The sequence below is a fragment of the Variovorax sp. 10N412 genome (assembly GCF_056394985.1).
This window is the reverse complement of sequence record NZ_JBFTIO010000013.1, coordinates 55763-168021: the sequence shown is the minus strand read 5'-3', so window position 1 is coordinate 168021 and position 112259 is coordinate 55763. Positions and strand designations below refer to the sequence as shown.

Here is a 112259-nt window from a genome sequence, read left to right as displayed (position 1 = left end):
GACCTCTATCTGCTGCATTGGCGCGGCAACCATCCGTTGCGCGACACCGTCGCGGCGATGCATGCGCTGGTGGCCGACGGGCGCATCGGCCACTGGGGCGTGAGCAACTTCGACACCGACGACATGCAGGAACTGGCGCAGCTGGTCGGCAGCGGGCCGGCCTGCGCGGCCAACCAGGTGTATCTGTCGCTGGGCGAGCGCGGTCCGGAGTTCAGCCTGCTGCCCTGGCAGCGCGAGCGCGGCATGCCGCTGATGGCCTACAGCCCCATCGACCAGGGCGCGCTGGCCGGCGACGATGGGCTGGGCGAACTGGCTGGTCGCCTGGGCGTGACGGCGGCGCAATTGGCGTTGGCGGCGGTGATTGCGCAGCCCGGTGTCGCCGCGATTCCGAAGGCGGTGCGCAGCGCGCACCTGAAGGAGAACCTGGCCGCCGCCGAGCTGCAACTCGATGCGGCGGCCCTGGCCGAACTGGACCGTTTGCACCCACCGCCGCGACGCAAGTCGCCGCTGGCGATGATCTAGGGGCCCTGGCAGGAACTCAGTGCGCCTCGGCCTGCTTGGCCGCCGCAATGACAGCCTGCTCGTCGTGCTTGGCGCCGTTCAGGAACAGGTTCAGCAGCACCGCCGCAATCGACGCCAGCAGAATGCCCGACTCGATCAGCGAATGGATCGCGTGCGGCATCCACTGCTTGAAGTTGGGCGCAATGAGCGGGATCATGCCCACGCCGATGGACACGGCCACGATCATCGCGTTGTGGCGGTTGGTCTTGAAGTCCACGCCCGACAAGATGCGGATGCCGGTGGCGGCCACCATGCCGAACATCACGAGGCCCGCGCCGCCCAGCACCACGGTGGGCAGCGACTCGATCAGCGCGGCCATCTTCGGCAGCAGGCCCAGCACGATGAGGATCGCGCCGCCGGCCACGCACACGTAGCGGCTCTTGATGCCGGTGACGGCCACCAGGCCCACGTTCTGCGAGAAGCTGGTGTACGGAAAGGTGTTGAAGACACCGCCGATGAGCGTGCCCAGGCCGTCGGTGCGCAGGCCGCGGGCCAGGTCCTTCTGCGTGATCTTGCGATCCGTCATGTCGCCCAGCGCGAGGAACATGCCGGTCGATTCGATCATCACCACGATCATGATGAGCGTCATGGTGAGGATCAGGATGGGGTCGAACTGCGGCATGCCGAAGTGAAAGGGCAGCACGATGTCGACCCACGCGGCCTTGCCCACCTTCTCGTAGGTCATGAGGCCGGTGATGGACGCCACCACCGCGCCGATCACGATGCCCAGCAGCACCGAGATGTTGGCGATGAAGCCCTTGGCGTACTTGACGATCAACAGGATCGACACCAGCACCAGCGCGGCCACGCCGAAGCCCGAGAGGTCGGCGTACTTGGGGTTGGGCACCGTGGGCATGATGGCGAAGCCCTTGGGCACCGCGGGAATGGAGCTGCCGGGCGAGGTGACCTCGGCCAGCCACTTCGCATACACCGGGTCGACCAGCGCCGGCGCCGTGGGGCCCACCGGGTTGCCGAAGATCCAGTTGATGCCTACGCGCATCAGGCTGATGCCGATCACCGCGATGATGGTGCCGGTGACCACCGGCGGAAAGAAGCGCAGCATGCGGCTCACCAGCGGCGCGATGAGGATGGACACCACCCCCGCGCCGATGATGGCGCCGAACAGCAGCTGCGCGCCGTTCTGGCCGGGGTTGGCGTTGGCGATGGCCACCATGGGCGCGACGGAGGCGAAGGTCACGCCCATCATCACCGGCAGCTTGATGCCGAAGAACTGCGTGGCGCCCAGCGCCTGGATGAGCGTGGCGATGCCGCAGCAGAACAGGTCGGCCGAGATCAGCAGCGCGACCTCGTCGGGCGAGAGCTTGAGCGCGCGCCCGACGATGAGCGGCACCGCGACGGCGCCCGCGTACATCACCAGCACGTGCTGCAGGCCCAGCGCCGCGAGCTTGCCTGCGGGGAGCCGCTGGTCCACGGGATGCACCGCAGGGACTGGGGAAGAAGTGTCGGCCGTCATCGTGTATCTCCAGTGAGAGAGAAGGCGTGGACGGCGCGTTTCAGGGCGGCGTCCACACATCGTGTACGCGAAACTGTATACAGTTTATGGTCACAACTGCTTCAGGAAAACCCGAGGGGGGAGGGCTCCTGCAGGCGCGGTGGCCGGTGCATGCCGCACCGATGCAAGGATCAGGCCGGCCGTGCGCGCGCCTCGCGCACCGTGAGGCCGGACGGTGCCTGCTTGGCCTCGTGCTTCGCGATGGCCGCCTCGCCGGCCACGTCTTCGGCATGCCGGAACATGCCCGGCGGGATGCGCACCGCGCCGATGGCCAGCGTGGAAAAAGGCGTGAAGCGCACCACGCCCTGGCGGTCCTCGCCCTCGATGCCGCCGGCCTGGCGGTCTGCCTCGTCGTAGAGGTCGCGCGCCTGGCGGTTGAAATCGTCGATCACAGCGCTGCAGCGCCGCTGCCAGTCGGGGCTCTGGAACAGCATCAGGAAGTCGTCGCCGCCGATGTGGCCCACGAAGTCGCGGTGCGGGTCTGCGTGCTGCGCCGCCACGCGCGCAAGCAGCAGGATCATTTCGTCGCCGCGCCAGTAGCCGTAGTGGTCGTTGAACACCTTGAAGTGGTTCAGGTCGGCGTAGCAGGCGGCAAAGTCGGCGCCGCCGTCGAGCAGGCGGGCGATATGGATGTTGATGGGAATGTTGCCCGGCAGAAAGGTCAGCGGGTTGGCATGCCGCGCGGCCTCGATGCGCGCCTCGGTCACCGCGCGCACCAGCTGGTCGCCCCTGCCCAGGCCGATGTAGCGCTTCTTCTGCGTGACGATGAAGCCCTCGCTCAGGTAGCGCTGGTCTTCCGACATCAGGATGCCCATCAGGCTCTCGACGTTGTCCTCCCGCTCCACGATGCGCGGCGACTGGCTGCCGTAGGACAGGCAGGGCCGGCGCCCGTGCACCTCGCGGAAGTACATGCGCGCGTAGTCGTTCATGAACGACTGGCGGTTGATCAGCGCCACGGGGCGGCCCTTGTCGACCACCGCGAGGGCATGCAGCTCGGGGTGCTTCTGGAAGAGGGCCGAAACTTCGTCGATGGGCGTCTGGGGGCTGAGTGCCGGAGCCTGGATCACCGACAGGCTGCGCAGCACGTGGGGCTGCGAGGGCTGGGCGGCGTGCGGCATCACCGCGATGCGGGTGTCGCGCACGAGCTGCGCCACGGCCGCGGGCAGCGCCGGCTGCAGCTCTGGCGCCGGCTGGCCCAGCAGAAAGCCCTGGCCGTAGGCAATGCCCAGGTCGCGCAGCACGCGCAGGTCCTGGGCGTCTTCCACGCCCTCGGCGATGAGCTCGGTGCCCATGGCGTGGCCGAAGGCGACGATGGCGCGCACCAGTTCCACGCTCTGCGGTGAGCTCGCGATGCCGCGCGTGAGCTGCTTGTCGAGCTTGACCAGATCGGGCTGCAGGTCTCTCCAGCGCCGAAGGTTGGAGTGGCCCTCGCCGAAGTCGTCCAGCGCAATGCGCGCACCCATGGCGTGCAGCGCCTGCACGGCGCGCTGCAGCGCCTCGGCGCTGCCGGTGGCGCGCTGCTCCGTGAGCTCGACCGTGATGTCGCGCGCGGCGATGTCGCAGCGCGCGAGCATGCGTTCGAGCCAGCATGCCGAGCCCACGCCGCCCATGGCCGCGGTCAGCGCATCGGGGCTCAGGTTCACGAAGAGCCGGCCCGGCTCGTCCAGGCGGCTCCACTCGGTGAGGACGATCTCCACGCAATGCAGCTCGAATTCAGTCAGCCTTGACTCGCTCGCAGCCAGCGCGAGCAGCGCCTCGGGGTTGTGCAGCGCCGTGCTGGCAGGCCCCCGCACCAGGGCTTCGTGGCCGAAGATCGTGCCCTGGCGCAGATCCACGATGGGCTGGAAGAACGGGAGGATCGCGGGGTGCGAGGCGGGCGCGTCGCTGGGCCGAGGTTGCCGGGGCATGGGTGTGAGTCGGTTCAACGGTGGTGTGTCCGCGGGAAACTCGGGGCCCATCCGGGGTGCAGCATGACGGGATTGTGTGACGGTCGGGTCGGCTGCCGCTGCCGCTCAGGCCAGCAGTGCCTTGACGAGGTCGAGCTGGCGGTCCGGCTTGCCGGTGCCGAGCTCCAGGCTGGCCTCGATGCGCAGCAGGTGCTCGATCATGTGGGCGACCGCGCCTTCCACCTCGCCCTTGCGGCACAGGCGCAGGAACTCGGCGTGCTCGTCGGACGAGCAGTGCGGGTCGTTCGACGAGTGGTACAGCATGGCAATCAGCGAGCTGCGCGCCACCAGTTCGCGCACCAGTCCGGCCAGCGTGCGGTTGCCGGTGGCCTCGGCCAGCGCCACGTGGAAGTCGCCCAGCAGCTTTTCGCGCACGGTGCCCGTGGTGGTGGTCTGGCGCAGCGCGCTGCGCTCGAACTTGATGTGCTGCTCCAGCGCCTGGTAGTCGCGTGGCCGCGCCGCGGCGATGAACAGGCGCACCACTTCGCTTTCGAGGATGCGGCGCACCGCGAACACCTCGCGCGCCTCTTCCACCGAGGGCTGGCAGACGAAGGCGCCCTTGTCGGGAATCATCTCGATGAGCTTGTCCTTCGACAGCATCAGCAGCGCGGCGCGCACCTTGGTGCGGCTCACCGAATACACCCGGCCCAGGGCTTCTTCGCGCAGCCAGGTGCCGGGCGGCAGGCGCTTTTCGACGATCGCGGTGGCGATGTCGTTGGCGATGCTTTCGATCGAGCTGGTCTTGTCGGCAACGACCGCCCCGGTGTCTGCCCGGACGGGGGCGGCCGGTTCGGCAGGAGGAGCGGAAGATTTGGAACTGGCGCGGGGCATGCAGGATTGTGGCCTAGCGCGGGAGGGTAAAGCCCTCCAGCGCGCCGATCATCCGTTTGGGCAGGGGCGTTGCCAGTTCTCCGCGCTTGCTGGTGCGCAGCTTCAGGGTGACGAGCGACTCGATGAGCTTGGTACCCGCGGCCACGCCGTCGATCACAGGCACGCCGAGCACGCGCTCGATGTGTTCGCACAGGTCGGTCATGCCGGCGCAGCCCAGCACGATGCAGTCGGAGCCGTCTTCTTCCAGCGCGCGCCGGCATTCCTCGACGATGCGCTCGCGGGCGTTGGAGAAGGGTTCCTCGAGCTCCAGCACCGGCAGTTCGCAGGCGCGCACGTTGGCGCAGAAGCGCTCCATGCCGTAGATTTCTGCCAGGTGCCAGGCCTGGCCGATGGTGCGCCCCAGCGTGGTCACCACGCTGAAGCGGCTGCCGAGCATGCTGGCCAGGTGCATGGCCGCCTCGGCGATGCCCACCACGGGGCCGCGTGCCAGTTCGCGCGCGGCCTTCAGGCCCGGGTCGCCGAAGCAGGCGATCACGTAGCCGTCGATGCCGTCGCGCTCGCCCGCCGCAATTTCCTGCAGCAGCCCCGGCACGGCCAGCGCCTCGTCGTAGTGGCTCTCGATGGACACCGGGCCCATGGCCGGGCTGACCGCGACGATCTCAGTGCCGGCGTGCGCCACCGCGCGGGCGCAGGCACCGATCTTCTCGGTCATGCTCCAGGTGGTGTTGGGGTTGATGATCTTGATGCGCACGGGGCGTCCCTTTCTCTTTCAGTGTTTCAAGTCTTGTTGCCGCGGTTCAGCAGCGCGTAGAGCACGAAGCCCAGGCCCATGCCGATGAACCATGCATAGTTCGCGCCACCGCGCAGCGCCGGCACCATCACGCACAGGATCGGCACCAGCGCCGACGGCACCAGCGCCATGATCGCCTTCGGGTTGTAGCCCCCGCTGTACCAGTACTCGCCCTGCGGGCTCATGGTGTAGAGCGCGTCCACGTCGATGCGCTGCTTGCGCACGATGTAGTAGTCGGCAATCAGGATGCCGAACAGCGGGCCGATGAACGAACCCAGCACGTCGAGCGTGTAGTGAATGACCTCGGGGCTGTTGTAGAGGTTCCAGGGCGTGAGGAAGATCGAGCCCACCGCGGCGATCATGCCGCCCGTGCGCCAGCTGATATGCTGCGGTGCCACGTTCGAGAAGTCGAAGGCCGGCGAGACGAAGTTGGCCACGATGTTGATGCCGATGGTCGCGATCATGAAGGTCAGCGCGCCCAGCACCACGGCGGTGGTGCTGTCGATCTTGCCCACGGTGTGCACCGGGTCGGTGATGAGTTCACCGAACACGGGCAGCGTGGCGGCCGTGGTGATCACGGTCAGCAGCGAGAAGAACACGAAGTTCACCGGCAGGCCCCAGAAGTTGCCCTTCTTCACGGCGTCGAAGCTCTTGCCGTAGCGCGAGAAGTCGCCGAAGTTGAGCATCGGTCCGCTGAAGTAGCTCACCACCAGCGCAATCGCCGAGAGCATGACGGGCAGCGCGTCCCAGCCCTGGAACTTGATGCCGCCCAGGTTCAGGTCGATCTTGCTCCAGCCCGCCTTCCACACCAGCCAGCCGCACAGCACCGCCATGACGATGTATACGGCCGGTCCGGCCCAGTCGATGAACTTGCGGATGGCTTCCATGCCGTGCCAGAACACGAAGGCCTGCAACACCCACATGACCATGAAGGCGACCCAGCCCAGGGCCGACAGGCCCACGAAGCCGTGCTGCGACACCTCGGCATACGGCGCGAGGTTGGGAAACATGTGCAGCGCCAGCACCATGAAGGCCGCCGAGGCGAGGTACGTTTGCACGCCGTACCAGGCCACCGCGATCAGCCCGCGGATGATCGCCGGGATGTTGGCGCCCAGCACGCCGAAGGACGCGCGGCACACCACGGGGTAGGGCACGCCCGTCACCTGGCTGGGCTTGGCCACGAGGTTGCAGAAGAACTGCACGATCACGATGCCCACCAGCAGCGACACCAGCACCTGCCAGCTGGACAGGCCCAGCGCGAACAGGCTGCCGGCGGTGATGTAGCCGCCCACGCTGTGCACGTCGGACATCCAGAACGCAAAGATGTTGTATTGGCCCCAGGTCTGCTTCCTCAGCGGCGCGAGGTCCTCGTTGGTCAGGCGCGGGTGGTAGCCCGGCTTGATGAGGGCGTTCGATGATTCCGCGTGCGGCGCAATGCCGGCTTCGCTCGCCCCCGCGGGGGCCTGGCTGACGACTGTGCTCATGGTCTTTCCTCGTGCGGGTGAGTTGGGTTTGGAAACCCGTTTTGACGCAAATCTCGCGCCGGATTGTCGGATGCGATATTTGTATACAAAAACTGCACGCAATCAAGGCCATTCGGGGAATCATATATCCGTAGATTCCCTGATGCGCTGCTGGTGCGCAACAAGGTGCGTCGGGGGAATAAAGTCCGTCGCCAGAAGGTTCAGCCGAAGCAGTTGCCTCGTCCTCTCGTTTGGGTGCGATGCCCAGATGGGTGTTCCTTGGCGACTCGGAGGTAGTCAGGAAATCAAGCGGCTCAATCCCACGCAGATCGCCGACCTATGAGCCGCTTGGCCACGGCGGCCGCCAGCTATTTCGCAAGCGGATTCGCCACCTGGTAGAGCCCACCGGACGGCCCCGCCGCGTCTTGCGAGAAAGTGCCGAACACCTGTCGCTCGTCCGGCGACAGGGCCAGACTGGTGTGGTGCGCGCCGGGCAACGGCACGGTGGCCAGCAGCCCGCCGCCGGCGTCGAAGACAGCAAATCCGCGGCCGTTGTAGAGACTGACGAACAACCGGCCCTCGCGGTCGGTGCGGATGCCGTCGGGCGTGTGGCGCGGTGCCGGCGTGGCGGCCAGCGCTGTGTCCAGCACCAGGAAGTCGCGCCGGTTGCGCAGCGATCCGTCGCCCGCGATGTCGAACAGCAGGACCTTGTCGGTCGTGCTTTCTCCGACGTAGAGCAGTTGGCCGTCGGGCGACACGGCGATGCCATTCGCGTTGCGGATCGAGGTGGCCACTTCGCGCGGCGCGCTCGTGCCGTCGGGCGCGATCCGGTAGACCTTGCCCGGCGCGCCGTTGTCGCCGCCGGATGCCGTGAAGTAGACCGCCGCCCCGGCGTTGCCGCTGCCGTTGCCGCGCGCGAGGTCGTTGGGGCGGTCGAAGGGCGCGCCGCCGCTGTCGCGATCAATGGTGCGCAGCGTGTGGCCGTCGGGCGTAATCTGCACGATCTCGCCGCTGTCGTAGCAGGCCACGAGCAGGCTGTTGTCCGCGAGCACGACAAGGCCGTTGGTGCCGCTGCCGGCTCGGTGCCAGACGGGCACGGCGCGCCGGCCGCCGTCGAGGCGATAGACCGTCGATGCCGCGTAGTCCACGAAATGCAGATCGGCGCCGACGAACACCGCGCCTTCGCCGAACTGCAGTCCAGTGGTGACGGTTTTTGCAGTTGCAGCTGCAGTTGCAGTTGCAGTTGCGGCGGAGGCCGTCCCCTGCAGACAGAGGATGAGCAAGGCAAGGAGAGCGGGAAGAGTGCGTATACGCATGATCAGAGATCCTCATTGCGGCCCAGCTGAAGGGTCACGAAGACGTGCCTGCCTGGGCCGAGCGGATTCGAATTCGTGCACCAGCAAGAGGGTCGCCTTCTGCGGCTGTTCGACGGCGCGCAGCGCAACCAGCTTGTGGCGCCGATTGCGCCATGACTCGCTCGGCCTCTTCGTGCTGACTGCATAAAAAAGGAACTGAACTTGAGTTGCTGACCTAAGGCGACGCGTGCGCTACATCAGCCGTTCGAGGACAGGTTCGGCACGCGTGATGCGCCGATTCAGGCACGCAGGTGCTCGAGCGACAACTGGCTGGTCACGATCGCGGGCGCTTTGCAAATGGAGCTAAGGCGGCATTGGCCTGGAAGCGTCGTGCGGCCCAGTACGTTGCGCCATCGACGCCGTAGCGTTCGGAGTGCACGGTTTCATGGTCCATTTCGAACGTGTCGCCCACCACGAGATGGCGCGTGTCGCCGTTGACCGTAAGCCACATCTCGCCGCGAACCACAAGCGCCTTCACGGCGAAATCGTGCGTGTGATTTGCAGCTTCGGTGGCCTCGGGATAGTCGCGCACACCGATGTCGGCAAAGCCCGCCGCGCGCATGGTTGTTTCAAATTCAGAAAAGGTCGCAAGGGTCATCGCGGAACTCCGTCTTGGGGGGGAAAACGATGCTAGCGAGATTCGGAACAATTAGCTGTGGCTCGCTCGAAGTCCTGATGCGCATGCACGGCTTTGGCGAAAGCAGAGTGAAAGGCGTTGCGTTCCTTGCCGTTCGTGCGCGCCACGCACCAGATGACTTGGCGGCGCCGGCATGGCCAGTGGCCATGGGTTCGCTGGCAGCTTGCATGTCTCGCTAAGCACGGTCGGCCCGTTTGGAAAGCACGCGCGGAAGAAGACAATTTTTCGGCCGACGCCAGGCAGGGCGCGCGGCCCTTTGCCTGGTGCTCAGGCCCGACGATTCCGCGAGCGTTGCCGATGGGAGTGCTTGCGATGTCGATCGAGGTCACACCGCTTCCAGCAGTGTTTAAGACTTTCGATTTGCCTTCCAAAGACCGCGTTTTCTTGTCTCTTCCGATGTGATGCGTGACGCCAACAGAAGCGCGCAAAAAGTGATGTTGCTGGAAGCATTGCTACCAATAATCCGCGCTCCTAAGACCGAGAGGAGACCTGATGAACCGCATTCACCGCGTCGTGTTCAATCGCAAGCTGGGACGCGCCCAGGTCGTCTCCGAAACAGCGCGCGCGTGCCACGGCAGCGGTGCATGCAGCGGCAGCAGCACTGCGGGTTCGGCCAGCGCGTGGCAGCACAAACCGAACACCGCCGCTTCGTTGATTGCACTGGCTGCGCTCGCAGCGCTCCAGTTGCACAGCGGCGATGCGGCTGCGGCTTGCACGCCGGCGGCACCGGTCGATGGCGACGCCGTGAGCTGCACCGGCGTGCCGATCCTTCTTCCGCCAAACACGAACAGTTTTCTCAGCAACGCGAACAACCTGAACGTCACCGTGGAGACGGGCGCGATCATGAGCACGTTGCCGGACGGCACGGCAATGACGCTCGGCGGCACCGGCATCACGCTCACCAACAAGGGCAGCATCGACTCGAATGCGGCGGGGTCCCTCGCGCTCACGCGCGCTTTGGCCATCGGCAACCTGGGCGCACCGGCCAGCGGCAACGTCGTGGTCAACAACCTGGGCGCGATCGAAGGCACGTTCGACGGCACCTTCGGCCTGCTCGGCGCGGCGGCGGTCATCGCCAACAGCGGCACCACGACGTTCAACAACAGCGGCACCATCGGCATGAGCGCGCTGGGCAAATTCGATCCCTTCAACTCGATCGCCGTGGCCATCTACGGTGGCGGCAACGTCAACTTCACGAACACCGGAACGATCACCGGGCGCGTGGCTTTCGAGAGCCCCACCGCCGGCGGCAACACCTTCACCAACGCGGGCACGATCAACGGCAGCGTCACGCTGGGCACCACGCTCAGCAACGACACCTTCACCGCGGTGACAGGTTCGTCGATCAGCGGCGGGGCGACGCCGCTGCCTGGCGTCACCATTCCCACGCCCACGCCCACGCTGCCGCCGGGCGCCCTGACTTTCGCGGCGGGGGGCACGGTCGATGCGGGCGTTGGCGGCACCGACACGCTGGTGCTGCAGAACACCGTCAATCCGCCCGGCTCGGGCAACGGCGGCACAGGAAGCGTCTCCGCACTGCAGTACCTCAACTTCGAGAACCTCCTCGTCAACAGCGGCACCTGGACCTTGCAGGGCGCTTTGGTGAGTGGCTCCGCCGTGCTCAACGGCGGCACCGCGATCTTCGACAACGCGCTGTCTTTCGGCACCGGCACGATGACCGGGAGCGGCGGCGCCATCGAGGCGTCCGTGGGAGGACTCACGCTCGCACAGAACGTCAACCTGACCGGTGGGCTGTTCGTGCAGGGACCCAACAGCCTGACGCTCGGTGGCACGATCAGCGGGGGCGGCGGCCTCATCAAGAACGGTGTCGGCACCCTCACCCTGTCGGGGAACAACGATTTCAGCGGGGGGCTCGCGCTCAATGCGGGCGGCCTCACGCTCGGCTCGGCCGCCTCGCTGGGCACGGGCCTCTTCATCGTGGGCGGCCCGGTCTCGCTCAACACCGCCTTCACCGGCACGCTGACCAACCAGGTGCAACTGAACGGCGCGCTCACGCTCAACGGCGCGGGCACCCTGACATTGGGCGGCAACGTCAGCGGCGCCGGCAGCTTGACACTCGCCAGCGGCAACCTGTCGCTGGCCGGCAGCAACAACTACGGCGGCGGCACCACGTTGCAGGCCGGCGCGATCGATGTGGGCAGCAGCGGCGCGCTCGGCACGGGCGACCTGACCGTCGACGGCGCAGGGGCGCTGACCGGCGCAGCCGGCGTTGCGCTGGGCAACAACATCGTGCTCAACAGCACGCTGAACTTCGGCGCGGGCGGCAGCGGTGGCGCGCTCACGATCAACGGCAAGATCAGCGGCGCGGGCGGCATCAGCCTGGCCGGCGCGCCGGGGCTCACGCTCAACGGCGCAAACACCTTCACCGGCGGCATGAACCTGGGCGGCGGCGCGCTCACCGTCGGCAACGACACCGCGCTCGGCCAGGGGGCGGTCACGGTCAGCGGCGCCAGTTCACTCTCGGCGAACACGCCGGTGGGCGTGGGCAACAAATTCAATCTCAACGCCCAGCTGACCGTCGGCGGCGGCAGCGACCTGGCAATGAACGGCGCGATGAGCGGCCTCGGCGGCATCGTGAAGACCGGCAGCTCGCGGCTCACGCTGGGCAATGCGAACAACTTCTCGGGCGGCGTGAACCTGCAGGCCGGCAGCGTGCGCCTGGGCACCAACACGTCGCTGGGCGTGGGCGCGCTCACTGTCAACGGCAATGCGGCGCTGGACAGCAGCGCCAACGTGGCCGTGGGCAACGCGGTGGTGCTCAATGCGGGCCTTGCCGTCGGCGGCGCCAGCAACATCGCGCTCGGCGGTACGGTGTCGGGCACCGGCGCGCTTGGCTACGACGGCACGGCCACGCTGGCCCTGAACGGCCCCAACACGTTCAAGGGCGGCGTCAACCTGGGCAGCGGCACGCTCAGCGTGGGCAACAACGGCGCGCTGGGCACGGGCGGGCTCGCCGTCGGTGCCAATGCGACGCTGACCGCAGGCGTGCCGGGCATCGCGCTCGACAACAGCGTCGGGCTGGGCGCGAGCGCCACGCTGAGCCTGGCGGGCCCGAACGCGCTCGCGCTGAACGGCGGCATCGGCGGCGCGGGCAAGCTCGCCATCAGCGGCGCGGACGTCACCCTGGGCAGCGCCAACAACTTCGGCGGCGGCGTGACGCTGGCGGGCGGCAAGCTGTCGCTGGGCACCAGCACATCGCTGGGCACCGGCACGCTCGGCGTGACCGGCAATGCCACGCTCGCGAGCACCGGCGGTGCGCTCACGCTGGCGAACGCCGTCTCGCTCGGCGCCACGCTCACGGTGGGCGGCGCACCGGACATCGCGTTCGACGGCGCGGTGACTGGCGGAGGCTCGCTCGTGAAGAACGGCACCGGCACGCTGGCGCTGAACAACGCCAACAACTTCGGCGGCGGCATCGACCTGCAGGCCGGCACGCTCAGCGTCGGCAACAACGCGGCGCTGGGCACCGGCGCGCTGACGGTGGGTGGCACCTCGACGCTCGCCGCCAGCACCGACGTAGCGCTCGCGAACAACGTCGTGCTCAACGCCAACCTGGGCATCACGGGCACCAGGAACATCACCCTGGGCGGCACGATCAACGGCACCGGCGGGATCTCGATGGGCAGCACCGGCACGCTCGCGCTGAACGGCGCCAGCAACTACACGGGGCCGACGGTGGTCAGCAGCGGCACGCTGCAGGTGGGCAACGTGGCGGGCAGCGCGACCGGGAACGGCGCTGTCACGGTACAGAACGGCGGCACGCTGTCGGGCAACGGCCGCATCGGCGGCGACGTCACGCTCAACGCCACGGCCGTGCTGGCGCCGGGCATCGGAGCCGGCGCGATGGGCACGCTCACCATCGGCGGCAAGCTGTCGCTGGCCAACGGCAGCGTGTTCGACTACCAGTTCGGCGCGCCCGGCCCCGACTTCGCCACGTCCGGCCAGAGCGACAGCGTTAGCGTGGGCGGCGACCTGCTCATCGCGGGCAACACCACCCTGAACGTGACGAATGCCGGCGGCTTCGGCCCCGGCGTGTACCGGCTCGTGGACTACGGGGGCGTGCTCACCGGCGGCGGCACGCTGACGCTGGGCGGTGTGCCGGTCGGCAGCGCCCTTTCCCTGCAGAACCTGGCCGCCGACAAGCGCTTCATGCTCGTCAACACCACCGGCATGACGCTGAACTTCTGGAACGCGAACGGCCTGGCGAGCCCGACGCAATCGGGCGGCGGCACCGGCACCTGGTCGACCACCGCGCCGGTGTGGACCGACATCGTGGGCACCGTCAGCGCGCCGATGCAGCCGCAGCCGGGCTTCGCGATCTTCACCGGCGCGCCGGGCACGATGACGGTGGACAACACCGGGGGCGCGGTACAGGCCGCCGGCATGCAGTTCGCGAGCAGCGGCTACACGCTGGCCGGCGATGCGCTCACGCTCACCGGCGCGGGCGGCGGTGCCCGCGCCGAGATTCGCGTGGGCGACGGCGGCGCAGGTTCGGCCGGCTACACCGCCACGGTGAACAACGCCATCGCCGGCACCGCGGGCATCGCGAAGACCGGCGACGGCACGCTGGTGCTGGGCGGTGCCAACACCTACAGCGGCGGCACCGCGGTGCAGGCGGGCGTGCTCTCCGTGTCCGCGGACAACAACCTCGGCGCTGCCGCCGGCAACGTCGTGCTGGAAAGCGGCGGGCGCCTGCGGGTCACGGGCACCGGCTTCACCGGCACCGCGCGCAACCTGGACTTCGGCGCGGGCGGCGGCAGCATCGAGATCGCCGACGCGGGCCTGGACCTGGTCGCCAGCGGCGCCCTCAGCGGCAGCGGCAACCTGGTCAAGTCGGGCGCGGGCACGCTCACGCTCGCAGGCACGAGCACCCGCACCGGCGCCACCGCCATCGCGCAAGGCACGCTGCGCCTGGGCGCGCCGGGCCTGCTGAACGCGGCGGCACCGATCGCACTGGCCGACAAGGCAGGCGCCACGCTCGACCTGAACGGCTTCGACCAGAGCATCGGTTCGCTCGCGGGTGGCGGCAGCGCGGGCGGCGAGGTCAAGCTTGGCAGCGCCACGCTCACGACCGGCGGCGACAACACCAGCACCACCTTCGCGGGCGCCGTGACGGGTGCCGGCAGCGTGGTCAAGCAGGGCACGGGCAATTTCAAGCTGACGGGCGCCAACACCTATGCGGGCGCGACGCAGGTGAACGCGGGCACGTTGAGCGCGGGCACGGCCAACGCACTGAGCGCGGCCTCGGCGCACAGCGTGGCGGCCGGCGCCACGCTCGACCTGGGCGGCTTCAACCAGACGGTGGCCTCGCTGGCCAACAGCGGCACCGTCTCGCTGGCGGGCGCGGCACCGGGCACCACGCTCACCGTCAACGGGCCGTACAGCGGCAACAACGGCGTCCTGCGGCTGGCCACGGTGCTCAATGCCGCGGGCCCTTCGGACCGGCTGGTGCTCGACGGCGCCGGCGCCACGGCGAGCGGCCGCACCACGGTGCAGATCGTCAACTTGGGCGGCCTGGGCGCGCTCACGAGCGGCAACGGCATCGAGGTGATCAGCGCACTCAACGGCGCGACCACCACTGCGCAGACCACCAAGGACGCCTTTGCGCTCGCCGGCGGGCACGTCGATGCAGGCGCCTACGAATACCGGCTGCACGCCGCGGACGCCAGCGGCGCCGGCGAGAACTGGTACCTGCGCTCCACCACCGCCAGCGGCGGCACACCGGGCGGCCCCGGCAACCCCGGTGGCCCGGGCGTTCCCGGCGGCCTGCCCACCTACCGCATCGAAGTGCCGATGTACGCCGCCCTCGCGCAGCAGCTGCGCGGGGGCAATCTCGCGATGCTGGGCAACCTGCACCTGCGCGGCGGAGAGGATGCGCGAAGCGTTGCGAGCGACGCCGCCGACCGCCTCGAAGGCACCGCCCCGCGCGGCCGCCGCGCCTGGGGCCGCGTGATCAGCACCGACATCGACGTGAGCCAGCGCGGCACCGCGAACGCGCGCAGCGATGGACGCCTGAACGGCTTCCAGGCCGGCACCGACCTGTGGGCCGATGCGGACTGGCGCGCTGGCGTCTACGTCGGCCAGCTTCAGGGCAATATCCGCGTGAGCGGCTTTGCGCGTGGCATCCAGGGGCTGGACGTGGGCACCAACGACCTGCGCAGCCGCTACATCGGCGCGTACGCCACATGGAGCGGCGACAGCGGCTGGCACGCTGACGCCGTGCTGCAGGCTGGCGAGCACCGCTACAGCGTGCAGCCGATCGCGAGCTTCGGCAGTTCGGGCAATGGCAGGAGCCTGCTGGCCTCGCTGGAGGTGGGCAAGGCCTTAGGCATCGGCGGCGGCTGGACCGTAGAGCCGCAGCTGCAGCTCGTTCACCAGAGCCTGCGCATGGACGATGCGGGCATCGCGGGTGCGCTGGTCACGCAGGACTCGAACGACGGCCTCATCGTGCGCGCCGGGGTGCGCGTGAAGGGCGAGATCACTACCGGCGCCGGCACCCTTCAGCCCTACGGCCGCATCAACGTGCTGCACGCGTCGGGCGGTGCAGACGTGGCGCAGTTCCTGAGCCTGGGCGGCAGCACGGCCATCCGCAGCGAGACCGGATCGACCAGCACCGAAGTGGCCGGCGGCGTAACGCTCGCGCTCGGCGAGCGCACCGCGATCTACGGCGAGCTCGGCAAGCTGTGGGCCTCGGGCGGTGCGGCGCGCGTGAAGAGCTCGGTCAACGCGTCGGTGGGCGTGCGGGTGCGCTGGTAGCGGTGGGGGAGGCGAGTGTCGCAAGCAGGTTATCGACGCCACGATCGGTCGGGTCGAAGAATCGATGACGGCTGTTGTCCGCCCCCGCAGTACAGCTCGCAGCTGCGCCTGCCATGGCGCTTCCTTCCTGCCTCACACCATCGCGAGCTTCACGAGTGAGCACCCGGAGCCGCTCGCCTCCATGCACACGCACAGCACTGCCACCGTGATCGACAGGGTTCGAAGTGGCCGCTGCGACCTCGGCTTCGCGATGTTGAACATGCGCAAGACACTGCACGGCAACAGCGAGTTGCTGGTGGCGGCAAAGATTGGTGGGCGTGGTGCCGATCCACCATCGCCATGGAGGTGGCTCTGCCCGCCTCGCGCAGTGCATATCGCATCTGCTGGAATTACGACACTCTTCTTCAGCGGGATTCCGAGCGTATCGACGTGAAGCACGTTGCCGGACACTTCGCTCCCCGTCTTGGGGTTGACCCCGCTGAAGGAGTGCTCGTGGACCCATCGAAACCCGTCTATACCATTCTGTCGTTCGTCGGCGGAGGCATTCGTGGCCTGATGTCGGCCACCATCCTGGAGCGGCTCGATGCCGTGCACAACGGCGTTCTGAACCGGACCCAGATGCTGGCCGGATGCTCGACGGGCGCGATCATCACGAGCGAGCTGCTTGCTGGCAAGTCGCCGAAGGACCTGGTCGACCTGTTCACTGGCGGGGAACTTGGCTTCTACGACGCCATGAATCCCGATCCGAGTACCCCCGCTTACTCCATCGACAAGGTTCTTGCCTCCCAGGAAGACGCCTACCTGAAACTGGGTCGCAAGGTTCCGACAGTTGCCGAGCTCGAGCGGGATGTACTTCTGGTGTCGTTCAACGTCGGCAAGGTCACGACCGACATCGACAACAAGATGATGCCCACGCCCTGGGGTCCGATGATGTTCACGAACATGCTCGGAACCGAGCGCGACAAGCTTGACGGCCTGTTCGGGAACAGCGACACGACGATTGCGAAGGCGGCAACGTCGAGCGGCGCGATGCCAGGTCAACTCGGATCGATGGACGGCAACGTGGATGGGGCGTTCTTCAACCACGATCCGACGGTCGCCGCGATCTGCCTGGCAGTACGCAACGGCCATCCGCTCGAGAACATCGTCGCCATCACGATCGGCACCGGACTCATGCCCTATTGGTTGCAAAGCGACACGCACGACTGGGGCGCCAGGCAGTGGATGCAGGGCGATGGCAACCCGTTCGACAACGTGACGCCTTTTCTCATGAACCAGAGCGTCTCTTCGCCGGTTCTGGACCTCAGCCTCAACGGCACATCGGCGGAGGTCATGCCGAACCTCGCCAAGATGCTGCTGGGCGAACGCTACGTCAACATCAACCCGCGGCTGCCCTGTTTCATTCCCGAGAATTCGACCAACGCCCAGGCGATCGCCCTGCTGCAGCGCCACGGCAAGGAAGTGAACATCGACGATGCGGTTGCGTTGATCGGGACGTACTGGAACATCGACAGCCAGACGCCGAAGCCTGTGACCAGGTCGGTTGCAGGTACCCCCGCGCCGACGGCCAGAACGCCATCCGCTCCTGAGAGCGATGTGAAACCCAAACCGACTCCCGGTCATGGGCAGCAGTTCTTCATCCAGCACAAGGGTGGAGACAACCAGGTGCTCGACGTCGACGCTGCCAGCAGCAAACCCGGCGCGGACGTTATCCTCTACGCCAAAAAAGAATTGGGGGATCCCGGCGTGCACAACCAGCTCTGGGAGTTCATTCCCTCGCTCGAAGACTCCGGGTGGTGGTACCTCCAGACCACCATGGGCTCGGGCCTCGTCATGACCATCCAGGCCAGTGACGCACAGGCAAGCGATGCACTGGCCGAGCCGAAGATCACGATGGAGTCCGCCGCGGAGGCCATCAAGGATCGGCAACTCTGGAACTTGGTCTCTACAGAGGAACTCGGCTACTTTTTCATCCAGAGCAAGTACTTCGCCAGCAATACGCCGATTGCCAATCCGGATTCCTACGTTCCCAACGTGATGGGCGTCCACGGGAAGACCCAGCCTCCGCGCATCGTGGGGCTCCCGCTTGATTTCGAATTCGATGCGCCCATGGCGTTTTCTTTCATCCCGTACAACTGAATCGAGTTGCCGAACGTCGCAGACGGTGCTGCGCATCCCGTTTGGACTCGCCGCTGCAGCGTGTTGATTCCGGCGGGCGAATTTTGCTGTAGCAGTCCCTCGGGGCCAGCTGCCGTGTAGCGTTCCGCAAAGGGTGAAGTTGATCCCCCTGCAGCCCAGGGACCTGCTGCGTCAGCGTGTCGTTCTCGGCTTCCTGCGCACAAGGGAGCGCGATCCCAATCTGCTGGCCTTGCTCGCCGTGTGTCGCAGCATGAGGGCTGCGACCCGCTGAGTGCGCGCGCACGGGCGGCGCTTCGCGAACGCCCGAACCGTTTCTCTCAAGCTAACTATCCGGCCGGAACCGATATTGATGGCATCGCGCCGGGCCGGCACGATCGTGTTCAGGAAAAGCCAACTGAGCCGCGTTGCCGGCGTTTCCCAAACCTCAATGATCGTGAAGGACGAGCAATGACCACCGAAGTCGAAATTTTTCGCAACATCCGATATGCGCATGCCGAGCGATTCGAGCAGCCCGAAGTCCTGGCCTGGGACGGCAGGCGTCACACCGAACGCGGTCCGATCTGCCCGCAGTCGCCTTCGCGCCTGGAAGTCGTGCAAGGACCGCTTGCACCCATGGACGTCGACGAGCACTGCCAGGTGCTGTCGGTGTTCACGCCGGGCGCCGTGGGCCGGCGCCCGGTGATGGTGTTCATCCATGGCGGGGGCTTCGTCACAGGCGGCGGCGAGTTGCCGTGGCATGACGGGGACAAACTGGCCGCGGAGCAGGACGTCGTCGTGGTGTCGGTGACCTACCGCCTCGGCGTGTTCGGTTACCTGCAGTTCCCGTCGAGCACCGGACCCAGCCCCGCCATGGCGGACCAGGTAGCGGCGCTGCAATGGGTCAAGACGCACATCTCGCAATTCGGTGGCGATCCGGACAACGTGACGGTGTTCGGGCAGTCGGCAGGCGGGTTCTCGATCGTGGCGATGCTGGCCTGGGGCCACGGTGGCAGCTTGTTTCAGCGTGCCATCCTGCACAGCGGAGCCAACGGCGCTGCCCGCACGCGGGAAGAAGCAGACCGGGTGTCGGCGATGTTCCTCGCCGAACTCGGGCAGGACCCTCGCGCCGCGGGCGTCGACGACCTCATTGCCGCCCAGGGCCGGCTCGCTGCAACGTTGAACCAGCTGATCGTCTGGGCCCCTGTCTCACCCGACACGCCTTCGGGGTCTGCCGTCGACACCATCGCTGGATGGTGCAAGGACGACGCGCTGCCTTTCGTTCTTCTGAACAAGCACGTCGCCGCGGCACCCGGGACCGAAGTGCGCTACGCGGCCGAGACGACCCGGATGAACGTGCTGTTCGAAGGAGGCGCGCGCAGCCTGGTTCAGGAGGTCGCCGCAAGCGGCCGCAATGCCTACCTGTTTCGCTTCGACTGGCAATCGCCGGAGACCGGATTCGGGGCCTGCCATTGCATCGATCTGCCCTTCCTGCTCGGCAGCGCGCAAGCCTGGTCGGCGGCACCGGAACTTGGCAAGGCCCGCTGGACAGACATCGAAGCACTCGGCAGGGGCATGCGCCAGATCTGGGCGGACTTCGCCCGCGGGTCGACGCAAGGCTGGCAGGCCGGATCGGTGAGGCATTTGCCTTGAGCGAGTGCGCGAACCGCCGGGCGCGCCGGCAGCCGATGGGGCTTGGCCTTCGACACCTCAGGAAACACCTCGAATCGCTACGATGCGCCATTCACTCCCGGGCCCAGCATGCAACCTCGCATCGATGAAGAAATCACCTTCCGCAAGCTCGAAACGCTGATCGCGTTCATGGAAACCGGCAACCTGGCGCGCGCCGCCGAGCTGCTGGACGTGAGCCCCGTGAGCGTGCATCGTGCCCTGCACTCGCTGGAGTCGGGGGTGCGCTGTGCGCTGTTCCGGCACGAGGGCCGAAACCTGCATCCGACCGAGGCCGCGCAAACGCTGGCCGAGGTGGCACGCGAGGTGCTGCAGACGCTGGCGCAGGGCGTGCGGGCCACGCGCGAGGTGGCCGGCTATTCGGCCGACCGCATCCGCATCGGGTCGCTCTATTCGCTCACCATCCGCACGGTGCCGACGGTGCTCATCCACATGAAGGTGCGCAAGCCTGCCCTGGAGACCGAACTCGTGCTCGGCTCCAACGCCGACCTGCTGCAGAAGCTGCGCGACGGCGCCATCGACGCGGCCCTGATGGCGCTCCCCGAAGGCGAGGCCGACCTGGTGTCGGAGCCGCTGTTCGACGACGAAATCCATTTCGCCGCCCCCGTGGGCTCGCGCTATGCGCGCCACAAGCGCGTGGACCTGAGCACCTGCGCCGAAGAGAAGTTCGTCAGCCTGAAGGAAGGCTTCGCCACGTACAACGGCTTCGTGGAGGCGTTCCGCGTGGCCGGCTTCACGCCGAACGTGGTGATGCAGACCGGCGACATCTTCTCGCTGATGAACCTGGTGAGCGGCGGCATCGGCTGCACGCTATTGCCGGGGCGCGTACGCGATGTGTTCTCGCAGAACGTGCAGCTGATTCCGGTGCAGCCCAAGTACCTGATGCGCCAGACGCTGGCGGTCAGCTTCCTGCGCACGCGGGAGCGCGACCCCAACCTGCTGGCGCTGCTGGCGGTGTGCCGCGGCGCGAAGGCCGAGCTGTCCTGACCCCATGCGCAGGCTCCGAACCAAGGGAAACCGATGGAAAAGTGGATCCTGTACGCCCTGATCTCGATGGCTTTCGCCGGCTTCACGTCGGTGATTGCCAAACTCGGCCTCTCGGGGATTTCCGGTGACCTGGGGCTGGCTGTGCGAACGTGCTTCGTGTTCGCGTTCGTTCTGGTGTTTGCCGGCGTCGTCGTGCCGCTGGACCAGCTACGGGCCCTGACCTGGCGCAACGCGATGTGGCTGGGGCTGTCGGGAGTGACGACCGCCGGGTCATGGATCTTCTACTACAAGGCGATCAAGCTCGGCGAAGTCTCGACGGTTGCCTTGATCGACAAGGGCAGTGTGGTCGTGGCCTTGCTGCTGGCCTGGCTGTTGCTCGGCGAAACACTGTCCACGGCGAAGATCGTCGGCGGCACCATGATGGTTGTCGGGCTGCTCATCATCGCAAAGGGGTAGGCCGTCGACATGTAGCGGCCGCCTGGAGCACCTCTTCTAGGTGCGTAACTGCGTGCGCGAAAGCCAGTCTCGCGCGCCCTGCAGGGTCTTGAAATCGTCGAGGCTGCGCGCATCGACGCCCGCGTACGCACCGGAAACCATCTCGCTGAGTGCGCGGCCCGGACCGAGTTCGAAGAAGGCCGTGGCGCCAGCTTCGACGCAGGCTTCCAGGCACGAGGCCCATTGCACGGTCTGGGAGATCTGCAGTGCCAGCTTTTTTGCGCCTTGCGCGGCGCCCAGCACCACTTCGCCGTCGATGCCGCTGAACAGGCGCGCGCCCGGGCGCGGGGAGCGTGCCATGGCGGTGCCGGCGAGGGTGCTCCTGAAAGAGGCCGTGGCCTCACCCATCAGGAATGTGTGCGAGGCCACCTTCACATCGACCGGCACGACCCGTGCCGCACCTTGGGCCAGAGCCTGCGCAGCGATGTCCGCGAGCGCATCGTGCACGCCGCCCAGCACCCATGCGTTGCCGGGGTTGACGATGGCCACGGCGGCTTCACGGTGCGCGCACAGCCGGTCGATGTCGGCCCGTTGGAGGCCGCGCACGAACAGAAGACCTTGTTCGCCTTGTCTGGCCCGCTGTGCGGCGTCCATGGCGTCGGCGCGCGCGGCGACGAGCTCGAGCGTGTCGGTCGCGGTCGTCAAGCCTGCGATGTGCCACGCCGCCATTTCGCCCACGCTGTAGCCCGCGATGCAGCAGCGTTGTGGAAACGCGTCCGCCAGCGCGGCCCAGGCGCAGAGGGCCTGCAGCGTGCAGAGCAACTGCGCCGAGCGGTTCTCGTGCAATGCGTCGGTGGTGGCTTCGCGCACCCAGGTGCGCGGGTCGTGCCCGAGCAGGTCGGCCGCGTGGGTGAAAAGCCCTTGCGCTTCGGCGGCCGCGCCCGTCAACGAGAACATGCCTGCGTTCTGGCTGCCTTGCCCGGGGCACAGGATGGCGAGCGTCATGGCGCGCTGCCTGGCCCATAGAGCCATGCGATGGTCAGGGCCACGGTGAGCATGGCGGTCAGTGTGCTGGCGATCACGGTGGAGCCTGACTCCTCCGACTTCACGCCCGCGTTGGCGCCGAAGAGCACGCCGAAGAAACCCGAAGGCAGTGCCGCCATCAGCACCGCGATCCGCGTGATGTCCGCGGGCGCGCCCATGGCCTTGGCGATGCCGAGTGCCAGCAGTGGCTGGGCGACGGTGACCGTGATGGTCGCCAGCGTGGTGTTCCAGCTCAAGCGGAAACGCTGCGCCGAAAGGATCAAGCCGGTCACGAACAGCGCCATGCCGCCCGCGGCCTGGCCGATCTGCCCCAGCGACGCAGCGGCGATGGTCGGCAGCTTCCATTGGAGCAGGGCGATTGCCGTGCCGGCGATCGGAGCGAGCACGATGGGTTTCACCAGCGCATGCCCCATGGCACGCGCAAACCGCGCGGCCTTGGCGCGGGCCGTTGCCGCTTCGCCTGGCCGCGCCGCGGAGAGCTCCAGCAGCGCCAGGGTCACGGGCGAGGGCAGCAGCGAGCCCGCCGCAATGGCGACGGCCACGGGCACCGTGTGCGTCGGCCCCAGCAGCGCCACGACGATGGGCAGGCCCGCCGCCGCATAGTTCGGCAGCGCCACGGTGAGCGACTGCAGCGCGGCCTCGCTGGCGCTGCGCCGCAGCAACCGGCGCTGCAGCAAGTACCACAGCGGATAGACCAGCATCATTGCGCCCCCCAGGATGACCAGCAGCGGCCACTGCGACAGCAGGGTGTCGCGCGGCGTGGCGGCGGTGGCGGCGAACAGCGAGGCAGGCAGCGCATAGCTCATGACGACGGTGTTGAGCTCTCCGACGTGCGTGTTGTTGATCACACCCCGTTTGCCGGCGGTGTAGCCCAGCAGGAGCACGAAGTAGATCGGCACCAGTGCGAGCAGGATGATCGCGATCACGGCGCGGGCTCATGTTCGATCGCCATTGCAAAAAGGCTCATCGCCAGCAGGTCCGCTGCGCCGCCTGGGCTGAGTCGGCGTGCCACGAAAGCGCGGTGAATCTTCTCCGCGGCCTGGCGCCAGCCGGGGCGCCCGACGCCGCCGGCGGCCAGGAAGGCGAGCGCGCTTCGCTGGGCGAAGCGCAGGCCGGCGGCACCGCCGCGGTGCAACAGGTTGGTGTCCTCCAACCCGGCAATCAGCGCAAAGCATGCCTGCACCCGTGCGGCCTGTGCATCGTGCGGTGCCAGTTGCGCGGCGTGGCGCAGGGCGGGCATGCCGACGTTGTAGACGCCCGGAAAGCCCAGTGCAGCTTCCTGCCGGGCGCCGCCTGCGCCGTAGCGGCGCTTCACAGCTTCGCCATGGCTGTCGCCGGGCCGCGGCCCGGCAAGAATGTCCGGGCCCCAGCGGCGCGCCACGGTGTCGCCCAGGGAGTGCTGGGCGTCACCCGCCATGCCGCGGCGAGCCCGCAGGCCCGCTGCGGCGCACAGCAGGCCCAGCCCGAAGATGGCCCCGCGATGTGTGTTCACCCCACCGGTCGCGGCCGTCATCGCACACTCTGCGCGCAGGCCGATCTTCCTCAGCACGGTCATGCCCTGGTCCTGCAGGCCGGCCTCGGCCAGCTCCGTGAAGAATGGGCGAAGTGCCGCGGCGCTGCGGTGAAAGGTCCCTGCGTCCATGTCCGTGTGGCTGCCCGCGTCGACATGGCTGACCAGCCCCGGCTTCGGCCAGGTGCGCACCTCCAGTTGAAGGCTGCGCTCGGCCACTGCACCTAGATGTTCCGCGTAGGCGCGTGCTGCGCCGTGGCCAAGCGCGGCCGATCCCGTCGCTGCCGCGTTCATGCGAGGGCCTCCAGGAACTGCGAACGGGGGCACAGCAGAGGGTCGGTCGCGGTCTTGAGCATCACCTCGGCGCTGCGCGCACGAAGTTCGCGCCAGTTGACGCCCGTTCCGTCGGCCCGGACCAGTTCGCCGTCCACCCGCATCGGTGCTGTGGCGTCGATGTCGGCCACTGCGCCCAGAAATTCCTCGATGCGCTTGCTGCGGGGCAGCGTCCAGGTCAGGTCGATGTCCGAACCCTGGTTCAGATAGTCCAGCCCGGTCAGCCATTGCCAGGCAAGGCTGCCGAACACCCGGGTCTGCACGCCGAAATGATCACCGACGGCCAGGAGCTGCTGCAGGGCAGGGTGCCACGTCTGCGGGGCCGACGTGACGACTTCGCACAGCTGCGGCAGCGCCGAGGCCGAGGCGATCTGGCAGGCCTGCACCTGCACCGCGATGCGCCGCTTGCCGGCGCTCGGCGGCAGGGGCAGGCCCAGCGGCACCCACGATGCGTCGCCGCGTTCGCCCGGTGAGCGACGCCGCACGATGAGCGGCCAGCCACGGTGTGCCCAGCTGTCGAGCAGGGGCTCGTTGGCCAGGTCGTTGCGCGATGCCACCAGCGCGGCCCAGGCGGGCGGGGCAACCCGCACCAGATGGTGCCGCGGCAGGCGCACCTCAGAGGGCAGGGTGGGCCAGTTCATGCACACGCCTTGCAATGTCGACGGCCTTCGGGCGGCCATTGCGTGCCTTGCCAAGCTGGTCGCGCAGGTCCGGTGATTGCGCGCCTTGCGGGGGCAGGGCTTTCAGCACGTCGTCGAGCTGGCGGTCGAGCGGGCGCCCGGGGTCCAGCACGGACGCCACCGCACCGGTCTGCATCAGGTTGTCCAGGCCGGGCGCGAAGACCGGGGTGGACCTGGCTTTCTCCTGCAGCACCTCGATGGGCAGCTTGGTCACGCGCGACATGGACGGCAGGTCCATCACCATCGGCTCCGCCCCTGGCAGTGCCAACAGCGTCCGGGTCGACAGCGCGGTGGCGATGAAGGCGCCCGCGGCGGTATGGCCGTAGAGCAGGCCGACGGTCGCGTGGCCGCGCGCGTCGGCGAGGTTCAGGCACTTGGCGAGGTGCGCAAGGTACTCGCTGAGCCCCAGCATCTCGTCGCGCTTGCTCATGCGCTGGCTGTCGCTGTCGATCAGCACCAGGATCGGTGTCGTGCCCCCCGCTTTGAGCGTGTCCAGCACCTTGCGCGCGAGCCAGGCCGCCTCGTCGATGCCGATGGCCTTGCGGCCGTCGACGCCGATGACGGCGATGTCCGTGCCGTCGGCACGCGGGCCCTTGCCCGACAGCAGGCCGTCCTCGCGCACCACCTGATGGCCTTTCGGAAAGAGCGAAGCGAGAATTTCAGCGAGCGTCATGGCGCGGCTCCTGCAGTCGGTTGGCCAGGGCGACGAATGCCTCGAAGGGCATGCCGGGAATGGCGGCGGGGTCATCGGCGCCCAGCGCCTGCCAGACGTCCAATGCGTCATGGCATTCGCCGAAGCGTTCGATGCGCCGCTCCAGGCGGGCCTGCTCGGCCTCGAGGGTGGCCTCGTCGGGTGTCGAGGCGAGCCGGACCAGCTCGCCCGCCGCCGTGCGAAAGCTGTCCATGGTGTCGTCCACGAACCGCTCGGCGCCACCGATCAGCCGCCTGTGCTTGCCGCCCATGGTGCGCCACACCAGCGCGCGGTCCCTGGCATCGAACTCTTCCACGCCGCGGTTGGTCTCGATGACCTCCGGCCCGGACACGCTGATGCGGCCCTGTTCGGAGACGGCCAGCGCGGAGCAGCACCCCGCGATCAGGCCGCCGCCGCCATAGCAGCCGGCGCGCCCGCCGATCAGGCCCACCACCGGCACGCCGGCCAGGCGCGCGTCCAGCAGGGCCCGGATGATCTCCGCGATCGCGAGTTCGCCTGCGTTGGCCTCCTGCAGGCGTACGCCGCCGGTGTCGAACAGGATCAGCACCGGCACCGTGCCGATGTCGCGCGCGGCGCGCAGCAGGCCCGCGAGCTTGGCGCCATGCACCTCGCCGAAGGCGCCGCCCATGAAGCGGCCCTCCTGTGCGGCCACCAGCACCGGCGCACCGTCGAGTCGGCCACGGCCCACGACCATGCCGTCGTCGAACTGCTGCGGCAGGTCGAACAACGGCAGGTGCGGGCTGGTCTCACGCAGTTCCGGGCCGAGGAATTCCTCGAAGCTGCCCGCGTCGAGCAGGCCGTCCACACGCTGTCGCGCGGACGCTTCGTACCAGCTGGCCGCAAGCCGCTGGTCGTCGTGGTGCACGAGGGTGTTCATGACGGGTCTCCTTCCACGGCGCGCACCGCCTGTGCCAGCCGAAGCGCGACGGTGTCGGGGCGGGCACCGCCATCGTTCACGGACAGCTTCAGCCCTCCCGGCGAACGGCGTTCGACGAAGTCCTGGACCACGGCCTGCCAGACCTCGCCGAAGCCTTCGGCTGCGGTGCGGATGTCGACTTCGCATTCGCTGTCGGGCAGCAGCCGCTCCACCAGCACTTCCAGGTTGCCGGAGGCGACCACGCCCACGATGGCCTGGGGCCTGGACCCCGCCGCGCGCTGGCGCGCCGCGTGCCGAAAATTGAGTTGTTCCATCGGTGTGTTTCCTTACCAGTTTCTGAACTTGGAGGGGGGCGCATAGAGGCCGCCGGACCACTTCACAAGATCCTTGATGGAGCGCGCGGCGAGCATGCGGCGGTCGGCGTCCATCGGGTCGATGCCCAGGTCCTCCGGGCGGCGGATCACGCCGCGCTCGCGCAGGCGCTGGACCATCGTCGCGTCGCGCCGGCGGCCGATCTCGGTGTAGCCGGCGACCCCGCGGATGGCCTGCTCGCGCTCGTCGCGGTCGCGGCACAGCAGCAGGTTGGCGATGCCTTCCTCGGTCACGATGTGCGTCACGTCGTCGCTGTAGACCATCACCGGCGCCAGGTCCAGGTCGAGCTTCTCGGCCAGGCGCAGCGCGTCGAGGTGCTCCACGAAGAGCGGTACGTTCTTGTCGCCGAAGGTCTCGCCTATCTGCACCACCAGCTTGCGGCCGCGCCGCAGCGCGGGCGGGCTGTCGGGGTCGGCCTCCTTGCCGGCCTGCAGCCAGGGGGCGCTGGGGTGGCGCCGGCCGCGCGCGTCGCTGCCCATGTTGGGCGCGCCGCCGAAGCCGGCCACGCGGTCGGTGGTCACGGTCGAGGAGTTGCCCTGCAGGTCGATCTGCAAGGTGGAGCCGATGAACATGTCGCAGGCGTAGAGGCCTGCCGTCTGGCAGAACGCGCGGTTCGAGCGCAGCGAGCCGTCGGGGCCGGTGAAGTAGATGTCGGGGCGCGCGCGGATGTAGTCGTCCATGCCCACTTCGGAGCCGAAGCTGTGGATCTGCTCGACCCAGCCCGACTCGATGGCCGGGATCATGGTCGGATGCGGGTTGAGCGCCCAGTGGCTGGCCACCTTGCCTTTCAGGCCCAGGCGCTCGCCGTAGGTCGGCAGCAAAAGCTCGATGGCCGCCGTGTTGAAGCCGATGCCGTGGTTCAGGCGCTTGACGCCGTAGGGCGCGTAGATGCCCTTGATCGCCAGCATGGCGGTGAGGATCTGCGTCTCGGTGATGGCGGCCGGGTCGCGCGTGAACAGCGGCTCCACGTAGAAGGGCTTGCCGCTCTCGACCACGAAGTGCACCCAGTCGGCCGGAATGTCGATGCGGGGCAGCTTGTCGACGATCTCGTTGACCTGCGCGATGACCACGCCGTCCTTGAACGCCGTCGCTTCCACCACGGTGGGCGTGTCTTCGGTGTTGGGGCCGGTGTAGAGGTTGCCTTCGCGGTCGGCGCTCACGGCGGCGATCAGCGCCACCTGCGGCGTGAGGTCGATGAAGTAGCGCGCAAACAGCTCCAGGTAGGTGTGCACCGCGCCGAGCTGGATCTTTCCGCCGAACAGCATCCTGGCGATGCGCTGCGACTGCGGGCCCGAGTAGGCGTAGTCCAGCCGCTTGGCGATGCCGCGCTCGAACACGTCCAGGTGCTCGGGCAGCACCACGCCGGACTGAACCATGTGCAGGTCGTGGACCTTGGCGCTGTCGACGGCGGCCAGCGCGGCCGCCAGCAGCTCGGCCTGCTTCTGGTTGTCGCCTTCCAGGCAGACGCGGTCGCCCGGCTGGAGCACGGCCTCCAGCAACGCCGTCGCGTCGCTGGCCGCGACGTGCTTGCCTTTGGCATAAGGCGCGCCGGCTTGCAGCCGTGCGTTTCGTGCGCGTTGGGCGGTGTCCCAGGTTGTCATTGGGAAGCCCTTTCTTCGCGCGGCGTCGAATGGCCCGAGCGGTCGTTGCGGCAGGTTCCGGCGTCGAAGGCCGGCGGCGGCAGGCGGTAGGTGGTCATGAGTTTCGCTTTCGGTGACAGCGCCCAGGACAGATGGGTGAGAAAGGCGCCGTTCTGGGATCCGAAGTTACCGGCGCAGCCACCTGCGATCAATTAAGGACCCTGCTGGATCCTTACGTTGTGCGGAACGGTCCGCCTGCCACGGCATCTGATGGCGCGTTTCGGCGTGCCTCTTTCCCCGTCCGCGTCGTGAGTGCCAGCGAAGGGCCCAGGTTGCCGGTGACTTTCGAAATTCGCCGTGGCAGCCAGCCTGAGACCGCGCATGCCATGGGACCGCCCAGGTCTCCCGGCCCGATGAAAACCACGCGCATCACCGCACGGCAATTCAAGCCTGCGCGCTGATGAGCTGGCTTGCGATCTCCCACAGCCGGCGGGCGTTCTGCGCGTCCACGGCGTAGGGCGCGACCCCCGTAAAGTCTGCCGAACGGCGGTCTACAACCGGCGCCTCGTTGCAATCCTCGAAGTAGCGGCCGCCAATGCCCTCCAGCAACGGCGAAGCCGCCAGCAGCACCGATGTGGCAGCGCCTTGCTCGGGATTCTTTCGGCGCTCTGCAGGCGTCTTGAGACCGCCGGTGTGCTTCTGCAGATTGGTGGCGATGGCGCCCGGATGAACAGCGTTGGCATGGATGCCCTCGTGCTGCCATCGGCGCGTTGCCTCGACGGCCAGGAGCACGCACGCTGTCTTGGCCTGCGCATAGGCCGCGATGGGCTCGTAGGCGCGAAACCGGAAATGCAGGTCGTCGAACACGACGGGCCCGAGCAACTGTGCGCTGGAGCTCAGGGCCACGATGCGGGCGCCTTGTGCCGCCTTGAGCGCGTCGTGCAAGCCGTTGACCAGCGCAAAGTGTCCCAGGAAGTTGGTCGCGAACTGCATTTCATATCCTTGAGCCGTGGTCTGCAGCTCAGGAATGGCCATCACGCCGGCGTTGTTCACGAGCATGTGAAGCGCGCCGGTCCAGCCGGCGGCAAACCGGCGTACCGAGTCGAGGTCTGCCAGGTCGAGCGCTGCAACGTGAACAGCGCCTCGGCCAGAAGCCCTGAGCTCTTCAGCGATGTCCTGGGCGGCCTCGGGTCGCCTGACGGCGAGCGTCACCTCGGCGCCCGCGTCGACCAGCGCGCGGGAGGTTTCCAGGCCGATGCCTGACGCGCCACCGGTGACGATGGCTCGTTTTCCTGAAAGGTCCACGTTGCGCAGCACATCGCTGGCAGTCGACTGGAAGCCGAAGGGGGTTGTGAGGGGAGACATGAGCAAACACCAATAGGAAGTGGAACTGGGTCGAGCTTAGGCAGCGCGCACTCATCTGATAAGTAGCACAATGCCGCACGAAGAAGTGCATCGAATTCATCAATAAAGCGCAGCCCCATGACGGACCCCGGCCCATGAAGCGCACCGAACTCTCAGGTTTGCAAGCAGTCGCCGCGGTCGCATCGCACAGCAACTTCAGAAGCGCGGCGGCCTACCTGGGGCTTTCTGCTTCAGCAGTCAGCCACGCTGTCTCCGCCCTTGAAGAGCGAATGGGCGTGCGCCTCTTTCATCGGACCACGCGCAGCGTTGCGCTCTCCGAGGCGGGCCGGGAATTCCTGGCGCGCGTTGCACCGGCGCTGCGGGAGATCGAGGGCGCGATCGACGCGGCCAGCGCTTCGAGCCCGCGCCCTGCCGGAACACTGCGCATCAACACGTCGGAGGCAGCGGCGCAACAGGCGCTGGCGGCCTACGTGCCCGAGTACCTCAGGCGTTATCCGGACATGCAGGTCGACCTGGTCACGGAGGGCAAGCTGGTCGATGTGGTGGCGGACGGATTCGATGCCGGGATTCGGCTGGCCGACGCCGTGCCACGCGACATGATCGCCGCGCTGTTCGGGCCGGAACAGCGCTTCGTGGTGGTCGGTGCGCCAGCCTATTTCAAGACCAAGGGCAGAACCGTACCCACAACCCCCCATGACCTCGGTGCACATGCCTGCGTGCGCAATCGGCTGTCGAGCGGGAGCATCTGGCGCTGGGAGTTCCGCAGGCAGGATGAAGCCATCTCGCTCGATGTTGCAGGGCCGCTGACACTGGACAACAACGTCGCACGCCTGGAGGCGGCCCTGGCCGGCATCGGCCTGGTCTACATGAACGAATGGTCGGCCCGAAAACACATCCGCTCGCGGCGCCTGGTGCAGGTGCTGCAGAACTGGACGCCCTCCATGGGACGGCTGGCCCTGTACTACCCTGGCCACCGCCACGTGCCGGCAGGGCTGCGCGCCTTCATAGAACTGCTTCGCGAGGTCGACGCGAAGACCTTGGATGCATCGGCTGTGCAGGCGTCTCGCGCGCGACGCTGAAGTTTTTGCTTTCCTTGCCGATAGATCCTGGTCAAACCGATTGAAACAGGACAACGATGAAGATCGAAGTGAGTACGCCCGCAGCTTCAAAGGGCGGAAATGATTCGGCGATAGCCAAGCTCCAGACGCAACTTGTGTCGCTGCAAAAGCAGATGCGCTCGCTGACGGATCAACTGCAGAACACGACGGACCGCGATGCGCGCCGGATGATCCAGCAGCAGCTTCAGGCGCTGCAGATGCAAATCCAGACGATCCAGGAGCAGATGATGCGGCTGCAGATGCCTGTAGACCCACAGATCGAGGGGATCAAGGGAGCGATGAAGCAGGTGCAGGCTGTTTCCGCAGGACTGCCGTCACGGGGGGCGAATCTCACCAGCGGAAGCGTCATCAATACGTCGGCTTGAGGTTGGCCGGTGCCGAAGACACCTCGGCACACTGCCGCTTCAGATGGTCGATGAGCCATCTGCCAGCGGGGCCTGGCGGCTGGGCGGCGGGATAGACGGCGGAAGTCGTCAGCGGAAAGCCGCCGGGCGGGATGTCGTCGACATCGAGCACGACGAGCGAGCCTCGCGCGATGTCTCTGTCCACCATGTGCCTTGGCATGCTGCCGTAGCCCATGCCGTCCTTCAGGAATGCGTATTTGGTCGACAGATCGCCCAGGCGCCAGGTCGTGGGCGACACCACGCCGTAGTCGCGCCCCGTCATCAGCTCGGAGCGGTCCGTGAGCACCAGCTGCACGTGCTTGCCGAGTTCGCTCCGGGGAATTCGGCGATCGAAGCTCGCGAGCGGATGCTCGGCCGCAGCCACCATCACCAGGGAGATGTCGCAGAGGCGCTCCCTGAGCAACGAGGGGAACTCCATGGGGAGCGCACCCAGGACGCCCATGTTGCAGCGCCCGTCGAGTATGGGTTGGTAGGCCGCGCCCAGCGCCTCGACAAAAAGCCTCAGGGGCGTGAACGGAAACCGGCCGGCGAACGCCTTGATTGCTTCGCTGATGACGGCGGTGGGGAAGAACACGTCCACGACGACGGACAGTTCCGCTTCCAGCCCCGAGGACATGAGTCTTGCCCTGGCCTTCAGGGTATCGACGCCCGCGACCACGTTGCGCGCGTCGGCCAGCAGCAGCACGCCCTCGGGTGTGAGCCTGGGGAAACGCCCGGACCGGTCGAAGAGCACCACTCCTACCTGGTCTTCGAGCGACGCGATCCAGCCGCTCACCGCTGACTGCACGCGGTTGAGCTTTCTTGCCGCTGCGGAAAAGCTGCCTTCGTCGACCGCTGCGATGAAGGTTCTGAGTTGATCGAGTGAGACGCCGTCGAGCATGGCGCGCAGAGTATCTCAAATGCAGATGCTTTGCATCTCAATAAATCGTCTATTCAGATCGATGTAGGAAAAGCATCATTCCTGCCATCCAAACATCTCCGTGAAAGATACATCGTGCCCTCATCCATCTCCGACCTTCTGCGCGCCGCGGCAGCGCGCGTGGGTTCACCGCGGTCCCGCGCCGGCATCCCTCCCATTTCATCCACCCCCATGGAGAACCCCATGCAGATCCTTCATCTCGACTCCAGCGTTCTAGGCCCCGCCTCGGCGAGCCGGCTTCTTTCAGCCCGCATCGTCGAGCGCCATCGCGCGCTTCGCCCCACGGCGCAGGTGGCGTACCGGGACCTGGCCGCCGATCCTGCGTTGCATCTGTCCGGCACGCACATGGCTGCGTGGCAAGGCATGGCGAGCGACGACGCCACCCTGAACGCCGACCTGCTCAAGGGCAACACCTACATGGAAGAGCTCTTCGCTGCCGACGTGCTGGTGATCGGCGCGCCCATGTACAACCTCTCGGTTCCCACGCCCCTGAAGGCCTGGATCGACCGCATCGCCGTAGCGGGCAAGACGTTTCGCTACACCGCGACCGGACCTGAAGGCCTGCTCAAGAACAAGAAGGCGTTCATCGCGTCCTCCCGCGGCGGGGTGTATTCGGCGGGCAGCCCCGCGGCTGCACTCGAGCACCAGGAAAGCTACCTCATCGGCCTCCTCGGCTTCCTGGGCGTGACCGACGTCACCGTCGTGCGCGCGGAGGGCCTTGCCATCAGTGCGCAAGCCAGGGACGCCGCCATGCAACGCGCGCTGGACGACATCGGCGCCATCTCCGCGTGACACGCACACCTTCAACCATCAAAAGGAAATCACCATGACCTATTCCATCATCGGCGCCGGCAATGTCGGCACGGCCCTCGCACGCCAGTTCGCCCGCAGCGGCATTGCCGTGAACATCGCGAACACCCGCGGCATCGACTCGCTGGCAGAGCTTGCCAACGAACTGGGCAGCCACGTCACACCCGTGGCGCTGGAGGACGCGCTGAAAGCGGAGGTCGTCATTCTTGCGGTGCCGTTTCGCGCGCATGCCAGCGTTGCGGCCGCATTGCCGGACTGGTCCGGCAAGGTCGTCGTCGATGCCATGAACACCTATGGCATTTCGCCGGAGGAACTGAAAGGCCAGGCATCCAGCCATGTCGTCGCAGCCGCATTCGCGGGCGCGGATGTCGTCAAGACCTTCAATCAGCTGCCGGCCAAGCTGCTCGCGATGAACCCGGCCGCCCAGGGCGGCCGGCGAGTCATGTTCGTTGCCGGCGACTCGCAAGCCGCCTCGGGAGCCATCGCAAAGCTGGTGGACGACCTCGGCTTTGCTGCCGTGGTGTTGGGAAAGATCGCCGAAGGCGGAGCGCTGCTCGGCATGGGCGGCCCGCTGATTCTGCAGAACCTGGTCAAGTACTGAGCAAAGCCTGCGCGAACTGTCGCGTGTCACCTGGCCGTGTGGACCGTGCAAGATGCGCGGGCAAATCAGTGCCTGGTCTGTCCGTTGCCGTACAGACGGGGCCCGCCTGCACGGGTGACGATGGCGCAATGCACTACTGGAGTACAGGCGGCGGTGTTCACTGGATGAAACGGCGAAAGCCATCGAGGTTCGAGCATGCGCAATTTTTTGACCCACAACCGGGATGAGCTGATTTCACGGTGCAAGGCAAAGGTTGCGCTCAGGCCTCGACGCGCCGCAACCGAACAACAGCTGGCCAACGGCATTCCGTTGTTTCTCGACCAGCTGATCAGAACATTCGCCGCGGAAGAAGACGACAAGCCGGCGGAAAGCATCAGGATCTCGGGGCCCTCGGGCGGAGATTCGCAGGCCTTGTCGGAAATGGGCGTGACGGCCACCGCCCATGGCAAGGAACTGCTCACGCTGGAATACACCGTCGACCAGGTCGTCCACGACTACGGCGACCTTTGCCAGGCCATCACGGACATGGCCTTCGAGCGCGACGCCCCCTTCGCTGTCGGCGAGTTCCGCACGCTGAACCGATGCCTGGACAACGCCATTGCCGATGCCGTCACTGAGTTCAGCTACCAGCGCGACGCAAAAATTGCGCGCCAGCAGGACTTCGACGCCAACGCGCGCCTCGGCTTCCTCGTTCACGAGCTGCGCAATTCCCTGGGGACGGCCACGCTTGCCATCCACGCCCTCGAGCTCGGCAGCATGCCGGTGGGAGGGGCCACCGGAGCCGTGCTGAAACGCAGCCTGTCGGCAATGGGCACCCTGATCAGCCGAGCGCTCGCCGAGGTGCGCAGCGGCACGGCCGAACAGCGGCAGACATTTTCCGTCGCCTCATTCATCAAGGACGCTGAAACCGCGGCCCAGCTCGTGGCGAGCGCCGCGGGCTGTCCCTTCGAGGTGGCCCCGGTCGAAGCCTTGCTGGGCGTGCGTGGAAATCGCGAGCTGCTGCTCGCCGCCTTGGCGAATCTCCTGCAAAACGCGTTCAAGTTCACTCGCCCTCGCACAGCGGTCGTCTTGAAGGCCTACGTGCTCGACGAGCACGTGATGATCGAAGTCGAAGATCGCTGTGGCGGGCTGCCATCGGGAAGCGCCGCCACGATGTTCGCCCCCTTCAATCAGCACAGCCATGACAAATCCGGTCTGGGCCTGGGGCTCTCCATCGCGCGCCAAAGCGTCGAGGCCGACCTTGGCACGTTGACGGTTCGAGACGTGCCGGGCACGGGCTGTGTTTTCACCATTCGCCTGCAACGCCACGCCCTTTGATGGCAAGCGCCCGACTTTCCCCTGCCTCCACGAAGGCCAAGTCACTCGCGCTCGAAGGCAGGCATGCGGCGCAGCGGGCGCCGGGCCGCTGAGACGGCTCAGACCATCGAGCGATTGCGCCCGCTTTCCTTGGCCCTGTAGAGCGCGCGATCGGCGGCCTCGATCAGCTGCAGTTCCCATCCGTGCGCCTGCGCGCCCTGCAGCGTCGCGGCACCGACGCTGGAGGTGACGCGTCCGTGCGGGCTGGCGCGATGCGGGATGTTCAGCGCATGGATGCGCTCGATCAGCAGGTCGGCGACGTTGCGTGCGCCCTGCAGGTCGGTGTTGGGCAGGATGATCGCCAGTTCCTCGCCGCCGTACCGCGCCACCAGGTCGCCGGGGCGCCTGGCGCGATGCTGAAGCGCCTCGGAGACAGCCTTCAGGCACCGGTCGCCGGCCACATGGCCGTACGTGTCGTTGAAGCGCTTGAAGTAGTCCAGATCGAAGAGCAGCAGCGACAGGGCGGTCCCTTCCCTTGCCGCCCGTCGGGCCTCGACGCTCAGCGCCTCGTCGAAACTGCGGCGGTTGGCCAGGCCGGTGAGCTCGTCCCGGGTCGCCAGCACTTCCAGCCGGCGGTTGGCCTTCAGAAGGGCCTCGCGGGTGGACATCAGGGAAGCTTCCGCACTGACGCGTCGCTGGATGTTGATGATCAGACGCCGGCCAACCGCCGCCACGGCCGCCAGCAAGGCACCCACCACGGCCAGCGTCAGCAGTGCCTGGTGCCGCCAGGCCAGCAGCGCCTCGTCCCTGCCGAGCGCCACCGTGGTCACCACCGGGTAGCGGTCGCTCTTGCGAAAAGCATAGAGCCGCTGCGTGCCGTCCAGCTCGGAGCGAAAGGACGCCGTGCCCGCCGTGCCGGTGTCGATGAAGTGGCGCAGGAAGTTGGGCGACCTGGAGAAGTCGCGGCCCATGTCCTGCTCGCGGTAGGGGTAGCGCACCAGCAACTGCCCGCCGGTGGTGGCCAGGCTGATGGCGCCGCTGCTGCCGAGGTCGATCGCTCCGAACGGGCGCAGGAAGTTCTCGATGCCCAGCGTCACGACGACCACGCCGGTGAACTTGCCGTCGCCGTCCTCCAGGCGCCGGCTGACCGTGATCACCCATTCACCGGTGGCGCGGCTGCGGATCGGCGAGCCGATGAAGATGTCGCGCGACGGGTTGCTGCGGTGGTGGGTGAAGTAGGCACGCTCGAGGCTGTCGGTTCCCGTCAGCAGGCCCACCCTGGATTGCATCACCCAGTCGCCTTGGGCGTCGAGGATGGACAGGCCGTTCAGCTGGTCCAGCAACTGCTCCTGGCGGCCGACCAGCAATTGCATGCGCCGCAGGTTCTCGGGCCCGCGGCCCTCGGTTTCCAGCCGTTCGACCACGCCCAGCAGCAGCATGGCGCTCTGGGCAAAGATGCCCTCGGCATAGATGTTCAATGCCTGCGCCAGGTTGAGGTTGTTGGTGTCGATTTCGCTCAGCGTGCGCTTGCGCGTTTCCCACACCTGCCACACGGTGGCCGACAGCACCGAGGTCAGGACAGCCAGCAGCAGAAACCTGGCAAGGCGAACATCGCGCTTCATGGGCGCAATCCCTCGGACGAACTTGTTCTCATGACTTCCTGCCGTCGCCCGTGGCGGGCAGCGTCCGGCTCGCGCTGCGCCTTGCCGGGCAAATGAACTCCGGACTCTATCCGACCGGACAGCTTGAAAAATTTCATTCTTTTGTACTAAACAATTGCTTCTCCCTGTCGATATCCCAGAAAGCCTTGAAGCGCCACGCCGTTCGAACCCCCGCTTTTCAGCCCGCCTTTCTTTTTCATGGAGAACGCAATGAAGCAGTTCAAGGATTTCAGGATCGGCACCCGCATGGGGGCAGGGTTCGCAGCCGTCATCGTGCTGCTGATGGCCATGGTCGCGGTCGGCATCAGCCGCATTCGTGCCGTGGACCACAACACCGAGGTGATTGCGCACGACCGCTATGCCAAGGTGGCGCTGGCCCAGACCATCGAGAACGAGGTGAACAGGCAGGCCCGGGCCTTGCGCACGGCGCTGATCGCGCGGGATCCGGAGGCGGTGAAAGGCGAACTCGCCAAGATCGAGGAATCCGCGCCGCAGATCGCCGCGGCCACCGAGCGCCTGAAGCTCGTCATTCACACCGAAGCCGGCAAGGAAGCACTGCGTGCGCTGCTGGAGGCACGCAGCAATTTCCGCACGCATGAAGCGCGCCTGGTCGCGCATATCCAGGCGGGCCGGATCGACGAGGGACGCGACTACCTGGTCAAGGAGATGCTCGCGCCGCAAACAGCCTACCTGTCGGCCATCGAGGCGTTCTCCCGGACCCAGGTGCAAGGCATGGAGCAGTTCACCGCCGAGGCGGCCGACATCGCCCGTGGCGCCACGGTGCTGATGCTGGGCATCGGCGCATTGGCCTCGATGCTGGCGGGTGTGATCGCGGTGCTGTTGACCCGCTCGATCACGCGCCCGGTTGGCGAAGCGGTGCGGGTCGCCCAGACGGTGGCCGCGGGCGACCTGACTTCGCGCATCGACGTGCGCAGCGACGACCAGACCGGCCAGCTGATGCGCGCGCTCAAGACCATGAACGAGAGCTTGTCCCACGTGGTGGGCGGTGTGCGAAGCAGCACGGACACGATCGCCATGGCGTCCAGCCAGATCGCGGCGGGCAACCAGGACCTGTCGTCGCGCACGGAAGAGCAGGCCAGTTCGCTGGAACAGACGGCCGCGGCGATGGAAGAACTCACCGGCACGGTCAAACAGAATGCCGACAACGCGCGCCAGGCCAATCAGCTGGCGGTGCTGGCGTCCGAGGTGGCCGTCAGGGGCGGCTCGGTGGTCGGCCAGGTGGTGCAGACCATGGACTCGATCCATGCGTCGTCGCGCAAGGTGGCGAACATCATCGGCGTGATCGACGGCATTGCGTTCCAGACGAACATCCTGGCGCTGAACGCGGCGGTCGAGGCGGCGCGGGCGGGCGACCAGGGCCGGGGCTTCGCGGTGGTGGCGGCCGAGGTGCGCAACCTGGCGCAGCGCTCGGCGGCGGCGGCCAAGGAGATCAAGGGCCTGATCGACGAGTCCGTGCAGAAGGTGGGCGAGGGCAGCGAGCTGGTCGGCGAAGCCGGCCGGACGATGCAGGAGATCGTGGGCAGTGTGCGGCGCGTGACGGACATCATGGGCGAGATCTCGGCCGCCAGCCACGAGCAGACCACGGGCATCGAGCAGATCAGCCACGCCATCGGCCAGATGGATCAGGTGACGCAGCAGAACGCGGCGCTGGTGGAAGAAGCGGCCAATGCCGCCCGGTCGATGCAGGAGCAGGCCGCCAGCCTGGTGCAGTCGGTGAGCCTGTTCAGGCTTGCGGATGCGGGGCCAGCCATGGTCTAGTCGACGGGTTGCCCTGCGGGACGGGCCTTTGTTTTCAACCAGATGTGCAAGATGAACCGGACAGAAATACTGGCGACAACGATCGACATGGCGCGCGCGGGCCTGGGCTTCACGCCGGCCGACGCGCTCGACTGCATCGCGGCCATGATCGGCGAGGCGGACCCGCGGAGCGACCTCCACGACGCCGAGGTCGAGAAGTTGCTGCGCCTGGCCGCCTGCATATGGAAACTGAAGCACGGGATGCTCGCATCGGCCGTTGCTTCACCGGCGAAGTCGCCGCCAACCGGCGAATGAGCGCGTGCGTCGAGATCTACAGCGCCGCGACCTTCACGAACACCGGATTCGAATAGAACCACAGGTCGGCGTAGTTGCGCGCATTGATGGCATTGAAGCGCGCCACGTTGTCGGTGCCGGTGGTCTGCGCGTCGGGCAGCGGTTCGCCGGCGGCGGTTTCGTTGGGCACGTCGGTGCCCAGGTTGGTGCCCCGCAGGCGGAAGTACTGATTGCCGCCGGCCTTCACCGTGTAGGTGAGCGCGAAGTAGCCGTCGGCGTCCAGCTTCCAGTCGCTGCGCGTGAAGCGCTTGACCACCCGGGTCGACGGATTGGTGTCGCGGGCGTAGCCCGGCGTGCCCGGCGCTTCCAGGCCGGTGACGTCGCCGGCGATCAGGTCGATGTGGTCGACCACCGGCTTCACGTTGGCATACACGCCGCTGCCGAGCTGGTACTCGAAGTTGTTGCGCTCGGGGCTCTTGAAGCGGATGGTGATCTTCAAGTCTTCGCCCGCCTTGGCCGCCACGTCCGACCCCATCTCGCCCGCGCCCTTGGCGCTTTGCACCTTGAAGTCGAGCGCGTCGATCAGGCCGCCGTTCACCGCGAAGAGCTTGCCCGAGCGCATGGCCGCGAGCAGCGACTTCGGCTCCTTGATGTCGCCCCACAGGTGGTTCCTGGCGTACTCGCCGGGCGCGTAGCCGCTGCTGTTCACGCCGAGGGATGTGGTGAAGTGGTAGTCGGAGTCGGCCACGTTCCAGATATGGCGGCCTTCGGACAGCAGCGCGTCCCAGGTGCCGCCCAGCCTGGCCACCAGGTAGTCGACGCCGCCGTAGGTGCGCGAGGGCAGGTTGGCGGGGATGTAGGGGCTGACGTAGCCGCCGCGGTCGGGCTCCATCTGGTTGCCGACCATGCCTTCGAGCGAGAACACGATGTTCGGCGCCAGGTCGTTCATTTCGCGCAGCTGCGCGGCCGTGTACTTGCCCGGGTTGCGCGAGGGGTGGTTGATCTGCAGGTAGCTGCTCTCGGGGTAGTTCGCCTTGAGCCAGGCGATGGCCGCGAGCGTCTCGGCGTGGGTGGTGTAGGTGGTGCCGGCCTTCGGGCCCCAGGCGGTGACGTCGCCGGCCGGGAACAGGGCGGGGTCGCGGTTGGTGAACAGGTACTCGAACTGGCTGGCCGCCTTCAGCGCGGCCGCCGACATGGGCGCGTCGGTCAGGATGCCCACGTTGCCGTGGTCGTGCGCGGGCATGTCCCACTCGAAGGACGTGAAGATCGTCTTGTCGGCGTACTTGCCCCCGGCCTGCAGTGCCTTGATGCGCGGCACCTGGTAGGTGGCCATGCCCTGCGAAAACGGAATCGGCGCGGGCAGCAGCACGCCGTTGTTGTCGTACTTGGAGGTTCGCAGGTGGTCGGACAGCGCGATCCAGTCGAGGCCGAACTGGTCGAAGGCCTTGGCCAGCACCTGGTCGAGCGTGGAGATCTGCTGCGTGTCGTCCGACTGCATGGTGTGGACGTGCAGGTCGCCCACCGTCCAGCGGCCGGGTGGGGTCGCAGGGGTGGGGTCGACCGGCGGTGCGGGCGTGGCGGGTGCCGCGGCGGTGGGCGTGGCTGGCGTCAAGGGGATGAAGGCGGCGCCGTTGGAGCTGCCACCGCCGCAGCCGGCCAGCAGCAGCGTGCCGAAGGCCAGGGTGGAAAAGAGCGTGCGGCGAAACGGCAGGGCGGCAGGGAGGGAGAGAGCGCTTGAAAGATGAGACATGGAGTTTGAAAACGATGACACGTGCGTGAAATGCACGCGTCCAGCGAAGCCGCCGAGTCTGGATTTGCGTCGTGACGCCCAGATGAAAGCGAAACGAAAGTCAGCTGCCGGGGCCTTCTATATTTGGTCGCCAAAGGCCCGAAACGAGCCGTGTGCCGGTGCGCTCTCTATAAACTGTGGCTCCTCCATGAATTCCAGCGCGCCCACTCCTTCTCTTCCTGCTTCCGTCGACGGCGGCGTGCTGTCCCGCATGGTGCGCACCGATCAACTCGTGGCGGTGCGCCGCAGCGTGCTGTCGGCCATTCCGATCAACGTGGTGCTCAGCTTCACCGCGACGCTGGTGGCCCTCAATTCGAACCGCGCCTTCGAGGGGTTGAGCTGGCTGCTGCTGGCGCTCGTGGCAAACGGCGTGCGCAGCTACATCTGCCGCTGGGCTTTCGCGCCCTCGCCGGGCGTGGTGGTCGAGAACGGCGTCGCGGTCTCGGCAACCGGCCGCCCGGTCGAGTGGCACCTGCGGCTGGCGGCGGTCATGGCCGCGGTGTCGGGCCTCGTCTGGGCGCTCATTCCGTTGCTGTGCAGCGGCTACTCGTCGCCGCAGGCCGTGTTCTATCTGACCGTGGTGTGCGGCATCAGCGCGGGCGCGGTCACCTACGGCAGCGCCTACGCGCTCGTGCCCATCAGCTTCATCACGCCCGCGCTGTTGTCGGTGGTGGGTTGCCTGGCCTATGCGGGCGGCTTCGACAACCTGGCCCTGGCCGCCATGGTGATGCTGTACCTCGCTGCGCTGGCGCGCGGCGCGCTGCAGAGCGAGAAGGCGTTCCGCGAAGGCAGCCGCCTGAGGAACGAAGCGACCGTCCTGGCCGCGCAATTGCGCCAGGTGCATGCGCTGTCGCTCGACGCCACGCAGCAGTTGGCCTTCCGCGCCTCGCATGACACGCTCACCGGGCTGCTCAACCGCGAAGGTTTCACCGAGGCCGCCACGCTGCACATCGCCGCGCCGGACGGCCGCCAGCACGGCCTGCTGCTGCTCGACCTGGACGGCTTCAAGGCGGTGAACGATGCCTTCGGCCACAAGGCCGGCGACCGCGTGCTGCAGGACGTGGCCGGCTGGCTGCGGCGCGAAACCGCCGACATGGAGGCCATCCTCGGGCGTTGGGGCGGTGACGAGTTCGCGGTGCTCTACACGCTGAAGGGGGAGCGGGAGACGCCCACGGCCATCGCCCAGGCGCTCATTCGCTCGATTTCTTTCGCCACGGCGCACTACGGCGGCCACCTGGGCGTGAGCATCGGCATTGCGGTGACGGACGATGCCGACATCGCCGACATGATCAGTTTTGCCGACGAGGCGCTGTACGAAGCCAAGCGCACCGGGCGCAACCGCTTCCAGGTGTTCGACACGGCGCTCAACCAGCGGCTGGCCACGCGGCGGGACGTCGAGCGCGACCTGCTGCACGCCATCGAGGCGCGCGCCATCGGCGTGTGGTACCAGCCGATCATGAGCAGCGACGTCCGCGAAGTGCACAGCCTGGAAGCGCTGATGCGCTGGCATCACCCGCGCCATGGCCAGATCGCGCCCGAGGAAGTCATCTTCGCGGCCGCCAACACCGGCCTGGCCGAGCCGCTGCTGCGCCACCTGGTGGACGAGGTGTGCCGCGGCATGCGCCAGCTGGAGGCCGGGGCCTCCAGCCTGGCCGGCGTGCCGATTGCCATCAACGTGTCGCCGCGCGAAATGGCGCAGCTGGCGGTGGACGACATCGTGCTGGGCCTGCTGAAGTCGCGCGGCATCGCGCCGCGCCGGCTGCAGATCGAGATCACCGAGGAAGTGGCGCTCGACACGCACGCCACGCGCAGCCGGCTCAGCGCGCTGTCGGCCGCGGGCGTGGCCATCGTGGTGGACGACTTCGGCGTGGGCTATTCGTCGCTGGCGTCGCTGCGCAGCGAGTACGTGCGCCAGGTCAAGATCGACCGCAGCTTCATCCTGGGGCTGTCGTCGTCGCCGGGCAACGTGGTGCTGGTCGATGCCATCGTGCAGCTCGGCCGGTCGCTGAACATCCAGGTCGTGGCCGAGGGTGTGGAAACGCAGGACGAGCTCGATGCCCTGCGCGCCCTGGGCTGCAAGCTGGTGCAGGGCTACCACCTGGCGCGCCCGGCCCCGCTGGTCGATGTGATGGCGTGGGACGCCGCGCGGGCGCCGCTGGTGTCCGCCGGCGCCAGCGCAGACGCGGCCTGAGCCTGGCGCCGACCTGCACGCAGGTCAGGCCCAGGCCAGGCGCGGCGATCAGGCCAGCAGGTCGCTCAGCGTGCGCGCAATCACCTGGGTCGCGCGTCGCAGGTCTTCGAGCACCACGCGCTCGTCGCTGCGCTTGGCGTGCGACTCGAGCACGGTGCGCGGCCCGGCACCGTAGATCACGCCCGGAATGCCGGCTTCGCCGTACAGGCGCACGTCGGTGTACAGCGGCGTGCCCATGGCCTTGATGGGCTCGCCGAACACGTCCTGGCCGTGCTTTTGAATGGCGTCGACCAGCGGCTTGTTGCCGGCCAGCGGCTTCATCGAGTTGGCCAGCAGCAGGCGCTTGATGTCCACCGTGATGCCCGCGCTTTCGGCCGCGGCATCGGCAATCACCTGGCGGATGTTCGCTTCGACCTCGACCGGGTTTTCTTCCGGGATCATGCGGCGGTCCAGCTTGAACACCACCTTGCCCGGAACCACGTTGGTGTTGGTGCCACCTTCGATGCGGCCCACGTTCAGGTACGGGTGCGTGATGCCCTCGACCTTCGACGTCACCTGCTGGTAGAGCGTGTTCTGCGCGTAGAGCGCATTCAGGATCTTCACCGCGCCCTGCAGCGCGTCGATGCCGGTGGTGGGAATGGCGGCGTGCGCCATCTTGCCGTGCACCGTCACCTCCATCTGCAGGCAGCCGTTGTGCGCGGTGACCACTTCGTAGCTGAAGCCGGCCGCGATCATCAGGTCGGGCCTGGTCAGCCCGTTCTTCAGCAGCCAGCCCGGGCCCAGGATGCCGCCGAACTCTTCGTCGTACGTGAAGTGCAGCTCGACACTGCCCTTGGTCGGCTTGGCCACGGCCTCGAGGGCGCGCAACGCGAAGGTGAAGCTCGCGAAGTCGCTCTTGCTCACCGCGGTGGCGCGGCCGTACAGGCTGCCGTCGGCGATTTCGCCGCCGTAGGGGTCGTGCGTCCAGCCTTCGCCCGGGGGTACCACGTCGCCGTGGGCGTTGAGCGCCACGGTGATGCCGCCGCTGCCGTACTTGCGGCGCACGATCAGGTTGGTGATCGACTCCAGGCCGTAGTCCTTCACGTCCTGCGCGGGCACGGCGTGCTTCTCGGCGTCGAGGCCGAAGTCTTTCAGCAGCTCGGCGGTGCGCTCGGCATGCGGAGCGTTGTTGCCGGGCGGGGTGTCGGTGGGCACGCGCACCAGCTGCTGCAGAAATTGCACTTCCTCGTCGAAGTGGGCGTCGATCCAGGCGTCGAGCTTGGTGTAGTCGGTCATGGTTGTTCTTCTGTCGGTCAATCGTTCAGTGGGCGTGTTCGGCGGCGAGGTTGTCGAGCAGGAGCTGGAAGGCCTGCACCGCCAATTGGATGTCGTCGTTGGTGCTCGATTCGAGCGGGTTGTGGCTGATGCCCGAGTTGATGCCGCGCACGAACAGCATGGCCTGGGGCATCACTTCGTGCAGCTTCATGGCGTCGTGGCCGGCGCCGCTGGGCATGCGGAACAGCGGAATGCCCAGCGCGTCGACGGCCTTTTCCCAGCGCTGCTGCCAGGCGGGCGCGCTCGGCGCAGCGGCGGCGCGCATGGTCTCCTCGAGCTCGTGGCGCACGCCGCGGCGCTCGCAGATGTCCTTCAGCGCGTTGACCACGTCGGTGGCCAGCGCGTCGCGCTGCGCGTTGTTGGGCGCGCGCAGGTCCAGGCTGAACTTGCAGCGGCCCGGCACCACGTTGATGGAGCCGCTGGGCACTTCGAGCATGCCGACGGTGCCGACCGAGTCGCCGTCCTTGGCTGCGCGCTGCTCGGTGTACAGAATGAGTTCGGCCACGGCGGCGGCCGCGTCGCGGCGGCGGTCCATGGGCGTGGTGCCGGCGTGGCTGGCCATGCCGATGACCTCGCCCACGTAGCGCACGCTGCCGTTGATGGAGGTGACGATGCCCAGCGGCAGGTCGAGCTCGGTGAGCACCGGGCCCTGCTCGATGTGCACCTCGACGAAGCCGAGGTAGCGCGACGGGTCGCGCTGGATCTTCGGAATGTCTTCTTCCTTCAGGCCCGCATGCTGCATGGCCTCGCGCATGGTGACGCCGTCGGCGTCCTTCTGCTCGAGCCAGCGTGCGTCGAAGTGGCCGATGAGCGCGCCCGAGCCCAGGAAGGTGGCCTTGTAGCGCTGGCCTTCTTCTTCTGCGAAGCCCACCACCTCGAAGGCGAAGGGCAGGCGCCGGCCCTGGCGCGCTAGTTCGCGCACGCAGGCCATCGGCACGAAGATGCCCAGGCGCCCGTCGTACTTGCCGCCGTTGCGCACGGTGTCGTAGTGCGAGCCGGTGAGCAGCGTGCGCGCGCCCGGTTGCGTGGCCTCGTAGCGGCCGACCACGTTGCCGACCGCGTCGATGTGCACCGAGTCGAAGCCGCACTCGCGCATCAGCGCGCTGATCTGCGCGGCGCAGGCGCGGTGCGCGTCCGTCAGGTACGTGACGGTGAGCTGGCCCTTCTCGGCATAGCCCGGGTCGGTGTGCACCGAGAGCTGTTCCTGCCAGTCCCACACGTCGTTGCCCAGCGTGAGGTCGGCGCCGAACTTGTCGTCCAGGCGAATCTCGGCAATGCGATGGATGTTGCGCAGCGCCTCGCCCAGCTCGAAGGCCGGGTGGTGATGCAGCCGCCGCGCGAAGGTGTCGATGATCTCGCGCTTGGCCAGGCCCGTGCCGCGCGGGCCGCGCACCGCCAGGATGAACGGAAAACCGAACTTCGCGTTGTAGTCGGCGTTGAGCTGCTGGATCTGCGCGAACTCCTCGGGCGTGCAGTCGGTCAGGCCGGCCTTGCTTTGTTCGTTGGTCGACTCGGCCGTGAGCGTCTTGCTGACCATGGCCTTGCCGGCGAGCTCGGGGTGGGCGCGGATCAGGCCGATCTGCTCTTCGTTGGACGCCGCCGCCAATGCCCGCACCATCGCATGCTTGAGGTGCACGAGCGAGCGGAAGGGCCGCGCGGCCAGCGCGCGCTGGGCGATCCACGGCGAATGCTCGTAGATGCCGTCGAGCAGCGCGACGGCCGCGGCGGGCACGGCGGCGTTGAGTTGGGCAATGGTGAGAGGGGTCAGGCTCATGATGCGGCTCCGGCTTCGAAGGGGTGCGCCTGCTTCCAGTGGCGCGCGATGTCCAGGCGCCGGCAGACCCACACACGGTCGTGCTGCGCGATGTGATCGAGAAAGCGCTGCAGCGCGGTGATGCGCCCGGGCCGTCCGAGCAGGCGGCAGTGCATGCCGATGCTCATCATCTTCGGGCTGTCGTCACCGTTCGCATCGCCTTCGGCGTAGAGCGCGTCGAAGGTGTCCTTCATGTACTGGAAGAACGGGTCGGCGTGCGAGTAGCCCTGCGGCAGCGCGAAGCGCATGTCGTTCACGTCGAGCGTGTAGGGCACGATGAGCTGCGGCACCACCGTGCCGTCGGTCTTGCGCACCTTCATCCAGAAGGGCAGGTCGTCGCCGTAGTAGTCGCTGTCGTATTCGAAGCCGCCGTAGTCGGCCACGAGGCGGCGCGTGCGCGGGCTGTCGCGCCCGGTATACCAGCCCAGGGCGCGCTCGCCCGTGAGCTGCTCGATGGCTTCCATGCCCAGGCGCATGTGCTCGCGCTCGGTGGCTTCGTCCAGGTTCTGGTAGTGGATCCAGCGCCAGCCGTGGCAGGCGATCTCGTGGCCCAGCTCCTTGAACGCGGCGGTCAGCTCGGGGTAGCGCTGCAGCGCCATGCCCACGCCGAACACGGTGAGCGGCAGGCCGCGCTTTTCGAACTCGCGCAGGATGCGCCACACGCCGGCGCGCGAGCCGTACTCGTAGATGCCTTCCATGCTGATGTGCCGGTCGGGGTAGCTGGCCGGGTTGAACATCTCGGAGAGAAACTGCTCGGAGCCCGCGTCGCCATGCAGCGTGGCGTTTTCGCCGCCTTCCTCGTAGTTCAGCACGAACTGCACCGCAATGCGCGCGCCGCCCGGCCACTGCGCATGGGGCGGGTTGCGGCCGTAGCCGACGAGGTCGCGGGGGTAGGGCAGGGTGGTGTCGTAGGCAGTCATGGGGTCGTTGCGGGTCAGGCCAGCGCGAGCGAGATGTCGTTGGTGGGAACCTTGCGGTCGAACGTGAGGTTGGCCTCGACGTGTTCCAGGTGTTCGGTCATGAGGCGCACCGCGCGCTCTTCGTCGCGGGCGGCCAGCGCCTTCACGATGTCGGCGTGCTCGTCGTTGGAGTGCTCGGCCGCGCTGGTGCTCTGGTACATCAGCGTGATGAGGGCGCAGCGCGAAATGAGCTCGCCCAAGATCTGCGCCAGCACCGTGTTGCCCATGAGCTCGGCCATGCGCACGTGAAAGTCGCCGAGCAGCTCGGTGCGGCCCGAGATGTCCTCGCCCGACACGGCGGATTTTTCGAGCGCCACGTGTTCCTTCAGCGCCTTGATCTTGGCCGGCGTGACGGTGCGCACGAACTCGCGTGTCATCTCGGCCTCGAGCATGCGGCGCACCTTGAACACCTGCTTGGCCTCGTCGACCGCGGGCGCCGCCACGAAGGCGCCGCGCGCGGGCTCCAGGCGAATGAGCTTGTTCTGCGACAGCTGGAACAGGGCTTGGCGCACCAGCGTGCGCGACACACCGAAGTGGTCGGCCAGCTTCTGCTCGGCCAGCTTGGTGCCGGGCTGAAGCCGGTGCTCGACGATGGCCTTGGTCAGCGCGTCGACGATCGAACGTGTGGTGGAGGACTCCATGTTTTTCATGATAGACCCAAAGGCGGGAACTGTATACACTTTTGTCCACCGGAATATCCCGCATCCACCGAACAGACTTTCGTACTTTCAAGGAGCGCCTCATGGGCCTGAGCACCCACGTACTGGACACGATGCACGGCGGCCCCGCCGCGGGCATGGAGGTGGCGCTGTACACCACCGACGGCGACGCCGCGACGCTGGTGAAGCGCTTCACGCTGAATGCGGACGGCCGCAGCGACGGGCCGCTGTATGACAACCACTCGCTGAAGGCCGGCACCTACCGCCTGGTGTTCGACGTGGCGAGCTACTTCAAGGCCCGCAACGTGACGCTGCCGGAGCCGAACTTCCTGAACAAGGTGTCGCTGGACTTCGGCGTGGCGCACACCGACCAGCACTACCATGTGCCCTTGCTGGTCAGCCCGTGGAGCTACTCCACCTACCGGGGCTCCTGAGGTCAGTCGCCTTGCTGCTGCCCTTCGGTCAGGGTGTCGAGCTGGAAGCGTCCGCTCTTGTCCCACAGCCAGGTGTCGGTCCACGTGACCGCGCCGAGGCGGGTGGCGGCGGGGAAGGGCGCGGCCTGCAGCACGGCGCGCTCGATTTCGGCAATGACCTCGGGCGCATGCTGCGGCGCGCGCAGCCAGTGCATCGACACCACCTTGCCGCCCGCGTCCAGGTTCACCTGCAATGTGCCGACCGCATAAAGAATGGGCGGCAGCTGGCCGCCGTAGATGCGCGAGCGGTTGATGTCGTAGATGTGGCGTGCCGCATCGCGGCGGTACTCGCGCGCGGTGGCGGCGCTCGAAGCGCGCGGCACGCGGCCGGAGGCGGCTGCGCCCGGCGCGGACGCACTGCTCAGCTGGCCGGGAACGGCCCCCGGGCCGGTGCTGCCGCAGCCGGCGAGCCACAACGCGGAAAGAACGGAAGCAGCAAGTGCAAGGCGGCGGGGGGTAAGCTGGCGATTCATCGCCGGGTTTATACCGTGAGTCTTCATGGCCCGGGCAACCGAAGGTATCGCTCATGAGTGGCGCAGTCGACCAGTTGCTCGCGCGTCTTCGCCATGAAGACGCGGTGCTGGTGCGCGTCGAGTCAACCCAGGGCTCGGCGCCGCGCGAGGCCGGGACCTGGATGGCGGTGTGGGCCGACGGCCTCACGGCCACCATCGGTGGCGGGCAGCTCGAGTTCCAGGCCACGAAGGAAGCGCGCGACCTGCTGGCCGGCACGCGCGCACCGTTCGACGGCATCCAGCGCTACCCCCTCGGCCCGAGTCTGGGGCAGTGCTGCGGCGGCGTGATGTTCCTTTCTTACCAGCGCATCACCGCATCCGATGCGCCGGCGCTGCAGCGCGAGCTGGTCGCGCAGCTCCGGCCCGTGGCGCTGTTCGGCGGCGGCCACGTGGGTGCCGCGCTGGCGCGCCTGCTGGCCGCGCTGCCGTTCGCGGTGCGCTGGATCGACAGCCGCGACGGCGTGTTCCCCGACGAACTCCCCGCGCAGATCGACACCGAGCATTCGGAGCCCGTGCAGGACGCCGTCGCCGCGCTGGCACCGGGCAGCCGCGTGCTGATCATGAGCTTCAGCCATGCCGAAGACCTCGACATCGTCATCGCCTGCCTGAAGCGCCTGCGCGAGCGCAACGACCTGCCGTACATCGGCCTGATCGGCAGCAAGACGAAGTGGGCCACCTTCAGCCACCGGCTCGAGGCGCGTGGGTTCACGGCCGAAGAGCTCGCCCGCGTCACCTGCCCGATCGGCGTGCCCGGGATCACCGGCAAGGAGCCCGAGGTGATCGCCGTGGCGGTGGCGGCACAGTTGTTGCAATCGCTCGGTTGAACAGGGTTTCCCCGGCGGATACGCTCAAAAAAACCACTCCGTCCCTTGCCAAAACTGTATACACTTTCGGTCCACAACAAGCCGCAGCGGAGCGAGGCCCATTTCATGGAGCCTGCGTTCGCGGCACTTTCTCTGCTTACAGTGCCCGCGGTGGTGAGCAGGCTGAAACCCCTTCCCGGCGCCCCCACGCGCCGGCTGGGTTGAGAGAGAGCACATGGAAAGCTACTACCTCGACTGGGCGAACCTGCTGCTGCGCTGGGTCCACGTCATCACCGCCATCGCATGGATCGGCGCCTCCTTCTACTTCGTGATGCTGGACAACAGCCTCGAGAAGCCGCAGGACCCCGAATCGCTCGACAAGGGCGTGGGCGGCGAGCAATGGGCCGTGCACGGCGGCGGCTTCTACAACATGCAGAAGTACGCGCTGGCGCCCAAGAAGCTGCCGGACCACCTGCACTGGTCGTACTGGGAAAGCTACAGCACCTGGATCACCGGGTTCTCGCTGTTCACCATGTCGTACCTGTGGAACGCGAGCACCTACCTGATCGACAAGTCCAAGATGGACTGGCAACCCGGCGCCGCCATTGCCGTGGCGCTGGCCTTCTTCGTGGTGTTCTGGATGGTGTACGACGGCATCTGCCAGGTGTTCGGGCGCCGCAAGAACGGCGACACCATCGTCGGCGTGCTGATCGCCCTGTTCATCGTCTTCGCGACCTGGCTGGCCTGCCAGTGGTTCGCGGGCCGCGCGGCCTTCCTGCTGGTGGGCGCCATGATGGCCACCACCATGAGCGGCAACGTGTTCTTCTGGATCATTCCCGGCCAGCGCAAGAACGTACAGGCGCTGCGCGAAGGCCGCCCGGTCGACCCGGTGCACGGCCAGCGCGGCAAGCAACGCAGCGTGCACAACACCTACTTCACGCTGCCGGTGCTGTTCGCGATGCTGAGCAACCATTACAGCTTCACCTACACGCACAAGTACAACTGGATCGTGCTGCTGCTGATCATGCTCGGCGGTGCGGCCATTCGCCAGTTCTTCGTGGTGCGCCACCGCTTCAAGCTGGGCAATGCCGGCAACCCGCTGCCTTATGCGCTGGTCGGCATCGTGGTGCTGGGCCTGACCATCGTGTGGATGAAGCCCGAGCCCGTGGCGGCGCCGGTGGCATCTGCCGCGGCACCCGCGGTGCCGTTCTCGCAGGTGCAGAAGGTGCTCGAGCAGCGCTGCTTCATGTGCCACGGCCCGGCCGTGCAGATGAAGAACGTGCGCGTCGATTCGCCCGAGCAGGTGGCCGCGCATGCGCAGGCGATCTACCAGCAGGTGGTGGTCACCAAGATCATGCCGATGAACAACGCCACGGGCATCACCGACGAAGAGCGCGCGCTCATCAGCCGCTGGTTCCAGGCCGGCGCAAAGACCAACTAGACACGACACAAGCAGACCGGCGGGGGCGGGTCACGGTCCGCAGCACAATCGTCGGACTGGAGACAAAGCAGATGACCGCACCGACACCATCCTTCGGCACCGCCCCCGATCCGCGCGAAGCCCCGCGCGCTTTTCTCGAACATCTCTACCGCGTGGCGGTGGACCGCGCGCTGCCGCTGTCCACCCTGGGCGCCCACCTGCCGCCGCCGCCGGACCCGCGCAAAGGCCGCACGCTGGTGCTGGGCGCGGGCAAGGCGGGCGGTTCGATGGTGCAGGCGCTCGAAGCGCTGTGGCCGGCCGATGCGCCGCTGTCGGGGCTCGTCGTCACGCGCTACGAACACATTCCGCCGCGCCCAGAAGGGGTGCCGCAGCGCATCGAGATCGTCGAGGCCGCGCACCCGGTGCCAGACGCGGCGGGGCAGCAGGCCGCCGAACGCATGCTGGCGCTCACGCAGGGCCTGACGGCCGACGACCTCGTGCTGTGCCTGATTTCGGGCGGCGGCTCGTCGCTGCTGGTGCTGCCGGCCGAAGGCCTGACGCTGGCCGACAAGCAGCGCATCAACAAGCAGCTGCTCGACAGCGGCGCCGGCATCGGCGAGATGAACTGCGTGCGCAAGCACCTGTCGCGCATCAAGGGCGGCCGGCTGGCCGCGGCCTGCGCGCCGGCGCGCGTGGTGACGCTGACCATCAGCGACGTGCCGGGCGACGACGCCGCTGTCATCGCCAGCGGCCCGACGGTGCCCGACGCCACCACCTGCGCCGATGCGCTCGCCATTCTCGACCGCTACGCCATCGAGGTGCCCGCGCCGGTGCGCGCCCGACTGGCAAGCGGCGAACTCGAAACGCCCAAGCCGGGCGACGCGGTGTTCGAAGGCCATCAAACGCACATGATCGCCACGCCCCGGCAGTCGCTGGAAGCGGCCGCAAAGGCCGCGCGCGAAGCCGGTGTCGAGGCGCACATCCTCAGCGACGAGATCGAAGGCGAGTCGCGCGAAGTCGGCAAGGTGCATGCCGCGCTGGCGCGCGCCGTGGCGCACCGCGGCGCGCCCTTCGCGCGCCCCTGCGTGATTCTTTCGGGCGGCGAGACCACGGTCACCATTCGTCCGCGCGAGCCCGGCCAGGCCAAGGGCCGGGGTGGGCGGGCCGGCGAGTTCTGCATGGGGCTGGCGGGGGCCCTCATGGGCGAGCCGCAGGTGTGGGCATTGGCGGCAGACACCGACGGCATCGACGGCGTGGAAGACAACGCCGGCGCCTTCGTCACGCCCGACACGCTGGTACGCGCCACCGCGGCGGGCCGCAAGCTGTCGGACCACCTCGACCGCAATGACGCGTACGGCTATTTCGACGCCGTGGGCGACCTTTTCGTGACCGGGCCGACGCACACCAACGTCAACGACTTCCGCGCGTTGCTGATCCTGTAGGCGACAGGGGGGCTTGGCCCCTGCCGGGCGGGCGTCGTGAACTCGGGTTAATCTATGCACCCGGCGGCCCCGGGGCCGTCTTTGCCGCCGTTGTCGCCAGCGCGCCCTGCCGGGTGCCGCACCGCAGACCCAGATTCCCCTTTTTTCATCCCCCAGTCCTCGAAGGAAAAATTCGCATGACCGCCTCCTACTCCGACACCCGCCTGCTGATCGACAACGAGTGGGTCGACTCCACCGGGGGCAAGACGCTGGACGTCGTGAACCCCGCCACCGGCAAGGTCATCGGCAAGGTGGCGCATGCCAGCATCGCCGACCTCGACCGTGCCCTGGCCGCCGCACAGCGCGGCTTCGACAAGTGGCGCAACACCCCCGCCAACGAGCGCGCCGCCGTCATGCGCCGCGCCGCTGGCCTGATCCGCGAACGCGCCGGCGACATTGCCAAGCTGCTGACGCAAGAGCAAGGCAAGCCGCTGGCCGAAGCCAAGGGCGAAACCCTGGCTGCCGCCGACATCATCGAATGGTTCGCCGACGAAGGCCGCCGCGTCTACGGCCGCATCGTGCCCTCGCGCAACCTGGCCGCGCAGCAACTCGTGCTGAAGGAGCCGCTGGGCCCCGTCGCCGCGTTCACGCCGTGGAACTTCCCGATCAACCAGATCGTGCGCAAGCTCGGCGCCGCACTGGCCACCGGCTGCTCGTTCCTTGTGAAGGCGCCCGAGGAAACCCCGGCTTCGCCCGCCGCGCTGCTGCAGGCCTTCGTCGACGCCGGCATCCCGCCCGGCACCGTGGGCCTGGTGTTCGGCAACCCGGCTGAAATCTCGAACTACCTGATCGCCCACCCGATCATCCGCAAGGTCACCTTCACCGGCTCGACCCCGGTCGGCAAGCAACTGGCCGCACTGGCCGGCTCCCACATGAAGCGCGTGACGATGGAACTGGGCGGCCACGCACCGGTGATCGTGGCCGAGGACGCCGACGTGGCGCTGGCCGTCAAGGCCGCCGGCGCCGCCAAGTTCCGCAACGCGGGCCAGGTCTGCATCTCGCCGACCCGCTTCCTGGTACACAACAGCCTGCGCGAGGAATTCGCTCGCACGCTGGTGAAGTACACCGAAGGCCTGAAGCTCGGCGACGGCCTGGCCGAAGGCACGACCATCGGCCCGCTGGCCAACGCCCGCCGCCTGACGGCCATGGCCCATGTGCTGGACGACGCGCGCAAGAAGGGCGCCACCGTGGTGGCCGGCGGCGAACGCATTGGCGATACCGGCAACTTCTTCGCCCCCACCGTGCTGACCGACGTGCCGCTGGACGCCGACGTTTTCAACAACGAACCCTTCGGCCCCATCGCCGCCATTCGCGGTTTCGACACCCTCGAAGAAGCGATTGCCGAAGCCAACCGCCTGCCGTTCGGCCTGGCCGGCTACGCCTTCACCAAGTCGATCAAGAACGCGCACCTGCTGAGCCAGAAGCTCGAGCTGGGCATGCTGTGGATCAACCAGCCCGCCACGCCTTCGCCGGAAATGCCTTTCGGCGGCGTGAAGGATTCGGGCTACGGCTCGGAAGGCGGCCCGGAAGCGCTCGAGGCGTACCTGAACACCAAGGCCGTGTCGATCATGGGTGTCTGAACCGGCTCACGCTGGGTTCGGGTTCACTCACTCCTCGGCGGTGGCATTCCAGAACGCCTGCTGCACGCCGTCGAGGCTTTCGAGATCTTCAATGACACGGTCGAGCTCCGCGGGCTCGACCGCTGTCGCATAGAGCGTCGCACCGATCTCGGTGTCGGCCGGCCCGAACGGGTGCTGGTCGACATCGCGCACCGGGTAGTTCGCGGCCTCCAGCAACAGCAGCAACTGGTCCATCACCTCGGGCCGGGCCGCGCGTGAACAGATCACGCGCACCACGTACGTGGCTTCGCTCGCTTCCTCGCTGATCGGCTGGCGGTTGATGCGGTTCACCACGGGCCGCAGCAGCGTGTTGCTGGCCAGCACGAACAGCGCCGCAATCAATGCTTCGCCGAGCAGGTCCGCGCCCGCGCAGGCGCCCACCGCCGCCGACCCCCACAGCGTGGCCGCCGTGTTCAGCCCCGTGACGTTGGCGCCTTCCTTCATGATCGCGCCCGCGCCCAGGAAGCCGATGCCCGACACCACGTAGGCCACCACGCGCACCGCGCCGCCGCTGCCGTCGAGCCGGTTGGCCATGTCGACGAACACCGCGGCGCCCACGGCCACCAGGGTGTTGGTGCGCAGGCCCGCGGTGCGCTGGCGGACCTGGCGCTCCAGGCCGATCAGCGAGCCGAGGATGAAGGCGGCAGACACGCTCACGAAGGTGTCCAGCAGCGAGAGCAGGTTGATGTTCTGGATGGCTTGCATCGATGGCTTCCTTGCTTGTTCTTGTGTCTTCGATGTGCGACGGCGGTCGGCCGTCGGCGGTTCGTCCGGTATCGGGTGCCCGTCAGTTTGCGAGGCTTGGGTGTCATGTGCGTGTCACAGGACCGCCCTGAACAAAGAGCGTCACATCGTCACTGCCACCCGTACCGCCGCGCATACCACCCCTTCACAGCCTGGGTCAGCAGCGCATAGCCAACGAGCATGGCGATCAACCAGGGGAAGTACATCAGCGGCAGCGCCTCCAGCTTGAAATAGTGCGCCAGCGGCCCCATCGGCAGCCAGATGCCCACGGCCGCAATGGCCCCGCCCATGATCAGCAGCGGCCATGCCGCGCGGCTTTGCAGGAACGGGATCTTGCGCGTGCGGATCAGGTGCACGACGAGCGTTTGCGACAGCAGTCCCTCGACGAACCAGCCCGACTGGAACAGCGTCTGGTGGCCGACCGTGTTGGCCGCGAACACGTGCCACATCACCGCGAATGTGAGGATGTCGAACACAGAGCTCAGCGGCCCGAAGAACACCATGAAGCGCCCCAGGTCCGCTGGGTTCCAGCGCTGCGGCGACTTGAGGAACTCGTCGTCCACGTTGTCGAACGGAATCGCGATCTGCGACACGTCGTACAGCAGGTTCTGCACCAGCAGGTGCAGCGGCAGCATTGGCAGGAACGGAAGGAACGCGCTGGCCACCAGCACCGAGAACACATTGCCGAAGTTGGAGCTCGCCGTGAGCTTGATGTACTTGAGCATGTTCGCGAAGGTGCGCCGCCCCTGGATCACGCCTTGCTCCAGCACCATCAGGCTCTTCTCCAGCAGGATGATGTCCGCCGACTCCTTCGCCACGTCCACCGCGCCGTCCACCGAGATGCCGATGTCCGCCGCGCGCAGCGCCGGTGCGTCGTTGATGCCGTCGCCCATGAAGCCCACCACATGGCCGTTGGCATGCAGCGCGTGCACGATGCGCTCCTTGTGCGCGGGCGTGAGCTTGGCGAACACCTGGTGCGCTTCGACCACCAGCGCCAGGTCGGCGTCGGCCATGTCCTCGATCTCGCGCCCGAGCACGATGCGCCCCACCTCCAGGCCCACGTCGGCGCACACCTTGCGCGTGACCAGTTCGTTGTCGCCCGTCAGCACCTTCACCGCCACGCCGTGCTCGGCCAGCGCGCGCAACGCGGGCGCGGTCGACTCCTTCGGCGGGTCGAGAAAGGCCACGTAGCCCAGCAGCGTGAGTCCCGACTCGTCGGCCACGCCGTAGGCGGGCTTTTGCGCCTCGGTCTTCAGCGCGCGGCTGGCCACGGCCACCACGCGCAGGCCCATCGCGTTGAGTTCCGACGCCACGCGGTGGATGCGCGCGAGCACTTCGGCATCGAGCGCCAGCACCTCGGCGCCGCGCTCGACCGATGTGCACACCGACAGGATCTCCTCCAGTGCGCCCTTGCAGATCAGCAGGTGCTCGCTGCCGCCGTTCGCGACCACCACCGACATGCGGCGGCGCGAGAAGTCGAAGGGCACCTCGTCGATCTTGCGGTAGGCTGTCTGCAGGCGCGTCTCGAGCTGCATCTCGGCATGGCTCAGCACCGCCTTGTCGAGCAGGTTCTTCAGCCCTGTCTGGTGAAAGCTGTTGAGGTAGGCGAACTGCAGCACGTGGTCGGAGTCTTCGCCCCAGGCGTTGGTGTGGCGTTCGAGCACGATGCGGTCCTGCGTCAGCGTGCCGGTCTTGTCGGTGCACAGCACGTCCATCGCGCCGAAGTTGTGAATCGCCTCCAGCCGCTTCACGATCACCTTCTGGCGCGACAGCACGACCGCGCCCTTGGCCAGCGTGGCCGTCACGATCATCGGCAGCATCTCGGGCGTGAGGCCGACCGCGATCGACAGCGCGAACAGCGCCGCCTCCCACCAGTCGCCCTTGGCCACGCCGTTGATCACCAGCACCAGCGGCGCCATCACCAGCATGAAGCGGATCAGCACCCAGCTCACGCGGTTGATGCCCGCCTGGAAGGCGCTGGTGCCGCGGTCGGTGGCCGTCACGCGCTGGGCCAGCGCACCGAAGAAGGTGCGGTCTCCCGTGTGCACGATGAGCGCGCTGGCCGTGCCGCTGATCACGTTGGTGCCCATGAAGAGCAGGTTCTCGCGCTCGAGCACGCCGGCGTCGTGTTCGCCGCGGTCCGCCACGAACTTCTCGACCGGCATGGCCTCGCCCGTCAGCGCCGACTGGCTGATGAACAGGTCCTTGGCGGTGAGCAGGCGGCAGTCGGCCGGGATCATGTCGCCGGCCGACAGCGCGATGACGTCGCCCGGCACCAGGTCGCGCATCGGCACCTCGACGCGCACCGTGCCGGTGTGCGTGGTGTCGAAGCCCTCGTCGCCTGCGGCACCGGGCTTCTGGCCGGGCGCGGGCCGCAGCACCGTGGAGGTGTTGCTCACCATCGCCTTGAGCCGGTCGGCCGCCTTGTTGGAGCGCGACTCCTGCAGGAAGCGCAGCACGGTCGACAGCACCACCATGCTGCCGATCACGAGCGTGGCCTTTATGTCCTCGGTGACGTACGAAACCAGTGCCAGCACCGTCAACAGCAGGTTGAACGGGTTGCGGTAGCACTGCCACAGGTGCTGCCACCAGGGCAGCGGCTGCTCGTGGCGCACCTCGTTGCTGCCGAGGCGCTTGCGCAGCACCTGGGCGTGGCCTTCGCTGAGGCCGCGCGGCGAGCTGTCGAGGCGGACCAGCATTTCACCGGCGTCGGTGCGAGAGGCGGTGTTCAATGCCTTCGCGATGTCCGGCGGCATCTGCAGCGAGCCACCGGCGACGGGTTTCGAGCCCAGCAGCGATTGCCAGCGCTCGAAGTGATGCAGCATGTGGCGGCTGCGCAGGAAGCTTTCGAAGAAAGACTTCAGGACATTCTTTTTCATGGGGTTCTCCTTCGGGGCGGCCGCCGCCCGCCCGGGGAGAACCTCCGGGCGTCAACGCGCGGTGGTCAACCCCTTGCGAAGCACGGCGGCGGGCCGCGTGGTTGCAATCGATCGAAGCGAAGGGGGCGCGCTACGGCGCCAATGAGAGGCGGGGTCCACGGTGTGCTCCTGTGCTGTGCGGATCGGGAAAGAGAGGCGCGCGAACAGGCTCAGCGGCGCGTGCCGTGGGCGGGTTGGAGAACCAGGAAGTTGCGGATGCGACGCGTGGTCCACAACGCAGCGGCCTGGTCCAGCGAGGCATCGACGGCCGGTGCCTCTGCCGCAGCCGCGGGCGCACCGTTCGGCACGTGTGCCGAGGCGCGAACGAGTTGTTCGCGAGGCTGACGACGAAGATAAAAGTGACGCATGGCAAGGCTCCTTCGCATTGAAGGAACCTCGCGCACGGACGCACGCAAGCTGACTGAAAAAGTCAGTGACGAGAACGACGGAATTCGGAAGGGGAGAACCTCTTGCCGCGAAGGGCAAGAGGGTCACGCTGCGTGCACCAAGGCCACACAGCGCGGGGAAGCCTGCGCTAGAGAGCCTGGGGTGTCACGCCTGCCGAGGCACGCGTCTTGTCACTGATCCAACTGGCACTGTCCACGCACGAGGCTCCGAAATGAAGATCGCCAATTGTTGCACTGCGGCACGTGGCGAGTCAACTCTTGAGATCGTTTCCCGCGATGTGGAGAGGGGCGTTGGCGTCGCCCGCCCTGCCAACCGTTCCGTCCTCTTTCTCTACCTGCGCGCCTGGAAGACGGCGTCGTAGGCGGCAGCGGTGAAGCCAGTGACGCCTCGACCATTCACGAACAACTGCGGCACGCCGCTGTTGCCTCCCAGTTGGGCATAAGCCAGTTTTCCATCGGCCGTGTCGATGTCGATCTCCCGATAGCCGATCTGCTTGGTGGCCAGGTACGACTTTGCCTGGCGGCAGTAGCCGCACCACTTGGCGGAAAAAAGCACGGTGTCGCGGGGCGGTGGGGCAAAGGCCCGTGCGTTCGCCGACTTGCGCAATTGCTCGACATACGCGAGGGTTTCAGCGGACAAGGCGCTGGCCGGCAGGTTCTTGAACGTCAAGGTCTTGGCGTCGCGCGCATGCGGCGGCGGGACGTCGCTGTAGATCGTCCTTCCATCGGGGCCGGTGGATTTGTAGAGCGTCGTTGCCGTGGCGGATTCTTCGGCCGCGGACACCGCGCTCGACATCACCAGCACCGTCATGACCAGGGGAAGAAGCCGCATCTGGAGTACCTGGAGTGAGGTCGGCGCGAAGAATAGCACCGGTCAATAGCACCGGCTCTGGCTGTCGGCGCGGGAGATCGAGCGTCGAGCCGTCAGTGCTTCAGCGGTTGGAGGTAGCCCGCGTAGCACTCTGGGCTTTTCTCGCTGCCCTGCACACAGTCCGAGTGCCTGAACAGCGCATCGATCTCGATCACGGGGACCGGCTTGCCCGCCAGAACTTGTTGCCCGGCCACGCGGCCGTCGAAGGTCACCAGACTGAACTGGGTCACGAGCGCCCGGTCGTAGGGCCCCGCGCCGCAGGCGATGAACTGCTGCGCGTCCGCGGGCCACTGCAGCACGCCCAGCGCATCGAAAGTGGCGTGCAGCAGGGTGAAGCACTGGCGCCCGCCTTCTTGTGCATCGATGGCATTGATGCCACCGCTCCAGCGCACGCGCGCGCCCTGCGTCCCGGATGCCAATGCCTGGGCCGGCGAGAGGGTGGACGCCAGGTTTTCAGGTGTGCGCCCAGGTCGATTGGCGTCGCGATCTGCAACGCGCGTCGGCGGCTGCGCCGCAGTCTTGTCGCCATCGGAAGGCGTGGCGCAGGCCGCCAGCAGGACGGTGGCACAGAGCATGGCGGTGATGTGTCGAGCTTGATGAAGGGGCATGGGGCCATCGTAGCGTCGCGATGTGCTGTGGCCTGCGCGCAGGGCCGCTGTCCATCCAAGTGCTCAGGCATCATTCAGCGCAGCAGGAACGCATGCGCAAGCGATGGATTTTGGTGGAGCGCGGTGCTTCGTTTCAGCTTGCTCCAGACCCCTGTTGAAAATCATCCAAGTCTTCTTCGCACATAAAAAATGGCAGTTTTGTTCGTCTGCACCGGCAACATCTGCCGTTCCCCCACAGCCCACACCCTGCTCATGCACAAGGCCCGAGCCGCAGGCTTCGCCATCGAAGTCGACAGCGCCGCCATCTCCGACGAAGAGCGCGGCAACCCGCCGGACCGGCGCTCGGTGGCCGAGGCCAGGCGCCGCGGCATCGCGATGCATGCCCACGCCGCGCGCCAGGTGCGCAAGGCCGACTTCCAGCATTTCGACCTGATCATCGGCATGACGGCCCAGCACTGCGCCGCGTTGCGCAGGCTCGCGCCGGCGGGAACGGAGCACAAAATCCATCTGTTCACCGAGTTCGCGCAAGGCGTCGAGGGCGATGTGCCCGACCCCTGGTACGGCGGCCAGAAAGACTTCGTCGAAGTCTTCGACCTGATCGACCTGGGCGTCGACGGCCTGCTCGCCAGGTTGCAGGCCGAAACGCGCTGACCGGCCCCTATTCGCAGAGCGCGCGGATCGAAGGCGGAATCGCCACCGCCCGAATTCCGCCCCCTTCGCGCTTCGCCGCGAAGATGCGCACCTCTTCGCATTCGAGGATCAGGTCCTCGCCCCGCGTCACCCGGTAGGCCTGCACGAAGCTCTTGTCGCGCCACTCGGTGATGCGCACCGCAATCTGCAGCGTGTCGCCGTAGCTCGCCGTCTTCACGAAGCGCGTGTGCGTGTCCACCAGCGGCGTGCCGATCACGCCCAGCGTCTCGTTCGTTTCTTCCCAGCGCGGCACGCCGCACTCGGCAAAGAAGTGCCGGGAGGCCGCATCGATCCAGCGGAAGAAGTTGGGAAACCAGACGATGCCGGCGGGGTCGCAGTCGCCGAACTCGACGCGCGCGGTGTAGGTGATTTCTTTGATGCTGCTCATCAGCCCATTTTCGTCGGCAGCCATAAGGCAATGATGGGGAAGGCGATCAGGATCACCAGGCGCACGATGTCGGTCACGATGAACGGCAGCACGCCCTTGAAGATGGTGGTGAAGCTCACGTCCTTCACCACGCTCTTGATGACGAACACGTTCATGCCCACCGGTGGATGGATGAGCCCCAGCTCCACCGTCATCACAATGATCACGCCGAACCAGATGGGGTCGAAGCCCAGGTGCACGATCACCGGGTAGATGATGGGCACCGTGAGGATGATCATCGCCATCGCGTCCATCAGGCAGCCCAGCACCAGGTACATGAGCATGATGAGCGCCAGCACGCCGTAGCGGCCGATGCCCAGGCCGGTGAGTATCTCGGTCAGCTTCTGCGGGCTTTGCGTGATGGTGAGGAAGTAGCCGAACAGCAGCGCGCCGATCAGCACCGTGAACACCGCCGCCGCCGTGCGCGTGGCCGACAGCAGCGCCTCGCGGATCTTCGGCCCGTCGAGCTTGCGCCGCACCAGCCCGAGGATGAACGCGCCGCTCGCGCCCACGCCGCCCGCCTCGGTCGGCGTGAAGAAGCCGCCGTACAGGCCGCCGATGACGAACACGAAAAGCACCAGCGGCGCCCACACGTTCTTCAGGTCCTTGATGCGTTCCGACCACGGCTTGACCTCGCCGCCGGGCAGCCAGTCGGGCCGCAGCTTGACGATGATTGCGATCGTCAGCACGTACATCGCCATGGCCAGGATGCCGGGGACGATGCCCGCCATGAAGAGCTTGCCGATGTCCTGCTGCGTGAGGATGGCGTAGACCGCGAGCACGGTCGAGGGCGGAAGGATGGCGCCCAGCGTGCCGCCCGCGGCAATCACGCCGGTGGAGAACGACTGCGGATAGTTGAAGCGCCGCATCTCCGGGTACGCCACGGCCGAGAAGGTCGCGGCCGTGGCCACCGACGAGCCGCAGATGGCGGCGAAACCGCCGCACGCGATGACCGTGGCCACGCCCAGGCCACCGCGCAGGTGGCCGATCATGGAGTTGGCGGCCTTGAAGAGTTCGCGGCTCACGCCCGACACCGACACCAGCGCCCCCATGAGCATGAACATCGGAATCACGCCGAAGGTGTAGTCGGTCACGGTGCGCATGGAGGTCTGGCCCACCAGCTTCAGCGCGGGCCCGGGCCCGACGAGGTAGCTGTAGCCGACCACGCCCACCAGGCCCATGGCCATGCCCACGGGCACGCGCAACAACATCAATACGAACAGGGCGACAAAGCCCAGCACTGCCACTGCATCCGGGCTCATTCGTCCGCCTTCTGTTCTGCGTGAACTTCTTCGAGTTGTTCGGGATGAAAGATCAGCCGGTACGTGCGAATGGCGATGAGCAGCACCGCGCACACGTCGCCGGCCCAGGCCACGGCATAGAAGGGCCAGGTCGGAATGTTCAGGTCGTAGGTCTGCACGTTGTCGACGTAGGTGCCGCGCACCTTGTCGAACAGCATGGCGGTCTGCACCGCCACGACGAACAGCAGCACCAGCGTGGCGAAGACATCGATGACGCGCTTCATGCGCGGCCCCGCCGCGGTCCACACGAGGTCGACGGTGATGTGGCCGCCGCGGTAGCTGGTGGCCGCGATGCCCCAGAAGATCAGGATGCCCAGCAGCATGCGGCCGAAGTCGTAGGCGTCGGGGATGGAGGCGTCGAAGAACTTGCGCAGCACCACGGCTGCGAAGATGTTGAGCGCGACGATGCCCACGAAGATGGCGGCAAGCCATTCGATCGTGTTGATCGCACGGTCCATGACGCTTCGCTTCATTGGCTCGCCCCCCAGGCTTCGCGCACTTCGTGTCGCTTCTTCTTCCCCCCTGCCGGGGGGCGGGCCGGCCGCTTCGGGCGGCCGTGCGCGGCGGCCCCCTGGCAATACGGACTCCGGGTCACAGCGCAGACTTGTACTTGACGAGGCTGGCCTTCAGCGCGTCCATCACGGCCTTCGGGTCTTCGCCGACCTTCTTCACGCTGTCGGCCCATTGCGCTTCCGACGGTGCGGCCGCCTTGCGCCATGCGTCGAGCTGTTCCGGTGTGAGCTTGTAGATCTCGTGGCCCGACAGCGCGGCCATCTTGGCGTGCCCCGCGAACTCGAAGTCGGCCCACGGCCCGGCCACCTTCTGCGCCCATTCGCTGGTGCAGTGGTCGTCGATGACCTTCTTCTGCGCGACGGACATGGCGTCGTACTTGCCCTTGTTCATCGCCCACACGAAGGGCGTGACGTACAGCGGCGCGTCCATGTGGTACTTCACCACCTTGTCGATGCCGAACAGGCCGATGGAGCCCCACGGGAAGGTGATGGCGTCGGCCACGCCGCGCTCCAGCATGTCGCGCGACTCGGGCGCCGAGGCTTGCACGTTGGTGCCGCCCAGCGAGGTGATGAGCTGGCCCACGGTGCTGGTGGCCGGGCGCACCTTCATGCCCTTGATGTCGGTGGGCAAGGTGATCTTCTTGCGCGCATGGAAGGTGCCGGGGTCGTGCACGAACGCGAAGCAGTACTTCACGTCCTTCATTTCCTTGGCCGCGTAGTTGCGGTACCAGGCGTCAATGGCGGCCGAGCCCTCCTTGCCGTTGGCGAACAGGAAGGGCAGCGACGCGCCCGCCATCACCGGGAAGCGGCCCGGCTGGTAGCCCGGGTTGATGTAGGCGAAGTCGGCGATGCCGTCGCGCGCCATGTCGTAGTGGTCGAAGGCCTTGCCGAGCTGCTCCGACGGAAACAGGATGGCAGTGATCGTCCCGCCCGATTCCTTCTTGATGTCGTCGGCCCATGCCTGCAGCGCGGGGTTGAGCGGGTGCTGCGCGGGCACCCAGCTCGACAGCTTGAGCTGCACGGGCTTGTCCTGCGCCTGCGCGGCGGGCATGCCGAGCGCAAGCGCGGTGCTGGCCGCGACAAGGGCCAGTGCGGGGAACCGGGTACGGCGAGGGTGGTGGGCGGTTTTCATGGTCTCCTTCGTTATGTGTTTGAACTGGTTGCGCAATCTAGGCAGTCGCGTGCTTCGGGTATATGGAGGGTTTCCCGTGCGTGTTTTCCTTGAGGCCGGTGGCAGCAGCGGCTTGTTCGGAAGGCGAACGCAATTCGGGCCGGTCGACGTGGCGGCCCCCAAGTTCGTCGACGTGCGCCGCGCCCAGCAAGGTCATCGTGCGTTCGGTCTCCTGCGCCAGCAGCTGCAGCACCGAGAGCACGCCTTGCCGGCCGTCGCAGGCCAGGCCGTAGACCGGTGGGCGGCCCACCAGCGCGGCGCGCGCGCCGAGCGCCAGGGCCTTCACGACGTCGCTGCCGCGCCGGATGCCGCCGTCCATCAGCACCGGAATGCGGCCGTCGACCGCATCGACGATGCGCGGCAGCGCGGCGATGCTGGCCGGTGCCGCATCGAGCTGCCGGCCGCCGTGGTTGGAGACCACGATGCCGTCCGCGCCATGGCGCACGGCGCGCTTCGCGTCTTGCGCGCCCAGCAGGCCCTTGACCAGCAACGGCCCGTCCCACAGCCTGCGCAGCCAGCCCAGGCTGTCCCAGGTCAGCGTGCGGTCCATGGTGCGCGAGAGCAGGGCGGCCTGGGTTTGCGCGGAGACGGGCGCACTGTCGTCGTCATCGGGCAGCAGGTTCGCGAACTGCGGCATGCCGCCGCGGGCCAGCCGCAGCAACCAGGCGGGATGCCGCGCCATGTCGAGCACGGTGCCCGGCGTGAGCCGCATCGGCACGCGAAAACCATGGCGCAGGTCGCGCTCGCGCAGGCCGCTGACCGGCACGTCCACCGTGAGCACCAGCGCCTCGAAACCGGCGGCACGCGCGCGCCGCACGATGCGCTCGGCGATGGCGCGCTCGCCCATCACGTACAGCTGCATCCACAGCGTGGCATCGGGCGCGGCGGTGCGCACGTCCTCGATGCGGGTGTTCGACGCGGTCGAGAGAATGAAAGGCACCCGCGCGGCCTGCGCGGCGCTGGCCATCAAGGCATCGGCACCCGGACGCACCAGGCCCGCCAGGCCGATGGGCGCGACGGCGAAGGGCGCGTTCCAGCGGCGCCCGAAGAGTTCGATGCCGATGTCCATCGCGCTGGTGTCGCGCAGGCATTCCGGCACCAGCGGCAGCGCCTCCAGCGCGTCGCGGTTGCGCCGCAGGCAGCGCTCGTCCTCCGCGCCGCCGTCGACGTAGTCGAACACCAGGCGCGGCAGCACCTGCCGCGCGCGGTGCCGGTAGTCCTCGACGTTGAGCAGTGGCGTCATCGCGGGGCGCTCCGTGTCAGGCGCCGCCGGTGGGCTTGCGCTTCATCCATCGGATGGGCTGGGCCTTGACGGGGCGGGCGGGCGCGCCGTGTTCGACCAGCGCGGCGTCGAGCGCGCGGCCGGCATCGTCGGCCAGCGCGGCGGTGCGCGCCGCGGCCACGGCCTGCGCGCGCTCGGCGGGCGCCACGCCGGGCCGGGCGGCGAGGTGGTCGGTCATGTGCAGCAGGTTTTCCTTGCCGCGCTCGTTGGTGCTGCCGTAGCCCTTGATAAGCCGGCCGCACAGTGCCAGCTCATGCCCCAGCGCCCAGGCATCGCGGGTGCCTGCTTCCACCGCCGCAAGCCAGCGTTCGATCAGCGCCTGCTCCTCGGCGAAGCGGCTGCCGCGCCGGCGCAGCCAGCGCAGCGAGGCCAGCATGCGCAGCGACGCCATGCCGACTACCGAATGGCTGCCCACCTTCAGCGGCAGCGCCCACGGGGCCAGGCCGCGCGCCTGGCGGCCGCGGTCCCACGCCGTCACGCGGCGCGAGAGGCCGGGCGGCAGCAGCGCTGCGAACTCGGCGGCGCCGGGCTTGAAGTGGTCGTAGACCTTCACGATGTCTTCGTCGCCCGCGCGCACTTCCTGCCGCACGCGCTGTGCGCGGCTCGCGCGACCCTTGAGGGCGGCCACGCGCACGATGTCGTCGAAGGCCATCCACAGCGCGAGCCAGCGTGCGGCCTCGCGGGTGATGGCGAAGCCCTGCGCGCCGGCCGGGTCGGCGGCGCGCTCGGCGTCGAGCACGCGGCCCAGCCGCTCGGCGTAGAGCGCGGCGTAGGCGGCGTCCTGGTAGTCGAGCACGCGCGCATGGCCCAGCGAGAGCATGTCGTGCACCGCGGGCGGAAAGCGCCGCGCCAGCTCGGGAGGCAGGGCGCTCGCCGGCGGCGGCGCGTCGTTCGTGTCACCGGCCAGCACGCTGCTGACGAAGGCGGCCTGCGCACGCGGCGCGCTCACCGCGTCGAAGGCGGCCGCAAAACCGCGCAGGCTCGCCGCGGCCATCTTGCTCAGCTTCTCGGGCGCGCTGGTGTCGCCGCCGCGCACCACATGCTCGTAGGCCTCGCGCGGGAACGGAAACAACCCGCTGCCCGCGACGGCGCCCAGCATCACCGCGCTGACCACCGTGCCGGCGTCGCGCGCCATCGCGTTCATGTCGAACACATGGTGCTCGCGGCTGAAGGCCTTCACCACGTCGAGCAGGCGCTGCGCGTCGGCGCGGCCGTCGCCGGGCTGCATGCGCTCGGCCGTCGTGAAGATGCGCGCCGACGAGCTGATGACCAGCGTGCGCAGCGGCGCGCTCATGCCGTTGCCGACCTGGCGCGCAGTTTCCAGCAGTTCCGACGACACGATCGCGTCGAGCGTGCCGGGCACCGGGCTCAGGCTGAACACCGGGCGGCGTCCGCCGAGTTGCGCGAGCGGCACCGGAAACACCTCGATGTAGTACGTGGTGGCACCGGTGCGCTGCGCCACGCCGGGAATGGAGGTGCTCTGCGCCGCGTAGCCGGCATGCCGCGCGATGTCGACCAGCCATTCGGTGAGCACGCCGCCGCCTTCGCCGCCGAGGGCGCAGACTAGCAGGGTGAGGGGTCTGTCGTGTTCCATGCCTTGGCCCTTCACGCCGGTTGCAGTGCACGCACGACCGCACCGCGCACACCATGCAGCAATCGCTCGTGCCACTTCGGGTTCTGCACCACCTCGGCCCGGTAGAAGCTCGGGCACAGCGTGGCCGCATGTGCGTTCTCGCCGCACAGGCCGCAACCGACGCAGCCGTCGATCACGGTCGCCACCGGGTCCACCTTCAGAGGATCGGGGTTGTCCTTGAGCGTGAGCGTGGGGCAGCCCGACAGGCGGATGCAGGCGTGGTCGCCGTTGCACACGTCCTCGTCCACGCCGTATTTCACGCGCACCACGCGCTCGCCCTTCTTCAGCAGCCCGGCAATCCAGGGCTTGATGCGGCGCTGCCGCTCGAGCTGGCATTCGCCCTCGGCGATCACCACCTTCAGGCCGTTGAAGTCGCTGGTGAGCGCCTCGGTCAGTGTCTTGCGCATGCGCTCCACGTCGTAGGTGGTCACTGTGCGCAGCCATTTCACGCCCAGGCCTTTCAGGGTGTCCTCGATGGTCTGGTTCTTGTCGACCAGGCTCTGCTGCTTGTCGACGGCACGCTCCTTCGTTTCGTCGTCGGGCGTGGAGATGATGTCCTGCGTGCCGGTGGCCGAGGTGTAGCCGTTCTTGAAGATCAGCAGCACCGCGTCGTCGCCGTTGAAGAGGGCGCTCTGCACGCCGGTGAGCAGCCCGTTGTGCCAGAAGCCGCCGTCGCCCATGATCGACAGCGTGCGCCGGTTCATCATGGGCGCCACGCCCGCGCGGCTCGCCAGGCTCATGCCGTAGCCGAGGATCGAGTGCCCCATCGAGAAGGGCTCGAAGGTGCCGAAGGCATGGCAGCCGATGTCGGCCGCGATGTGCACGGGGCCCGTTTCCTGCTGCGCCAGCTTCAGCGCCGAGAAGACGGGCCGCTCCGGGCAGCCGATGCAAAAGCTCGGCGGCCGGTTGGGCAGCGGCGCGCTCAGCTGGCGGGCCACCGCCTCGCGGCGCTCGCGGTTGCCGGCCAGCCAGGCCTGCGCGGACGCCGACGCATCGCCGGCCACGATGTACTTCGCGGCAAAGGCGCCGATGCCGCCCGACAGCATCTCCACGCCGTACTCGCCCGCCGCCGGCAGCAGGTCCTTGCCGTGCAGCGGCGTCTGGATGTCGCGCCGGCGCAGCAGCGTGGCGATGTCCTGCTCGATGTACTCGGGCTGGCCTTCCTCCACCACCAGCACCGCGCGCTTGCCCACGCAGAAGTCGGCGACCTGCTCGGGCACCAGCGGGTAGGTGGCGTTGAGCACGAGGATTGAAATGTCGGTGTCGCCGAAGGCGTCCGCCAGGCCTTGCTGCTGCAGGCTGCGGACCAGTGCGTTGTACAGGCCGCCCTGCACCACGATGCCCAGTTCCGGGTGGCGTCTGCCCGGCATCAGTTCGTTCAGCCCGTTCTCCACGATGTAGCGCCGCGCCGCCGGAATGCGCTCGTCGCCCTTGAGCTTCTCGTGGCGGAAGGTGACCGGCGGGTGCGCCAGGCGCATGTAGTCGAAGCCGGCCGGCTCCGTCATCGGTGCGCGGGTCGACACCGCGGGCGCGATGTTGTCCTTGCATTCGAAGCTGCCGCGCACATGGCAGGTGCGGATGCGCAGCTCCATCAGGCAGGGCATGTTGGAGGCTTCCGACAGGCGAAACCCTTCCTCGACCATGCGCACCATCACGCCCAGGTCGGGCCGCGGGTCGAGCAGGCACATGCTCGACTTGAGCGCATAGGCATGCGTGCGCTCCTGGATCACGCTGGCGCCTTCGCCGTAGTCCTCGCCCACCACCACCAGCACGCCGCCGGTGACGCCGGGCGACGACAGGTTCGACAGCGCATCGGCCGCCACGTTGGTGCCGACGATGGACTTCCAGGTGACCGCGCCGCGCAGCGGGTAGTGGATGGACGCGCCCAGCATCGCCGCGGCCGAGGCCTCGTTGGCGCAGGCTTCCACGTGCACGCCCAGCTCGTCCATGTAGGCCTTGCCCTGGACCATCACGTCCAGCAGGTGCGACACGGGCGCGCCCTGGTAGCCGCCGACGTAGGCCACGCCCGACTGCAGCAGGCCCTTGGTGATCGCGAGGATGCCCTCGCCATGGAAGGTGTCGCCGGCGCCCAGGCGCAGCATTTCCACTTCCTTGCTGAATGAAACTTCCATCGTGTCTCGTTGTTGTTGGGCTCCAGGGAGGGAGCGGGGACAGGGGAGTGTGGTCACGCACGCGCCATACTTCAATAAAATAACTCGGCTATCCAATATGAAATCCGTGCATATCGATGCGGTCGACCTCAACCTGCTGCGGCTGTTCGATGCGGTCTATCGCACCCGCAACGTGAGCCGCGCGGCCGAGGCGCTCGGCCTCACGCAGCCGGCGGCCAGCCACGGGCTCACGCGGCTGCGCCTGCTGCTGGGCGATGCGCTGTTCACCCGCAGCCCCGGCGGCGTGGCGCCCACGCCGCGCGCCGAGCGGCTGGCGGTGCCGGTGCAATCGGCGCTCGCCACGCTGCAGCAGGCGCTGAGCGAGCCCGAGCGCTTCGACCCCGCGGCCTCGCGCAAGCTGTTTCGCATCCACATGAGCGACATCGGCGAGGGGCGCTTCCTGCCGGCGCTGATGGCGCGGCTGCGCGAGCTGGCGCCGGGCGTGCGCGTGGAGACCATGCCGCTGGCCACGGGCGACATCGCCACTGCGCTGGACAGCGGCAAGGTCGACTTCGCCTTCGGCTTCCTGCCCCGCGTGAAGGACACCCAGCGCACCCAGCTGCTGCGCGACCGATACATCGTGCTGCTGCGCCGCGACCATCCCTTCGTGAAGCGCCGGCGCAGCGGGCAGGCGCTGCTCGAGGCGCTGCAGGAGCTCGACTACGTGGCCGTGCGCACGCACGCAGACACCCTGCGCATCCTGCAGTTGCTGAACCTGGAAGACCGGCTGCGCCTGACGACCGAGCATTTCATGGTGCTGCCGGCCATCGTTCGCGCCACCGACCTGGCGGTGGTGATGCCGCGCAACATCGCGCGCGGCTTTGCCGAGGACGGCCACTACGCCATCGTGGAGCCGCCGTTTCCGCTGCGCGACTTCACGGTGTCGCTGCACTGGAGCAAGCGCTTCGAGGCCGACCCGGGCAACCGGTGGCTGCGGCAGGTCATTGCGGCCTTGTTTTCGGACAAGGCAAAGGCATGAACCTGCGCGCGGTTCATGTGCAGGTCAGGCTGGCCATGCAACCATCGGGGCGAACATGAAAAAACGCATTCCCTCCTTCCTGCGCCACGTCGGCCCTGGCGTCGTCACCGGCGCGGCCGACGACGACCCGTCCGGCATTGCCACCTACACGCAGGCGGGCGCGCAGTTCGGCACCGGGCTGCTGTGGACGGTGTTTTTGTCGCTGCCTTTCATGGTGGCCATCCAGCTGGTGTCGGCGCGCATCGGCCGGGTCACGGGCAAGGGCGTGGCGGCCAACCTGCGCGAGCACATGCCGCGCAGCTTCCTGATCGTGCTGGTGGCGTTGCTGGTGGTGGCCAACACCATCAACATCGCGGCGGACATCGCGGCCATGGGCGAGGCGCTGCAACTGGTGGTGGGCGGCGGGGCGCACTTTCATTCGCTGGTGTTCGGCGTGGTCACGGTGCTGCTGCAGGTGTTCGTGCCCTACCGCAAGCTGGCCCACATCCTCAAGTGGCTCACGCTCACGCTCTTTGCCTACGTGGCGGCGGTGTTCGCGGTGCAGGTCGAGTGGGCGCATGTGCTGCACGACCTGGTGGTGCCCAGGCTGCAGTGGAGCGGGGACTACTGGATGATGATCGTGGCGCTGCTGGGCACCACCATCTCGCCCTACCTGTTCTTCTGGCAGGCCTCGCAAGAGGTGGAAGAGCTTCGCCTGAAGGGCGGGCAGCGCGGCACCGACGTGCAGGTGCGGCGCGACCTGAAGCGCGTGCGGCTGGACACCTGGGTGGGAATGACCTTCTCCAACCTCATTGCCTTCTTCGTGATGGTGGTGGGGGCCTCGGTGCTGTTTACGGCCGGCGTGCACGACGTGACCTCCGCCGCGCAGGCCGCCGAGGCGCTGCGACCGCTGGCCGGCGACTTCGCGTTCTGGCTGTTCGCCGGCGGCATCATCGCCACCGGCCTGCTGGCGGTGCCGGTGCTGGCGTCTTCGGCGGCCTACGCGGTGGCCGAGGCCTTCGGCTGGGAAGAAGGGCTGGAGCGGCACTGGCGCGAGGCCAAGGAGTTCTACGGAATCATCGCCGTGGCCACGCTGGTGGGCACCGCGCTGGACTTCACGCCCATCGATCCCATGAAGGCGCTCTACTGGAGCGCGGTCATCAACGGCGTGGTGGCCGTGCCGATCATGGCGGCCATGATGATCCTGGTCACGCGCGAGAAGGTGATGGGCGTGTTCACCTCGGGCCGGCGCACCCGCTGGCTCGGCTGGGGCGGCACCGCGCTGATGGGTTTCGCGGCGCTGATGATGGGCTGGGACCTGGTGCGCTGAGCCGCGGCGGCCACGCGGTATCCACGCGGCATCCACGCGGTATTCTTGGGCGGCCGGCGCGCCGCGCCTTTTCGCTCTTCCGATCCCCCCGCATGTTCGTTTCGCACCCCTTTTTTCGTCTCTTTCCGGCCTTGCGCCGCCGCCCCGCGTTCCCTACCTCCCCCTGACGACGTTCCCGGTGCAAGCGATCCTTTCCCAGGCCGGCCCCGTGGGGGTCTTCATGGCCTGCGTGGCACTGGCCACCTACGCGCAGAACCTGACCGGTTTTGCCTTCAGTCTCATCCTGCTCGGGCTGGTGTCGGTGTTCGGCGTCGCCAGCGTCAGCGACACCGCCAACGCCGCGACGGTGCTGAGCCTCGTCAACGCCTGGACCTATTTCCGCGCCCGGCCCGGCGTGGTGCCCTGGCAGCTGATGAAGCCGGCGCTCAACGGCAGCACCGTGGGCGTGATCGTCGGCCTGATGCTGCTCACCTGGCTCAGCGGCGGCGCGGTGGAATGGCTGCGGGGCTTGCTGGGCGTGTCGATCCTGGCTTGCGCGGCGCTGCTGGTGCTGCAGGGGCGGCCATTGGCTGCTGTGTCGAGCCCCGCGAGCTTCGCCGTCATCGGCGGGTTGTCGGGCGTGCTGGGCGGGTTGTTCTCCAGCTCGGGGCCGCCCATCGTCTTTCACATGTACCGCCAGCCGCTGGAGCGCGAACTCGTGCGCCGCGCGCTGCTGCTGATGTTCGGGTTCAACTCGCTGGTGCGGCTCGTGATCGTGGTGCCGACGGGGCATTTCTCGGCGTATTCGGCGCTGCTCGCCGCGTGCGCGATGCCGGTCGTCTACGGCGCGACCCGGCTGCACCACCGGCTGCCGAACAAGTTGCGCCCGCGCACGCTGAAATGGCTGGTCGGCGGGTTGCTGGCGGCCGCGGGCACGACGCTGACCGCCACCGCCTGGGTTGCCATCGCGCACGCCTGACCTCCGCGCCTGCCGCAGGGCTTGGCCCGGGAATTGCAGCACCGCCCAAGGGTTTTTCCGTACGTGGCATACCGGCCCCCACATACGCTGTATGGGCGACCCCGTATGCACGACGCCGAACAAGCCGCTAACGTCCATGACTGACCCACGACGGGTCGCCCACGAGCCCCAAAAAAGCATGAGCACCGAGAGCAGCAGCCCCTCCCTTCCGCCGGTCCAGCCGATCCGCTTCTTCCATCGCGGAAAGATCGTCGACGTGTCCGGCGTCCACCCGACCCGTTCCGTGCTCGACTGGCTGCGCGAAGACGCCCGCTGCACCGGCACCAAGGAAGGCTGCAACGAGGGCGACTGCGGCGCCTGCACCGTCGTCATCGGCGAGCTGGCCGCCGACCCGGGCGCGCCGGGCGTGGTCGGCGGGCTGAACCTGCAGACGGTCAACGCCTGCATCCAATTTCTTCCCACGCTGCACGGCAAGGCACTGTTCACGGTCGAAGACCTCAAGGGCCAGTTCAAGGCCAGCGCCGCCGGCAAGATCGACAAGGCCACCGAAAACGCCGCCGACAAGAAGCACCACGCCGTGCACACGCTGCACCCGGTGCAACAGGCCATGGTCGACTGCCACGGTTCGCAATGCGGCTTCTGCACCCCCGGTTTCGTGATGTCGCTGTGGTCCACCTACGAGCACCACCAGGCCGAAGGCACCCAGCCCACGCGCCAGCAGCTGGCCGACGACCTGTCGGGCAACCTGTGCCGCTGCACCGGCTACCGGCCCATCCTGGACGCCGGCCAGCGCATGTTCGACCTGCCTTCGGTGCGCCTCGAAACGAAGCCCGTGGTCGCCGCGCTCACCGCCCTGCAGAACGACGGCCTGGACTATGCCGCTCCCCTGGGCGCCCGCATCGACCACTTCCACGCCCCCAGGACCCTGTCCCAGCTCGCCGCGCTGCGCGAGCGCAAGCCCCGCGCCCAGCTGCTGGCCGGCTCCACCGACGTGGGCTTGTGGGTCAACAAGCAGTTCCGCGACCTGGGCGACATCATCTACGTGGGCGACGTGGCCGAAATGAAGACCATCGAAGACCGCGAGAGCGATGCGGGCGGGGAGCTCTACATCGGGGCCGGTGCCTCGCTCGAATCGGCCTTCGCCACGCTGGTGGCGCGCGTGCCCAGCCTGGCCGACGTATGGCTGCGCTTCGCCTCGCCGCCCATCCGCCATGCCGGCACCATGGGCGGCAACGTGGCCAACGGCTCGCCCATCGGCGATTCGCCGCCGGTGCTGATGTCGCTCGACGCGCAGATCGAACTGCGCCGCGGCGACGCGGTGCGCCGCATGCCGCTGAGCGAGTTCTACGTGGACTACATGAAGAACCAGCTGCAGCCGGGCGAGTTCGTCCAGGGGCTGGCCGTGCCGCATGCGGCGCTGAAGCGCCAGGTGCGCGCCTACAAGATCAGCAAGCGCTTCGACTGCGACATCTCGGCGCTGTGCGCGGGCTTCGCCATCGAGTTCGAAGCCGGCGGCGACACGGTCAAGGCCGTGCGGCTGGCCTTCGGCGGCATGGCCGCCACGGTGCGGCGCGCGGCCAACGCCGAGGCCGCCATCCTCGGCAAGCCCTGGACGCAGGCCAGCGTGGCGACCGCCAAGCTGGCGCTGGCACAAGACTTCAAGCCGCTGTCAGACATGCGCGCCTCGGCCGACTACCGGCTGCTGGTGGCGCAGAACCTCATCCAGCGCCTGTGGCTGGAAACCCGCGCCGACGACGCCCTCTCGCTGGAAGAAACCAGCGTCTGGAGCGTGATGCCCCATGCCCCGGCCAAAGCGGCTGCCGAAGGAGTCTGACCATGAACAAACCCATCGACGCCCGCCTGCTGCAGCCCGCCGAGGCCTTTGCCGACTACCTGACCAACACGGCCGCGCGCATCGACGTGGGCGCCGAGGCGCTGGCGCACGATCGCGGCATGCGCGTGGGCATCAGCCGCCCGCACGAATCTGCGCACCTGCACGTGGCCGGCGAGGCCACCTACATCGACGACATTCCCGAGCTGGCCGGCACGCTGCACTGCGCGCTGGGGCTGTCGCCGGTCGCCGCCGGCCGCGTCACGGCCCTGTCGCTGGACGCCCTCCGCGCCATGCCGGGCGTGGTCGCGGTGCTCACGGCCGACGACATTCCGGGCACCAACGACTGCGGATCGATCATTCACGACGACCCGATCCTGCTGCCCGTGAACGACGGCGGCCAGATCCGCTACCTCGGCCAGCCGGTGTTCGCCGTGATCGCCGAGACGCGCGACGCGGCCCGACGCGCTGCCGCGCGGGCGAAGGACGCGCTGACCATCGAGGCGCAGCCGCCCGTCATCACACCCCAGGACGCCCATGCGCGCGGCCAGTACGTGGTGCCGCCGATGCACATCGTGCGCAGCGGCGGCGGCGCCAACGAGGGTGACGAGGCGGCCGTGCGCGCCGCCATCGCCCAGGCGCCGCATCGCCACACCGCCACGCTGGACGTGGGCGGGCAGGAGCAGTTCTACCTGGAAGGCCAGATCAGCTACGCCATTCCCAAGGAAGGCGGCGCGCTGCACATCCACTGCTCCACGCAGCACCCGAGCGAAATGCAGCACCTGGTGGCGCATGCGCTGCACCTGCAGTCGAACGAGGTGCATGTGGAATGCCGGCGCATGGGCGGCGGCTTCGGCGGCAAGGAGTCGCAGTCGGCCATCTTCGCGTGCGTGGCCGCCATCGCGGCCCGCCAGCTGCAGCGCCCCGTGAAGCTGCGGCTGGACCGCGACGACGACTTCATGGTCACCGGCCGGCGCCACTGCTTCTGGTACGAATACGACGTGGGCTACGACGACGAGGGCCGCATCCTCGGTGCGGAGATCACCATGGTCTCGCGCGCCGGCCACTCGGCCGACCTGTCGGGCCCGGTGATGACGCGCGCGCTGTGCCACTTCGACAACGCCTACTGGTTGCCCAACGTGGCCATGCACGGCTTCTCGGGCAAGACCAACACGCAGAGCAACACCGCGTTTCGCGGCTTCGGCGGCCCGCAGGGCGCCATCGCCATCGAGAACATCCTCGACTCGGTGGCGCGCGAATTGAAACGCGACCCGCTCGACGTGCGGCGCGTCAACTTCTACGGCAAGACCGAGAACAACGTCACGCCCTACCGCCAGACCGTGACCGACAACATCGTCCACGAGCTCGTGGCCGAGCTGGAGGCCACCAGCGACTACCGCGCGCGGCGCGAGGACATCGCGGCCTTCAACAGCAAGAGCGCCGTGCTCAAGCGCGGCCTGGCGCTGGCGCCGCTGAAGTTCGGCATTTCGTTCAACGTGAAGCACTTCAACCAGGCCGGCGCGCTGGTGCACGTGTACACCGACGGCTCCATCCTGGTGAACCACGGTGGCACCGAGATGGGCCAGGGCCTGAACACCAAGGTGGCGCAGGTGGTGGCGCACGAGCTGGGCGTGAGCTTCGAGCGCGTGCGCGTCACCGCCACCGACACCACCAAGGTGGCCAACACCTCGGCCACGGCGGCCTCGACCGGCGCCGACCTGAACGGCAAGGCCGCGCAGGACGCCGCCCGCCAGATCCGCGAGCGCCTGGCCGACTGCGCGGCCGAGCGCCACGGCGGCAAGGCGAGCGAGGTGCGCTTCGCGAACGACAAGGTCGAGGTCAACGGCCGCACGCTGGCCTTCAGCACCGTGGTGGGCGAGGCCTACCTGGACCGCAAGCAGCTGTGGTCCGACGGCTTCTACGCCACGCCGGGCCTGAGCTGGGACAAGGACAAGATGCAGGGCCGGCCGTTCTACTACTACGCCTACGGCGCGGCGGTGAGCGAGGTGATCGTGGACACGCTCACCGGCGAATGGAAGCTGCTGCGCGCCGACATCCTGCACGACGCGGGCAAGTCGCTGAACCCTGCCGTGGACATCGGCCAGGTGGAAGGCGCCTTCATCCAGGGCATGGGCTGGCTCACCACCGAAGAGCTGGTGTGGCACCCACAAAGCGGCAAGCTCACCACGCACGCGCCCAGCACCTACAAGATTCCGACGGCCAACGACTGCCCGCCGGTGTTCAACGTGCGCCTGTTCGAGGGCCAGAACTTCGAGGACTCCATCCACCGCAGCAAGGCCGTGGGCGAGCCGCCGCTGTTGCTGCCGTTCTCGGTGTTCTTCGCGATCCGCGACGCGGTGTCCGCGGCCGGCGACCACAAGGTCGATCCGCCGCTGAAGGCGCCGGCCACGAGCGAATCGATCCTGCGCGCCATCACGGCGGTGCAGGGCGCAACGGCCGAATGACAGCGGGCCGTGCTCGCACGGTCCGAGCTTCCTTTTCACACCCGGTCTTGCCCAATGTCGCGCTGTATAACTGTTCGCACAGACAAGAAAGGTGTGAACAGCCATGAGAGACCAAGCGCTTTTCGACAAGATCGACCTGCATCTGATCCGCGTGTTGCACACCGTGCTGACCGACCGCAGCGTCTCGCGCGCCGCCATTCGCCTGGGGATGTACCAGCCGGCCGTCTCGGCCGCGCTCAAGCGCCTGCGCGAGCTGTCGGGCGACCCGCTGCTGGTGCGCTCGGGCTCGGGCATGGTGCCCACCGACGCGGGGCTGCGCATGGTCGAGCCCGCCGCGAGCATTCTTCGCGCGGCCGAGATGCTGTTCTCGGATGCGCGTGGCTTCGATCCGCAGTCGGCGGCCACCACCTTCCGCATTGCCGCCAGCGACTACATGGACCCGCTGTTCCTGCCCATGCTGGTGGCGCAGGTCAAGCGCGACGCGCCGCTGTGCCAGATCGAGATCCACGCGCTCTCGCCCGACTCCGACTACCACGGGCACCTGGCGCTCGGCCAGGTCGACCTGGTGATCGGCAACTGGCTCAAGCCGCCGGAAGACCTGCACATGGCGCGCCTGTTCGGCGACGAGGTGGTGTCGCTGGTCAACAAGGACCATCCGGCGGTGCGCCGCGGCTGGGACCTGGAGACCTGGCTGGCGGCCGAGCACATCGCGCCCACGCCCATGCACCCGGGCGGGCGCGGCATCATCGACCAGATGCTCGACGAGCTGGGGCGGCAGCGCAACATCACGGCGCGCTGCGCACACTTCGGCCTCATTCCGGACATGGTGGCCTCCAGCCTGCTGGTGCTGACCACCGGGCGCCAGTACTGCGAGCGCTTCGCCGCGCGGCTGCCGCTGAAGATCCTCGACTGCCCGGTGGCGCTGCCGCGCCTCATGTACTACCAGCTCTGGCACGAACGCACCCATTCGTCGAGCTCCGCGCGCTGGCTGCGCGAATGCATCAAGGACGTGGCGGCGTCGCTGCGTCCGCCGGTGTCGCCGCTGCCCGTGGCACCCGGCCGCCCGCCTGCCGATCCTGAGACTTCCGATCCCTGAGAGATCCCCGCTTGCGCCGGCGTCGTGAGCGGGGGCAACGATGAAGCAACCGCCACTACAACAGCTGGAGACAAGCGAAATGAGTACGTTGGAACAGGCGCCCAAAGGCGCCGAGCCCCGCATCCCGGGGCATGTCGAGTCCGCACGTCCGCGTGCGGCTGTGGGCGGCGCAAGCAGCTCGGGCCTGCTGGAGCGCGTGTTCAAGCTCAGCGAGCACAACACCACCGTGCGCATCGAGCTGGTGGCGGGCCTGACCACCTTCCTCACGATGGCCTACATCATCTTCGTGAACCCGAGCATCCTCGGCGACGCGGGCATGCCCAAGGGCGCGGTGTTCGTGGCCACCTGCATCATCGCGGCGCTGGGCACGCTGATCATGGGGCTGTACGCCAACTACCCGATCGCCATGGCGCCGGGCATGGGGCTGAATGCCTACTTCTCCTACGTGGTGGTGCTGGGCATGGGCTACACGTGGCAGGTGGCGCTGGGCGCGGTGTTCATCTCGGGCTGCCTGTTCCTGGTGGTCACGGTCACGGGGCTGCGCAAGCTGATCATCGACGGCATACCGCATTCGCTGCGAACGGCGATCACCGTGGGCATCGGCATGTTCCTGGCGCTGGTGGCGCTCAAGAGCGCGGGCGTGGTGGCGGCCTCGCCGGCCACCTTCGTCACGCTGGGCGATCTGCACACGCCGCCTGTCATCCTGGCCACGCTGGGTTTCTTCGTCATCGTCGTCCTCGACCGGCTCAAGGTGCGCGGCGCCATCCTCATCGGCATCCTGGCGGTGACGGTGCTGTCGTTCTTCGTGGCCGACAACAAGTTCCATGGCGTCTTCGCGGCGCCGCCGTCGGTGGCGCCCACCTTCATGCAGCTGGACGTGATGGGCGCGCTCAAGGGCGGCATCCTGAACGTGGTGCTGGTGTTCTTCCTGGTCGAGATGTTCGACGCCACCGGCACGCTGATGGGCGTGGCCAAGCGCGCGGGCCTGCTGGTGCCCGGCAAGATGGAGCGCATGAACAAGGCGCTGCTGGCCGACAGCGGCGCGATCTTCGCGGGCTCGCTGCTCGGCACCTCGAGCACCACGGCCTATGTGGAGAGCGCGGCCGGCGTGCAGGCGGGCGGGCGCACCGGCCTCACGGCGGTGGTGGTGGCGCTGCTGTTCCTGGCCTGCCTGATGATCTCGCCGCTGGCGGGCTCGGTGCCGGCCTATGCCACGGCACCGGCGCTGTTCTTCGTGGGCTGCCTGATGCTGCGCGACCTGGTCGAGCTCGACTGGGACGACACCACCGAGGTGATCCCGGCCGCGCTCACCGCGCTGGCCATGCCGTTCACCTACTCGATCGCCACGGGGCTGGCCTTCGGCTTCATCTCGTACGCGGTGCTCAAGCTGTTCACCGGACGGGCACGGGAAGTGCATGTGTCGGTGTGGATCATCGCGGCGGTGTTCCTGTTCAAGTTCGCCTACGTCGGCGCCCACTGAGGCGCTCGTCACCGTGGCCGCCCCTGGGGCCACGGCCGGGGAAAACCGGGAAAGCCGGGGTGAGCGGGCGACGGTCACGCTATTAAACTTATAGCTGTACACCGCCTTGTCGATGTTGAACGAGACAACCCACGAAGAACCGGCATGACAACCCCCAGACTCCAGCTCGCGCACATCACCAAGCGGTATCCCGCGGTGGTGGCCAACAGCGACATCTCCCTGGCCGTGCAGCCCGGCGAAATCCACGCCGTGCTCGGCGAGAACGGGGCCGGCAAGTCGACCCTGATGAAGATCATCTACGGGTCGGTCAAGCCCGACAAAGGCACCGTCACCTTCGACGGGCAGGCCGTCAACCAGCGCAACCCGCAGCAGGCGAGGGCGCTGGGCATCAGCATGGTGTTCCAGCACTTCAGCCTGTTCGACACGCTCACCGTGGCCGAGAACGTGTGGCTGGGCCTGGACAAGTCTCTGCAGCTGGCCGAGGTGGCGCGCAGCATCACCGCCAAGGCCAGCGAGTACGGCCTGGACATCGACCCGGCGCGCCCGGTGCACACGCTGTCGGTGGGCGAGATGCAGCGCGTGGAGATCATCCGCGCGCTGCTCACCAACCCCAAGCTGCTGATCCTGGACGAACCGACCTCGGTGCTGACGCCGCAGGCCGTCGTCAAGCTGTTCAACGTGCTGAAAAAGCTGTCGTCCGAGGGCTGCAGCATCCTCTACATCAGCCACAAGCTGCACGAGATCCAGGAGCTGTGCAGCGCTTGCACCGTGCTGCGCGGCGGCAAGGTCACGGGCGTGTGCAACCCGCAGAACGAGAGCACCCAGTCGCTGTCGCGCCTGATGATCGGCAGCGAGCCGCCGCCGCTGCAGCACCGGCCGGTGCACGCGGGTGCGGTGGCCCTGCGCGTGAAGGCACTCACGCTGGCGCGCGAAGACCAGTTCGGCGTGGACCTCGACGGCATTTCGTTCGACGTGCGCGCGGGCGAAATCGTCGGCATCGCCGGCGTCTCGGGCAACGGCCAGCGGGAGCTGCTCTACACGCTGTCGGGCGAGGACGTGCGCGCCGAGGCGTCGATGGTCCAGGTGTTCGACAAGCCGGCCGGCCGGCTGCGCCCGCGCTCGCGGCGCGCGCTGGGCCTGCACTTCGTGCCCGAGGAGCGGCTGGGCCGGGGGGCAGTGCCCACGCTGGGGCTCGCGCACAACCTGCTGCTCACGCGCAGCGACGCGGTGGGCCGGGGCGGGTGGATCCGCACCGGCGCGCTGGAGCGCCAGGCCCGGGGCATCATCGAGCGCTTCAAGGTGAAGGCGGGCGGGCCCCGCGCCGCGGCGCGTTCGCTCTCGGGCGGCAACCTGCAGAAATTCATCGTGGGCCGCGAGATCGACGCCAACCCCAGGCTCTTCATCGTCTCGCAGCCGACCTGGGGCGTGGACGTGGGCGCCGCGGCGCTCATCCATGCCGAGATCCTGGCGTTGCGCGACGCCGGCTGCGCCGTGCTGGTCATCAGCGAAGAGCTCGACGAGCTGTTCAACATCTGCGACCGCCTGCACGTGATCGCCAAGGGCCGGCTGTCGCCGTCCATCGACCGCGCCGCGGCCACGTTGCCGCAGATCGGCGAATGGATGAGCGGCCTGTGGGACACCACGGCCGCCGCGGCCACCGCCGCCAAGGAAGCTGCCCATGTTTAAGCTCGAACCCCGCCCGGAGCTCTCGCGCTTCTGGAGCTATGCCTCGCCGATATTGGCGCTGCTGATCACCGTGCTCATCGGCGTGGCGCTGTTCGCGGCGCTCGGCAAGGACCCGGTGAAGGGCCTGCTGGTGTTCTTCTACGAGCCCATCAAGAACGGCTATGCCATCGGCGAGCTGATGGTCAAGGCCACGCCGCTGCTCATCATCGCGCTGGGGCTGGCCGTGTGCTTCCGTTCGAACGTGTGGAACATCGGCGCCGAAGGGCAGTTCGTGTTCGGCGCCATCGCGGCGGGCGGCGTGGCGCTGCTGGCCGACAAGACCACGGGGCAGTGGATCGTGGTGGTCATCCTGCTGGCCGGTACGCTGGGCGGCATGGTGTGGGCGGGCATCGTGGCGTTCCTGCGCGACAAGTGCAACGCCAACGAAATCCTGGTGAGCCTGATGCTGGTCTACGTGGCCACGCTGCTGCTGGGCTACATGGTCTTCGGGCCGTGGAAAGACCCGAACGGCTACAACTTTCCGCAGTCCAAGACCTTCGAGGCGGTCACGCAGATTCCGCGGCTCTTCAAGGGCTCGCGCGTGACCATCGGGCTGGTGATCGCGCTCGTCGGCGCGGGCGCGCTGTGGGTGTTCCTGTTCCGGACGCGGGCGGGCTTCGCGCAGCAGGTCGGCGGCCTTGCGCCGGCGGCCTCGCGCTATGCGGGTTTCTCGGCGCGGCGCGCGGTCTGGATCGCACTGCTGACCTCGGGCGGCGCGGCCGGCCTGGCCGGTGCGCTCGAAGTGGCTGGCCCGCTGGGCCAGCTCACGCCGTACGTGCCCGCGGGCTACGGCTTCGCGGCCATCATCGTGGCGTTCGTGGGGCGGCTGCACCCGGTGGGCATGATCTTCTCGGCCATCCTGATGAGCATGTTCTACATCGGCGGCGAACTCGCGCAGTCGCGCCTGGGCCTGCCCAAGTCGCTCACCGGCGTGTTCCAGGGCCTGCTGCTGTTCACGCTGCTGGCCTGCGACACCTTCATTGCCTACCGCATCCGGCGCAAGGCCTCGGCCAAGGCCGCCACGCTGACGACAAGCTCGCTGCAGGCCAGCACACCGCTGACGGCGCCGATCGCAGGCGCCACCGAAGGGAGCCATTGACATGGACAGCTACGCACTTCTGCTGGGTTCCACGCTGAGCGCAGGCACCGTGCTCGCCATCGCGGCGCTGGGCCTGCTCATCAACGAAAAGGCCGGCATCGTCAACCTCGGCGCCGAGGGCCTGATGCTGTGCGCCGCCATCGCCGGTTTCGCCACGGTGGTCACCACGCACAACCCCTGGCTCGGCTTCCTGGCCGGCATGGCCGCGGGCGCCTTGCTGGCGGCCTTCTTCGGCGTGCTGGTGATCTGGCTCAACACCAACCAGTACGCCACCGGGCTCGCGCTGAGCCTGTTCGGCGTGGGTTTCTCTGCCTTTGCCGGCATCAACTTCGTGCAGGCCAAGCTCCCGGAAAGCGTGTCGTACGCCATTCCCGTGCTGGGCGACATTCCGCTCCTCGGCCCCGCGCTGTTCCGCCACCACCCGATGGTGTACTTCGCGGTGGTGCTGACCTTCGCGCTCATTTGGTTCCTGTACCGCACGCGCGCCGGCCTCGTGCTGCGCTCGGTCGGTGAATCGCCCGAGTCGGCGCACGCGCTGGGCTACCCCGTGCGGCGCATCCGTTTCATGGCGGTGATCGCGGGCGGCGCGCTGTGCGGGCTGGCGGGCGCCTACCTGTCGACTGTGTACACGCCGCTGTGGGTCGAAGGCATGGTGGCCGGGCGCGGCTGGATCGCGCTGGCGCTCACCACCTTCGCCACCTGGCGCCCGATGCGCGTGCTGCTGGGCGCCTACCTGTTCGGCGGCGTGTCGATGCTGGGCTTTCACCTGCAGAGCAGCGGTGTCGACGTGCCGGCGCAGTTTCTCAGCATGCTGCAGTACATCGCGCCCATCGTGGTGCTGGCGCTGATCTCGCGCAACCCGACTTTCATTCGCGTCAACATGCCGGCTTCCATCGGGAAACCGTTCTACCCCGGCTCATAATCGCGTTTTTCGTTTTCCCGCCAACCCGTCCTTTTCTGAGGATTTCCGACAATGAATGATCTGAACAAGCGCTCCCTGCTCAAGCTGGCTGCCCTCACGGCGGTTGCTTCGGCCGCCCTGATCGGCTGCGGCAAGAAAGAAGAAGCGGCAGCACCGGCAGCGGCCCCCGCGCCTGCACCGGCACCCGCCGCGGCCGCGCCGGCACCGGCGGCGCCGCTGAACATCGCGTTCGCCTACATCGGCCCGGTCGGCGACGGCGGCTGGACCTTCGCGCACGACAACGCCCGCAAGGCGCTCGAGAAGGAATTCGGCGACAAGATCAAGACCACCTTCGTCGAAAGCGTGCCCGAAGGCGCCGACGCCGAGCGCGTGTTCCGCGACATGGTCGGCCAAGGCAACAAGCTCATCTTCGGCACCACCTTCGGCTACATGGAGCCCATGCTCAAGGTTGCGGCCGACAGCAAGGACGTGAAATTCGAGCACGCCACCGGCTACAAGACCTCGGACAACATGCGCACCTACGACAGCCGCACGTACGAAGGCGCGTACATGGCCGGCGTCATCGCCGGTGCCATGACCAAGAGCAACACGCTGGGCGTGGTCGGCTCGGTGCCGATTCCCGAAGTGCTGCGCAACATCAACAGCTTCACGCTGGGCGCGCAGTCGGTCAACCCGAAGATCACGACCAAGGTCGTGTGGGTGAACGAGTGGTTCAGCCCGCCCAAGGAAACCGAAGCCGCCACCGCCCTCATCAACGGCGGCGCCGACGTGCTGTTCCAGAACACCGACTCGCCGGCCGTGCTCAAGACCGCGCAGGAAAAAGGCAAGCGCGCCTTCGGCTGGGATTCGGACATGACCGCCTACGGTCCCAAGGCCCACCTGGCCTCGGCCACCATCAACTGGGCCCCGTACTACATCAAGGCCACCCAGGAAGCCCTGGACGGCAAGTGGACCACCGGCCAGGCGTGGTGGGGCGTGAAGGAAGGCGCCATCGACCTCGTGTCGATCGCCGAGGACGTGCCGGCCGAAACCAAGGCCAAGGTCGAGGAAGTGAAGAAGGGCCTGAAGGACGGCAGCTTCGTGATCTGGAAGGGCCCGATCCTGGGCCAGGACGGCAAGGAAGTGGTCGCCAAGGACGCCGTGGCCGACGACAAGTTCCTGTCGGGCGTCAACTTCTACGTCAAGGGCGTCGAAGGCAAGGTACCAGGCGGCGACAAGAAGTAAGGCTCGCCCCCAGGCTTCGCGCACTTCGTGTCGCTTCTCCTTCCCCCTACCGGGGGCAACACCTGAGGCCCGGCGAAGCCGGTTCCTCGGTGTTTCACGAAAAAACCGTAACGCCATCGAGGCCGCCGCAAGGCGGCCTTTTTCATGGGCGAACGGGCGCCGATGCCCCGGTGTCATCACAGGGCAGGCGTGCGGGCATAACATCTGCCGCATGCCGCCCACCACCTGCCACGACACCCGCTTCGGCCAACGCCTGGCCAGGCAGTACGGGGTCGATGCGGTGCCCTCGCTGGTCACCACCTCGCGCTGGGGCTCGGAGCTCGGCATTGCGCGCATGCACTACGACCAGCCGCATCTGTTCGTGCTGCCCCCGTTGCCGAGCGAAGACGCCTTTCTGCTGCGCGTAGAAATCGCCTCGGGCGGCAGCCGGCGCATCTGCAAGGGCGGCACCACGCAGCAGCTCGGCCTGCAGCAGGAGGGGGCCTTCCACATCACCGACCTGTCGGAGTGCGCCTCGGCCTATGTGTGCAGCCCCTTCAGTTCCATGCTGTTCCACATGCCGCGCGCCACCATCGACGCCTTCGCGCAAGAGATGGACGTGCCGCGCGTCGGCGCGCTGCGCTGCGAGGCCGGCACCGTCGACACGGTGGTGGCCAGCCTCGGCCGCGCCATGCTGCCGGCGCTGATGCAGCCCGAGGCGGCGAGCACCTTGTTCGTCGACCACCTCACGCTGGCGCTGAAGGCCCACGTGCTGCATGCCTACGGCGGCGCAGCGGGCGCGGTGACTGCAGAGCCGCGCGGCCTCGCGCCGTGGCAGGAGCGCCGCGCCAAGGCGTTCCTGCTGGCGCACCTGGCCGGCGACGTGTCGCTGGCCGAGGTGGCGCGCGAGTGCGCGCTGTCGCGCAGCCATTTCAGCAAGGCCTTCAAGCAGAGCACCGGCCAGACGCCGCACGCCTGGCTGGTGGCGCAGCGCGTCGCGGCGGCGCGCCGCCTGCTGGGCCAGGCCGACCTGCCGATCGCGGAGATCGCCGCGGCCTGCGGCTTTTCGGACCAGAGCCACCTGACGCGTGTGTTCTCGGCGCACGTGGGCACGTCGCCGGCGCGCTGGCGGCGGCTGAACACGGGCTGATCAGTAGGCGACCTGGCCGGCCTGGCCGGCCTGCGCGGACCGGTTCCGGTCCTGGAACCGCGCCGCCGCCGCTTCGGCGCCGCGCGCCAGTATCTGCAGGTCCATCGCCACCGCCACGAAGAGCGCGCCCAGGTCCAGGCATTCGCGCGCCCGCGCTTCGTCCAGCATCAGGATGCCGGGCGCCTTGCCCCTGGCGCGGATGCGGCGGATGGCGTCGTCGATGGCGCTGCGGACCTCGGGGTGCCCCGGGTCGCCCGGATGCCCCAGGCTCGCCGAGAGGTCGGCCGGGCCGATGAACACGCCGTCCACGCCGTCCACCGCCAGGATCTCGTCGAGATGGTCGAGCGCTTCGCGCGTTTCCACCTGCAGCAGCACGCAGAGTTCGTCTTGCGCGCTGCTCACGTAGTCGCGAATGCGCCCGAAGTTCGATGCCCGCATCGACCCACCCATGCCGCGCAGGCCTTGCGGGGCGTAGCGCGTGGCGCGCACCGCGGCCTGCGCCTCGGCCGCGCTCTGTACGAAGGGCAGCAACAGGCTCTGCGCCCCGATGTCCAGGTAGCGCTTGATGAGCACCGTGTCGTTCCAGTCGGGCCGCACCACGGCCGACGTGCGCCGCGCCGTGTCGGCCGGCACCGCGGCGCCCACCGCCTGCAGCTGGTGCAGCATGTGCGGCACGTCGGTCGGCGTGTGCTCGGTGTCCAGCAGCACCCAGTCGAAACCGGCGCCCGCGACGATCTCGGACACATACGGGTCGGGCAGCGTCGACCACAGGCCGATCTGCGGCACGCCGGCCGCGAGCGCGCGCTTGAAATGGTTGGGTGGCACCGGCATCGCGTTCACCCGAAATGGCACGACACGGTGCCGAAGCTGCCGTAGTCGGCCACCACCGTGTCGCCCTTGACGACCTCGATCGGCCGGATGAACGACCCCGCCAGAATGACCTGCCCGGCCTGCAGCGTCACGCCGAAGCGGTGCAGCCGGTTGGCCAGCCACGCCACGCCGTAGCCCGGGTGGTTGAGCACGCCGGCGGCCAGGCCAGTCTCTTCGACCTCGCCGTTGCGGCTCACGATGGCGCCGATGCGCCGCATGTCCGCGTCGATCAGCGCCGGCTTGAAGGGCCGGCCGCCCAGCACCAGCGCGGCGTTGGCCGCGTTGTCGGAGATGGTGTCGAACACGTTGCGCGTGCGCCCGGTTTCAGGGTCGATGCGCTGGATGCGCGCATCGAGGATCTCGAGCGCGGGCGTCACGTAGGCCGTGGCGTCGAGCACATCGAACAGGGTGCAGTCGGGTCCCGACAGCGGCCGGGCCAGCACGAAGGCCAGTTCGGCCTCGATCTTCAGCTGCAGGAAGCGCTCGGTCGGAATCACCGCGCCGTCGCGGTGGAACATGTCGTCCAGCAGCGCGCCGTAGTCGGGCTCGGCGATGTTCACCGCGCGCTGCATCGCCTTGGACGTGAGGCCGATCTTGTGACCTTTCACCGTGCGGCCGTTGCGCAGCTTGAGCTGCATCCAGGCATGCTGGATCGCGTAGGCGTCGTCGATGGTCATGTCGGGGTAGTCCAGCGAGAACTGGCGGCATGCCACGCGCGTGCGCTGCGCCTGTTCCAGCCGCTCGGCGGCCTGCGAGAGGATGCTGGTGTCGAGACTCATGCGGTGGCCTCTTCAGCGCGCACCACGTTGCGCAGCACGCCCACGCCGTCCACCTCGACCTCGACCACGTCGCCCGGCTGCAGGAACTTCGGCGGTTCGAAGCGGATGCCCGCGCCGGTCGGCGTGCCCGTGGCGATGATGTCGCCGGGCTCCAGCGTGGTGAAGGTCGACAGGTAGCCGATGAGGTACGCAAAGTCGAACATCAGGTGCGCGGTGGTGTCGTCCTGGCGCGGCTCGCCGTTGACGCGCGTGCGCACGCGCAGATTGCCGTAGCCCTGTGCAAATTCGTCGGCCGTGACGATCCACGGCCCGATGGCGCCGGACGCATTGAAGTTCTTGCCCTGCGTCACGTTGAACTTGGCGTGATGCACCCAGTCGCGGATCGTGCCTTCGTTCATGCAGGTGAGGCCGGCGATGCAGGCGAGCGCCTCGTCGCCCTTCACGCGGCGCGCGCGCCGGCCGATGACGATGGCGATCTCGCCTTCGTAGTCGAGCTGCGTCGATTCGAGCGGCTGCTGCAGCGGCTCTGCGTGCCCGACGAACGATTCGGCCACGCGCATGAAGATGCTCGGGTACTTGGGCAGGTCGCTGCCGTCCTTGTACTCGGCGTTGCGGTGCGCGTAGTTCACGCCGATGCAGAACACGCGCCGCGGCCGCGCGATGGGCAGCTCGAAGCGAACGTCGGCCAGCGCATGGTCTGGCGCGGCGCCCTCGGCCGCTTGACGGGCCTGGGCCAGCGCGGCCTCGCCGCCTTCCAGCAGCGCGGACACCGAGGCGAAGGCGGGCAGGCGCCGCCCCAGGTCGACGACGCCGATGCCGTTGTCGGTGACGCAGCCCCAGTGCGAGGCCCCGCCGTGCAGGTAGCTGATGAGTTTCATGCGGTCTCGAATCCAAAGAAGCGGGCGGGGTTGTCGACAAGAATCTTCTGGCGCACGGCGGCGTCGGGCGCGAAGCGGTAGAGCAGTTCGAGCAGCGCGCCCTCGTTGGGTGGCTGCTTCACGGAGATGGGGTGCGGCCAGTCGCTGCCCCACACGCAGCGCTCGGGCGCGGCCGCGATCAGCCGCTGCGCCAGCGGCACCACGTCGTCCCACGGCGCGCCGGTCTTGGAGATCTTTTCGGACAGCGACAGCATCACCCAGAAGTTGCCGCGTTCGAACAGCGCTAGCATGCGCGCGAGGCTCGTGTCGGCGTCGCCGCGCGACGGGTCGGCGCGGCCCATGTGGTCCAGCAGCACCGGCACGTCGAGCGACTCGAAGGCCGCGAGCTGCTCGGCGATGCCGTGGGGTTCGGGCTGCACCTTCACGTACCAGCCCAGCTCCTTGACGCGCGCGAAGGCGCGCGCCTGTTCTGCCGCGCTCAGGCTGATGCCCAGGCCGCCGCGGGTGAAGCGTGCGCCGCGCACGCCGGCGTCGTGCAGCTTGTGCAGGTAGGCGTCGTCGCGCTCGGTGAGCACGGCGGCGTTGGCGCACGCCATGTAGCGGCGCGGGCCGCCGCCCGCGTTCAGGCCTTCCAGCGCGTCGAGCACCACCGTGTGGTCGGCGCCGTAGGTGGTGGCCTGCACGATCACGCCGCGCTGGATGCCCAGCGTGGCGTGGAGCTTCTGCGCGACCTGCCAGGTGGCGCTGGGCATTTCATAGGCGGCATTGGGCCGCACCGGGTATTGCTCGCGCGGGCCGAACACGTGGAACTGGCTGTCGCACGACAGCGGCGGCGGCAGCGGCGCGGGCGCGCGCGGATGGGGGTCGAAGGGGAGGTAGTCGGGCATGGTGTCGGGGTGGTTGTGTGTGCGTGTGCGTGTGTGCGCGTGCGGGGCGCCGGTCAGGCGATCCAGGCGGTGAAGCTGCACTCGACGAGCTTTCCCATGTCGAGCTCGGGCGCGACGATCGCGTGGCGCGCGGGCCGCGAGGCGGCGTCGGGGAACATGTCCAGCCAGGGCACGTTGAGCGCGGGGCGCTGGCTGCGGTCCTTCATCCAGACGGTGAGCTTCACGATGTCCTGCGTGCCGCCGCCCGCGGCTTCCACGATGCGGCGCACGTTGTCGAGCATGAAGCGGCACTGCGCCTCGATGGTCTCGGCCGGCTTGCCCGTGGCCGGGTCGTTGCCCTGGATGCTCCCGCTCTCCAGCAGCGGGCCGATGCGGCAGGCCGCCGGAATGGGGTTCTTGTGGCCGAAGCCGTCGATGTAGACGCTGGTGCGCGCGGCGGGCGCGGCGCGCCCGAGGCGTGGTGTGGTCGGGGTGCTCATTCGGCGGAAATGTTGGCTTGCTTGATGACGGGCATCCACCGCGCGTCTTCCTTGGTCAGGAACTGGGTGAATTGCGCGGGCGTGCTGCCGCGGGCCTCGGAGCCCAGCGTCTGGAAGCGGGCCTGCACGGCCTTGTCGGCAAGGATCTTCTGCAGCGCCTCGGACAGGCGCGTGACGATTTCCTTGGGCGTGGCGCGCGGCGCGAGGATGCCGGTGAAGGTCTCGGTGCTGAAGTCCTTGAAGCCCGCCTCCTGCAGCGTCGGCACGTCGGGCAGCTGCGGCAGCCGCTTGGGCGAGGTGACCGCGAGCGCGCGCGTGCGGCCTTGCTGGATGAAGGGCCCGGCCACCGAGATCTGGTCGAAGTTGAACTGCACCTGGCCGCCCAGCAGGTCGGTGGTGGCCGGCGCGTTGCCCTTGTAGTGCACGGTGGTCCAGTGCGCGCCGCTTTCGCGCTGCAGGTACTCGCTCACCAGGTGGTTCTGCGTACCCGCGCCGGGCGAGGCCATGGTCAGCGTGTTGCCGGGCTTCTTGCCTTCGGCCACGAGGTCGGCCACCGTCTTGTACGGCGTGGACGGATGCACCTGCAGCACCAGCGGCGTGAACGACACCGAGCTGACCGGCGCGAAGTCCTTCTTCCAGTCGTAGGCGTTGCGCTTGAAGATGGTCGGCGAGAAAAGAATGGGCCCGTTCGCGCCCATGAAGAAGGTGTAGCCGTCGGGCGCGGCCTTGGCCGCGTACTCCGCCGCGATCATGCCGCCGGCGCCGGGGCGGTTGTCCACGATGAAAGGCTGCTTGAACACCGCCTGCAGCTGTTCGCTGATGATGCGCGCGGCGCCGTCCACGTTGCCGCCCGGGGGGTAGGGCAGCACCAGCTTCACGGGTTTGTCGGGCCAATCGGCCTGCGCCATGGCGGGCAGTGCGGCAAGGGTCGTGCATGCGGCCACGGCGGCGGTGGCGATGAGTGTCTTCAAGTCATGTCTCCTGAATTCGGCGCCGGCACCGCAAGTTGGCTGCGGTTTGATCGGCGACCCGTCCACTCTAAGAATCCGGCGCCGGATGCTGCAATGCAATATCCTCTGGTTGTTCCATATGGTGGACGTTTTGTAAAAGTCGGCGCCCGGTGCCGCTGCGGCGCTGCCGACAATCGAGGCCCAGCCAACCCACGAGGCCCACCCATGTTTCTCGATGCCGGCGATCTTTCGCCCGAAGCCACCTACCGCCTGATGAGCGGCATCGTCGTGCCGCGCCCGATCGCCTGGATCACCACCGTGTCGGAAGCCGGCGTGGTCAATCTCGCCCCGTTCTCCTGCTTCACCTTCGTATCGAACAAGCCGCCGCTGCTGGGCGTGAACATCGGGCGCAAGGCGGGCCTTCGCAAGGACACGGGCGCCAACATCCATGCACTGGGCGAGTTCGTCGTGAACATCGGCACCGCCTCGCAGATGGTCGCCATCCACGAAAGCAGCGCCGAGCACGCCCCCGACGTGAGCGAGACCGAGCTGCTCGGCCTGGGCACCTTGCCCTGCAGCACGGTGCGGGTGCCGCGCCTGGCGGACGCGCCGGTGAGCATGGAGTGCAGGCTGGAGCGCGTCATCTCCTTCGGCGACACGGGCGCGGAGTTCTTCGTCGGCGAAGTCACGGCCTTCCACCTGCGCGACGGCCTCATGCGCGAGGGCAAGGTCGACACGCGCGCGCTCGACCCCGTGTGCCGCATCGGCGGGCCGAACTACGCGACGCTCGGCGAGATCGTCACGCTGCGCGGCATGCAGCAAACGCCCAAGGCGGTGATGGATGGCCGCAGCGGCGGATAAGGACACCTGCGCCGCCACCGCCGGCGCGCAGAGCGTGCGCCGCGCGCTCGCGGTGCTGCGCGTGCTGGCCACCGGCCAGGAGCGCGGCGTGCGCCTGACCGACGTGGTGAGCCACACCGGCCTGAACCGGCCCACGGTGCACCGCCTGCTGCGCGTGCTGGTGGAAGAAGGCGCGGTGGAGCAGGACGCGTCCACCCGCCGCTACCTGGTCGGCGGCGAGGTCTCGCTGCTCGGCCTGGCGCGCGCGAGCCGCTTCCCCATCCAGGCCATCGCCGAGCCGCACCTGCGCCACCTGAGCGAGAGCCTGGGCGACACGGCCTTCCTCACCATCCGCAACGGCACCGACTCGGTGTGCATCGACCGGCGGCCCGGCAGCTTTCCGGTGAAGGTGCTGTCGATCGAGATCGGCGCGCGGCGCCCGCTGGGCGTGGGCGTGAGCGGCCTCGTGCTGCTGGCGTCGCTGCCCGCCGAAGAGGCGGCGGACGTGGTGCGGCGCAACGCGCGGCGGCTCGCGGCCCTGCATGTGGACCCGGCTGACCTGCTGGCACGCGCGGTGCGCACCCGCGCGCAGGGCTATGCCTACGCGCCGGTCGGCGTGGTGCCGGGTTCGCGTGCGGTCGCGGTGCCGGTCTGCCTGGCCGACGGCCGCACCGTCGCCGGACTGGCGATCGCCACCATCACCGAGCGGCTGCCCGATGCGCGGGTCGAGAGCGTGGTTGCGCAGATGCGCGAGAGGGCCCGGCTGATCGGCGCGCAGGCGGCGGAACTCGCGCGCAGGAAGTCGGCACGGCGCGAGTAACGCCGCCTGCGCGCCGCATTCACATCGAGCGCGGCAACAACGCCGGCACCAGTTGCCGGTTCAACTGCTTCACCCACCACTTCAGCGCCTGCCCCATGACGCCGGTCTTCCAGCCCAGCCAGAACGCCTCGGGCGCGCGGGGCTCCTCGGTCTGCAGCTCAACCAGCGTGCCGCGCGCCAGCTCGCCCGCGATGCAGGCGCGCGGCAGGAAGCCGTGCCCGAGGCCGGCCACCTGGCAGGCGATCTTCGCGGGCATGGAGGGCACCGCGATGCGCGGCTGGCCCGCGAGCAAGCCCACGGTGCGGTCCGACAGCGTGCGGGCGCTGTCGCTCACCACGATGGCGTTGTGCTCCAGCAGGTCGCCGCGCTGCAGCGGGTGCGTCACCCGGGCCAGCGCATGCGTGGGCGCGACGCAGAAGGCGAAGTCGAGGCTGCCCACCATCACGGCCTGGTAGCCGCCGCCGGCGGGCCCTTCGCCCGCGGCGATGACCACGTCGGCGCGGCCCTCGCGCAGCGCCTCCCAGCTGCCGGTGAGCGCCTCGCAGCCGATGCGCAGCCGCGTGCCGCAGCGCAGGTCTTCGAAGGCGCGCACGTCGTCGATGAGCGCCTGCGTGGGAATGAGCGAGTCGTGCACCAGCCGCAGCTCCGACTCGAAGCCGGTGGCGATCTGCCGCATGCGCGATTCCAGGTCGCTCGCGGCGCTCAGCAGCCAGCGCCCCTCCTTGAGCATTTCGCTGCCGGCGGCGGTGAGCGTCACGCGCGGGCCGTTGCGCTCGAACAGCTGCATGCCCAGCTGCTCCTCGAGCTTGCCGACCGCATACGAGATGGTGGAGGGCACCTTGTTCAGGCGCGCGGCGGCGGCCGCGAACGAGCCGTGGCGGTCGATGGCGTCGACCACCTCGATGGCTTCCAGGCTGAGTTTGAGCACGTGTGGTTCCTTCGAAAAAGCCGGACCAAATCAATGATCGAAAAATTCGATCATAGACGGCAAAAGGTTTCGCCAACAGCCCCAGCGTGAAGCCCGAAGATTCATCCCATGCCTCGGAAATACCTCCGACGCCGATTGTGAATTCAATCGAATTCAAACACTGCCAAGGAGTGAATCATGTTGGACATTCGCAGCGCCGCCGACCGTGGGATCGCAGACTTCGGTTGGCTCAAGTCGCGCCACACCTTCTCGTTCGGCCACTACCACGACCCGAAGCAGGAAGGCTTCTCCGACCTGCTGGTGATCAACGACGACCGCGTCGCGCCCGGCCGCGGTTTCGGCACCCACCCGCACCGCGACATGGAAATCTTCTCGTACGTGCTCGACGGCGCGCTCGAGCACAAGGACTCGATGGGCACGGGCTCGGTCATCCGCCCCGGCGACGTGCAGATGATGAGCGCCGGCACCGGCGTGCGCCACAGCGAGTTCAACTCGTCGGCCACCGAGCCGCTGCACTTCCTGCAGATCTGGATCGTGCCGGGCGCCAAGGGCGTGGCACCGCGCTACCAGCAGGTGCACTTCGCGCCTGAGGACAAGCGCGGCCGCCTGCGCCTGATCATTTCGCCGGACGGCACCGACGGCTCGCTCGCGGTGCACCAGGACGCCCGCGTGTACGCCGGCCTGTTCGACGGCGACGAGACCGCCTCGCTGGCCTTCGGCCCCGAGCGCAACGCCTACGTGCACGTGGCGCGCGGCAGCGTCGAGGTCAACGGGCAGCGCATGTCCGAAGGCGACGGCGCACGGGTGCGCAACGCGCAGCAGATCGAACTGGCACACGGCGAAGGTGCCGAGGTGCTGGTGTTCGACCTGCGCCCGAACGAGCTGCCCGCGTTCTGAGCGGCGGCAAATGTCCAAACGGCCTCATTAATCGACAAGACACGCACCCTCGCTGAAACGAGGATGCACGCCAGAGGCCAGCAACCGTTTCCAAGGGGCCACGCCCCGCTTTTTTTCTCGCTCTCACCTCAACCTCGTCACGGAGTCAACCCATGTCCATCAAAGCCACCCCCACCGCCGGCGCCAAGCTCCTCACCCCCAAGGACCACACGCTGGTCATGATCGACTTCCAGTCGCAGATGGCCTTCGCCACGCACTCGATCGAAGCCATCACGCTGCGCAACAACGCCGCGCTCGTGGCCAACGCGGCCGCCGGCTTCGGCGTGCCGACCGTGCTCACCACCGTGGCCGAGAAGAGCTTCTCGGGCCCGATGTTCAGCGAGATCACCGATGCCTTCCCGGGCCAGAAGATGCTCGACCGCACCTCCATGAACACCTGGGAAGACGCAGCCGTCATCGCCCGCATCAACGAGATCGGCAAGCCGCGCATCGTGCTGTCGGGCCTGTGGACCGGCGTGTGCATCGTCGGCCCGGCGCTGTCGGCCATCGACCAGGGCTTCGAGGTGTTCGTGATTGCCGACGCCTGCGGCGACGTGTCGGCCGAGGCGCACAACCGCGCGATGGACCGCATGGTGCAGGCCGGCGCGCAACCCATGACCTCGCTGCAGTACCTGCTCGAGCTGCAACGCGACTGGGCCCGCACCGACACCTACGAGATGACCACCGGCATCGCGAAGAAGTTCGGCGGCGCCTACGGCCTGGGCGTGACCTACGCCAAGACCATGTTCGGCGCGCACGAAGGCTGAACCCGGCGGTGACGAAGATGAAGCCCTATGTTCTGTCGCTCGCGCTCGGCCTGCTGGTCGGTGTGATCTACGCACTGTTCCAGGTGCGTTCGCCGGCCCCGCCGGTCATCGCCCTCGTGGGGCTTCTGGGCATCCTGCTCGGCGAGCAGTTGCCGCCGCTCGTCAAGAGCGTGCTCAAGCCGCAGGCCACCGCGACCTCGTGGTTGCAGCACCAGGTCAAGCCCCACGTGTTCGGCGAGTTGCCGCAATGCACCGCCGCCACGGCGGCCAAGGAATCGAAGGAACCCCGCCATGGCTGATGCATCGCATCCCGACCTCATCCTGCACAACGGCCGCTTCACCACGCTGGACCGCGCCAACCCCACGGCCAGTGCCGTGGCCATCAAGGACGGCCGCTTCCTTCGCGTGGGCCGCGGCGAAGACGTGCTGCCGCTGGCCGGCAGCGCCACCCGCGTGGTCGACCTGCAGGGCAAGACCGTGCTGCCGGGCCTGATCGACAACCACCTGCACATCATTCGCGGCGGGCTGAACTACAACCTCGAGCTGCGCTGGGACGGCGTGCGCAGCCTGGCCGATGCCATGGGCATGCTCAAGCGCCAGGTCGCCATCACGCCCGCGCCGCAGTGGGTGCGCGTGGTGGGCGGTTTCACCGAGCATCAGTTCGCTGAAAAGCGCCTGCCCACCATCGAGGAGCTGAACGCCGTGGCGCCCGACACGCCGGTGTTCATCCTGCACCTGTACGACCGCGCGCTGCTCAACGGTGCCGCCCTGCGCGCCGTGGGCTACACCCGCGACACGCCCGCGCCGCCCGGCGGCGAGATCGTGCGCGACGGCGCCGGCAACCCCACCGGCCTGCTGCTGGCCAAGCCCAACGCGTCCATCCTCTACGCCACGCTGGCCAAGGGCCCGAAGCTGCCGCTGGACTACCAGGTCAACTCCACGCGCCACTTCATGCGCGACCTGAACCGCCTGGGCGTGACCGGCGCCATCGACGCGGGCGGCGGCTTCCAGAACTACCCCGAGGACTACCAGGTGATCCAGCAGCTGGCCGACGCCGGCCAGCTGACCATCCGCCTGGCCTACAACCTGTTCACGCAGAAGCCCAAGCAGGAAAAGCAGGACTTCCTGAACTGGACGGCGACCTCCAAGTACAAGCAGGGCGACGACTACTTCCGCCACAACGGCGCGGGCGAAATGCTCGTGTTCTCCGCCGCCGACTTCGAAGACTTTCGCCAGCCGCGCCCCGACATGGCGCCCGAGATGGGAGGCGAGCTCGAAGAGGTGGTGCGCGTGCTGGCGCAGAACCGCTGGCCCTGGCGCCTGCATGCCACGTACGACGAGACCATCGAGCGTGCGCTCGACGTGTTCGAGAAGGTCAACCAGGACACGCCGCTGGCCGGCCTGAACTGGTTCTTCGACCACTGCGAAACCATCTCCGAGAAGTCGATCGACCGCATCGCGGCGCTGGGCGGCGGCATTGCCGTGCAGCACCGCATGGCCTACCAGGGCGAGTACTTCGTGGAGCGCTACGGCGCCGGTGCGGCCGAGGCCACGCCGCCTGTCAAGCGCATGCTGGAGAAGGGCGTGAACGTGTCCGCCGGCACCGACGCCACGCGCGTGGCCTCGTACAACCCGTGGGTGTCGCTGTCGTGGCTGGTCACGGGGCGCACCGTGGGCGGCATGCAGCTGTACCCGCAGCGCAACTGCGTGGACCGCGAGACCGCGCTGCGCATGTGGACCGAGAAGGTGACCTGGTTCTCCAACGAGGTCGGCAAGAAGGGCCGCATCGAGGCCGGCCAGCTGGCCGATCTGATGGTGCCCGACCGCGACTTCTTCGGCTGCGCCGAATCGGACATCGCCGACACCACCGCGCTGCTGACGATGGTCGGCGGCAAGGTGGTTTATGGCGCCGGCCCGTTCGCGCCGCTGGACGAAGGCACGCCCCCCGCGGCCATGCCCGACTGGTCGCCCGCGCGCACCTTCGGCGGCTACGGCGGCTGGGCCGACACGAAGGAAGGTGCGCCGCTGCAGAAGGTGTTGCGCAACGCGGCAGCGGCCTGCGCCTGCGCGAACGACTGCAACGTGCACGGCCACCAGCACGCCACGGCCTGGAGCAGCAAGCTGCCCATTGCGGACCTGAAGAGCTTCTGGGGCGCGCTGGGTTGCGCCTGCTGGGCGGTATGAACATGCGCTGGACCCCCTCTTTCGTGACCGCTCCCGCGCTGCGCTGGATCGCCTTGCTGCTGCTGTGCGCTGCCTACCTTCAGGGCGGCCTGAACAAGGCGCTGGACTTCGGCTCGGCCATCGCCGAGATGAACCACTTCGGCGTGTCGCCCGCGGCGCCCATGGCGGCGGCGGTGATCGTGCTGGAGCTGGGCGCCTCGCTGCTCATCCTCACGGGCTTCCACCGCTGGCTGGGCGCCCTGGCGCTGGGCGCGTTCACGCTGTTCGCCACCTTCGTGGCGCTGCGTTTCTGGCAGATGCCTGTGGGGCAGGAGCGCTTCATGGCCGCGAACTCGTTCTTCGAGCACCTCGGCCTGGTCGGCGGCTTCGTGCTGGTGGCCTGGCACGACCTGAAGGAGCGCGCGCATGGCTGAGGCGGCCACCACCGCAAAGTCCGAAAAGGCCGGCGGCAGCTTCGCGCCGCTGCGCCAGCCGGTCTTCGCCGTGCTGTGGGCCGCCACCGTGCTGGGCAACATCGGCAGCTTCATGCGCGACGTGGCCAGTTCGTGGCTGGTGACCGACCTGTCGGCCAGCCCCACGGCGGTGGCGCTCATTCAGACGGCGGCCACGCTGCCCATCTTTCTGCTCGCCATTCCGGCGGGCGTGCTGTCGGACATCCTCGATCGCCGGCGATTCCTGATCTTCGTGCAGCTGGTGCTGGCCAGTGTGAGCGGCACGCTGCTGGTGCTGTCGCACACCGGCTCGCTCACCGTCGAATACCTGATCGGGCTGACCTTCGTCGGCGGCATCGGCGCGGCGCTGATGGGGCCGACCTGGCAGTCGATCGTGCCCGAGCTGGTGCCCAGGTCCGACCTGAAGAGCGCCGTGGCGCTGAACTCGCTGGGCATCAACATCGCGCGTTCCATCGGGCCGGCCGCGGGCGGGCTGATCCTGGCGAGCTTCGGCGCGGCCATGACCTATGGCGCCGACGTGCTGAGCTATGTGTTCGTCATTGCCGCGCTGCTGTGGTGGAAGCGCCCGGCCGCGGTGGACAGCGGCCTGTCGGAGAACTTCCTGGGCGCCTTCCGCGCCGGCCTGCGCTACGCGCGCGCCAGCAAGGAACTGCACCGCGTGATGCTGCGCGCGGCCGTGTTCTTCCTGTTCGCCAGTTCGGTGTGGGCGCTGCTGCCGCTGGTGGCGCGCCAGATGCTGGGCGGTACGGCCGGTTTCTACGGTGTGCTGCTGGGCGCGGTGGGCGCGGGCGCCATCGCCGGTGCGCTGGTCATGCCTCGGCTGCGCGCGCGGCTGGACGCCGACGGGCTGGTGCTGCTGGCCTCGGTGATCACCGCCGCGGTGATGGCCGCGCTGGTGTTCGCGCCGCCCAAGTGGCTGGCCGTGCTGCTGCTGTTGCTGCTGGGCCTGGGATGGATCATTGCGCTGACCACGCTCAACGGCGTGGCGCAGGCCATCCTGCCGAACTGGGTGCGCGGGCGCGGGCTGGCGGTGTACCTCACCGTGTTCAACGGCGCCATGGCGGCCGGCAGCCTAGGCTGGGGGCTCGTTGCGCAGGAAATCGGCGTGCCTTACACGCTGGTGGCCGGCGCCGTCGGCCTCGTCATCGTGGCGCTGCTGTTCCATCGCGCACGGTTGCCCACGGGCGAGTCGGACCTGCAGGCCTCCAACCACTGGCCCGAGCCGCTGGTGGCCGAACCCATCGCGCACGACCGCGGCCCGGTGATGGTGCAGGTCGAGTACCGCATCCGCAAGGAAGACCGCCCGGCCTTCCTCGACGCCATGAAGCGCCTGTCGCTGGAGCGCCGCCGCGACGGCGCCTACGCCTGGGGCGTGACCGAGCACACCGGCGACGCCGAGCGCGTGATGGAGTGGTTCCTCGTGGAGTCGTGGGCCGAGCACCTGCGCCAGCACCACCGCGTGTCGCATGCCGACGCCGATCTGCAAAGCGAGGCCGTGCGCTTCCACATCGGGCCGGAGAAGCCCGTGGTGCACCACTTTCTTTCTCTCTGAAACCCCAGGAACTCCAAGGAACAACCTCATGGCCACCTCCAAACCCCTCAAGACAGCCAGGTCCGTCAAGGCACTGGCCGGCAGCACCAAGGCACGCCGCACCGCGTCGCTGCACACGCCCAGCGACCTCGGTGCCGACGCCACGCGCGACATTTCCGCGGCGCTCAACGTGCTGCTGGCCGACGTGTTCGCGCTGTACTTCAAGACCAAGAACTTCCACTGGCACATGTCGGGCCCGTCGTTTCGCGACTACCACCTGCTGCTCGACGAGCAGGCCGACCAGATCTTCGCCACGGTCGACCCCATTGCCGAGCGCGTGCGCAAGGTGGGCGGCACCACGCTGCGCTCCACCGGCCATGCCGCGCGGCTGCAGCGCCTGTCCGACAACGACGCCGACTTCGTGACGCCCCTCGGCATGCTGGCCGAGCTGCGCGAGGACAACCAGCGCCTGGCCGGCTTCATGCGCGCCACGCACACGGTGTGCGACGAATACGGCGACGTGGCCACCGCCAGCGTGCTGGAGAACTGGATCGACGAGGCCGAGCGGCGCACCTGGTTCCTGTTCGAGTCGGTGCGCCAGGGCTGAGAAGATCTGAGGCGGCCGTCTTCCCCGATGCACGCGACAGGCGCTTACGGCGACCTGCTGGGACGGTACTTCGAAGTGCCGTGCGCGCCCGCGCTCGACATGTTGCCGACCGCATCCGCGACGCCGTTCGTCGCCACGCGCATCACCTGCCTGCCCGACCAGCTGGGCATGAAGCAGGAGATTCCGCCCGAAGACGCTTTCGCGGTCACGCTGCATCTCGCCGGTGCGGCGCACCACGAACTCTGGGTGCGCGGGCGGCCTTCGGTGGTGCGCGGCTATGCGGCCGGTGCGATCAGCATCGTCGACCTGCGCGACGAAGTGGCGAGCTACCTGGGCACGCCGCTGGACGCGCTGCAGTTCTATGTGCCGCGCGCGCTGGTGCGCGGCGTGGCCGACGCAGCGGGCCTGGCGCGCGTGAGCGGCCTGGCCTGCGCGCCGGGCCTGGTCGATCCGGTGATGTGCAACCTGGGCGCGGCCGTGCTGGCCCTGTTCGAGCGGCGCGAGCCCGAAGGCTCGGCTGTGCAGCAACACCTGGCCCTGGCCATCTGCGCCCACCTGGTGCACCGGTTCGGAAACAATGGCGACCCCGGAACCACGGCGCCGCAGGCCGTGCGGCCACTGCCGCATCTGCATTGAAGCGCCCCTATAGAGAATCTTTCATGACCACTTCTTCCACGCCCTCTTCGGTTCAGGACAACCCCGCGAAGCACCGCTTCGAATACGCGTCGCAGGGCGAACGCGCGGTCGCCATCTATTCGCTGGACGGCGACGTCATCACCTTCATCCACACCCTGGTGCCCGAGGCGCTGCAGGGGCAGGGCATTGCGAAGCAGCTGGTGCTCGCGGGCCTGGCCTCGGCGCGCGAGCGCGGGCTGCGCGTGATTCCGCAGTGCCCGGTGTTCGCCGCCTACATGCGTGCGCACCCCGAGACGCACGACCTGCTGGCCGACGAGGGCCGCACGCTGCTCGGCCTTTGACAAGGAGCGCGCATGACCGCCGACGACCGCCACCCCGAGCTACGCACCGCCACGCTGGACGAGATTGCCGGGCGCGCGCTGCCCGGCGCCGAAACCGTCACCGCCGTGATCCAGCAGACCGTCAGGCGCGAGGCCGTGGCCGCCTACGAGCAATGGCTGAAGAAGGTGGTGCCGATCGCCGCACGCTTTCCGGGGCACCGCGGCGTGAACGTCATCCACCCGGCGGCGGGCGGCCTGCAGTACACCATCACCATCCGCTTCGATTCGCTCGCGCACGCGCAGGACTGGTTCGCCTCGGGGGCGCGGCGGGAATTGGTCGAAGAGGTGGCTCCCTTGCTCGACGCCGACGAGAAGGTCGAAACCCGCACCGGCCTCGAGTTCTGGTTTCACCCGCCCGCCGGGCAACCGCCGGCCAGGCGCTACAAGCAGTTCCTGCTGACGCTGTCGGTGATCTACCCGCTGACCGTGGCGGTGCCGGCGGTGTTTCACCGGCTGCTGGCGCCGGTGCCGGTGGTGTCGAACTACTGGGTGGAGCACCTTGTTGCCTCGGCGGCCATCGTCGGGCTGATGGTGTATGTCGTCATGCCCAGGTACACGCGCCTGATGGCGCGCTGGCTCTACAAGTGACCGGGTGAGGCCTTGAGTGCCGGCGCCTCCGGTGGCGCGGTGGGGTCGCCCTCGTGCGTGCTGCGCTGGAGCACCACCGACAGCGCGGCCAGCACGGGCGGCACCGCAAAGCACCACACTCTCCATCGCGCGTAGATCAGCGCCGCCGCCGCGCAGCCGGCGGCGAACCAGGCCACGGCCAGCGCCATGCGCCGCATGCGCGTGCGTGCGGCGGCGGCTTCTTCGGGCGCCTGTCCGCCGCGCAGCAGGTCGGCCAGGTCGACCATCACCTGCGTGGTGGTGCCGGTCATCAGGGTGGTCGGCGGCGCGCTGCCCAGGTGGATGCGGTGCACCGCGTTCTGGATGGCCATGGCCGACACCAGCACCAGGCCCGTGAGCATCGCGGTGGCGCTGTCGCCGTCGGCGAACGGGCCGTAGTGGATGGCGAGGATGCCGCCGGCCAGCAGCAGCGCGGCCTTCAGGATCAGCATCGTGCGCAGCACCGGCAGGCCGAACCCGGGCAGGCCGTAGCTCAGCCAGCGCGCGAGCAGCACCACCACGCAGAACACCGGCAGCGCCAGCAGCTTGGTCAGCGTGCCCGAGGTGCCGTGCACCAGCGCCGCGCCGATGGTCACGAAGTTGCCCGTCACGTGCGCGGTGAACAGGCCGTGCAGCGTCAGGAAGCCCGCGGTGTCGACGAAGCCGCCGTTGAGGCTCATGAGCTGGGGCAGGGTGGGTTTCATGGGAGACCTTCACGTGAGGGCGGCGAGGAAGCTCGCAGCGCGCGGTGTGAATGGTGCGCCATGGCGCCGGTGCGGTCTTGTCGTGTTGGCTTGCGCTTTGCACATTTGCGGCGCCGCGCTCGCGCAAACGGAAAAGGGCCCGCTCTATCGCACGATCAGCTTCGTTCGTTCTCCGCTCGCAGCGTTGACCAGTTGAACGTCCTCCCCATCCTTCACGGTGTAGTAGCACAGACGGCTCCAGCCGGGCGCGTTGAACGTCGCGCACATGGTGTCGTCTCGCACCTCCCAGTAGCCCCATGCGGTCGACTTGGCGTTCCTTGCATAGATGCGGCCGGCTGAAAACGTCAACTCGACGGTGCCGAAGTTCGCTGGATCGCGCGGATGTCGATACGTCCAGGTCTTGCCGAGCAGCATCGGCATCTCCAGGTGCAACCTGGGTGTACCTGGCACTTCGGGACGTGCCGAGCCTTGCTGCACCACCGGGAGCGTGCTTGACGGCTTGTTGTACGCCGCCAGGGCGAGGCGGCCCCGCTCGGGCAGGTCGAGAATCCAATCGGCCGGTCGTGCGAAGTTGAGGTTCTGGGCCGTGCCGGTGATGCCCGACGTCGTGATTCCCACCAGTCGGCCTTGTTCATCGAACAAGCCGCCGCCGCTCGACCCGGGCGAAATCGGTGCGGAGATCTGGATGTACTCGATGGCTCCGCTGCTGTTTCGCCGGAGCGCAGAGACCAGGCCGTCACTCATGGTTTGCTCGAGCGAGCGCGGGGTGCCGATCGTGTAGATCTTCTGCCCCACTCTCAGCGTGGCCACGGACGCCGTCGTGACGGCAGGCGCCGTGAAAGTGTCGACCTTGACCGAACACAGGTCGCGTTCCGTGTCGGGATATTCGAGTTGCGCCTGGAACGTCACGTTCTCGTGTTTCACCATGATCGCCCCGGCTTTCGCGAGTACATGGCAGTTCGTGACCAGCCTTCCTCTTTCGATCACGACGCCGGTCCCTGTGCTGAGAGGCTTGCCTTGGGGATCGAGCGTGGTGATGACCCAGATCGAAGGTGACGCGCGTTGGAACAGCTCCTCCGCTGACATGGCATGGGAGAGCGTTGGCGCGCTGGCGAGGATGCCCGGTCCAAGCAGGGCCCAGGTGACGGTGCCGCAGGCAGCGGCCACGGCGTTTCGCCTGTTGGATGCAGCGCGGCGGGTGCGCGAGGCTGCATTCTTCCCGGTACTGGGCAAACGACGACTCATGATCTTGATGGCGGTCCGCGAAAAGCACAAAAGGTGGCACTGCGACGCAGACTGCCGCGCTCGAAACTAGTTTGCGGAGGCTTACCGCATGCTGACCAGGCGATGGGCGTGCGCGCGGGGCTGCTCGCATGGCTTGCCTTGCCGAGAAGCGCCCCGGCCACGGCGTTCAACCCGCGCGACTCTTCTTCAAGACGCGCCGGCCGCCCCGCGGTACACATCGCCACGGGCATCTGCCCCGAGCCACCGACCCAAGCCCATCCCATGCCCCCCGAAAGCAGCAGGCCGCCCACCCTGACCACCACCGGCGGCGCGCCCGTGGCGGACAGCCAGCACTCGATCACCGCGGGGCCGCGCGGGCCGATCCTGCTGCAGGACTACCAGATGGCCGAGAAGCTCGCCTACCTGGCGCGCGAGCGCATTCCCGAGCGGGTGCTGCACGCCAAGGGCGCGGCCGCCTTCGGCACGCTGCGCATCACCGGGGACATTGCGCGCCACACCCGTGCGAGCGTGTTCCAGCCAGGCCAGCACACGCCGGTGCTGGTGCGCTTCTCGGGCCTCACGGGCGAGCGCGGCAGTGCGGATGCGGAGCGCGACATGCGCGGCTTTGCGCTGAAGGCCTACACGCAGGAAGGCAACTGGGACTTGGTCGGCAGCCACCTGCCGGTGGCCTGCATCCGCGATCCGCAGAAGTTTCCCGACCTGGTGCGCGCGCTGAAGCGCCACCCCGTCAGCCACCTGCGCTCGCCCACCGCCATCTGGGACTTCTGGTCGCTCTCGCCGGAAAGCATGCACCAGATCGTGATGCTGTTCTCCGACCGCGGCCTGCCGCTGAGCTATCGCCACATGCACGGCTACGGCGCGCACGCCTTCGGGCTGATCAACGCGGCCAACGAGCGCACCTGGGTCAAGTTCCACCTGAAGACGCAGCAGGGCATTCGCCACCTGACCAACGCGCAGGCGCGCGAAGCCATCGCCGGCGACCGCGAGAGCGCGCAACGCGACCTGTTCGAGGCCATCGAGCGTGGCGAGCATCCGCGCTGGGCGCTGCATGTGCAGCTGATGAGCGAGGCGCAGGCGGCGGGGCTGCCCTTCAACCCCTTCGACCCCACCAAGGTGTGGCCGCAGGACGCGTTTCCGCTGGTCGAGCTCGGCCTGCTCACGCTGGACGCCAACCCCGACAACTATTTCGCGCAGGTGGAGCAGGCCACCTTCGACCCGGCGCACCTGGTGCCGGGCATCTGCATCTCGCCCGACAAGCTGCTGCAGGGACGCCTGCTGGCCTATGCCGACGCGCAGCGCTACCGCGTGGGCACGCACCACGCGGCGCTGCCGGTGAACCGGCCGAGGTCCGAGGTGCACACCTACCACGCCGACGGCGCCATGCGCATGGACGTGCCGGCGCGCACCGATGCCTACTACGAGCCCAACTCCTTCGGCGGCCCGCGACCCGACCGCCGGCTGGCGGAGCCCGCGCTGCCGTTGAGCGGCGATGCCGCGCGCTTCGACGACCGGCAGGGGCTGGGCGACTACGCGCAGGCGGCCGCGCTGTACCGGCGCATGGACGACGGCGAGCGGCAGCGGCTGGCCGCCAACATCGCGGCGTCGATGGACGGCGTGCCCGAGACCATCCAGCGGCGGCAGGTGGCGCACTTCCATCTGGTGGATGCGGCCTTGGGCGAGGACGTCGCGGCGCACCTGCTGCGCTGAATGGCGGGCCTTCAGACGGCCTTCAGACGGCGTTCAAACGGCCGAGACAGCGGCCGCCGCCGTGCCCGCGCCCTGGTAGATCGGCGGTGTCCTGACGATCGACGTCAGCGCGGGCTCGGCCGCGCGCAACGCCGACAGGTCGGGCCGCGGACGGCGCAACTGCGCATGCGTCGAGAAAGCCATTTCCATGGCCCGCGCCGCGCCCAGCACCTGATGGTCCGCCCTGAAGCCGCCCACCACCTGCAGCCCGAACGGCATGCCCGCATGGTCGAGCCCGCAGGGCAGTGAAATGGCGGGGTGGGTGGTCAGCGTGACCACATAGGTCAGCGCCAGCCAGCGGTAGTAGTTGGCCTGCGGCTCGCCGTTGATGTGGCTGGCGTACGGCTGCGTCCAGGGAAAGGGCGTGACCGGCGTGGTGGGCGACAGCACCAGGTCGTAGTCGGCGAAGGTGGCCTGGAAGCGCTTGAGCAGGCGCGTCTGCTCGGCCTGCGCCCAGGCGCTGTCGAGCAGGCTCATGCGCGCGCCCATCTCGTAGTTGGCGCGCGGGTTCGCACCCAGGCTGTCGGGGTCGCGCTCGTAGGCCGCGTGCATGCCGGCCACGAAGGCCTCGGCGCGCAGCACGTCGAAGCAGCGGTGCGCCTCGCCCAGGTCGAAGTCCACCTTGTCGCAGCGGCGGAACAGGTGCCGCATGGCCTCGATCTTCTGGCGGAAGGCGGCGCGGATGCCGTCGTCCACGGCGCAGGTGCCGAAGTCTTCGGTCCATGCCACGCGCAGGGTGGCCAGGTCGACGTGCGCCGGCGCCAGGAAGGACAGCGGGTCCAGCGGATAGGTGAGCGGGTCGCCGGCGTGCATGCCGGCGGAGGCGGCCAGTTGCAGGCACGCGTCGTCCACGGTGCGGCCCATGGGGCCGACCACCGAGATGGGCGTCCAGCCCAGCGGCTTGCGCACGCTGGGCACGACCCCGGGCGACGGCCGAAAGCCCACCACGCCGCATTTGGCCGCCGGAATGCGCAGCGACCCGCCGGTGTCCGAGCCGGTGCACACCGGCAGCATGTCGCAGGCCAGCGCGGCCGCCGAGCCGCCGGACGACCCCCCGGCGTTGAGATTCGGGTCGAAGGGGTTGCCGGTGGCGCCCCACACCTCGTTGCGCGAGTTGGCGCCGGCGCCCATCTCGGGCACGTTGGTCTTGCCCGCCACGATGGCGCCCGCGCGGCGCAGGCGCGCCACGAGCTCGATGTCCTCAGTCGGCACGTGGTCGCGGTAGATGGCCGAGCCCCAGGTCGTGAGCAGGCCCTCGGTGGGTTCCAGGTCCTTCACACCCAGCGGCAGGCCGTGCAGCAGGCCGAGCGTGTCGCCGCGCATGACGGCGCTTTCGGCGGCGGCGGCCTCGGTGCGCGCACGCTCGAAGCAGGTGGCGGTCACCGCGTTGACGAAGGGGTTCACGCGCTCGATGCGCGCGATGCAGGCCTCCAGCAGTTCGACGGGCGAGACCTGCTTGGTGCCGATCAGGCGGCGCAACTCGACGGCGGATTGCTCGACGAGCTCGGTGCCCGTTGCGCCGGAGTGGTGCGATGTGTCGGTCGGGTTCATCAGTCGGCCGTGATGTTCGCGCGCGCCGCCACGGCGCGCATCACCGGCAGCTCCCGGTTGATGAGCTCGCTCGTCGCGGCGGCGTTGCTGTAGGCCGGCTCCAGGCCCTGGGCCAGCAGCTTGGCGCGCGTGTCGGGGTCGGCAATGGTCACGGCCAGCGCCTTCTCGAGCTTTGCCTTCACGTCGGCGGGCAGGCCCTTGGGGGCCACCAGCGCGAGCCAGGTGTCCATGTCGATGCCGGGGTAGCCGCTCTCGGCCATGGTGGGCACGTTGGGCAGCAGCGCGGAGCGCTTGGCGGTGGTGAGCGCAATGGCCTTGATCTTGCCGCTCTTGAGCTGCGGAATCGCCGCGCTCACGGTGTCGATGCTGAACGGAATCTGCCCGCCCATCAGGTCGGTCATGGCCGGGGCGCTGCCCTTGTAGGGCACGTGCGTCATCTTCAGGCCGGCGGCATGCAGCACGCTTTCGCCGGCGAACTGCGCGGTGGTGCCGGTGCCGAAGGAGCCGTACGAGTACTTGCCGGGCGAGGCCTTCACGTAGTCGACGAACTGCTGCACGGTCTTGACCGGCACGTCGCTGTTGGCCAGCAGGATGAGGCCGGTGCGCCCGGCGATGCCGATCGGGTCGAAGCCCTTCACCGGGTCGTACGGCAGGTTGGGGCGGATGGCGGGGTTCACGGTGAATGTGGTGCCCGAGCTGACCAGCAGCGTGTAGCCGTCGGGTGCCGCCTTCGACACGTAGCTCGCGCCGATCACGGTGCCCGCGCCGGCGCGGTTCTCGATGACCACGGGCTGGCCCAGCTCCTTGCCGAGCCGCTGCGCGATGACGCGGCCGTTGACGTCGGTCGCGCCCCCGGGCGGAAACGGAATGACCAGCGTGATAGGGCGCGTGGGAAAGGCCGTCTCGGCGGCAGCGGCGGTCAGCGGCACGGCGCCGAGTTCAAGGCCGCACAACAGTGCCATGCCAGCCACGAGCGGGAGACGGTTCATCGGTTAACTCCTGGGAATCGAGGGAAGTGCAAGGCCATCCTAGGAGCCGCAGGCAGCTGCCACAAGCGCAATGTTTAGAATCCTGCGTTGCCGAATCGGCAATCGACACGGGTCGCTCCAGACCCCGCACACAGGACACTTCATGCCGCTTCGCGCCTTGCAGGAAACCGCCGTGCGCTACTTTCTCGAGGTCGTGAAAACCGGCTCCGTGAAGGACGCCGCGCTCAGGCTCAACGTCGCGCCCTCGGCCGTGAGCCGGCAGGTGGCGCGGCTGGAGCGCGAGCTCGACACGCTGCTGTTCGACCGCCACGCGCGCGGCATGGTGCCCAATGCCGCGGGCGAGCTGCTGGCCGCGCACGCCAAGCGGGCGCAGCACGACATCGAGCGGGTGGCCAACGACATCGCCGGCCTGCGCGGGCTGCGCAGCGGGCATGTGCGCGTGGCGAGCACCGAGGGCTTCGCGTTCGACTTCCTTCCCACGCTGATCGCGCGCTTCCGGCGCAAGCACGAGGGCATCCGCTTCCACCTGGAGGTGTGCTCGCCGGGTGACATCTCCAGGCGGGTGCGCGACGGCGAGTCCGACGTGGGCATCACCCTGAGCGCGGCGCCCGAGCCCGGCATCGAGATCGAGCTGCGGCACCCCAGCGCCATCCTGGCCGTGATGGCCAAGGACCATCCGCTGGCGGTGCAGCGGCAGCTGGCGCTGCGCCAGGTGGTGGCCTACCCGCTGGGGCTGCCGCAGGAAGACAGCTCGATACGGCGCCTGCTCGACGCCAGCTGCGCCCGGCAGGGGCTGCGCTATGCGCAGGCCATGTCCAGCAACCATGCGAATGCGCTGCTGAGCTTCGCGGCGGCCGGCGGCGGCAGCATCGCCTTCTATGGCGCGCTGTCGATGCGCACGCTGCTGCAGAGCAAGGCGCTGGTGGCCATTCCCCTGAAAGACCGCGAGATGAACGAGCGCCACCTCGAGATCGAGACCATGGCCGGCCGGCCGCTGCCCGATGCGGGCAAGGCCTTCGTGCGCTTCCTGGTGGAGGCCGTGAAGGCCACCGGTTGAAGCGTTGCTACTTCAGCGCGCGCTCGACGGCGTCGCGCAATTGCTGCAGCCCGAAAGACACATCCGTGAAAGTGCCGTTCACATAGAAGGCGGGGGTGGCGCGCACGGTCAGCCGGCGCCCGATTTCCATCTGCTCCTGCACGCGCTGGCGGTACACGCTGTCCTTCAGCTCGTTGTCGAAGCGCGGCATGTCCAGGCCCAGCTGCTTCGCATAGGTGTCCAGGTGGCTGGCGTCCAGATGGCTCTGGTGGTTGAACAGCAGTTCGGCGTACGGCCAGAACTTGCCTTGCGCACCGGCCGCCTCGGAGGCTTCGGCCGCCAGCTCCGAGTGCGGATGCACCTCGCGCAGCGGAAAGTGCCTGAACACGAAGCGCACCTGGTGCGCGAAATGCGACAGCAGCAGCTGCACGGCCGGGTGCGCCTGCCGGCACGAGGGGCATTCGAAGTCGCCGAACTCGATGATGGTGACCGGGGCCGCGTCAGGCCCGAGGATGTGCTCGGTGGCCCGGTCGGGCACGAGGAGGGGGTTCGCGTGGGGCAGTGCGCTCATCAAGGCCTCGCAGGGTGAAAGAGTGAGTGGGTGGGAGAAAGGCCGTCTACCGCTCGACCCGCATCTTTCGCCGCCAGGTGCCCGGCGGCGTGCCCGTGTACTGCGAGAAGACGCGCGTGAAGTGGCTCTGGTCCGCGAAGCCGCAGGCCGCGGCCACGTCCGCGAGCGGGCGCTCGAAGTCCATCAGCAGTGTCTGCGCGCGCTCCAGCCGCTGCGCGATCAGCCACTGGTGCGGCGTCTGGCCGGTGGTTTCGCGGAAGGCGTGGATGAAGTAGCTGCGCGACAGGTTGCAGGCGTCCGCAATCTCGGCGATGGAAATGGTGCCGTCGATCTTGTCGCGCAGCATTTCCTTGGCGCGTGCCTCGTGCGAGCGCGACAGCACCCGCTGGGTGCGGGGCTCGGCGGCCGGTGCCGTGTGGCCGTGCGCATCGACCAGGTGGCTGGTCATGGCGAGGCAGACCTGGTCGACGAACAGCAGGCTGGCCTGCGCGGGGTGTTCGAGCGCGGGCGCCAGCGCGAGCGCGAGGTGGGCGAGCACCTCGTCCCGCACGGCCGTGACCGCCGCGAGGCCGCCCGCGCGCGGGCCCGGCTTGTCGTCGATGGCGCGCTCCAGCGCCGGATGCGAGATCTCGAGCAGCACGAAGTCGAAGCCGCTGTGCATGTCCGCGCGGTAGCGGTCGCAGAAGTCGCGGATGTAGATGTCGCCCTGGCGGAAGTCGTGGCACTCGGCGTGGTGCGTGTGCAGCACCCGCCGGCGGTGGCCGTCGCGCAGCGAAATGCCCACGAGCACGCCGCGTCCGCTTGCGGCCGTCTCCACGTGCTGACGCTCCTGCGTGTCCACCGTTTTGCGGTAGATGCGCACGCCGTTGGCCGACAGGTCCCTGTCCTTGCTCAGGTGACCGGCCGAGCAGCCGAGCCCGTCCTTGGGCGCGGGTTCACCCGCGGGCTGGAAAGCCGGTTGAAAGGCCGGGCCTTGGGTCGGGACGGGGCTGCTTTCGGCGCGCATGAAAGGGCGGGCGGGATGAGGAGTGGTGGAGCACCCGATTGGCGGTGCTGCGGCCGATTATGGATAGAAGCTTTGTCCGATTTGTTGAAAATGCGGGTTTGCCATCGATGGAAGCTGTAAGGTTTCGTGTATGCCGCAGGGGACCACAGCCTTTATGCTGTTCGCCACCCTCACGCTGTCCGTTCCAACGTTCCCCACCATGACCGATTTCCGTCCCGCCTACGACGAGCGCTTCGACCGCATTGCCGCCGACCGCCTGCCCGAATTGCTGTGCGCCATGCCTAAGGCCGAGCTGCACATGCACATCGAAGGCTCGCTCGAACCCGAGCTCATCTTCGCGCTCGCTCAACGCAACGGTGTAAGCATTCCCTATGCCAGCGTCGAAGAGCTGCGCCGCGCCTACGCCTTCACCAACCTGCAGACCTTTCTGGACATCTACTACGCCGGCGCCAGCGTGCTGCTGAAGGAGCAGGACTTCTACGACATGGCCTGGGCCTACCTGGAACGCGCCGCCGCCGACCACGTGGTGCACACCGAGATGTTCTTCGACCCGCAGACGCACACCGCGCGCGGCGTGCCGATGGAAACGGTGGTCAACGGCCTGCATCGCGCCTGCGTCGATGCGCAGCCCAAGCTGGGTGTGAGCGCCTCGCTCATCCTGTGCTTCCTGCGCCACCTGAGCGAGGAAGAAGCCTTCGAGACGCTGGAACAGGCGCTGCCGTTTCGCGCCAAGTTCATCGGCGTGGGGCTCGACTCCAGCGAAGTGGGCCACCCGCCCGAAAAGTTCGCGCGCGTGTTCGCGCGCTGCCGCGAGCTGGGCCTGCACCTCGTCGCGCATGCGGGCGAAGAGGGGCCGCCCGAATACGTGTGGAGCGCGCTCGACGTGCTCAAGGTCGAGCGCGTCGACCACGGCGTGCAGAGCGCAAAAGACCCGGCGCTGATGGCGCGGCTCGCGCAAGACCGCATTCCGCTCACCGTGTGCCCGCTGTCCAACCTCAAGCTCTGCGTGTTCCCCGACCTGTCGCAGCACAACCTGGGAACGCTGCTCGACGCGGGCCTGGTCGCCACAGTGAACTCGGACGACCCGGCCTACTTCGGCGGCTACATGAACCAGAATTTTCTCGAGACCTTCGCTGCCACCGGCCTGAGCGTGCGGCACGCCTGGCAGCTTGCGGCCAACAGCTTCGAAGGCAGCTTCATCGACGAGGCCGCCAAGCGGTCTTACGTCGACCGGCTGAACGCGGTCTTCGCGAGCTTCTGATCCGAAGAGACGTCCGTGGCAACGGGCCGCGGCACCAGCAGCGGCATCGCCACCAGCGCGCACGCGCTCGCCGCGAGCCACACCAGCGCCCAGCCCTGCAGCGCCAGCAGGTGGGGAATGGAAAAGGGCGTGACGAAGCACACCAGGAACACGCTGGTGTTGGCCATGCCCAGCGCGGTGCCCGCACGTGCCGCGCCTGCCAGCGTCGCCAGCTCGGTGTAGGCCACGCCGTGCCAGGCCGACACGCACACGCCGCTCACCCCCAGAAGCACGACCAGCGCGACGCGCAGCGCCTGTGAATCGGCGGCGCTGCCGTTCGCATGGCCCGCGGCCAGCACCAGCACCGCGAGCCCGGCGAACAGCAGCACGCTGAGTGCGCTGCAGGCGCGCAGGTAGGCGGGGCGGTTGCGCCGGCGGTCGGTCCAGCGGCCGCTCCACACGCGCATCACCATCGCACCGACCTGCGTGAAGACCATGGTGGCGGTGATCGTCGCCAGCCCCGCATGGCCGAAGTCGTGCAGGAACACGGTGCCGAAGGACAGCACCGCGAACTGCGGCGCACAGAGAATGCCGATGCCCGCCACGATGCGCCACACGCGTGCGTCGCGCAGCGGACCGCTCTTCGACGCCGCGGCTTCCACGGTCTTGCCGGTGCGGGGCGCGACCGGCGGCTCGTGCACCCAGGCCCAGCTCATGGCCGCGCTCAGCACGCACAGCAGCGCCAGCAGGCCGTACAGCGCGGCGAAGCCGAAGTGCAGTGCCACGAAGGGCAGCACCAGCGCGCCGATGCCGCCGCCCATCGGCACGGCCGTCTGGCGGATGCTCATTGCCAGGCCGCGCTCGCTGGCGTCGAACCACGTCATCACCGCCCGCCCGCTCGCACCGTTCACGCTGCCGCCCAGCAGGCCCACCAGCAGCAGCCCCGCGGCCAGCCAGCCCAGGCCCGGAATGTGCCCCGCCACCGGCGCGGCCCACAGCGCCATCGCCACCAGCGCCAGCGCCGTGCTGCCCAGCCCCATGAGCAGCACCGGCCGGTCGCCCCAACGGTCGGTCAGCAGGCCCCAGGGCAGTTCGCTCACCGCGATGCCCAGGCCCATGAGGCCCAGCACCAGGCCGAGCGTGGCGTTGTCGAGCCGGTAGCCGGTGCGCATGAGCACGGCGGTCATCGGTATGCCGCTGAAGGCCACGGAAAACGCTGCGTTGGCGGCCACGCCGGCGGCCAGCACCTTCCAGCGGTGGCGCGGCGACGGCGATGAGGAAGAGGGCGAATGTGTCATGTTGCGGTGCAGTGTCCGCTGGTGCAAAGCTTTTGAAAATCAGAAAATAATGCGCTCATCGTCCTGAAAATCAGGACGATCAAACGGGCCCCTCCAAGCCCCTCCAAGGACACGACATGAGCCAGGTGATGTTCGATCTCGACGTGCTGCGCACCTTCTCCACCGGCATCGCGCTCGGCAGCTATGCGCGCGCGGCCGACCGGCTGGGCCGCTCGACCTCGGCCGTGAGCGCGCAGCTGAAGAAGCTGGAGGCGCAGGCGGGCACCGTGCTGTTCCGCAAGGAGGGGCGCGGCCTGGCGCTCACCGATGCCGGCGAGACGCTGCTGACCTATGCGCACCGCATGCTCGAACTCAACGAAGAGGCCGGCGCCGCCATGCGCGGTGCCGACCTGCAGGGCTGGGTGCGGCTGGGCCTGCAGGAAGACTTCGGCGAGACGCTGCTGCCGGCCGTGCTCGGCCGTTTTGCGCGCGCCCACCCCAAGGTGCGCATCGAGGCCTGCGTGGCGCGCAGCGGCGAGCTGCGCGAGCGGCTCGAGCTCGGCCAGCTCGACCTGGCGCTGGCGTGGGACGTGGGCGACCAGCCGCTGTCGCCGCATGCCGAGCGCGTGGCGCAGCTGCCGCTCCTGTGGATCGGCCCGACGGCGCCCGAGCGGGTCGACGCCCCCTGGTGGACGGAGCGCGAGCACCGCGGCCCCGGCGCGCGGCAGCCCCGGAGCAAGGAGCCGCTGCCGCTCGTCATGCTCGACGCCCCGTGCCCGCTGCGCGAGATCGTCATCGCCGCGCTCGACCGCGCCGGCCTGCCCTGGCGCCGGGCCTTCGGCAGCGCCAGCCTGGCCGCGCTGTGGGCCGCCACCTCGGCCGGGCTGGGCCTGACCGTGCGCACGCCGTTCGGGCTGCCCTCGCATGTGCGCACGCTCGACCGCTC

At 68.3% G+C, this 112259-nt stretch carries 100 protein-coding genes and 1 pseudogene (2 of these 101 running past the window's edge); 50 read left to right on the top strand and 51 right to left on the bottom strand.

The window, feature by feature from the left end:
• Positions 1-522 carry the 3' portion of an aldo/keto reductase gene (locus AC1DJH_RS24945; protein ID WP_478187534.1) on the top strand. It extends 336 nt beyond the left edge of the window, so only the last 522 of its 858 coding nucleotides appear in the window; the start codon falls outside the window, past its left edge; the stop codon is at positions 520-522.
• Between the two features lie 16 nt (positions 523-538).
• Here the strand turns inward: AC1DJH_RS24945 and AC1DJH_RS24940 are convergent, their stop codons facing one another.
• The 7 genes from AC1DJH_RS24940 to AC1DJH_RS24910 form a co-directional block, all read right to left on the bottom strand.
• Entirely contained in the window at positions 539-2035 is a 1497-nt protein-coding gene (locus AC1DJH_RS24940) for a nucleobase:cation symporter-2 family protein (protein WP_478187533.1), read from the bottom strand.
• Positions 2036-2205: 170 nt separating this feature from the next.
• Complete coding sequence (locus AC1DJH_RS24935; RefSeq protein ID WP_478187532.1) at positions 2206-3981, bottom strand: EAL domain-containing protein; 1776 nt, start codon at positions 3979-3981, stop codon at positions 2206-2208.
• A gap of 105 nt (positions 3982-4086) precedes the next feature.
• A complete protein-coding gene (locus tag AC1DJH_RS24930) occupies positions 4087-4851 on the bottom strand; it encodes a GntR family transcriptional regulator (protein WP_478187531.1) in 765 nt (254 codons plus the stop codon).
• 13 nt (positions 4852-4864) lie between these two features.
• On the bottom strand, positions 4865-5602 hold the full coding sequence (locus AC1DJH_RS24925) for an aspartate/glutamate racemase family protein (protein WP_478187530.1): 738 nt from the start codon (positions 5600-5602) through the stop codon (positions 4865-4867).
• A 26-nt stretch (positions 5603-5628) separates the two neighbouring features.
• On the bottom strand, positions 5629-7125 hold the full coding sequence (locus AC1DJH_RS24920) for an NCS1 family nucleobase:cation symporter-1 (protein ID WP_478187529.1): 1497 nt from the start codon (positions 7123-7125) through the stop codon (positions 5629-5631).
• 347 nt (positions 7126-7472) lie between these two features.
• Positions 7473-8387 carry an SMP-30/gluconolactonase/LRE family protein gene (locus AC1DJH_RS24915; RefSeq protein ID WP_478187528.1) on the bottom strand — a complete coding sequence of 305 codons (915 nt, stop codon included), beginning with the start codon at positions 8385-8387 and terminating at the stop codon, positions 7473-7475.
• A 346-nt stretch (positions 8388-8733) separates the two neighbouring features.
• Entirely contained in the window at positions 8734-9057 is a 324-nt protein-coding gene (locus AC1DJH_RS24910) for an AraC family transcriptional regulator (RefSeq protein ID WP_478187527.1), read from the bottom strand.
• A gap of 531 nt (positions 9058-9588) precedes the next feature.
• Between AC1DJH_RS24910 and AC1DJH_RS24905 the strand changes: the two genes are divergently transcribed.
• The 7 genes and pseudogenes from AC1DJH_RS24905 to AC1DJH_RS24875 all read left to right on the top strand — a co-directional run bounded on the left by AC1DJH_RS24905 (position 9589) and on the right by AC1DJH_RS24875 (position 21120).
• Positions 9589-15873, top strand: coding sequence for an autotransporter outer membrane beta-barrel domain-containing protein (locus AC1DJH_RS24905; RefSeq protein ID WP_478187526.1), 6285 nt, complete (start codon positions 9589-9591; stop codon positions 15871-15873).
• 64 nt (positions 15874-15937) lie between these two features.
• Entirely contained in the window at positions 15938-16306 is a 369-nt protein-coding gene (locus AC1DJH_RS24900) for a LysR substrate-binding domain-containing protein (RefSeq protein WP_478187525.1), read from the top strand.
• Positions 16213-18012, top strand: coding sequence for a patatin-like phospholipase family protein (locus AC1DJH_RS24895; RefSeq protein ID WP_478187524.1), 1800 nt, complete (start codon positions 16213-16215; stop codon positions 18010-18012). Before AC1DJH_RS24900 ends, AC1DJH_RS24895 begins: the two co-directional genes overlap by 94 nt.
• 124 nt (positions 18013-18136) lie before the next feature.
• Positions 18137-18283, top strand: a pseudogene (locus AC1DJH_RS24890) (LysR family transcriptional regulator); the annotation flags it as partial.
• A gap of 176 nt (positions 18284-18459) precedes the next feature.
• Positions 18460-19641: a carboxylesterase family protein gene (locus AC1DJH_RS24885; RefSeq protein ID WP_478187523.1), complete on the top strand. Its 1182-nt coding sequence runs from the start codon at positions 18460-18462 to the stop codon at positions 19639-19641.
• Between the two features lie 108 nt (positions 19642-19749).
• Positions 19750-20664 (top strand): LysR family transcriptional regulator, encoded by a 915-nt coding sequence (locus AC1DJH_RS24880; RefSeq protein WP_435485460.1) that lies wholly within the window; start codon positions 19750-19752, stop codon positions 20662-20664.
• A gap of 33 nt (positions 20665-20697) precedes the next feature.
• On the top strand, positions 20698-21120 hold the full coding sequence (locus AC1DJH_RS24875; RefSeq protein WP_472122991.1) for an EamA family transporter: 423 nt from the start codon (positions 20698-20700) through the stop codon (positions 21118-21120).
• 36 nt (positions 21121-21156) lie between these two features.
• Here AC1DJH_RS24875 and AC1DJH_RS24870 read toward each other — a convergent pair whose 3' ends face one another.
• The 10 genes from AC1DJH_RS24870 to AC1DJH_RS24825 form a co-directional block, all read right to left on the bottom strand.
• Complete coding sequence (locus tag AC1DJH_RS24870) at positions 21157-22104, bottom strand: acyltransferase domain-containing protein (protein WP_478187522.1); 948 nt, start codon at positions 22102-22104, stop codon at positions 21157-21159.
• Complete coding sequence (locus AC1DJH_RS24865; protein WP_478187521.1) at positions 22101-23069, bottom strand: AEC family transporter; 969 nt, start codon at positions 23067-23069, stop codon at positions 22101-22103. The genes AC1DJH_RS24870 and AC1DJH_RS24865 overlap by 4 nt, the downstream gene beginning before the upstream one ends.
• Positions 23066-23947, bottom strand: a complete 882-nt coding sequence (gene mdcB / locus AC1DJH_RS24860; protein ID WP_478187520.1) for a triphosphoribosyl-dephospho-CoA synthase MdcB — start codon at positions 23945-23947, stop codon at positions 23066-23068. Before mdcB ends, AC1DJH_RS24865 begins: the two co-directional genes overlap by 4 nt.
• A complete protein-coding gene (gene mdcG, locus AC1DJH_RS24855) occupies positions 23944-24627 on the bottom strand; it encodes a malonate decarboxylase holo-[acyl-carrier-protein] synthase (protein ID WP_478187519.1) in 684 nt (227 codons plus the stop codon). The genes mdcB and mdcG overlap by 4 nt, the downstream gene beginning before the upstream one ends.
• Positions 24602-25339, bottom strand: a complete 738-nt coding sequence (gene mdcE / locus AC1DJH_RS24850; protein WP_478187518.1) for a biotin-independent malonate decarboxylase subunit gamma — start codon at positions 25337-25339, stop codon at positions 24602-24604. Before mdcE ends, mdcG begins: the two co-directional genes overlap by 26 nt.
• Entirely contained in the window at positions 25326-26255 is a 930-nt protein-coding gene (locus AC1DJH_RS24845; protein WP_478187517.1) for a biotin-independent malonate decarboxylase subunit beta, read from the bottom strand. The genes mdcE and AC1DJH_RS24845 overlap by 14 nt, the downstream gene beginning before the upstream one ends.
• Entirely contained in the window at positions 26252-26569 is a 318-nt protein-coding gene (gene mdcC / locus AC1DJH_RS24840; RefSeq protein WP_472122969.1) for a malonate decarboxylase acyl carrier protein, read from the bottom strand. The genes AC1DJH_RS24845 and mdcC overlap by 4 nt, the downstream gene beginning before the upstream one ends.
• Positions 26570-26581: 12 nt before the next feature.
• Positions 26582-28228, bottom strand: coding sequence for a malonate decarboxylase subunit alpha (gene mdcA / locus AC1DJH_RS24835; protein ID WP_478187516.1), 1647 nt, complete (start codon positions 28226-28228; stop codon positions 26582-26584).
• On the bottom strand, positions 28225-28419 hold the full coding sequence (locus AC1DJH_RS24830; protein ID WP_478187515.1) for a hypothetical protein: 195 nt from the start codon (positions 28417-28419) through the stop codon (positions 28225-28227). The genes mdcA and AC1DJH_RS24830 overlap by 4 nt, the downstream gene beginning before the upstream one ends.
• Before the next feature lie 232 nt (positions 28420-28651).
• On the bottom strand, positions 28652-29572 hold the full coding sequence (locus AC1DJH_RS24825; protein WP_478187514.1) for an SDR family NAD(P)-dependent oxidoreductase: 921 nt from the start codon (positions 29570-29572) through the stop codon (positions 28652-28654).
• 134 nt (positions 29573-29706) lie between these two features.
• Between AC1DJH_RS24825 and AC1DJH_RS24820 the strand changes: the two genes are divergently transcribed.
• Both AC1DJH_RS24820 and AC1DJH_RS24815 read left to right on the top strand, forming a co-directional pair.
• Complete coding sequence (locus AC1DJH_RS24820) at positions 29707-30651, top strand: LysR family transcriptional regulator (RefSeq protein WP_478187513.1); 945 nt, start codon at positions 29707-29709, stop codon at positions 30649-30651.
• A 56-nt stretch (positions 30652-30707) separates the two neighbouring features.
• Positions 30708-31055 carry a FlxA-like family protein gene (locus AC1DJH_RS24815; protein ID WP_472122958.1) on the top strand — a complete coding sequence of 116 codons (348 nt, stop codon included), beginning with the start codon at positions 30708-30710 and terminating at the stop codon, positions 31053-31055.
• Here the strand turns inward: AC1DJH_RS24815 and AC1DJH_RS24810 are convergent.
• Positions 31039-31974, bottom strand: coding sequence for a LysR family transcriptional regulator (locus AC1DJH_RS24810; RefSeq protein WP_472122956.1), 936 nt, complete (start codon positions 31972-31974; stop codon positions 31039-31041). The genes AC1DJH_RS24815 and AC1DJH_RS24810 overlap by 17 nt on opposite strands.
• A gap of 222 nt (positions 31975-32196) precedes the next feature.
• On the opposite strand from AC1DJH_RS24810, the gene AC1DJH_RS24805 reads away from it, so the two are divergent.
• The 3 genes from AC1DJH_RS24805 to AC1DJH_RS24795 all read left to right on the top strand — a co-directional run bounded on the left by AC1DJH_RS24805 (position 32197) and on the right by AC1DJH_RS24795 (position 34741).
• Positions 32197-32805: an FMN-dependent NADH-azoreductase gene (locus AC1DJH_RS24805; protein WP_478187512.1), complete on the top strand. Its 609-nt coding sequence runs from the start codon at positions 32197-32199 to the stop codon at positions 32803-32805.
• 34 nt (positions 32806-32839) lie between these two features.
• Positions 32840-33424, top strand: a complete 585-nt coding sequence (locus AC1DJH_RS24800) for an NADPH-dependent F420 reductase (protein WP_478187511.1) — start codon at positions 32840-32842, stop codon at positions 33422-33424.
• 195 nt (positions 33425-33619) lie between these two features.
• A complete protein-coding gene (locus AC1DJH_RS24795) occupies positions 33620-34741 on the top strand; it encodes a sensor histidine kinase (RefSeq protein ID WP_478187510.1) in 1122 nt (373 codons plus the stop codon).
• Positions 34742-34839: 98 nt separating this feature from the next.
• Here the strand turns inward: AC1DJH_RS24795 and AC1DJH_RS24790 are convergent, their stop codons facing one another.
• A complete protein-coding gene (locus AC1DJH_RS24790) occupies positions 34840-36342 on the bottom strand; it encodes a GGDEF domain-containing protein (RefSeq protein ID WP_478187509.1) in 1503 nt (500 codons plus the stop codon).
• A 249-nt stretch (positions 36343-36591) separates the two neighbouring features.
• On the opposite strand from AC1DJH_RS24790, the gene AC1DJH_RS24785 reads away from it, so the two are divergent.
• The gene (locus AC1DJH_RS24785) at positions 36592-38160 is read left to right on the top strand and encodes a methyl-accepting chemotaxis protein (RefSeq protein ID WP_478187508.1); all 1569 of its coding nucleotides are present in this window, start codon (positions 36592-36594) and stop codon (positions 38158-38160) included.
• 51 nt (positions 38161-38211) lie between these two features.
• A complete protein-coding gene (locus AC1DJH_RS24780) occupies positions 38212-38454 on the top strand; it encodes a hypothetical protein (protein ID WP_478187507.1) in 243 nt (80 codons plus the stop codon).
• A gap of 16 nt (positions 38455-38470) precedes the next feature.
• Here AC1DJH_RS24780 and AC1DJH_RS24775 read toward each other — a convergent pair whose 3' ends face one another.
• A complete protein-coding gene (locus AC1DJH_RS24775) occupies positions 38471-40183 on the bottom strand; it encodes a CehA/McbA family metallohydrolase domain-containing protein (protein ID WP_478187506.1) in 1713 nt (570 codons plus the stop codon).
• 187 nt (positions 40184-40370) lie between these two features.
• Here AC1DJH_RS24775 and AC1DJH_RS24770 point away from each other — a divergent pair, with 187 nt between their 5' ends.
• Positions 40371-42413 (top strand): putative bifunctional diguanylate cyclase/phosphodiesterase, encoded by a 2043-nt coding sequence (locus AC1DJH_RS24770; RefSeq protein WP_478187505.1) that lies wholly within the window; start codon positions 40371-40373, stop codon positions 42411-42413.
• A 48-nt stretch (positions 42414-42461) separates the two neighbouring features.
• On the opposite strand, the gene AC1DJH_RS24765 is transcribed toward AC1DJH_RS24770, so the two are convergent.
• Genes AC1DJH_RS24765 through AC1DJH_RS24750 form a run of 4 tightly spaced genes read right to left on the bottom strand, consistent with a single transcriptional unit; the run spans position 42462 to position 47149 of the window.
• Positions 42462-43688: a M20 family metallopeptidase gene (locus AC1DJH_RS24765; RefSeq protein ID WP_478187504.1), complete on the bottom strand. Its 1227-nt coding sequence runs from the start codon at positions 43686-43688 to the stop codon at positions 42462-42464.
• 25 nt (positions 43689-43713) lie between these two features.
• Positions 43714-45501 carry a 2-oxo-4-hydroxy-4-carboxy-5-ureidoimidazoline decarboxylase gene (gene uraD, locus AC1DJH_RS24760; RefSeq protein ID WP_478187503.1) on the bottom strand — a complete coding sequence of 596 codons (1788 nt, stop codon included), beginning with the start codon at positions 45499-45501 and terminating at the stop codon, positions 43714-43716.
• Positions 45498-46460, bottom strand: coding sequence for an allantoinase PuuE (gene puuE / locus AC1DJH_RS24755; protein WP_435439487.1), 963 nt, complete (start codon positions 46458-46460; stop codon positions 45498-45500). The genes uraD and puuE overlap by 4 nt, the downstream gene beginning before the upstream one ends.
• Before the next feature lie 14 nt (positions 46461-46474).
• On the bottom strand, positions 46475-47149 hold the full coding sequence (locus tag AC1DJH_RS24750; protein WP_435439488.1) for a GntR family transcriptional regulator: 675 nt from the start codon (positions 47147-47149) through the stop codon (positions 46475-46477).
• Positions 47150-47241: 92 nt separating this feature from the next.
• Here AC1DJH_RS24750 and uraH point away from each other — a divergent pair, with 92 nt between their 5' ends.
• Complete coding sequence (gene uraH / locus AC1DJH_RS24745) at positions 47242-47592, top strand: hydroxyisourate hydrolase (protein WP_478187502.1); 351 nt, start codon at positions 47242-47244, stop codon at positions 47590-47592.
• Positions 47593-47594: 2 nt separating this feature from the next.
• On the opposite strand, the gene AC1DJH_RS24740 is transcribed toward uraH, so the two are convergent.
• A complete protein-coding gene (locus AC1DJH_RS24740; RefSeq protein WP_472122922.1) occupies positions 47595-48104 on the bottom strand; it encodes a hypothetical protein in 510 nt (169 codons plus the stop codon).
• A 53-nt stretch (positions 48105-48157) separates the two neighbouring features.
• Between AC1DJH_RS24740 and xdhC the strand changes: the two genes are divergently transcribed.
• From xdhC to AC1DJH_RS24720, 4 genes are all read left to right on the top strand, one after another.
• Positions 48158-48967 (top strand): xanthine dehydrogenase accessory protein XdhC, encoded by an 810-nt coding sequence (xdhC, locus tag AC1DJH_RS24735; protein ID WP_478187501.1) that lies wholly within the window; start codon positions 48158-48160, stop codon positions 48965-48967.
• 214 nt (positions 48968-49181) lie between these two features.
• Entirely contained in the window at positions 49182-50387 is a 1206-nt protein-coding gene (locus tag AC1DJH_RS24730; RefSeq protein ID WP_472122916.1) for a urate hydroxylase PuuD, read from the top strand.
• Positions 50388-50458: 71 nt separating this feature from the next.
• Positions 50459-51808 (top strand): glycerate kinase type-2 family protein, encoded by a 1350-nt coding sequence (locus AC1DJH_RS24725; protein ID WP_478187500.1) that lies wholly within the window; start codon positions 50459-50461, stop codon positions 51806-51808.
• A gap of 176 nt (positions 51809-51984) precedes the next feature.
• On the top strand, positions 51985-53427 hold the full coding sequence (locus tag AC1DJH_RS24720) for an NAD-dependent succinate-semialdehyde dehydrogenase (RefSeq protein WP_478187499.1): 1443 nt from the start codon (positions 51985-51987) through the stop codon (positions 53425-53427).
• 27 nt (positions 53428-53454) lie between these two features.
• Here AC1DJH_RS24720 and AC1DJH_RS24715 read toward each other — a convergent pair whose 3' ends face one another.
• The 5 genes from AC1DJH_RS24715 to AC1DJH_RS24695 form a co-directional block, all read right to left on the bottom strand.
• Positions 53455-54171 (bottom strand): MgtC/SapB family protein, encoded by a 717-nt coding sequence (locus AC1DJH_RS24715; protein WP_435439495.1) that lies wholly within the window; start codon positions 54169-54171, stop codon positions 53455-53457.
• Between the two features lie 149 nt (positions 54172-54320).
• Entirely contained in the window at positions 54321-57089 is a 2769-nt protein-coding gene (gene mgtA / locus AC1DJH_RS24710) for a magnesium-translocating P-type ATPase (protein ID WP_478187498.1), read from the bottom strand.
• Positions 57090-57298: 209 nt separating this feature from the next.
• On the bottom strand, positions 57299-57496 hold the full coding sequence (locus tag AC1DJH_RS24705; protein ID WP_478187497.1) for a hypothetical protein: 198 nt from the start codon (positions 57494-57496) through the stop codon (positions 57299-57301).
• A gap of 370 nt (positions 57497-57866) precedes the next feature.
• On the bottom strand, positions 57867-58346 hold the full coding sequence (locus tag AC1DJH_RS24700) for a glutaredoxin domain-containing protein (protein ID WP_478187496.1): 480 nt from the start codon (positions 58344-58346) through the stop codon (positions 57867-57869).
• A 113-nt stretch (positions 58347-58459) separates the two neighbouring features.
• Positions 58460-59014: a Slp family lipoprotein gene (locus AC1DJH_RS24695; protein WP_478187495.1), complete on the bottom strand. Its 555-nt coding sequence runs from the start codon at positions 59012-59014 to the stop codon at positions 58460-58462.
• Positions 59015-59203: 189 nt separating this feature from the next.
• Between AC1DJH_RS24695 and AC1DJH_RS24690 the strand changes: the two genes are divergently transcribed.
• Positions 59204-59665 (top strand): low molecular weight protein-tyrosine-phosphatase, encoded by a 462-nt coding sequence (locus AC1DJH_RS24690; RefSeq protein WP_478187494.1) that lies wholly within the window; start codon positions 59204-59206, stop codon positions 59663-59665.
• Between the two features lie 7 nt (positions 59666-59672).
• Here the strand turns inward: AC1DJH_RS24690 and AC1DJH_RS24685 are convergent, their stop codons facing one another.
• The 7 genes from AC1DJH_RS24685 to AC1DJH_RS24655 all read right to left on the bottom strand — a co-directional run bounded on the left by AC1DJH_RS24685 (position 59673) and on the right by AC1DJH_RS24655 (position 68162).
• Positions 59673-60092: an acyl-CoA thioesterase gene (locus tag AC1DJH_RS24685; RefSeq protein ID WP_478187493.1), complete on the bottom strand. Its 420-nt coding sequence runs from the start codon at positions 60090-60092 to the stop codon at positions 59673-59675.
• Entirely contained in the window at positions 60092-61393 is a 1302-nt protein-coding gene (locus AC1DJH_RS24680; RefSeq protein ID WP_478187492.1) for a TRAP transporter large permease, read from the bottom strand. Before AC1DJH_RS24680 ends, AC1DJH_RS24685 begins: the two co-directional genes overlap by 1 nt.
• The gene (locus tag AC1DJH_RS24675; protein ID WP_472122892.1) at positions 61390-61890 is read right to left on the bottom strand and encodes a TRAP transporter small permease; all 501 of its coding nucleotides are present in this window, start codon (positions 61888-61890) and stop codon (positions 61390-61392) included. The genes AC1DJH_RS24680 and AC1DJH_RS24675 overlap by 4 nt, the downstream gene beginning before the upstream one ends.
• Positions 61891-62023: 133 nt before the next feature.
• Positions 62024-63076: a TRAP transporter substrate-binding protein gene (locus AC1DJH_RS24670; protein WP_478187491.1), complete on the bottom strand. Its 1053-nt coding sequence runs from the start codon at positions 63074-63076 to the stop codon at positions 62024-62026.
• A gap of 37 nt (positions 63077-63113) precedes the next feature.
• Positions 63114-64358, bottom strand: a complete 1245-nt coding sequence (locus AC1DJH_RS24665; RefSeq protein ID WP_478187490.1) for an alpha-hydroxy acid oxidase — start codon at positions 64356-64358, stop codon at positions 63114-63116.
• Positions 64359-64374: 16 nt separating this feature from the next.
• Positions 64375-65991: an indolepyruvate oxidoreductase subunit beta family protein gene (locus AC1DJH_RS24660; RefSeq protein WP_478187489.1), complete on the bottom strand. Its 1617-nt coding sequence runs from the start codon at positions 65989-65991 to the stop codon at positions 64375-64377.
• An 11-nt stretch (positions 65992-66002) separates the two neighbouring features.
• Entirely contained in the window at positions 66003-68162 is a 2160-nt protein-coding gene (locus AC1DJH_RS24655; RefSeq protein WP_478187488.1) for a thiamine pyrophosphate-dependent enzyme, read from the bottom strand.
• Positions 68163-68259: 97 nt separating this feature from the next.
• On the opposite strand from AC1DJH_RS24655, the gene AC1DJH_RS24650 reads away from it, so the two are divergent.
• The 12 genes from AC1DJH_RS24650 to AC1DJH_RS24595 all read left to right on the top strand — a co-directional run bounded on the left by AC1DJH_RS24650 (position 68260) and on the right by AC1DJH_RS24595 (position 84418).
• A complete protein-coding gene (locus AC1DJH_RS24650; protein WP_478187487.1) occupies positions 68260-69180 on the top strand; it encodes a LysR family transcriptional regulator in 921 nt (306 codons plus the stop codon).
• Between the two features lie 55 nt (positions 69181-69235).
• On the top strand, positions 69236-70489 hold the full coding sequence (locus AC1DJH_RS24645; RefSeq protein ID WP_478187486.1) for an NRAMP family divalent metal transporter: 1254 nt from the start codon (positions 69236-69238) through the stop codon (positions 70487-70489).
• Between the two features lie 178 nt (positions 70490-70667).
• Positions 70668-71447 carry a TSUP family transporter gene (locus AC1DJH_RS24640; RefSeq protein WP_478187485.1) on the top strand — a complete coding sequence of 260 codons (780 nt, stop codon included), beginning with the start codon at positions 70668-70670 and terminating at the stop codon, positions 71445-71447.
• A gap of 178 nt (positions 71448-71625) precedes the next feature.
• Positions 71626-73281, top strand: a complete 1656-nt coding sequence (gene xdhA, locus AC1DJH_RS24635) for a xanthine dehydrogenase small subunit (protein ID WP_478187484.1) — start codon at positions 71626-71628, stop codon at positions 73279-73281.
• 2 nt (positions 73282-73283) lie between these two features.
• Positions 73284-75743 (top strand): xanthine dehydrogenase molybdopterin binding subunit, encoded by a 2460-nt coding sequence (xdhB, locus tag AC1DJH_RS24630; RefSeq protein ID WP_478187483.1) that lies wholly within the window; start codon positions 73284-73286, stop codon positions 75741-75743.
• Between the two features lie 103 nt (positions 75744-75846).
• Positions 75847-76839 carry a LysR family transcriptional regulator gene (locus AC1DJH_RS24625; RefSeq protein ID WP_478187482.1) on the top strand — a complete coding sequence of 331 codons (993 nt, stop codon included), beginning with the start codon at positions 75847-75849 and terminating at the stop codon, positions 76837-76839.
• A 79-nt stretch (positions 76840-76918) separates the two neighbouring features.
• The gene (locus AC1DJH_RS24620) at positions 76919-78319 is read left to right on the top strand and encodes an NCS2 family permease (protein ID WP_478187481.1); all 1401 of its coding nucleotides are present in this window, start codon (positions 76919-76921) and stop codon (positions 78317-78319) included.
• Between the two features lie 144 nt (positions 78320-78463).
• A complete protein-coding gene (locus tag AC1DJH_RS24615; RefSeq protein ID WP_478187480.1) occupies positions 78464-80005 on the top strand; it encodes an ABC transporter ATP-binding protein in 1542 nt (513 codons plus the stop codon).
• Complete coding sequence (locus tag AC1DJH_RS24610) at positions 79998-81143, top strand: ABC transporter permease (RefSeq protein ID WP_435485499.1); 1146 nt, start codon at positions 79998-80000, stop codon at positions 81141-81143. Before AC1DJH_RS24615 ends, AC1DJH_RS24610 begins: the two co-directional genes overlap by 8 nt.
• Before the next feature lies 1 nt (position 81144).
• A complete protein-coding gene (locus AC1DJH_RS24605; RefSeq protein ID WP_435485500.1) occupies positions 81145-82065 on the top strand; it encodes an ABC transporter permease in 921 nt (306 codons plus the stop codon).
• 51 nt (positions 82066-82116) lie between these two features.
• Positions 82117-83289: a BMP family ABC transporter substrate-binding protein gene (locus tag AC1DJH_RS24600; RefSeq protein WP_472122863.1), complete on the top strand. Its 1173-nt coding sequence runs from the start codon at positions 82117-82119 to the stop codon at positions 83287-83289.
• A gap of 211 nt (positions 83290-83500) precedes the next feature.
• Positions 83501-84418: an AraC family transcriptional regulator gene (locus AC1DJH_RS24595; RefSeq protein WP_472122860.1), complete on the top strand. Its 918-nt coding sequence runs from the start codon at positions 83501-83503 to the stop codon at positions 84416-84418.
• Here the strand turns inward: AC1DJH_RS24595 and AC1DJH_RS24590 are convergent, their stop codons facing one another.
• Genes AC1DJH_RS24590 through AC1DJH_RS24565 form a run of 6 tightly spaced genes read right to left on the bottom strand, consistent with a single transcriptional unit; the run spans position 84419 to position 89219 of the window.
• Positions 84419-85249: an aldolase/citrate lyase family protein gene (locus AC1DJH_RS24590; RefSeq protein WP_478187479.1), complete on the bottom strand. Its 831-nt coding sequence runs from the start codon at positions 85247-85249 to the stop codon at positions 84419-84421.
• Between the two features lie 5 nt (positions 85250-85254).
• Entirely contained in the window at positions 85255-86067 is an 813-nt protein-coding gene (hpaH, locus tag AC1DJH_RS24585; protein WP_478187478.1) for a 2-oxo-hept-4-ene-1,7-dioate hydratase, read from the bottom strand.
• Positions 86064-86945 carry a fumarylacetoacetate hydrolase family protein gene (locus tag AC1DJH_RS24580; RefSeq protein ID WP_478187477.1) on the bottom strand — a complete coding sequence of 294 codons (882 nt, stop codon included), beginning with the start codon at positions 86943-86945 and terminating at the stop codon, positions 86064-86066. Before AC1DJH_RS24580 ends, hpaH begins: the two co-directional genes overlap by 4 nt.
• Positions 86942-87832 carry an amidohydrolase family protein gene (locus AC1DJH_RS24575; RefSeq protein ID WP_478187476.1) on the bottom strand — a complete coding sequence of 297 codons (891 nt, stop codon included), beginning with the start codon at positions 87830-87832 and terminating at the stop codon, positions 86942-86944. Before AC1DJH_RS24575 ends, AC1DJH_RS24580 begins: the two co-directional genes overlap by 4 nt.
• A gap of 53 nt (positions 87833-87885) precedes the next feature.
• Positions 87886-88311 (bottom strand): RidA family protein, encoded by a 426-nt coding sequence (locus AC1DJH_RS24570; protein WP_478187475.1) that lies wholly within the window; start codon positions 88309-88311, stop codon positions 87886-87888.
• Positions 88308-89219, bottom strand: a complete 912-nt coding sequence (locus tag AC1DJH_RS24565) for a Bug family tripartite tricarboxylate transporter substrate binding protein (RefSeq protein WP_435439726.1) — start codon at positions 89217-89219, stop codon at positions 88308-88310. The genes AC1DJH_RS24570 and AC1DJH_RS24565 overlap by 4 nt, the downstream gene beginning before the upstream one ends.
• A gap of 267 nt (positions 89220-89486) precedes the next feature.
• Between AC1DJH_RS24565 and AC1DJH_RS24560 the strand changes: the two genes are divergently transcribed.
• Together AC1DJH_RS24560 and AC1DJH_RS24555 are read left to right on the top strand one after the other, a co-directional pair.
• Positions 89487-90122, top strand: coding sequence for a flavin reductase family protein (locus tag AC1DJH_RS24560; RefSeq protein WP_478187474.1), 636 nt, complete (start codon positions 89487-89489; stop codon positions 90120-90122).
• Positions 90103-90921 carry an IclR family transcriptional regulator gene (locus AC1DJH_RS24555; RefSeq protein ID WP_478187473.1) on the top strand — a complete coding sequence of 273 codons (819 nt, stop codon included), beginning with the start codon at positions 90103-90105 and terminating at the stop codon, positions 90919-90921. Before AC1DJH_RS24560 ends, AC1DJH_RS24555 begins: the two co-directional genes overlap by 20 nt.
• A gap of 19 nt (positions 90922-90940) precedes the next feature.
• On the opposite strand, the gene AC1DJH_RS24550 is transcribed toward AC1DJH_RS24555, so the two are convergent.
• Complete coding sequence (locus tag AC1DJH_RS24550; RefSeq protein WP_478187472.1) at positions 90941-91849, bottom strand: LysR family transcriptional regulator; 909 nt, start codon at positions 91847-91849, stop codon at positions 90941-90943.
• 177 nt (positions 91850-92026) lie between these two features.
• Here AC1DJH_RS24550 and AC1DJH_RS24545 point away from each other — a divergent pair, with 177 nt between their 5' ends.
• The 10 genes from AC1DJH_RS24545 (at position 92027) to AC1DJH_RS24500 (ending at position 99930) form a co-directional block, all read left to right on the top strand.
• Positions 92027-92746 carry a pirin family protein gene (locus tag AC1DJH_RS24545; RefSeq protein ID WP_478187471.1) on the top strand — a complete coding sequence of 240 codons (720 nt, stop codon included), beginning with the start codon at positions 92027-92029 and terminating at the stop codon, positions 92744-92746.
• Positions 92747-92898: 152 nt separating this feature from the next.
• Positions 92899-93552, top strand: coding sequence for a hydrolase (locus AC1DJH_RS24540; protein WP_435485511.1), 654 nt, complete (start codon positions 92899-92901; stop codon positions 93550-93552).
• Positions 93553-93569: 17 nt separating this feature from the next.
• Positions 93570-93851, top strand: coding sequence for a DUF1427 family protein (locus AC1DJH_RS24535; protein ID WP_478187470.1), 282 nt, complete (start codon positions 93570-93572; stop codon positions 93849-93851).
• A complete protein-coding gene (locus AC1DJH_RS24530; RefSeq protein ID WP_478187469.1) occupies positions 93844-95736 on the top strand; it encodes an amidohydrolase in 1893 nt (630 codons plus the stop codon). Before AC1DJH_RS24535 ends, AC1DJH_RS24530 begins: the two co-directional genes overlap by 8 nt.
• Before the next feature lie 2 nt (positions 95737-95738).
• Positions 95739-96149 (top strand): DoxX family protein, encoded by a 411-nt coding sequence (locus AC1DJH_RS24525; protein ID WP_478187468.1) that lies wholly within the window; start codon positions 95739-95741, stop codon positions 96147-96149.
• A complete protein-coding gene (locus AC1DJH_RS24520) occupies positions 96142-97740 on the top strand; it encodes an MFS transporter (RefSeq protein ID WP_478187467.1) in 1599 nt (532 codons plus the stop codon). Before AC1DJH_RS24525 ends, AC1DJH_RS24520 begins: the two co-directional genes overlap by 8 nt.
• 28 nt (positions 97741-97768) lie before the next feature.
• A complete protein-coding gene (locus tag AC1DJH_RS24515; protein WP_478187466.1) occupies positions 97769-98326 on the top strand; it encodes a Dps family protein in 558 nt (185 codons plus the stop codon).
• Positions 98327-98353: 27 nt separating this feature from the next.
• Entirely contained in the window at positions 98354-98962 is a 609-nt protein-coding gene (locus AC1DJH_RS24510; protein WP_478187465.1) for an AraC family transcriptional regulator, read from the top strand.
• 23 nt (positions 98963-98985) lie between these two features.
• Positions 98986-99303, top strand: a complete 318-nt coding sequence (locus tag AC1DJH_RS24505) for a GNAT family N-acetyltransferase (RefSeq protein ID WP_472122807.1) — start codon at positions 98986-98988, stop codon at positions 99301-99303.
• 12 nt (positions 99304-99315) lie between these two features.
• Positions 99316-99930, top strand: coding sequence for an antibiotic biosynthesis monooxygenase (locus AC1DJH_RS24500; protein ID WP_472122804.1), 615 nt, complete (start codon positions 99316-99318; stop codon positions 99928-99930).
• Here the strand turns inward: AC1DJH_RS24500 and AC1DJH_RS24495 are convergent.
• On the bottom strand, positions 99921-100652 hold the full coding sequence (locus AC1DJH_RS24495; RefSeq protein WP_478187464.1) for a DUF1275 family protein: 732 nt from the start codon (positions 100650-100652) through the stop codon (positions 99921-99923). The genes AC1DJH_RS24500 and AC1DJH_RS24495 overlap by 10 nt on opposite strands.
• 144 nt (positions 100653-100796) lie before the next feature.
• Positions 100797-101819, bottom strand: a complete 1023-nt coding sequence (locus AC1DJH_RS24490) for a S1C family serine protease (RefSeq protein WP_478187463.1) — start codon at positions 101817-101819, stop codon at positions 100797-100799.
• A gap of 339 nt (positions 101820-102158) precedes the next feature.
• Here AC1DJH_RS24490 and AC1DJH_RS24485 point away from each other — a divergent pair, with 339 nt between their 5' ends.
• On the top strand, positions 102159-103604 hold the full coding sequence (locus AC1DJH_RS24485) for a catalase (protein WP_478187462.1): 1446 nt from the start codon (positions 102159-102161) through the stop codon (positions 103602-103604).
• A gap of 33 nt (positions 103605-103637) precedes the next feature.
• Here the strand turns inward: AC1DJH_RS24485 and AC1DJH_RS24480 are convergent, their stop codons facing one another.
• Both AC1DJH_RS24480 and AC1DJH_RS24475 read right to left on the bottom strand, forming a co-directional pair.
• Positions 103638-105194 (bottom strand): amidase, encoded by a 1557-nt coding sequence (locus AC1DJH_RS24480; protein ID WP_478187461.1) that lies wholly within the window; start codon positions 105192-105194, stop codon positions 103638-103640.
• Positions 105194-106183, bottom strand: a complete 990-nt coding sequence (locus AC1DJH_RS24475) for a Bug family tripartite tricarboxylate transporter substrate binding protein (protein WP_478187460.1) — start codon at positions 106181-106183, stop codon at positions 105194-105196. Before AC1DJH_RS24475 ends, AC1DJH_RS24480 begins: the two co-directional genes overlap by 1 nt.
• Positions 106184-106325: 142 nt before the next feature.
• On the opposite strand from AC1DJH_RS24475, the gene AC1DJH_RS24470 reads away from it, so the two are divergent.
• The gene (locus tag AC1DJH_RS24470; protein ID WP_478187459.1) at positions 106326-107240 is read left to right on the top strand and encodes a LysR family transcriptional regulator; all 915 of its coding nucleotides are present in this window, start codon (positions 106326-106328) and stop codon (positions 107238-107240) included.
• Between the two features lie 7 nt (positions 107241-107247).
• Here AC1DJH_RS24470 and AC1DJH_RS24465 read toward each other — a convergent pair whose 3' ends face one another.
• Entirely contained in the window at positions 107248-107790 is a 543-nt protein-coding gene (locus tag AC1DJH_RS24465) for a DsbA family protein (RefSeq protein WP_472122783.1), read from the bottom strand.
• 46 nt (positions 107791-107836) lie between these two features.
• Entirely contained in the window at positions 107837-108796 is a 960-nt protein-coding gene (locus AC1DJH_RS24460) for a helix-turn-helix domain-containing protein (protein WP_478187458.1), read from the bottom strand.
• A gap of 199 nt (positions 108797-108995) precedes the next feature.
• Here AC1DJH_RS24460 and AC1DJH_RS24455 point away from each other — a divergent pair, with 199 nt between their 5' ends.
• Positions 108996-110057 (top strand): adenosine deaminase, encoded by a 1062-nt coding sequence (locus AC1DJH_RS24455; RefSeq protein ID WP_478187457.1) that lies wholly within the window; start codon positions 108996-108998, stop codon positions 110055-110057.
• Here the strand turns inward: AC1DJH_RS24455 and AC1DJH_RS24450 are convergent.
• Positions 110018-111334, bottom strand: coding sequence for an MFS transporter (locus tag AC1DJH_RS24450; protein WP_478187456.1), 1317 nt, complete (start codon positions 111332-111334; stop codon positions 110018-110020). The two genes, AC1DJH_RS24455 and AC1DJH_RS24450, sit on opposite strands and share 40 nt — an antisense overlap.
• Positions 111335-111450: 116 nt before the next feature.
• Between AC1DJH_RS24450 and AC1DJH_RS24445 the strand changes: the two genes are divergently transcribed.
• Positions 111451-112259, top strand: the 5' portion of a protein-coding gene (locus AC1DJH_RS24445) for a LysR substrate-binding domain-containing protein (RefSeq protein WP_478187455.1). The gene runs 232 nt beyond the window's last position; 809 of the gene's 1041 nt are visible here — the first part of the coding sequence; its start codon is at positions 111451-111453; its stop codon lies beyond the right edge, outside the window.

What these genes read in the sequence shown, in the direction of transcription:
- AC1DJH_RS24940 (WP_478187533.1), bottom strand. Translation starts at nt 2,035, where the DNA reads ATGACGGCCGACACTTCTTCCCCAGTCCCTGCGGTGCATCCCGTGGAC.
- AC1DJH_RS24935 (WP_478187532.1), bottom strand. Translation starts at nt 3,981, where the DNA reads ATGCCCCGGCAACCTCGGCCCAGCGACGCGCCCGCCTCGCACCCCGCG.
- AC1DJH_RS24930 (WP_478187531.1), bottom strand. Translation starts at nt 4,851, where the DNA reads ATGCCCCGCGCCAGTTCCAAATCTTCCGCTCCTCCTGCCGAACCGGCC.
- AC1DJH_RS24920 (WP_478187529.1), bottom strand. Translation starts at nt 7,125, where the DNA reads ATGAGCACAGTCGTCAGCCAGGCCCCCGCGGGGGCGAGCGAAGCCGGC.
- AC1DJH_RS24910 (WP_478187527.1), bottom strand. Translation starts at nt 9,057, where the DNA reads ATGACCCTTGCGACCTTTTCTGAATTTGAAACAACCATGCGCGCGGCG.
- AC1DJH_RS24905 (WP_478187526.1), top strand. Translation starts at nt 9,589, where the DNA reads ATGAACCGCATTCACCGCGTCGTGTTCAATCGCAAGCTGGGACGCGCC.
- AC1DJH_RS24900 (WP_478187525.1), top strand. Translation starts at nt 15,938, where the DNA reads ATGACGGCTGTTGTCCGCCCCCGCAGTACAGCTCGCAGCTGCGCCTGC.
- AC1DJH_RS24895 (WP_478187524.1), top strand. Translation starts at nt 16,213, where the DNA reads ATGGAGGTGGCTCTGCCCGCCTCGCGCAGTGCATATCGCATCTGCTGG.
- AC1DJH_RS24885 (WP_478187523.1), top strand. Translation starts at nt 18,460, where the DNA reads ATGACCACCGAAGTCGAAATTTTTCGCAACATCCGATATGCGCATGCC.
- AC1DJH_RS24880 (WP_435485460.1), top strand. Translation starts at nt 19,750, where the DNA reads ATGCAACCTCGCATCGATGAAGAAATCACCTTCCGCAAGCTCGAAACG.
- AC1DJH_RS24875 (WP_472122991.1), top strand. Translation starts at nt 20,698, where the DNA reads ATGGAAAAGTGGATCCTGTACGCCCTGATCTCGATGGCTTTCGCCGGC.
- AC1DJH_RS24870 (WP_478187522.1), bottom strand. Translation starts at nt 22,104, where the DNA reads ATGACGCTCGCCATCCTGTGCCCCGGGCAAGGCAGCCAGAACGCAGGC.
- mdcB (WP_478187520.1), bottom strand. Translation starts at nt 23,947, where the DNA reads ATGAACGCGGCAGCGACGGGATCGGCCGCGCTTGGCCACGGCGCAGCA.
- mdcG (WP_478187519.1), bottom strand. Translation starts at nt 24,627, where the DNA reads ATGAACTGGCCCACCCTGCCCTCTGAGGTGCGCCTGCCGCGGCACCAT.
- mdcE (WP_478187518.1), bottom strand. Translation starts at nt 25,339, where the DNA reads ATGACGCTCGCTGAAATTCTCGCTTCGCTCTTTCCGAAAGGCCATCAG.
- AC1DJH_RS24845 (WP_478187517.1), bottom strand. Translation starts at nt 26,255, where the DNA reads ATGAACACCCTCGTGCACCACGACGACCAGCGGCTTGCGGCCAGCTGG.
- mdcC (WP_472122969.1), bottom strand. Translation starts at nt 26,569, where the DNA reads ATGGAACAACTCAATTTTCGGCACGCGGCGCGCCAGCGCGCGGCGGGG.
- mdcA (WP_478187516.1), bottom strand. Translation starts at nt 28,228, where the DNA reads ATGACAACCTGGGACACCGCCCAACGCGCACGAAACGCACGGCTGCAA.
- AC1DJH_RS24825 (WP_478187514.1), bottom strand. Translation starts at nt 29,572, where the DNA reads ATGTCTCCCCTCACAACCCCCTTCGGCTTCCAGTCGACTGCCAGCGAT.
- AC1DJH_RS24820 (WP_478187513.1), top strand. Translation starts at nt 29,707, where the DNA reads ATGAAGCGCACCGAACTCTCAGGTTTGCAAGCAGTCGCCGCGGTCGCA.
- AC1DJH_RS24815 (WP_472122958.1), top strand. Translation starts at nt 30,708, where the DNA reads ATGAAGATCGAAGTGAGTACGCCCGCAGCTTCAAAGGGCGGAAATGAT.
- AC1DJH_RS24810 (WP_472122956.1), bottom strand. Translation starts at nt 31,974, where the DNA reads ATGCTCGACGGCGTCTCACTCGATCAACTCAGAACCTTCATCGCAGCG.
- AC1DJH_RS24805 (WP_478187512.1), top strand. Translation starts at nt 32,197, where the DNA reads ATGCAGATCCTTCATCTCGACTCCAGCGTTCTAGGCCCCGCCTCGGCG.
- AC1DJH_RS24800 (WP_478187511.1), top strand. Translation starts at nt 32,840, where the DNA reads ATGACCTATTCCATCATCGGCGCCGGCAATGTCGGCACGGCCCTCGCA.
- AC1DJH_RS24795 (WP_478187510.1), top strand. Translation starts at nt 33,620, where the DNA reads ATGCGCAATTTTTTGACCCACAACCGGGATGAGCTGATTTCACGGTGC.
- AC1DJH_RS24790 (WP_478187509.1), bottom strand. Translation starts at nt 36,342, where the DNA reads ATGAAGCGCGATGTTCGCCTTGCCAGGTTTCTGCTGCTGGCTGTCCTG.
- AC1DJH_RS24785 (WP_478187508.1), top strand. Translation starts at nt 36,592, where the DNA reads ATGAAGCAGTTCAAGGATTTCAGGATCGGCACCCGCATGGGGGCAGGG.
- AC1DJH_RS24780 (WP_478187507.1), top strand. Translation starts at nt 38,212, where the DNA reads ATGAACCGGACAGAAATACTGGCGACAACGATCGACATGGCGCGCGCG.
- AC1DJH_RS24775 (WP_478187506.1), bottom strand. Translation starts at nt 40,183, where the DNA reads ATGTCTCATCTTTCAAGCGCTCTCTCCCTCCCTGCCGCCCTGCCGTTT.
- AC1DJH_RS24770 (WP_478187505.1), top strand. Translation starts at nt 40,371, where the DNA reads ATGAATTCCAGCGCGCCCACTCCTTCTCTTCCTGCTTCCGTCGACGGC.
- AC1DJH_RS24765 (WP_478187504.1), bottom strand. Translation starts at nt 43,688, where the DNA reads ATGACCGACTACACCAAGCTCGACGCCTGGATCGACGCCCACTTCGAC.
- uraD (WP_478187503.1), bottom strand. Translation starts at nt 45,501, where the DNA reads ATGAGCCTGACCCCTCTCACCATTGCCCAACTCAACGCCGCCGTGCCC.
- puuE (WP_435439487.1), bottom strand. Translation starts at nt 46,460, where the DNA reads ATGACTGCCTACGACACCACCCTGCCCTACCCCCGCGACCTCGTCGGC.
- AC1DJH_RS24750 (WP_435439488.1), bottom strand. Translation starts at nt 47,149, where the DNA reads ATGAAAAACATGGAGTCCTCCACCACACGTTCGATCGTCGACGCGCTG.
- uraH (WP_478187502.1), top strand. Translation starts at nt 47,242, where the DNA reads ATGGGCCTGAGCACCCACGTACTGGACACGATGCACGGCGGCCCCGCC.
- AC1DJH_RS24740 (WP_472122922.1), bottom strand. Translation starts at nt 48,104, where the DNA reads ATGAATCGCCAGCTTACCCCCCGCCGCCTTGCACTTGCTGCTTCCGTT.
- xdhC (WP_478187501.1), top strand. Translation starts at nt 48,158, where the DNA reads ATGAGTGGCGCAGTCGACCAGTTGCTCGCGCGTCTTCGCCATGAAGAC.
- AC1DJH_RS24730 (WP_472122916.1), top strand. Translation starts at nt 49,182, where the DNA reads ATGGAAAGCTACTACCTCGACTGGGCGAACCTGCTGCTGCGCTGGGTC.
- AC1DJH_RS24725 (WP_478187500.1), top strand. Translation starts at nt 50,459, where the DNA reads ATGACCGCACCGACACCATCCTTCGGCACCGCCCCCGATCCGCGCGAA.
- AC1DJH_RS24720 (WP_478187499.1), top strand. Translation starts at nt 51,985, where the DNA reads ATGACCGCCTCCTACTCCGACACCCGCCTGCTGATCGACAACGAGTGG.
- AC1DJH_RS24715 (WP_435439495.1), bottom strand. Translation starts at nt 54,171, where the DNA reads ATGCAAGCCATCCAGAACATCAACCTGCTCTCGCTGCTGGACACCTTC.
- mgtA (WP_478187498.1), bottom strand. Translation starts at nt 57,089, where the DNA reads ATGAAAAAGAATGTCCTGAAGTCTTTCTTCGAAAGCTTCCTGCGCAGC.
- AC1DJH_RS24705 (WP_478187497.1), bottom strand. Translation starts at nt 57,496, where the DNA reads ATGCGTCACTTTTATCTTCGTCGTCAGCCTCGCGAACAACTCGTTCGC.
- AC1DJH_RS24700 (WP_478187496.1), bottom strand. Translation starts at nt 58,346, where the DNA reads ATGACGGTGCTGGTGATGTCGAGCGCGGTGTCCGCGGCCGAAGAATCC.
- AC1DJH_RS24695 (WP_478187495.1), bottom strand. Translation starts at nt 59,014, where the DNA reads ATGCCCCTTCATCAAGCTCGACACATCACCGCCATGCTCTGTGCCACC.
- AC1DJH_RS24690 (WP_478187494.1), top strand. Translation starts at nt 59,204, where the DNA reads ATGGCAGTTTTGTTCGTCTGCACCGGCAACATCTGCCGTTCCCCCACA.
- AC1DJH_RS24685 (WP_478187493.1), bottom strand. Translation starts at nt 60,092, where the DNA reads ATGAGCAGCATCAAAGAAATCACCTACACCGCGCGCGTCGAGTTCGGC.
- AC1DJH_RS24680 (WP_478187492.1), bottom strand. Translation starts at nt 61,393, where the DNA reads ATGAGCCCGGATGCAGTGGCAGTGCTGGGCTTTGTCGCCCTGTTCGTA.
- AC1DJH_RS24675 (WP_472122892.1), bottom strand. Translation starts at nt 61,890, where the DNA reads ATGGACCGTGCGATCAACACGATCGAATGGCTTGCCGCCATCTTCGTG.
- AC1DJH_RS24670 (WP_478187491.1), bottom strand. Translation starts at nt 63,076, where the DNA reads ATGAAAACCGCCCACCACCCTCGCCGTACCCGGTTCCCCGCACTGGCC.
- AC1DJH_RS24665 (WP_478187490.1), bottom strand. Translation starts at nt 64,358, where the DNA reads ATGACGCCACTGCTCAACGTCGAGGACTACCGGCACCGCGCGCGGCAG.
- AC1DJH_RS24660 (WP_478187489.1), bottom strand. Translation starts at nt 65,991, where the DNA reads ATGGAACACGACAGACCCCTCACCCTGCTAGTCTGCGCCCTCGGCGGC.
- AC1DJH_RS24655 (WP_478187488.1), bottom strand. Translation starts at nt 68,162, where the DNA reads ATGGAAGTTTCATTCAGCAAGGAAGTGGAAATGCTGCGCCTGGGCGCC.
- AC1DJH_RS24650 (WP_478187487.1), top strand. Translation starts at nt 68,260, where the DNA reads ATGAAATCCGTGCATATCGATGCGGTCGACCTCAACCTGCTGCGGCTG.
- AC1DJH_RS24645 (WP_478187486.1), top strand. Translation starts at nt 69,236, where the DNA reads ATGAAAAAACGCATTCCCTCCTTCCTGCGCCACGTCGGCCCTGGCGTC.
- xdhA (WP_478187484.1), top strand. Translation starts at nt 71,626, where the DNA reads ATGAGCACCGAGAGCAGCAGCCCCTCCCTTCCGCCGGTCCAGCCGATC.
- xdhB (WP_478187483.1), top strand. Translation starts at nt 73,284, where the DNA reads ATGAACAAACCCATCGACGCCCGCCTGCTGCAGCCCGCCGAGGCCTTT.
- AC1DJH_RS24625 (WP_478187482.1), top strand. Translation starts at nt 75,847, where the DNA reads ATGAGAGACCAAGCGCTTTTCGACAAGATCGACCTGCATCTGATCCGC.
- AC1DJH_RS24620 (WP_478187481.1), top strand. Translation starts at nt 76,919, where the DNA reads ATGAGTACGTTGGAACAGGCGCCCAAAGGCGCCGAGCCCCGCATCCCG.
- AC1DJH_RS24615 (WP_478187480.1), top strand. Translation starts at nt 78,464, where the DNA reads ATGACAACCCCCAGACTCCAGCTCGCGCACATCACCAAGCGGTATCCC.
- AC1DJH_RS24610 (WP_435485499.1), top strand. Translation starts at nt 79,998, where the DNA reads ATGTTTAAGCTCGAACCCCGCCCGGAGCTCTCGCGCTTCTGGAGCTAT.
- AC1DJH_RS24605 (WP_435485500.1), top strand. Translation starts at nt 81,145, where the DNA reads ATGGACAGCTACGCACTTCTGCTGGGTTCCACGCTGAGCGCAGGCACC.
- AC1DJH_RS24600 (WP_472122863.1), top strand. Translation starts at nt 82,117, where the DNA reads ATGAATGATCTGAACAAGCGCTCCCTGCTCAAGCTGGCTGCCCTCACG.
- AC1DJH_RS24595 (WP_472122860.1), top strand. Translation starts at nt 83,501, where the DNA reads ATGCCGCCCACCACCTGCCACGACACCCGCTTCGGCCAACGCCTGGCC.
- AC1DJH_RS24590 (WP_478187479.1), bottom strand. Translation starts at nt 85,249, where the DNA reads ATGCCGGTGCCACCCAACCATTTCAAGCGCGCGCTCGCGGCCGGCGTG.
- hpaH (WP_478187478.1), bottom strand. Translation starts at nt 86,067, where the DNA reads ATGAGTCTCGACACCAGCATCCTCTCGCAGGCCGCCGAGCGGCTGGAA.
- AC1DJH_RS24580 (WP_478187477.1), bottom strand. Translation starts at nt 86,945, where the DNA reads ATGAAACTCATCAGCTACCTGCACGGCGGGGCCTCGCACTGGGGCTGC.
- AC1DJH_RS24575 (WP_478187476.1), bottom strand. Translation starts at nt 87,832, where the DNA reads ATGCCCGACTACCTCCCCTTCGACCCCCATCCGCGCGCGCCCGCGCCG.
- AC1DJH_RS24570 (WP_478187475.1), bottom strand. Translation starts at nt 88,311, where the DNA reads ATGAGCACCCCGACCACACCACGCCTCGGGCGCGCCGCGCCCGCCGCG.
- AC1DJH_RS24565 (WP_435439726.1), bottom strand. Translation starts at nt 89,219, where the DNA reads ATGGCGCAGGCCGATTGGCCCGACAAACCCGTGAAGCTGGTGCTGCCC.
- AC1DJH_RS24560 (WP_478187474.1), top strand. Translation starts at nt 89,487, where the DNA reads ATGTTTCTCGATGCCGGCGATCTTTCGCCCGAAGCCACCTACCGCCTG.
- AC1DJH_RS24555 (WP_478187473.1), top strand. Translation starts at nt 90,103, where the DNA reads ATGGCCGCAGCGGCGGATAAGGACACCTGCGCCGCCACCGCCGGCGCG.
- AC1DJH_RS24545 (WP_478187471.1), top strand. Translation starts at nt 92,027, where the DNA reads ATGTTGGACATTCGCAGCGCCGCCGACCGTGGGATCGCAGACTTCGGT.
- AC1DJH_RS24540 (WP_435485511.1), top strand. Translation starts at nt 92,899, where the DNA reads ATGTCCATCAAAGCCACCCCCACCGCCGGCGCCAAGCTCCTCACCCCC.
- AC1DJH_RS24535 (WP_478187470.1), top strand. Translation starts at nt 93,570, where the DNA reads ATGAAGCCCTATGTTCTGTCGCTCGCGCTCGGCCTGCTGGTCGGTGTG.
- AC1DJH_RS24530 (WP_478187469.1), top strand. Translation starts at nt 93,844, where the DNA reads ATGGCTGATGCATCGCATCCCGACCTCATCCTGCACAACGGCCGCTTC.
- AC1DJH_RS24525 (WP_478187468.1), top strand. Translation starts at nt 95,739, where the DNA reads ATGCGCTGGACCCCCTCTTTCGTGACCGCTCCCGCGCTGCGCTGGATC.
- AC1DJH_RS24520 (WP_478187467.1), top strand. Translation starts at nt 96,142, where the DNA reads ATGGCTGAGGCGGCCACCACCGCAAAGTCCGAAAAGGCCGGCGGCAGC.
- AC1DJH_RS24515 (WP_478187466.1), top strand. Translation starts at nt 97,769, where the DNA reads ATGGCCACCTCCAAACCCCTCAAGACAGCCAGGTCCGTCAAGGCACTG.
- AC1DJH_RS24510 (WP_478187465.1), top strand. Translation starts at nt 98,354, where the DNA reads ATGCACGCGACAGGCGCTTACGGCGACCTGCTGGGACGGTACTTCGAA.
- AC1DJH_RS24505 (WP_472122807.1), top strand. Translation starts at nt 98,986, where the DNA reads ATGACCACTTCTTCCACGCCCTCTTCGGTTCAGGACAACCCCGCGAAG.
- AC1DJH_RS24500 (WP_472122804.1), top strand. Translation starts at nt 99,316, where the DNA reads ATGACCGCCGACGACCGCCACCCCGAGCTACGCACCGCCACGCTGGAC.
- AC1DJH_RS24495 (WP_478187464.1), bottom strand. Translation starts at nt 100,652, where the DNA reads ATGAAACCCACCCTGCCCCAGCTCATGAGCCTCAACGGCGGCTTCGTC.
- AC1DJH_RS24485 (WP_478187462.1), top strand. Translation starts at nt 102,159, where the DNA reads ATGCCCCCCGAAAGCAGCAGGCCGCCCACCCTGACCACCACCGGCGGC.
- AC1DJH_RS24480 (WP_478187461.1), bottom strand. Translation starts at nt 105,194, where the DNA reads ATGAACCCGACCGACACATCGCACCACTCCGGCGCAACGGGCACCGAG.
- AC1DJH_RS24475 (WP_478187460.1), bottom strand. Translation starts at nt 106,183, where the DNA reads ATGAACCGTCTCCCGCTCGTGGCTGGCATGGCACTGTTGTGCGGCCTT.
- AC1DJH_RS24470 (WP_478187459.1), top strand. Translation starts at nt 106,326, where the DNA reads ATGCCGCTTCGCGCCTTGCAGGAAACCGCCGTGCGCTACTTTCTCGAG.
- AC1DJH_RS24465 (WP_472122783.1), bottom strand. Translation starts at nt 107,790, where the DNA reads ATGAGCGCACTGCCCCACGCGAACCCCCTCCTCGTGCCCGACCGGGCC.
- AC1DJH_RS24460 (WP_478187458.1), bottom strand. Translation starts at nt 108,796, where the DNA reads ATGCGCGCCGAAAGCAGCCCCGTCCCGACCCAAGGCCCGGCCTTTCAA.
- AC1DJH_RS24455 (WP_478187457.1), top strand. Translation starts at nt 108,996, where the DNA reads ATGACCGATTTCCGTCCCGCCTACGACGAGCGCTTCGACCGCATTGCC.
- AC1DJH_RS24450 (WP_478187456.1), bottom strand. Translation starts at nt 111,334, where the DNA reads ATGACACATTCGCCCTCTTCCTCATCGCCGTCGCCGCGCCACCGCTGG.